This is a genomic window from Streptomyces sp. NPDC058620, from assembly GCF_042717135.1.
Lineage (GTDB): Bacteria > Actinomycetota > Actinomycetes > Streptomycetales > Streptomycetaceae > Streptomyces.
Genome location: NZ_JBHXQO010000008.1, coordinates 55,568 through 170,910, shown reverse-complemented (window position 1 = coordinate 170,910; position 115,343 = coordinate 55,568). Strand labels below are relative to the sequence as shown.

Genomic DNA, 115,343 nt, shown 5'->3' with positions numbered 1-115,343 from the left:
GCGTGGGCCATCAGCGCGGTCGCCTTGCCCTCCCGCAGGTCGTCCAGCGTCGACTTCCCGGTCAGTTCGGGGTCGCCGAACACGCCCAGCAGGTCGTCGCGCAGCTGGAACGCCTCGCCGATCGGCAGGGAGTACGCGGTGAGGACGTCCCGCAGCCGCTGGTCGGCCGCGGCGAAGTCCGGCGCCGATGTGCAGCGGCCGTTCCACCGTGTACTTGGCCGTCTTGAAGCGGATGACGGTGAGCGCCGACTCGACGTCCGAGCCACTCGCTCCGGTCCACGGGTCCGGCCTGGCGGAAGGCGTGGTCGTCCAAGGCTTGAAGGCAGGGAAGCGCTGGGGGAAGCGCCGGCGGAACGGCCGGCGACGGCGGGCCCGGTCCCCCGGGCCCGCGGCCGGTCAGGAGAGGGTGTCGGCGACGACGGAGGCCGCCTGGGCGATCAGCCGGTCGTCGTAGCCCGTGTCCGGCTTCCTGCTGTTCGACATGATCGCCACGACGATGGGGGCGGTGTCGGGGGGCCACACCACGGCGATGTCGTTCCGTACGCCGTAGGTGCTGCCCGCTCCCGCCCGGTTGCCGACCACCCAGGTCCTGGGCATTCCGGCCTTGATGAGGGCGCCGCCCGTCGTGCTGGAGCGGAGCCACTTCGCGAGCTGGGCGCGTTCGGGCTTGCCGAGGGTGTCGTCGAGGACGAAGGAGCGCAGGTCCTCGGCCATGGCCCGCGGGGTGCTCGTGTCCTGGGTGGCGCCCGGGGACCACTCGTTGAGCTGGGTCTCGCGGCGGTCCATCCGGGTGACGTCGTCGCCGATCTCCTCCAGGGCCGCGTCCAGGCCCTCGGGGCCGCCGAGCTCGTCGAAGAGCAGGTTGGCGGCGGTGTTGTCTCCGTACCGTATGGCTGCGTCGCACAGCGCGCCCAGGCTCATCCCGGTTGCGACGTGCTTCGCCGTGACCTCGGAGCGGGGGACCAGGTCGTCCTTGGAGTACGTGACGACCCGGTCCATGCCGCTCAGGGTGAACTTGCGCAGGACGGCACCGGCGGCCAGGGCCTTGAAGGTGGAGGCGTAGGCGAACCGCTCGTCGTCGTTGTGGGTCACCTCGCGTCCGGTGCCGGTGTCGACGGCGTAGACGCCGAGCCGGGCGTCGAACTTCCGCTCCAGAGCGGCGAACCGCCTTTGCAGCGCGCGGGTTTCACCGGCCGGCGGCCTAGCGGCCTCGCTCGGTGCGCCCGGACTGCTCGGCGCGGCGGCCGGCGAGCCGGTGCCGGACGGAGGTGATCCGTGCGTGCCGTCCTGTCCGCAGGCCGTCAGCGGGACGAGGGCGAGCGCGGCGAGCGCGCCGAGAACTGCGCGCAGGGCACGGGATTGCTGCATGGTCCAAACCTCCGGGCCGCCGCACGCAGGGCGCACAGGAAGGAGTCGTGATCGGGACCATCCTTGCCTGGGGTACCGATGCGGTCAAACACCCTCATCTTCGGCCCTGTCCCGGACGGCGTGACGGCCCGCCGGTTCCACCGGCGGGCCGTCACGGGAGATCCCGGCAGATCACACTCAGGTCTGGCCGTTCTTGACGATCAGTGACCGCAGACCCTGCTGGAGGTACTCACCGTAGGAGAGGGCCGGGTTCGACTCCTTCTCCTGGGACCCCTCGGGCCAGAAGGGTTCGATCACGCTGTTGTGGCCCGCGTTGAGGAAGAACGGCAGGGAGAGCCGTTCGGCGTTCACGAACTTCACCCGGTGGTTGGGGGCGGGGAAGTAGTCGTTGGTGATGTGACCCATGTACGTACCGCAGTTCACCAGGAAGTTGTCCTTCGACGTCGGCAGGTCCTGCCAGCCGTCGACCGTCTCGACCTGGAGGTTCTGCACCTGGGTCTGGTAGAGCACGGTGATCATCGAGACGTCCAGATGGTCCTCGAAGCTCAGCTTCATGCCGTCCGGACCGGTCTTCACCGGCGGGTAGTCCTCCAGGTAGGGGTAGCGGATCATCGACACGGAGGACAGGGTGTCCTCCTTCGCGAGCCCGGCGTCGAAGAAGTTCTCGGGCTTCCCGAGCGCGAGCGCGAGCCCCCGCATGATCACGGTGGACAGCTGGAGCATCTCGGCGAAGTACTTCTCGCCGAACGGCCGGAACCGCGGGTGACGCTCCTCGTCGGGCCAGATGTTCACCTCGTGCATCGGTGTCCCCGACCTGATCATCGGGTGGTCCTCGCTGAACAGCGGGTTCAGGTAGCAGAAGGACTCGACCGCCTTCTTGCCCTTGACCGCCTTGTAGTAGCCGTTGCGTACGTGCGGGTTGTCCTTGTTGTACGCGTTGATCGCCAGGTCGTGCTTCTCCTGGTCGGTCATGGTCCGGTGGAACTCGTTGACCACGTCCTGGAGCAGCTGTACGTCCACTCCGTGATGGGACGCGTAGAAGAACCCGGACCCCCGGCACGCCTTGTTGATCTGCTGGGCGACGTGCTTCTTGGCGTCGGCGTCGTCACCGGACAGCGGCGATATGTCGATGGTCGGGACTTCGGCCGACGGCATCAGGACTGGCATGAAACCCTCCGTGGGATCGAGTGGCGGCAGAGCTGTCGGGGCCCCCGCTCCGGTCGTGTCACCGGGTGTCCGACAGCGCTGCCGAGATGCGTTCACACATGCCGGCGACCAGACGGTCGTTGCGTACCCACGAGTGGTGGGTCTCGCCGCGGAGCGGATGGACCTCGATCGACTCGGCGGGCAGCAGCGCGTCCAGGCCGTTGTACGGCGACCGCTGGTAGAACTCGAACAGCCGGCGCTGTTCGTCGTCGCGGACGATCTCGTTGAGCTCCTCCGCCTTGAACATCAGCAGTTTTCCGGTGCGTGCGCCCAGCCGGTCCAGGTCCTTGCGGCTCGGCGCGTAGTGGTAGTTGATCGGGTCGAGGATGTCCTCGGCCTCGGGGAGCCCGATGGCGGCCGACGCCTGCCGTACGTCGAAGTACGGGTCGATGAGGAACAGGTGGTCGACCGTCTCGCCCGCACGGGTCAGCTGCAGGGACACCTCCAGCGAGAGGACTCCCCCGAAGCTCCAGCCGAGAAGGCTGTACGGGCCGGACGGCCGCAGTTCCCGGATGTGCTCCTGGTAGTAGCGGGCCAGGTCCTCGAACGAGGCCATGGGCGCGTGCAGATGGATGTTGTTGAACAGCACGAGCCGGTGGCCGGGCAGCCGCTGGGCGAGGTTGCTCAGATAGCTCTCGGCCCCGCCCTCGCCGGGCGGGAAGACGAAGAGGGTGCGTTCCGCGCTCTCCTCGTTGACGAGGATGTACGGCTCGAAGGCGTCCTCCGGCGCTGTCGGCCGGTCCGTCCGGGCGCGGCCCGTCCCGGTGCGTGCCACGGCCGCCGTGTGCGCGGTCAGCTCTTCGAGCGCCGACTTCAGTGCGCTCACGAACCGCCCGGTGGTGGCCTCGCCCAGCCGGCTGTCGACCACCGTCACGAGGCGGCCGCCGGTACACCTCATCGTCACGTCGACGCCGAACTGGTCCGCTCCCCTGTTCCGCTCGGAGATGTGGCTGCCGCACATCGAGGAGTCGAGCTGCCAGCCCGCCCCGTGGTCCGGCGCCCCCTCCCCCTCGTCGGAGAGCCGGCCCAGATAGTTGAAGCTGACCGTGGGCAGGGGCGCGCGCTCACCGCCGTACCGGCCGAAGAGGGCCCCGTAGCCGATCCCGTGGTGCGGGACCCGCCGGAAGGCGTCCTTCGTGTCCAGGATGCTGCGGCCGAGGTCCTGCGGGTCCGCCTCGACGGCCAGGGGGTACATCGTCGTGAACCATCCGACGGTGTCCCTGACGTCGGGCGCCCCCTCGAAGCGTTCGCGTCCGTGTCCCTCTACCGTGACGTAGTTCGTCGCCTGCCCCGTGACCGAGCGCAGGGCGAGACCGGTCGCCGTCAGCAGCAGGTCGTTCATCGTGGTGTCGTACGCCCAGTGGCTCTCGGTGAGCAGGGTCCTGGTGTCCGACGGGTCGAGCGCGAACTCCTCGCGGCGGGTCTCCGCGTCGCGCGGGGGCGCGGTCAGCTCGCCGGCGGGCGCCGAGGCCATGCCCCGGGTGATCTCCGTCCAGAGCTGCCGTTCGCCCTCGCCGGGGGCGTAGCCCCGCAGCGCCTCGGCCCACTGCCGGTAGCTGCTCGTCTTCGCCTCCAACTCGCCCTCGTGGTAGAGGATCTCCAGGTCCTGAGCCAGGATGTGCCAGCTGACGGTGTCGACGATCAGGTGGTGCAGGGCGAACCAGACCCTCGCCGTGCCGTCCTCGAAGCCGTGGAGGTACGCCACACAGTGCGTCGGGCCGTCCGCGAGGTCGAACCCGCTCTGCCACGCGGCGAGTTGGCTGCTGATCTCCTCGTCCCGCAGATGTGTCACGTCGAGTTCGTGCAGGACGACGTCCGGGCTGCCGCCGTAGGTCTGGGTGATCTCGGTGCCCGTGCCGGTGTAGCGCAGACCGAATGCGTCGTGGTGTTCCACGAGCCGGGCCAGGGCCGGGCGGAGCCTGGCCATGTCGAGCGGCGGCGTCGTGACGGCGAAGTTGTGGTTCCACCGGTCGCGGTCGGCGAGGGGCTTGGCGAAGAACCACTCCTGGATGGGCAGCAGCGGGCACTCGCCGGTCAGCCGGCCCTGCTCGGGTGCCTCCCCCTCGCTCCCGTCCGCGCCCCGTGCGGCTTCCGGTCCGGACAGGACGTTGTCGACGAGCCGGCGGACGGTCGGGAAGTCGAAGATGTCCTTGACGCCGACCTTGCGCCCCACTTCGCGCTGCACCTGGCTCGCCAGGTGCAGGGCGCTGATGCTGTCGCCGCCCGAGCGGAAGAAGTCGTCGTCGATGCCCACCGAGCCGACCGGCAGCTGTGCGGTCCACAGCTGGCAGAGCCGGGCTTCCGTACGGCTGCGCGGTGGGGCGTAGGCCGCCCGCTTCACCGAGAGGCCGGCCTGCGGGAGTGCCTTGGTGTCGAGCTTCCCGTTGATGGTCATCGGCAGCGGCCGGTCGAGCCGCACCAGCAGGGCCGGGACCATGCCCGGCATGAGCTGGGCCCGCAGGGTGGTGAAGATCCCGTCCTCGTCGACGCTCGCGTCACGGTCCGCGACGTAGTAGCCGACCAGTCGCCTGCTGCCCGGGGAGCGTTCGTCCGCCGTGACGACGACGGCGCACTCGCGGACGCCCGGACAGGTGGCCAGGACCGCCTCGACCTCGCCGGGTTCGATGCGCAGGCCGTTGATCTTGACCTGGGCGTCGTTGCGTCCGACGTACTGGATCTCGCCGTCGCGGGTGCGCCGGACGAGGTCACCGGTGCGGTAGATGACCGGAGACCGGTCGTCCTCGCGCTCCTCCCCGCTGCGGAACGGGTTCGCCAGGAAGCGCTCCCGCGTCAGCTCCGGCCGGTTCAGATACCCGTGCGTGACGCACTCGCCCGCGACGTACAGCTCCCCGACCGCGCCGGGCGGGAGCAGTTCCATCCTGTCGCCGAGCACGTACAGCCGGGTGTTTCCGAGCGGTCCGCCGAAGGTGTTGCGGTAGCTCTCGCCGGGCTCGAAGCGCCGGTTGGTGTTGTAGACCGCCGTCTCCGTGGTCCCGTAGGCGTTGACGATGGGCCCGGCGTACTCGCGCCGGATCTTGTCGAAGTGGCTCTCGTGGAACGCCTCCCCCGCGACGAGCACGCACCGCAGCTCCGTCAGACGGGCGAGGTCGAACTGCTGGATCTGGGTCGGCGTACCGCTCATATACGTCAGTCCGGCACGGTTCGCGTACGAGTAGAAGGCGTCGTCGTGGGCCGGTGAGGGCGGCGGGACGATGAGCTTGTGACCGGCCAGGACGGAGAGCGCCAGCTGCTCGACGGAGAAGTCGAAGACGTAGTTCGCGAGGAACAGGACGCCGTGACGTGCCGCGCCGGCTGACGCGTCCGGGGCCCCGAAGTAGCGCCCGTCCAGCTCCTCCCGGAAGCTGTCCACCGCGCGGTGCGGGACGAGGACGGCCTTGGGCCTGCCCGTGGTGCCCGAGGTGTAGATCGCGTACGCCACGTCCTCGGCGGTCACCGGCGTGACCGGGTTCTCGGCGGAGCGGTAGCCCATCGGAAGCCGGTCGATGTCGACCACCTGGGTGTCCGCCGCGGCGGGCAGGGCGCGCAGCCGCTCTCCGTGGGCCGCGTTGGTCACGACCAGCCGGGCGCCGGTGTCCTGGAGCATGAACGCGATCCGGTCGTCCGGGTAGCCGGGGTCGATCGGTACGTACGCCGCCCCCGCCTTCCACACCGCGAGGATCGCCGTGATCGTCAGCTCGCTCTTGTCCAGCACCAGGCCGACCAGATCGTTCGGCCTGAGCTCGACGACCGACCGCAGGTAGTGGGCCAGCCGGTTCGCCCGCTCGTTGAGCTCGCGGTAGGTCAGCGCCGTATCGCCGCACACGACCGCGTCCTCGTCGGGCAGGGCCGCCGCCCTCTCCTCGAACACCTCGTGGAGCGTCCGGGCGGGGGCACGGCCGGGCAGCGCCCGCGCGGTGCTGCCGGCGGCCGCCAGGGCCGTCCGGTCGGCGTCGGCGAGGCGGTTGACGTCCGCGAGACCGGCGCGGTTCCCGACGGCGGACAGCCGGGCGAACTCCGCCAGGATCTGCCGGAAGGTGGTGATGAAGCCGGCGGCACTCGCGTCGTCGAAGAGCGAGGCGGCGTAGGTCAGGTTGCCCGCCAGGCCGTCCTGGGTCTCGGTGAGGGTGGCCGACAGGTCGAACTTGGTGGCCGTCCAGCCGCCGCCGTCCGGTGTGTACGGGGTCAGGAGCGGGTGCTCCTGTGCCGCCGGGTCGCCGTCGGAGCGGTCCGTGACGTTCTGGAGGGTGAAGTTGATCTGGAGGACGGGGTGGCGGCTCGGGTCCTTCTCGGGGTCGAGCTCCTTGACCAGTTGCTCGAACGGCAGCTCGCCGTGCACCTGCGCCGCGACGACGTTCTCGCCCACCGCGTGCACGTAGTCCGTGAGCGTCGCGTCCGGGTCGATCCGGACGCGCAGGGCGAGGAGGTTGGCGAAGAAGCCGATCGTACGGTCGAACTCCGGGCGGCCCCGGTTGGCCGAGGGAGTCCCCACGACGAAGTCGTGCTGTCCGGTGTACGTGTGGAGCACGAGGCCCCAGGCCCCGAGCAGCACGCTGTACAGGCTCACCCGCGCCGACTGGGCCAGGGCCTTCAGTGCCTGGGTGGTCGGCTCGTCGAGGGCGAACTCGATCTCGCGGCCCCGGTAGTCGAAGCGGGGCGGGCGCGGCCGGTCCAGCGGCAGCCTGGTCGTCTCGTATCCGGCCAGCGCTTGTGTCCAGAAGGCGGTCAGCTCCGAGAGGCGCCGTCCGCTCAGATACTGGCGCTGCCACACGGCGAAGTCCGCGTAGCTGCCACGGATCGTGCCGAGTTCCGTGTCGGGCACGCCGTGGAGGAGGGCCGCCAGTTCACGGCGGAAGGTGTTCCAGGACCAGCCGTCGAAGCAGCTGTGGTGCAGGACGAGACTCAGGTGGACGCCGCCGGGGTCCGTGGCGAGCTCGAACAGGTCGGCGCGCAGCGGCAGTTCCTCGTCCAGGCGGAACACATGACCCTGGGCCCCGACCAGTCGCTCGTCGAGTTCCGTGGTGCTGCCGGCCGTGTGCAGGGCGGGCCGCAACAGGTCCGACGCCTCGTCCTGGGGCAGCGTGTACTGCCGCCTGACACCGTCGCCGTCCGTCCTGAGCAGCGTGCGCAGGGCGGGGTGGCGGCGCACGAGCGTGCGCAGGGCCTGGACGACCGTGTCCGGCGAGACACCGTCGTCCGTGGCGATCCGCAGGACGAACGGGATGTTGTACGCGGCGGTGCCGCCCTCGAACTCGTCGATGAACAGCAGGCGTTCCTGCGCGAGCGACACCAGGGGCTCGCCCGCCCCTTCGGCGGCGCGCCCGGCGGCCTCGAAGGGCTCGTCGTCGGCCTGTGCGGCCATCTCCTGGATGTGGGCCGCCTGGGCACCGAGCGTCGTGTGCTGGAGCACGGTCGCGACCCCGAGGCCGCGGCCGAAGCTGGTGGTGATGGCCTGGGCGAGCGCCATCGCCCGGATGCTGTCGCCGCCGAGTGCGAAGAAGTCCTCGTGGACCCCGATGCGGTCGGGGGCGACGCCGAGCACCGTGGACCAGATGCCGCAGAGCTTGGTCTCCACGTCGTTGGACGGGGCGACGTACTCGGTGCTGTCCCCCGGTCCGAAGTCCGTCTCCGGGAGCCTGCGGGTGTCCAGCTTCCCGCTGGGCGTGACGGGGATGTCCGTGATCCGCAGGATGCGGGCGGGGACGATGGCCTCGGGCAGTCTGGCCCGCATCCACTGCTTCACGTCCTGCTCGTCGAGCTCGCGGTCGCAGACGTAGAAGCCGACGAGGTACTTCTGCGCGGCGGCGGACACCGTCGACCCGTGCTCGCGCGCGATCACCAGGGACCGGGTCACGCCCTCGTACGAGGACAGGGCGGCCTCGACCTCGCCGAGCTCGACCCGCTGCCCGCGGATCTTCACCTGGAGGTCGGTGCGTCCCAGGCACTCCAGTTCGCCGTTGGGCAGCCACCGGGCGAGGTCGCCCGTCTTGTAGACGCGAGCGTTCCGGCCCTCCGCCTTCTCCTCGGGGGTCTGGAACGGGTTGTCGACGAAGCGGTCGGCGGTCAGCTCGTCACGGTTGAGGTAGCCGCGGGTGACGCCGGTTCCGCCGATGTAGAGCTCGCCCATGCCACCGACGGGGACGCGCTGCATCGACTTGTTGAGCACGTAGCAGGCGGTGTTGGCGACCGGGTGCCCGATGCTCTTGGTGGCGCGCCGCTCGCCCGCCTCGTACAGCCGCTTGTGGCTCGTGATGGAGATCTCGGTCGGGCCGTAGCCGTTGATGATGGTCTTCCCGAACGTCCCGCGGATCTTGTTGAACACGGGCTCGGTGAAGTCCTCACCGATCGCGTCGATGCGGGTCAGGGACGTCGTGGTCGCGTAGTCGTACAGCGAGAGGACCGACGGGGTGCCGGAGAGGTACGTGACCTGCTCGTCGTTGATGTACGCGTACAGCCGCTCGGCGTCCGTGCGCATGCTGTCGTCGAGGACGACCAGCTTCTGTCCGTTGAGCAGCGCGTCGGTCATCTGCTCGACGAAGTGGTCGAAGACGTAGTTGGAGAACGAGAGCAGCGCCTCGTCCCCCTTCTCCTTCGCCAGGCCGAACAGCCGGGCCACGGACACCTGGAGGTTGACGACGCCCCGGTGCTCGACGAGTACGGCCTTCGGCCTGCCCGTGGTCCCCGAGGTGTAGATCGCGTACGCCAGGTCGGTGCTGGTCACGGCCGTCTCCGGCGCGTGGGCCAGCTCCTCGTCCAGTGGCAGCCGCTCGATGTCCAGCACCCGGAGCCCGGCATCGGCGGTCACGCCGCGCAGCCGCTCGCCGTGGATCTCGTTGGTCACCACCGCGCGGGCCGCGGTGTCCTGGAGCATGAACGCGATCCGGTCGTCCGGGTAGCCGGGGTCGATCGGCACGTACGCCGCCCCCGCCTTCCACACCGCGAGGATCGCCGTGATCATCAGCTCGCTCTTGTCGACGACCAGGCCGACCAGGTCGTTCGGCCTGAGCTCGACGACCGACCGCAGGTGGTGGGCCAGGCGGTTGGCCCGCTCGTCCAGTTGCCGGTAGGTGAGGCGGCGGTCGCGGTAGACGACCGCGTCCTCGTCGGGCCAGGCCGCCGCCATCTGCTCGAAGACGCCGTGGAGGGTCTGCTCGGCGGGGAAGGCGGTCTCGGTGCGGTTCCACTCGTCGAAGCGCTCGGTCATGGCCGGTGAGACCAGTTCGAGGCCGGTGACGGGCTGCGCGATATCGTCCGCGACCTGCTGGAACAGGGTGTCCGTGGCGTCCAGCAGGGTGTCGATGGTGGAGTCCTCGAACAGCTCGCCCGCGTACCAGAGGGTGACCGTCAGCTCGTCGTCCTCCTCGCGTGCCACGACGGCCAGCGGGTAGTCCACCTTGTCGGCGTCGTACCCCTTCTCGAAGCGCAGGAGTTCGTCGTGCTCCTCCGCCTCCTCCAGCAGCCGGGGGTAGTTCTCCAGCACGAGCAGCGTGTCGAAGAGCCGCCGTTTCATGCCGCCGGTCTGGAGCCGTCCCAGCTCCACCGTGCTCCTGCTGTTCATCGTGTTGACGGCGGCCTGGATGTCGCTGATCGCGTCGCCGACGGTCCTCGCCGCCTGGTCGTCGTGGTCGACGATCAGCGGCAGCGTGTTGATGAACAGGCCGACCGAGTCCTCGATGGCGTCGACGTGCAGGTTGCGCCCGGAGACGATCGTTCCGACCACCGTGGTGTTCCCACCGCCGATGGCGTACAGCACCTTGTGCCACACGAACTGGAGCACCGAGTGCAGGGTGACGGAGTTCGCCGCGCACCGCGCCTTGAGCTCTGCGGTCAGGACCGCGCCGAGACGCAGCTTCTTCGTCCGGTGCTCGCGTACGTGGTCGTAGTCGCTGAGCGCGACCTGGTAGCGGATCTCCTCCTTGAGGAGCCCGCCGAAGTCCCCGCGCTCGTCGATGCGCTCGATCTGCTGGACCCAGTAGTCGACGTGGTCGTCCCGGTGCGCTTCCCAGTGCCGCTGCGCCGCCACGTACGCGTGGTCCACGGCCGTTTCCGTTCCGGCGCCCCGGAGCAGCCGGAGGTAGGTGCGGTGCACGTCGTCGTGGAGTACGGGCAGGCTCCAGCCGTCCATGATCAGGTGGTGGCAGCTGAAGATCAGCGAGAACAGGTCCTCGCGCTGCTTGACCAGGTAGACGCGGAACAGCCGGCCCGCCGCCGGTTCGTACGGCTCGGTCCTGTCCCGTTCCTGGAGTTCCCTGATGCGGGCGTCCTGCTCGCCGGCGTCCGCGATCTCGCTCAGGTCGACGAAGCGCCAGTCGAAGGGCTTGTCGTCGTGCTCGATGATCTGGAGCGGTTCCTCGGCCCACTCGAAGCGCAGGCGCAGCGCGGGGTACTTCCGCTGGGCGTCCTGCCACGCCTCCTTCATCTGCTCGGGCCGGATGCCGCACCGGTAGCGGTGCACCGACTGCATGACGTAGGCGTCGTCGCCGTTGCGGCTCTTCAACGCGTGGTAGAGCAGGCCCTGCTGGAGGCCGTTGGCGCGCAGCCGCAGGGATTCGCCCTCGTTCAGGGACTCCTCGACGCTCCCCTGTACCGGTCGCGGGCCCTGCTCCAGCTGCCGGTCCAGGTGCCGGGCCAGTTCGCCGAGTGTCCTGAGCGTGAAGACGTCCTCGACACCGACGAAGACGCCCAGCTGCTGGCGTACGCGTGCGATGAGCAGGATGCAGGAGATGCTCTGGCCGCCGAGCCGGAAGAAGTCGTCGCCGTCGCCGATCCGGGCCGCCGGTACACCGAGGACCGTGCTCCAGATCGCACGGAGCTCGTCGAGCACGCCGTCCGCCGGACGGCCGCCGTGCGCCGGTGCCGGCGTCGCGCCGGGGCGGGCGGCGTCCACCTCGGGCAGGGCGCGCCAGTCCACCTTGCCGTTGATGTTGACCGGGATGCTGTCGAGGCGGACCATCCGGGCGGGGACCATGATCCGGATCAGCCGCTGTTCGAGGAAGGCCAGCAGCTCGTCCTCGGTCACATCCGCCGAGGGTTCGGTGAGGTAGTAACCGGCCAGATAGCGGTCACTGGGCCCGCCGGCCCCTTCGCGGGCCACGACGACGCACTTGCGTACACCGGGGAACTCGGTGGCCTGCGCCTCGATCTCGCCGGGCTCCACGCGGACGCCGTTCAGCTTCAGCTGGAAGTCGCTGCGGCCCATGAACTCGACCTCGCCCGAGGGCAGGAGCCGTGCCAGGTCGCCGGTCCTGTAGATGCGGGCGTTCTGGCCGCTCGCCACCTCGTGCTCCGAGCGGAACGGGTTCGGGGTGAAGCGCTCGGCGGTCAGGTCGTCCCGGTTGAGATAGCCGGGGGCCACACCGCGTCCGCCGATGTACAGCTCGCCGATCGCGCCGATCGGCAGCTGCTTGAGGTTCTGGCTCAGCACGTACCACTTGACGTTGCGGACCGGGCGGCCGATGCTGCGGTCCTTGCGCTCCGTGACGCCGGGGGCGAACTCCTTGACGGCGGTGACGAAGGCGGCCTCGGTGAATGCGTACTCGTTGATGATGTGACCGGAGAAGTTCTCGCGGAGCCGGCGGAGCCCGGCCGCGGTCAGTTCCTCGCCGACCAGCAGGATCTTCTTGAGACTCGGACATCGACGCAGGTCGAAGTACTGGATGACCGATCCCGTGGCATTGAGATACGTGATCCCGTTGCTCTCCAGGAACACGGGGAAGCGGTCCGGGTCCAGCCTGACCCGCTCCGGGACGATCACCAGCGTCTGCGAGTTGATCAGCGCGATCAGGGTCTGGCGCAGGTGCGGTTCGAAGACGTACGAGGCGAAGAGCGCCACCCGCTCCTCGCCGGGCCGGCACATGTCGTAGCGCTCGGAGAGGTCCGTGATGCTGTTCACGACACTGTCGTGGTACTTGGGCACGCCCTTGGGCACACCGGTCGTGCCGGAGGTGTACGTCAGATAGGCGAGGTCCCCGCTCCCCAGGGGGAGCCGCGGGTTCTCCAGGACGGCGCTCCCGGCCCCGGCCTGCTCGGCCAGGACGGTCTCCACCTCGATGACGCGCACGTCGGCGTGTTCGGCGCCGAGCATCTCCCGGAGCCGCGCCGCGTGGCGCTGGTTGGTGACGATGCCGGAGAGCCCGGTGTCGCGTACGGCGAACCGGACGCGCTCCGCCGGGTAACCGGGGTCGATCGGGACGTAGGCCGCGCCGGACTTCCAGATGCCCAGGGTGGCGACGACGCCCAGGTCGCTCTTGTCGAGGTACAGCCCGACCAGTTCCTCCGGGCGGACGCCGGCGCCGGGTCCCAGCAGCCAGTGCGCGAACTGGTTGGACCGCTCGTTGACCTCGCGATACGTCAGTCTGGTGTCGCCGAAGACGACGGCCTCACGGTCCGGCGACCGCAGGACCGCGTCCTCGAAGAGGTGGTTGAGGCGCTTGCCCTGCGGGAAGTCGCCGTCGGTGGCGTTCCACACGCGGATCTGTTCGCGCTGCTCCCGCGACACGAGCTCGATGTCGGCGACGAGGAGGGCGGGGTGGCTGAGGAACTGGCCGAGCACCTCGCGTACGACATCGAGCACACCGGCGATCGTCCGGTCCTCGAAGAGCTCGCCCGCGTAGGCGATCGTCCAGTCGAGCGAACCGCCGGTGTCCCGGACGACCATGGTCAGGGGGGAGGACGGCAGTTCGGCCAGAGGCAGCTCGCGGTCCGCGAGCACGAGCAGCGCGTCGAACAGTCCGCGCTGGAGCAGTTCCCCGGGACTTCCGTACGCGTCCTTCTGCCGCAGCGCCTCGTCGAGTTCCTGTACGGCCGCGAGGCAGGTCAGCCCGGACTGGGCGATGTGGTCGACTATGACGGGAAGAATGCGGGAGTGTTGCGGCTCCGTGGCCGCGGTGGCGTCGACGAACGCGGCGACCGTCCGGTTCCCGTGGCCGTACGCGCGCATCACGCTGTGAAGCGTGACGAGAGCGAACGCACCGACCGACACGCCGTCGTGGCCGGCCAGTGCGTTCTTCAGCGTCGTGTAGTGCTGCCCGCCGACGGACAGGTCCCGGTGAGCCGTCGCACGGATGCCGGGGTCGTCGTCCCGCACCGCGATCCTGTTGCGCCACTCGTCCTTGAGCAGCATCTCCAGATCGCAGCGCTCGCCCGATACTCCATCGATGCGAGCGGACCACTCCGCGGCGGTCGTCGGGAACCGTGCTGACGTCATGGGTGGGATCTCCGTCTTTTGTCGTTGCGGCAGCAGGTCGGACTACACGTGTGTGCCAGGGGCCGGACTACACGTGGTGTGTCAGGCGAGGGGCTCTGCGACGCTGAGCGCCAGCGCCTCCAGGGCCTGGTCGATCTCGCTCTCGGAGACCGTCAGCGGCGGGCGGAACCGCAGGCTGCGGTCGCCGCACGGCAGGGCGATGACCTGGTGCTCCTGGTACATCCGGCGCAGGACCTCGTCACGGGAGCGGGTGTCGGGCAGGTCGACCGCGCGCATCAGGCCGCGACCGCGCGCGTTGCTCACCACGTCGGAGTGCTTGACGGCGATGGCTTCCAGGCCGTCGCCCAGGTAGCTGCCGAGCCGGCCGACGGTCTCGAAGATCCGCGTGCGCTCGATCGTCTCGAGTATCCGGGTGGCCCGGACCATGTCGGCGAGGTTGCCGCCCCAGGTCGAGCTGATCCGGGAGGAGACGGCGAAGACGTTGTCCACGACCTCGTCGATCCGGCCCCCGCCCATCACTCCGCAGACCTGCGTCTTCTTGCCGAAGGCCACCAGGTCGGGTTCCAGGCCCAGTTGCTGGTAGGCCCAGGCGGTGCCCGTGATGCCGCAGCCGCTCTGCACCTCGTCGAGCACGAACAGGGCGTCGTACTGCCGGCAGAGCCGCTGCATGGACTGGAGGAAGCCGGCGCTCAGATGGTTGTCGCCGCCCTCGCCCTGGATCGGCTCGGCGATGAAGCAGGCGATCATCCCGTCGGCTGCGCGGAACGCCGCCTCCGCGGCCTCCAGTGCCTGCTTCTCGGCCTCCTCGTTCGCCCGGGTGTGCTCCGCGAGCGGATGCCGGAGCGCGGGGGAAGGAATGCGCGGCCAGGAGAATTTGGGATACCGGGTGGTCTTCGAAACCTCGGTATTGGTGAGCGACATGGTGTATCCGCTGCGGCCGTGGAACGACCGCTCCAGGTGCAGCACCTGGAGACCGTTGACGGCCTCGTCGTCGAGGCCCAGTTTCTGCGCCTTCCAGTCGAAGGCCGCCTTGAGCGCGTTCTCGACCGCCAGCGCCCCGCCGTCCACGAAGAACAGGTGCGGCAGCGCCGGATCCCCGAGCACCCGGGCGAACGTCCTGACGAACTCGGCGTACGGAATCGTGTACAGGTCCGGGTTCGAGGGCTTGTTGACGGCGGCGGCGGCGAGGTCCCGCATGAACGCCTCGTCGTCGGTCACACAGGACGGGTTCATACCGAGCGGCGCGGAGGCGAAGAAGGAGAAGCAATCGAGATAGCGGTTTCCGGTGACACCGTCGACGAGCCAGCTTCCGGAACTGGCCGCCAAATCGAGTACGAATCCGTAGCCATCCACGAGAACGTGCGGCTCCAGTGCGCGATGGACATCCCCGGCACTCAAGGCCACTTTCTCAGGAATTCCTTGACCAGGAATTCCTTTTTGTTCACCCGTCGTTGACGTTGCCACAGACATTGCGTCTCCCAGTGTCGTCCTCGGTGAAACCGGAGAGGCGAAATCCGCGGCGCACTCCCAGGTCAGCGCACCTGTTGTATGACCAAAAGCTCTTGATGTTCTCTTCTGCCTCTCTTGCGGTGCTCTTTCGGACGAGTGCTGTCCGGTACCGGAACAGTGGCGGGAAAGAGGTATGGACAGCCCAGGGAAAGTGCCTACACTGACGTGGCCCGCCTCCAGGGCGTAACGCACGAAAGCATTCCGGACCGGTCCGGGGATATGTCGGCAGGCCCGTTTTCTGACTTATGAGTCCGTTGCCTATGGGCGGGAGAACACCACATGGCCGATACCGACTGGGCCGGTGCCCGTGAGCAGATGCTCCTCGACCCCACGGTCGTCAACCTCAACACCGGCTCCGGCGGGCCGCTGCCCCGCCGGGTCTTCGAGCGCGTCACGGCCCTGCGCGGCCGTCTCGCCCACGAGCCGATGGACTTCCTGCTGCGTGACGTTCCCCCGCTGCTGTGGCGGGCGCGCGAGTCGCTGGCGGCGTACGTCGGCAGCGAGCCGCACCGCCTGGTCCTCACCACCAACGTGACCGCGGCCGTCAACCTGGTGGCCTCCTCGCTGCGGCCCGCCGCACCGGGCGAGATCCTGATGAGCGACCACGAGTACACGCCGATGCGGTGGTGCTGGGAGCGCATGGCCCGGGAACGGGGGCTGACCGTACGGACGTTCCGGCTGCCGGACATGCCCCGCGACCCGCAGGAGATCGTCGACGCCGCGGTCGCCGCGATGAACGCGCGGACCCGGGTGCTCTTCTTCAGCCATGTCGTGTCGTCGACGGGGCTGGTGCTGCCCGCGGCCGAACTGTGCGAAGAGGCCCGCAAGCGCTCCGTCCTCACCATGATCGACGGCGCCCACGCCCCGGCCTTCACCGCGCTGGACCTGGCCGCCCTGCCCTGCGACTTCTACGCGGGCAGTGGCCACAAATGGCTGCTCGCACCCACCGGCGTCGGATTCCTGCACATCGGCGCTGACCACACGCGGACCCTGCGGCCGCCCCAGGTGAGCTGGGCCTACCGTCCCCCGGCCGGGAGCGGGCCGCCGGACGAGCGCGACCGCTTCGGCAGCACCCCCCGCCTGCGCAGACTGGAGTGCGAGGGAACGCGGGACATCTGCCCGTGGCTGACCCTGCCGGAGGCCATCGGCTTCCAGGCGGAGCTCGGACACGACAGAATCCGCTCACGTATGCGCGAGATGACGGAGTACGCACGCCAACGCCTCACCGGCTGGTACGGACTGGAACCGGCCACACCGGCTTCGGCGGAACTGTCCGGCGGGATGGTGGCGTTCCATCTGCCCGGAGGTACGGACGCGGACGGCCTGCGCCGCGGCCTCTGGGAGCGCTTCCGGATCGAGTCGGCCGTGGCCGAGCGGCCGGACGGGACCCTGATCCGGGTCTCGACGCACTTCTACACCACCGAGGCCGAGATCGATTTCTTGGCGGAGGCGCTGAAGGATGCGCAGGACCGGGGCTGAGCGCCCCGGAAGTAGTGACAGCTTCGGGTGCCGGCCGGGAACCGGCCTGCACCCGGCACGATCGACCAGGAGTCGGCATGGTTACCGCAGTCAGCAGCACCGAAGACATACGCACCCGGGCGGAGAACGCGCTGGCCAGGTGCGGAGTGGAGCTCGCCTCGGTCAAGGGCGACGCCCTGACCGCCCGTACGCCGGTCACCGGCCAGGACCTGTTCGGACTGCGCGCCGACAGCCCCGAGGACATCGACCGGGCCATCGAGGCGGCGCACGCCGCGTTCCTCGAGTGGCGGACCACCCCGGCGCCGGTGCGCGGCGCGCTGGTCAAGCGGCTCGGCGAACTGCTCACCGAGCACAAGGAGGCGGTGGCCGACCTGGTCACCGTGGAGGCCGGAAAGATCCGCTCCGAAGCACTCGGCGAAGTGCAGGAGATGATCGACATCTGCGACTTCGCGGTGGGCCTGTCCCGGCAGCTCTACGGCCGTACGATGCCGTCCGAGCGCCCCGGCCACCGGCTGATGGAGACCTGGCACCCGCTGGGCGTGGTCGGCGTGATCAGCGCCTTCAACTTCCCGGTCGCCGTGTGGGCGTGGAACGCCGCGGTGGCCCTGGTCTGCGGTGACACCGTGGTCTGGAAGCCGTCCGAGCTGACCCCGCTGACCGCGCTGGCCTGCTCCGCCCTGCTCGACCGCGCCGTCGCCGAGACCGGCGCCCCGGCCCACCTCAACCAGGTGGTGCTCGGCGGCGCGGAGGCCGGCACGCAGCTGGTGGACTCGCCGCTGGTCCCGCTGGTCAGCGCGACCGGCTCGACCCGGATGGGCCGCGAGGTCGGCCCCCGGGTGGCGGCCAGGTTCGGCCGCACCATCCTGGAGCTCGGCGGCAACAACGCGGCCGTGGTCACCGCCTCGGCCGACCTCGATCTCACCCTCAACGCCGCCGTGTTCGCGGCGGCGGGCACCGCCGGCCAGCGGTGCACCACACTCCGCAGGCTGATCGTGCACGCCGACGTCGTGGACACCGTCGTCGAGCGGCTCGCCGCCGCGTACCGCAGGCTCCCGATCGGCGACCCGTTCCAGGAGTCGACCCTCGTCGGCCCGCTGGTGAACGGGGCGGCGCGCGCCAGGATGCGCGAGTCCCTGGACCGGGCGGTCCAGGAGGGCGGCACCGTGGTCGTCGGCGGTGAACGCCGGCTGGAGGACGAGGCGCCCGACGCCGGTTACGTACGGCCCGCGCTCGTGACGATGCCCGCGCAGACCGCCGTCGTCCGCGAGGAGACCTTCGCGCCCATCCTGTACGTCCTGACCTACCGGGACCTCGACGAGGCGATCCGGCTGCACAACGACGTCCCGCAGGGCCTGTCTTCCGGGATCTTCACCGCGGACCAGAGCGAGGCCGAACGGTTCATCGCGGCGGACGGTGCGGACTGCGGCATCGTCAACGTCAACATCGGCACCTCGGGGGCCGAGATCGGCGGGGCCTTCGGCGGCGAGAAGGAGACCGGCGGCGGCCGCGAGTCCGGCTCCGACGCCTGGCGCGCCTATATGCGCCGCGCGACCAACACGGTGAACTACTCGGGCCGGGTGGCACTGGCGCAGGGGGTGGACTTCTCCCAGTAGAGCGGTACAGACGTACGGCACCGTCCTGGCTGAACGGCTCCTGGGGAGGGACATGCGTGGCGGGACCACTGCCACGTCGACGCTCGCGTTGGCGTGTGCGGCGCAGTTCATCGTTCTGTTCGACGTCTCGGTGATCACCGTCGCGCTTCCTTCGATGCAGAAGGAACTCGGCTTCGATCCGGCGAACCTCCAATGGGTCGTCAGCAGTTACGCGTTGGCGTTCGCCGGGCTGCTGCTGCTGGGCGGGCGGCTGGGCGATCTGTACGGGCACCGGCGCGTGTTCCTCATCGGCCTCTCGGTGTTCGTCGTCGCCGGGACGGCCGGCGGGCTCGCGACGTCGCCCGCGCTGCTGATCGCGGCGCGGGCGGCGAAGGGGGTCGGGGCGGCCGTACTCGCTCCGCTGGCCCTGACCATGGTGACCACCACGTTCCCCGAGGGCCCGCGGCGGACCAGGGCGCTCGCGATCTGGACCGCGGTCAGTCTGGCCGGCGGGGCGTCGGGCAATCTGTTCGGCGGCATCCTGACCGAGTACCTGTCCTGGCGCTCGGTGCTGCTGATCAACGTGCCGATCGGCATTCCCCTGCTCCTGCTGGCCGCCCGGCTGCTCAAGGGACGCACCGCTCCGGCGCGGCGGGTCCGGCTCGATCTGCCCGGCGCGGTGCTGGCGACGGCGGGGCTCGCACTCCTCACCCTCGGCATCGCCCAGGCCCGCGTCCACGCCTGGAGCGACCCGGCCACGGCCCTGCCCCTCACCGGCGGGATCGTCGCCCTCGCCGGCTTCGTGGCGGTGGAGAAGTGGTACGCCGCCCAGCCACTGGTCCCGCCCGGCCTGTTGAGGCTGCCCGGGGTCGGCTGGGGGAACGTGGGGATGATGCTGGCCGGAGCCGGGTTCCATATCCCGATCTGGTACTTCCTGACCCTCACCATGCAGGGGGTGCTGCACTACAGCGCCGCGCAGACGGGCCTGGGATTCCTCCCGCACACCGTGGTGATGCTGCTGGTCGGCCTGTTCCTGACCCCGTGGCTGATGCGGTACGTACAGGCCCGTGCCCTGATCGCCGCCGGGGCGCTCACCGCCGCGGCGGGCTTCCTGTGGCAGAGCGGCATCAGTCCCGAAAGCAGCTACCTCGGCGGGATACTCGGCCCGGCCGTGGTGATCTCGTTCGGCGGCGGTCTCGTGAGCACCCCGCTGACCCTCACGGTCACCTCCGGGGTAGGGCCCACCGAGGCCGGGGCCGCGTCCGGACTGGTCAACACCTCACGGCAGTTCGGCGGGGCGTTCGGTCTCGCCGTACTGCTCACCCTCACCACCAGCGGCGCCCCGGGACCGCCCGCCGCGCTCATGGAGAGTTACGGGAACGCGTTCCGGGCGATGGCCGTCATCCTGGTCCTCCTCGCGGCGATCACCCCCCTGCTCCCCGCCCAGCGCCACCTGACGCGCAAGGGCCAGGGAGCGCCCGCAGCCGGAACGGAGGTGCCCGAGGGAGGAGAGCGGCAGAAGAGCGCCCGGTGACACGATGGCATGGACGAGCCGAATCAGCTGCGGTCGAGATCTGTCGATCTCCCGCCTCACGTCAAGGTCTCCGCCCCCAGGGAGCCTGCCTTCGTGTGCCTGCGGGCGCCGGTTCCCGGGTGCGGTCACGCGCCCTGTCCTGGGCGCGAACAGCCAGGAAAAGGACGGGAACTTGAGACGCAGCGTATTAAGGCATGCGCGTGTTTCGGTGGCTGCTGTCGCCGCTCTCGCGGTGGCCTGCGGTGTCGGGACGACGCAGGCCTTCGCGGACGCAGTACCCCCGGGCGCGGCGAACGGCTGGTCCGCACCGACCACGCCCTCGGCCGACGGGACCGACACGAGGGTCAAGCCCCTCGCGGTACCCGCGAAGAAGCGGGCCGAGGTGCTGGGGAAGGACTACCGGTCCTCCTCGGACCAGGCGTTCACCACCTCGGGTGACGGCTCGGGCTTCCATGTGATGGTGGCCGACGAGAAGGACGGCTACCGGTGGAAGACCGCCGCCTCGCTGTCCGAGCCGGGCTTCGACACGGACGCGTGGATCGGCAACGCGTGTCTGACCGAATCGGGCCGGTACGCCGCCGTGGCGTACGCCCCCCGCACGTTCACGAACAAGCCCGATCTGATGAGCCGCGGCGCGTTCACCGCCATCGTGGACCTGCGCAGCGGCGACGTGCGCAAGCTGCCGTTCCAGGCCACGCTGGCGTACTTCTCCCCGGGCTGCGGTACGGGCGAGGACGTGGTGTTCTCCCAGTTCACCGACGAGAACACCTCGAAGAGGAACGAGACCCGGCTGGTCAGGGTCGAGGCCGGCACGGGCACCTCCGCCAAGGCGACGGTAGCCGGTCAGGTCACCTCGGCGGTTCCGGTCGGCGGCGAGATCGTCGCCGCGCGCGGCCGGCAGGTCGTGAAGATCAACGGCTCGACGGTGCGGACGGTGGCCCCCACCCACGCCCCGCCGTTCCAGCTGAAGCCGGACGCCGACGGCGGTGTGACCTTCATCGACCGCCTCCCCGGCGGCAAGGCGGGGTCCGCGGCCGACGACAAGGCGGCCGTCTCCCGGGTCACCGCGAGCACGCTGCGGACCGCGAACGGCAAGGGCCGGGCCGCGAAGCTCGCCGAGGGCGGGCTCAGCCGGTTCGACATCGCGCGCACGCCCTCGGGCGCGGTGTACGTCACCGGTGAGGCACGCAGCAAGGGGGCACTGCCCTCCGCCGTCCGCAACCCGGGTGGCATCGCCAAGGACGCGCGGATCTCCAGCCGCGGCGCCGCCGCGGTGACCACCGCGTGGGCCGACGGCAAGGACTCACGGATCGCGGCGGAGGACGCGGCCTCGCCGCGCGCCGCCAGGATCACCCTGAAGGCACTCGACACGGGTGAGACGGCCGTTCTGGACGCCGCTCCGGGCAACCGGATCGGCGACGAGAAGGCCCAGCGCGCCGCGACCGCGATGAGCCCCGCCCTGGGCGCGGCCCCGAAGTCCGGCGGTGTGTCGACGATGGCCACGCCCATCGACACGGACCGCACGTGCTCGGTGCCCAGGAACGACGTGAAGAAGCAGGCGTTCCAGCCGACCCCGCGGCAGATCGAGTGGGCCGTGGACCAGGCCGTCGTCGGCCAGCTCAACAAGCACGTCACCCGGCCGGCGAACTGGAAGAACACCGGCATGGCGGGGTACGCCCCGCAGTCGATGTTCCCCCTGACGCCCCTGGCGGGCGGCAGCGGTGCCGACTGGCACGTACCGGCGCAGGTGATGCTCGGCATCACCGCGCAGGAGTCGAACATGTGGCAGGCCACCCGGTACGCGGTACCGGGCGTCTCGGCCAACCCGCTGATCGGCAACTTCTACGGCATCGAGTACTCCTCCGACGGTGAGCAGAGCGACCCCTGGCTCATCAACTGGAGCAAGTCCGACTGCGGTTACGGTGTCACGCAGGTCACCGACGGCATGCGGCTCCCGGGCAAGGGCCAGCCGACGAAGACGGTGGCGCAGCAGGAGGCCATCGCCCTCGACTACGCCGCGAACATCGCGGCGGGCGTGAACATCCTGATCGAGAAGTGGAACCAGACGCGCGCCGACGGTCTCATGATCAACGGCGGTGACCCGAAGTACATCGAGAACTGGTTCTTCGCCCTGTGGGCGTACAACAGCGGTTACTACAAGCAGGCTTCGTCCGGCACCACCTCCGGCAAGTGGGGCGTGGGGTGGACGAACAACCCGGCGAACCCGCTGTGGAAGGAGAACCGCACCCCGTTCCTGGAGGACTACGCCGGGTACGACGACTACAGCCACGCCGCGCACCCGCAGGACTGGCCGTACTCGGAGAAGGTCATCGGCTGGGCGGCCCGTCCGCTCGCGGCGATGTTCAAGCCCGGTGACTTCCAGCCCGGTTACCGTGCCGCGTGGTGGACGTCCACGGCCAACCGCACGACGGCCAAGCCCCCGATCGGCCTGTTCTGCGACGCCAGCAACGACTGCAACCCGTCGAAGATCGGCACGGGCGCGACGAACGACACCGGCGGCGGCCCCTGCCTGCTGCCCGGCAACGAGTCGGACCCGCTGTACCTGAAGTGCTGGTTCCACAAGTCCGTCACGTGGAAGAACTGCTCCAGCAGTGCCCAGTGCGGGCACCCGCTCCACCGGTTCGACACCACCTATCCGGAACAGCCTGACGAGAACTCGTACCCGCCGCGGTGTGCGTCCGGGCTGCCCACCGGAACGAAGATCGTCGACGATGTCGCCAACGGCGTCACCCCAGTGGGGTCCACCGGACGATCGTGCGGCGCGGTGTCCTCGTCGGGAACGTTCAACTTCGACTTCGGCAGCGCCTCGTCCCGGATCGACCTCCATCAGATCGGTGCGGCGCACAACAACCACTTCTGGTTCACCCACACCAACAAGGTGGGGACGACGGACGCCACCCGTATGAAGACCACGGGCACCTGGACGCTGGGCACGGCGGACCGGGGGTGGATGCGGGTCTGGGCGCACGTGCCCGACCACGGTGCTCATACCCGTCAGGCCGCCTATGTCGTGGGCGGTACGAACTCCACCAGCCCGAAGCGGGTGAAGCCGCAGCGGGTGCTGGAGAACAAGTGGGTGTCGCTCGGGGTGTTCAACTTCACCGGCGTGCCGACCGTGGCGCTGTCGAACGTGACCGAGGACGGCAAGGGCACGGAGGACGTGGCGTGGGACTCGGTCGGCTTCGAGCCGATGGGTGCCAAGCCGACCCATCAGGTCGTCGCCATGGGCGACTCGTACTCCTCGGGTGAAGGCGCCTCCGAGCCCGGCGGCGACGACTACTACATCGAGTCCGACTACTACAACGCGCAGCAGCCGGACACCGAGAACAACTGTCACCGGTCCAAGCACGCCTGGTCGCGTCAGGCCACCCTGCCCGGCTACACCAAGTCCATCGGGCAGATGGCCGACGACCGCGACAAGATCATGGACTACCAGTTCGTGGCGTGTTCCGGTGCGCGGTACTACAACATCCTGAGCAAGGGCCAGAACAGCGAGCTGCCGCAGATCCAGCAGGGGTATCTCGACCAGAACACCACGCTGGTCACCCTGTCGGTCGGCGGTAACGACGCCCGGTTCGCCGACATCGTCCAGGAGTGCGTCACGGCCGGGACCGTGTGCAACAACAACTCCATCGGAGCCGTCAACCCCGACAACGGGGACGAGACCGGCGCCGAGACGGGTCCGCTGGACGTTTGGGCTCCCAAGTGGCTCAACGAGCAGATCAGGCCGCGTCTGACCGGCATGCTCAACGAGCTCCACAAGAAGGCGCCGAACGCGAAGATCGTGCTCATGGGCTACCCGAGGCTCCTTGAGGGCGTCGGGGGCTGTGTCCTCGGTATCGGTACCGAGGAGGCGCCGTGGCTGAACAGCATGGCGAACACGCTGGCCAACGAGATGCAGGGTGCGGTGAACGACGCCAACCGCCTGTACGCGGCCAAGGCGGTGTTCTCCGACCCGCGCGACGAGTTCGCCGGCAAGGCGATCTGTGGTGATCCGGAGACGGTCCACGGCATCGTGCTGTCCGGTCACGGCAAGGCAGACGCCCGTGACCCGGACTGGCTGCCCGGCAACATCGCACCGTCGATGAAGTCGTTCCACCCGAAGATCCCGGGTGCGCGACTGTACGCCGACAGCCTGCAGAACACGCTGTAGGTACGGAGAAAGGGCGGGGACCTGAGTACGTGTACTCAGGTCCCCTGCCTGTGCCATGAAAGGCTGAAGGTATGACGATCGCGGCGAGAACCGCTCGTGGGGTGAAGGGCGCCGTCGCGTCGGCGGTGGCCGCCACCGTCTGCTACGTGATCTGGTCGGGCGGCAGGGACTGGGCCGCGGGGGTGCGGGACGCCGATCCGGACGCCTTCCTCGCCGGCTCCGTCGAGTCGGTACTGGCGCTCATCGCCGGGGTGGCGTGCATGCCGGTGCTGCTGTGGGCGGGGATGCGCGCGATGCAGGAGCGGGGCAGTCACCTGCTCGTCCTCGCGGGCACCGGGGTGTGGTTCTTCCTCGGGGGCCATGTGGTCGAGGACGCCGTCGACGGCGTCGGCACGGCGCTGTTCCTCGCCCTGTTCGCGGTGCTCGGCGGGCTGCTGGCGCTGGTCAGGACACCGGACAAGTGACGGTCCCCCGGCCCTTCTTCCGCTGAGCTGTCAGCCGTAGAGCTCACGGTAGGAGGGGAAGACACCGCCCGGACCGTCGACGCCTCCGGCGGCGAGAGCGGCGTGCACCACGGCCCGGGTGAGCACATCGGCCCCCGCCGCGAGCACCGCGTTGAGTTCCATGGCTTCCAGGTGCGCACCCCAGCCCGAACGGTCCGCCGTCCCGTCGGGTGTCTCCGGGCTCTCGGGCACCAGCGGCAGCCGCCCGGTGGACAGCGCGAACACGGTGTCGCCGTCGGTGAGCAGATGCACCGGCCGCACCGCGCGGGCCAGGCCGTCGTGCGCGGTACCGGCCAGCTTCTGCGCCTGCGGACGGGTCAGCGTCGCGTCGGTGGCGACCACGGCCAGCGTGGTGTTGAGCGGCTGCACCGGACCCGCCTGCCGCCGCCGGGTCTCCTCGCGGGCCGCCGACAGCCGCTCCTGCGCCCGGGTGTGCCGTTCCTCGTCCGGGGGCGTGGCGGACAGCCCGCGCGCCAGGAACTCGTCGCCGAGGCCCGTCCGGGCGCCGTAGAGGATGCCGCTGCCGGGGTCGAGCAGCGAGCCGGCCGCGTTCACCACCGCGAGCGCCGCCACGGTCGCCCCGGACGGCAGGACCACGCTCGCCGTACCGACGCCGCCCTTGATCCCGCCGGCCACCGCGCCGGTGCCCGCGCCGACGCACCCCTGCGGCACCTCGGCGCCCGTCTCCGTACCGTCCGCCGCTTCGACGGCCGCGCGCCCGAGGTCCGCACCGGGCCTGGCCCGCCACCGCCCGCCGCGCCCGAGGTCGAACAGGGCGGCGGCAGGGACCACCGGGACCACCTGGGCCGGGCCGGGCCCCACGCGGAAGCCGCGCCCCCGCTCCTCCAGCCACTGCGCCACTCCGCCCGCCGCGTCGAGCCCGAAGGCGCTGCCGCCGGCCAGCACCACGGCGTCGATGCGCTGCACCAGGTTGCGCGGGTCCAGCGCGTCGGTCTCACGGGTTCCGGGGCCGCCCCCGCGCACGTCGACGGCGGCCACGACACCGCCGTCGGGCGCGAGGACCACGGTGACGCCGGTCAGCCAGCCGTCACCGGTGCGTCCCGCGTGGCCCACCCGCAGCCCCGGCACATCCGTCAGCGCGTTCATCGGCCCGGTCATCGGCGCCCCGGCCCCGTCCGTCCCCTGACGCACACTCATCCGCTTTCCTCCCCGAGACGCCCCTGCGGCGCGATCACCTCAAGGTACCGGGCGCCACACGGCGCACGGCGGCCCCAACTCGGCTGTCTGTACGGCCTTTCGGCAGTCATGCCCCGAGCACATCGCGGGGCGTCTCAAAGGGCATGACCGATTCCTCGCCAATGCCGGTGGAGACCGGGGCCGGGGACCGGCGGCTCCCCTACGCTGGCGGCCGTGGCTCTCGACACGGGACTTGTGCCCGGACCCCACGTCCCTTCCTGGCTGACCGACGTGGCCCTGCGGGCCGGCCGGGACAGCGCTCCGGAACTGGAGCGCTACACCTCGCCGGGGCCCGCGTCAGGCAGGTCCTCCGCCGTCCTGGTGCTCTTCGGCTCCGGGGAGAACGGCCCCGATCTGCTGTTCCTGCGGCGGTCCGGCGCGCTGCGCGACCATCCGGGGCAGGTGTGCTTCCCCGGCGGCTCCGTGGGGCCGCAGGACCGCGACGCGGTGCACACCGCCCTGCGCGAGACCACGGAGGAGACCGGACTCGACCGGGCGGCCATCCGTGTCGTCACCCCGTTGCGCCCGCTGTACCTGGCCTGGAGCGGCTTCTCCGTCACGCCCGTGCTCGGCTGGTGGGAGGGCGGTACGGCCCCCGCGAGCGACGGCAGCGAGATCGTGTCCGTGCACCGGGTCCCCGTACGGGATCTCGCCGATCCCGCGGGCCGGCTGCGGGTCCGTATGACGGCGGGCTACACCGGGCCGGGCTTCCTGGCCGGGGAGCTGTTCCTGTGGGGCTTCACCGGGAGCCTCGTCGCCTGGCTGCTGCGGCTGGCGGGGTGGGAGCGCCCGTGGGACACCACCCGGGTCGAGGAACTCGCCGACGCCAAGCGCCGTTACGGGGGCGTCGGCTGAAGCACCCCGGGCGGACGGGCTGAAGCGCCCCGGGCGGACGGCCGGGGTGCATCAGCCCGCCCGCCCGGGGCGCCGGGAGTGCCTGGAAGTGAGGGAGGTCAGTCCGCCTCGCCGCGGCGGGCCGCCCGCTCGCGCTGGCCCTCACGGAATCCGTCCACCGGCCCGGTGGAACCTCGCATCAGCGCGAGGTACTCACGCGTCTCCACCGCGACGGCCTCCTCCACGGAGACCCCGAGACCGCCCATGACGGCGGCCTTCAGATGGCGCAGGCAGTCCCCCGGCATCGCGGCCAGCGTGGCGGCGAGCGCCGTGGTCTCCTCGCGCAGCCGGTCCTTGGGAACCGCCCGCAGGGCCAGACCCGTCGACACGGCTTCGGCGGCCGAAAGCCAACGGCCGGTCAGCAGCATCTCCATCGCGGGCTGGAGGCCCATCTTGCGCACCGCGCGGTGGGAGGCACCGGCGCCCGGCATGTGGCCGTAAGGCGTGTGGACATCGCCGATCCGCGCCTCCTCCGAGATCAGCACCAGGTCACAGGCCATGGCCAGCTCGAAGCCGCCCGCCCGCGCCTTGGCCTGCACCATCGCGATGGTCGGCATGGGCAGCCGCTCCAGGGCGAACGCCACCCGGTTCATCCGCGCCAGGTAGACCTCGAACATCTCGGTGTCGCCCTTGTCGCCCGCCAGCACCTCGCCCAGGAACCCCAGATCGCTGCCGATGCAGAAGGCCCGGTCCCCTGCGCCGGTGAACACGAGCACCTTGGTGATCCCGTCGTCCGCCACCCGCGCGAAGGCGTCGATGAGCTCGTGGTGCATGCGCTCGGTGGTGGCGTTGAGCCGCTCGGGCCGGTTGAGGGTGACCCAGGCGATGCCGTCGGCGCGTTCGAGCAGGATCGTCTCGTACGTGTCCGGGTGAAGGCCGGCCGGACCTGCGGGCGAGGTGCCGGCAGCGGTGCCGGTGTCCGTGGCGGTGTGGGTGCCGGACATCGGACCGCTCACCGGATCAGGTCGGCGGCGAGCGGGTAGTCGGTCATCGGCCGGCCGCGCACCGTCGTGTCGGCCCGCACGAAGACCAGCGAATAGGCGCGCCTGGGCTGGTCGGTGAGGTTGGGGCCCGAGCCGTGCAGGGTGTTGATGTGGTGCACCAGGGCGCTGCCCGCCGGGATGGGGTACGGCACCGTCTCCTGGTCGGTCAGAGCCTCGACGAGGACGGCGCCCTCCTCGGGGCGTACGTGCTCGACCCGGCCCAGGCGGTGGGTGCCCTTCACGTAGTGCACGCAGCCGTTCTCCAGGGTGGCGTCGTCCAGGGCCATCCAGATGGTGACGGCGTCCGGCGGGTCCAGGTGCCAGTAACGGTTGTCCTGGTGCAGCACCAGGCGGCTGCGTTCGCCCTTGCCCGCGGGCTTGTAGAAGGAGTGGTCGCGGAAGAGCCGTACGGGCCCGCCGAGCAGGGCCTCCACCCGGGGCACCAGGTCGGGGCGGCGGATCTGTTCCTCGCACACGGGGTCGTTCTGCCAGATGCCGATCTTCTGGAGCAGCGCCCTGTCGCTCGGCCTCTCCGTCGTCTCGGACAGGTCGAGGACGCCTTCGGCGGGCTTGTCGCCCTCCGCGAAGAACGCCCGCTCCATGGACGCGCGGAGCGCGATCACCTGGGAGGGCGTCAGGACGTTGTCCCAGCGGATCACTCCGTCCCGCTCGAACGTCTCGCGGTCTGCCTCGGGGTCCGACGTCACCGTCGTCACGTCCGCTGCGTCGGCCGGTCGCTGGAAAGCGGTCATCGGTACCTCTCCGGAGCGCGTGCAGGGTCACTTCGATCTGCTGAACTCCGCAGCGATGCTGCCACAGAGCCGGCGCCCGGCACAGCAGCCGTTGGCGCATCACCGTGATGCGCCCACTGCATGGCCGGAGGCGGGTCGTGCGCCCATGCCACGGCAGTGCGGGGGCGACCCGTTAAAGGCATTGGACGGCGCCGGAGGGCCGTGGTGGTCTGGAGCACACGTGCAGTCCGGCCCAGCTCTTCCAGCACACCGCTGTCGATCGACCGGAGTCACCTCCGGGCACGCCATCACGCCGGGCCGGTCGCCCGGCGGCCACCCCCCGTCCCCGATCAACCGCTGACGACCGGAGCAGGCCCACCGTGTGACTCGCGGGCCGCACGCACCACACGTTTCGCCGGCCCACAGGCCCCGTGTGCACGCAGGCTGCGGGCGGTCAGCCCGGCCGCGCCTGAGGACTGTCCACTCGCAGGAGGCAGACAAGCATGCAAGTTCTTCTCGTGAACGCTCGCCGGTCGGCGTACTCAGGGGAGTCGATCTCCGCACCGCAGTTGGGGCTGCTGTCCCTGGCCGCCGTACTGCGGGAAGGCACCTTCCACGACACCAAGGGCACCGACGTCCACTTCATCGACGACCAGCTCTTCGTCCTGCAGAGGCCGCTCGCCACGCCCAACGAGCCCCTGCGGGGCTTCAGCCCTGACATCGTCGGCATCCAGGTGCTGACCTCCAGCCTCAAGAACGGCGTCAAGCTCGCCTCCGAGGTCAAGCACCACCACCCGCAGGCCCTGACCGTGCTGGGCGGTGTCGGCGCGACCCCGCTGGCCCGCCAGCTGGTCGAGGACGGCTCCGCCGACGTCGTCGTCAAGGGCGAGGGCGAGGTCACCTTCTCGCACCTGGTCTTCGAGTTCGGCAACAACGGCCGCAAGAACCTCCACAAGGTGCGCGGGATCGTCTTCCGTGACGACGACGGCAACGTCGTCGAGACGGCCGCGGCCCCGCAGGTGATGCGCCTGGACAAGCTGCCCATGCCGGCCCGCGACCTGGCCGACATGGAGCGGTACCGGACCATCTCGCGCGGCCGGGCCGGCAACGTCGTCACCGCCCGCGGCTGCTCGTACGCCTGCGCCTACTGCTACTCCAAGCACCAGTGGGGTGTCGGCCAGCGCCGGCACAGCGCGGGGCGGGTCCTGGCGGAGATCCGCGAACTCGTCGAGGTGCACGGTTTCGACCGCATCCGGATCGAGGACGACGACTTCGTCGAGGACGTCCCGCGCATGCAGGAGCTGTGCCAGGCCATCGAGGACTCCGGTCTGCAGGGCAAGTTCGAGTGGGAGGCCAAGGCCAGGCCCGACCTCATCGACGACGACATGGCGAAGATGCTGCGCAAGTCCGGCTGCTTCCGGCTGCTGGTGGGCGTCGAGACGCTGGACTGGTCGCTGCTCAAGCGCCTGGGCCGGCCGGTCAAGGTCGCGGTGACCGAACGGGCCCTGGACTCCCTGGGCAAGGCCGGCATCGGTACCCAGGCCACGATGATCCTGGGCATCCCCGGCGAGACCGACGAGGCGATGCGCTCGACCATCACCTGGCTGCAGGCCCGGCTCGGCGACAACCCCCACGACATCGTCTCCCCCTGCTTCTTCGTGCCGTTCCACGCGGACCTGGAGAAGGACATGGCGAAGCGCGTCGAGTTCACGGTCGAGACCAGCGACACCGACTGCTACACCGGGCACGTCCCGGTGACGTCCAGCCCCGGGGCCTCCATCGACGAGCTGTGGAAGCTCTACGACGACATGACCCCGACCCGCAAGGACGGCCAGTACAAGCGCATCGCCTTCCTCGCCAACCTGAAGACCGTGCAGACCCGCCTCGGTCTGATGGACGGTGGCGCACCGATGGCCAAGGAGCCCGCGGCCCTGGTCCCGGAGGTCCAGTGACGATGCTCACGACAGCGGCCGGGACGGCCTCCCCGGCTGTCCCGGGCACTGCGGGCACCCTGGACGTTCCGGCGTACTCGGGCTCGCGCCCGGTGATGTCGAACCGGCCGGGGCAGCTGGACGACGGTGCCGGACGGCCGCTGGCCCGCCTGGGCAACGCCGGGCGGCTTGTGCAGTTCGGGATGGCGCAGGAGGCCGAGAAGACGGCCCGTGTACTGCGCGGGATCGACGACGACGCCTGGTTCGGGCTGCTGCGCGACGCCGCCGGGCGGCTCACCGCCCGGCTGGACGGCGGGGAGCTCGGCCCGTGGCTGCGGGCGCTGTCCGCGGCGACGGGCCTGCCGTCGCGGCGGGCGGAGCGCGGTGTCCGTACGGTCGCCGATGACCTTGGCCGGATGGAGGAGATCCTCGCCGCGCAGTCCCCGGACGGGACCGTCTCCGCGTACCGGACCGGCGGCGACGACCCGCGGTGGAGCTGGCGGCCGGCCGGGCGCTCCGTGCATGTGCGGGTGCCCGACAACTTCCCGACCATCGGCATCGAGTGGATGCAGGCGCTGGCCGCGCGCCGTCCGGTGCTGCTGAGCACCTCCGCCAAGGACCCGTTCACCGCGGTACTGGTCACCGAGGCGCTGTACGCCGCGGGGCTGCCGGACAACGCGGTGTCGCTGGTGCACGGCGACGCGCCCGCCCTGCGCCGGCTGGCCGACCAGGTGCTGTGGCCCGGTGAGGAGGTGCCCGGGGACCTGCCGCCGGGGAAGGTCAAGACGTACCACTACGGCCGCAGCAAAGCGCTCGTCGGCGACGACGGTCCGAAGGACGCCTGGGAGCGGCTGGCCCGGGAGGCGTTCGCGGGCTGCGGCCGGCTGTGCACCAACATCAGTTCCCTGGTCGTGCTCGGCGACGCCGAGGAGGCCGCGGGGCAGCTCGCGCGGGAGTTCGCGGCCCGTCCGGTGCTGCCGCTGGACGACCCGTCGGCCTCGGTGCCTGCCTTCCCGGACCGTGCCGTGCGGGACGCTCTGGCGACGCGCATCGAGCGGGAGATCGCGGCGGGCGCGGTCGATGTCACCGAGGGCGCCTCCGGGGTGCCGCTGCGGGTGGATCTCGACGGTGTGGCGTATCTGCGCCCCACGGTGCTGCTGCTGGACGCGGGTTCGCCGCTGTTCGGCACGGAACTGCCGTTCCCGTTCACCGCCGTGGCGCACGTACCCCGCTCCAAGGCGGTCGCGGCCTGCGCGGGTTCACTGATCGTGTCCGTGCTCGGCGAGGCGGGCGGGCTGGTCCGGGCGCTCGCCGAGGAGCCGGGTGTCGACAAGGTCTTCGGCGGCGAGGACTTCGACCGCGGCTACGACCCCCGCGATCCGCACGAGGGGTATCTGGCCGACTTCCTGTTCAAGAAGAAGGCAGTTCTGCCGGGCACCTCCGCGTGACCGGCGGCAGCAACAGCATCAGAGAAGAGGGAACCGCCATGCCAAGTCCGAGCGAGTCGGCGCTCCGTCCGATCACCGACGACGACGTTCGCCGGACCGTCCGCCTCCACTTAGACCCCCGGCATGGCACCCCCTACTGGCTGGAGCGGGACCGGCGCCTGGGCACCAACGCCCTGGAGAAGGTCCGGAGTCTCCAGGACGCGATCACCCTGCTCGGTCTGACGGACGGCGCCGACCAGATGCACTACGAGGAGGCGTCGCGCCGGACCCCGCTGGAGAACTTCGTCCCGCGCTCGGTGCTCGGCGAGCGCGGCTCGCTGTGGGCCGCGCAGACCGGCGGCACCACCGGACCCGCCAAGCACGGCACCTGGGGCGCCCGTTACTGGGCGGACATCCTGGAGTTCTCCGACGAGTTCCTGGATCTGCACGGAGTGCCGAGGAACACCAACTGGCTGTTCATCGGGCCGATGGGACCGCACACCACGGGCCGGCTCGTCGTCGCGTTCGCGGAGCGCCGCGGCGGCATGTGCTTCTCGATCGACCTCGACCCCCGGATCGTGAAGATCTTCGGCGAGGAGGGCATGACGGCCGCGTACGACCGGTATGTCCAGCACATCTGGGACCAGGTGGAGGAAGTGGTCCGGGCGCAGGACATCGGGGTGGTCTTCTGCACCTCGCGGCTGCTGGACATGCTGCCCGAGCGCCTGGGCACCGAGCCGCTGGCCGGGGTGCGGGCCATCGTGCACGCCGGTACCACGATGGAACCCGACGCCCACCGCCAGTTGCGCGAGGAGGTCTTCCCCGGGGTGCCGGTCGTCGGCATGTACGGCACCTCGACCACCGGCATCAACTGGCAGAAGCCGTTCGAGGCCGAGGACGACCACCGGGTGGTCTACGTCCCCTGCCGGCCGCACGTCGCGCTGGACGTCATCGACGAGCACGGCGCCGAGGTGCCGTACGGCGAGGAGGGCCGGGTGCGGGTCTGGCGGCTGACCGACGACGCGCTGGTGCCCGGCTTCCTGGAGCGCGACCGGGCCCGCCGGGTGCGGCCGTACGGGGTGGCCGCCGAGCGCTACCCCTGGCCCTGGCTGGGGGACCCGTACTCCCCCGAATTCACCGAAGGACGACGCGTCGAAGGGGTGTACTGACATGGCCGGCTTCCTGCTGCGCTGCCACTCGGGCCCGGTGGAGTTCCAAGCCCTGGGCACGGGCCGCGGACTGAGCACCCTGGTGGTGCGCGACGGCGCGGACGCGCTGGTCGTGCACGGTGACCGGCTGACCGAGGAGGCGCCGCCGGTCCACGCCCCGCTCGACGAACTGCTGTCCTGGACCGAGCGGACCCACGCCCGCTACTGCGCGGTGCTGGTACGCGGCGGCCGGGCCACCCTGTGGAGCGACGTGGGCGCCACCTGCCCGCTGCACTACGCGCGCGCCGCCGACGACACCCTGCTGATCGCCACCTCGGCCGGAGCGGTGCTGCCGCTGCTGGGCGGGGCCCCGGTGCTCGGCGGCGCGGCACAGTCGCTGCTGCCCGGCGGGCGCTTCGCGGGGGTGACGGCGGTCCCGGCGAACAGCGCGGTGACGCTGGCCGTGGACGCGTACGGAACCGAGCCGGTCGCCACCCGTCAGGTGCGCGGGCTGCCGGACAAGCCGGTGACGACCGACCCGCAGGAGGCGGTGGCCGCCGTCCGCGACGCGCTGCGGAACTCGGTGGGACAACTGGCCGCAGGCGTGGACGAGATGGGCATCATGCTGAGCGGCGGGGTGGACTCCTCGACGGTCGCGGCGCTGGCCGCCCGGGAGAGCTCCGGCGCGGAGCTGCACACGTACACCGTGGGCACGCCGTTCGGCGACGAGTTCGAGCAGGCCGCGTGGTTCGCGGAGCGCCTGGGCAGCAAGCACCACGAGCTGATGTTCGGCCCCGAGCAGCTCACGGAGCTGCTGCCGGGCATGATCCGCTCGCTGGAGACCTGGGACCTGCTGACGCTCCAGATCGCCGCGCCCGCCTGCTTCCTGCTCACCACCATGGCCGCCGACCGGCGTCAGGTCCTGCTCTCCGGTTACGGCGCCGACCTGCTGTTCGCCGGGCTCGGCGGCACCGGCGGCGAGGAGGACATCGAACGCGCGGTGGTCGCGCAGACCGCCGCGACCGCCCGGAGCAACGAGTTCGGCCCGGCTTTCGCCGACGCCCGCGACATCGTCGTCCGCTACCCGTACTGGACGCGTGAGGTGATGTCGGCGGCCCTGGGCATCCGGGGACGGCTGAAGGTCCGCGAGGGCACGGCGAAGTGGGTGCTGCGCAGCGCGGCGGCCGAGGTCCTGCCCGCGGAGGTGGCCTGGCGGCCCAAGCGGGGCATCCACGAAGGCACCGCCATGAGCCGGATGTTCGCCGCCGCCCTGGGCGGCGACGACCCCCGCATCCAGCTGGAGCGGCTGCACGCCATCGCGACCTCCGTCTTCTGCCAGGACGGGCCGTCGGCCCGGGGCACCGGCACGGGGAACGGGACCAACGAAAGGGAGGGACTCGATGAGGGTCTTGCTGGTGTGGCCTCGTAACGAACGGGCCCTCCTCAGTGACCGGCTGAGCTGCTGCGAGCCGCTGCCGCTGGAGTATCTCGGCGGCGCGCTGCGCGGCGACCACGACGTGACCATCCACGATCTGCGGCTGGACCCGCCGTTGGAGACGTACGCCCAGACGCACGAGCCCCCCGACCTGATCGGCGTGGCCATCCCGTACACGACCAGCGTGCACGTCTCGCGGGAGGTGAGCCGGGAGGCGCGGCGGCTGTGGCCCGACGTCCCGATCGTGCTCGGCGGCCACCATCCGACGGTGTCGGCGGAGTGGCTGAACGGCTTCTCGGCCGACTGGATCGTCGCCGGTGAGGGCGGCGCGGCACTCAGCCATCTGGCCTCCGAGCTGGAGGCCGGCCGTTCCCCCTCACCCGTGTCGGGCCTCGCCCCGTACGACGCCCGCACCGGCCTGGAGCGCGACAAGCGCCCGAAGCCGGCGGCGCTCAACGACCTTCCGATGCCCGACCGTTCGCTGCTCTCCCACCACCGCGGTGACTACTTCCACTCGGTGTACCGCCCGGTCTCGCTGATCCGGTTCACCGCAGGCTGTCCGTACACCTGCAAGTTCTGTTCGCTGTGGCGGATGACGGACCGGCGCTACCTGGTGAAGGACATCGACCGGGTGCTCGCGGAGATCGCGGACATCGAGGGCCGGAATCTGTACGTCGTGGACGACGAGGCGTTCATCCAGCCCGGACGGATGCTGGAGCTCGCCGACGCCATCGACAAGGCCGGCTTCCGCAAACGGTTCCACATGTACGTACGGACCGACACGGCGCTGCGCAGGCCCGACGTGATCGCCCGCTGGGCAGAGGTCGGCCTGGACTCGGTGCTGGTCGGCGCGGAGTCCATGACCGACGACGAGCTGTCCGGCTACCGCAAGGGCACGGACCCGGGCCAGACCCGACGCGCACTGGACATGTTCCACGCCAACGGGGTGAAGGTGCGGGCCAACTTCATCGTGCAGCCCAACTGGCTGGACGAGGACTTCGCCCGGCTCAGCCACACGGTGGAGGAGCTGCAGGTCGACATGCCGAGCTTCTCGGTGCTGACGCCGCTGCCCGGCACGGATCTGTACGACGAGAGCCGCTCGCAGCTGATCAGCGACGACCCGGAGCTGTTCGACTGCTACCACGCCCTGTTCCCCACCCGGCTGCCGCTGGAGACCTTCTACCACCGGCTCGCCGACCTGCTGGCGGGGGCGAGCGCCCGCGCCACACCCGGTGTCACCTCCGGAGCCGACCCGTCGGTCTTCTACTACTCCGACGACAACGCCTTCGACGAGATGCTCCGCGCCATCCGCGGCGGCGCGGACTGGTCGCGTCCCTGGGAAGCGGAGCGCGTACCCAGCACGAAGTAACCGGCCCGGTGCCCACAGCGAGAACCGTCCGATCACGAGGAGCCGTGACCAGCATGTCCGCCGAACTCCCCAGCCGCGGCCGCAAGGTGTACTTCATCGGCCTCAACGCCTTCCCCTTCCTGCCCCTGGTGGCCGGTCTGCTGCGCACCTACGCGGAGCAGGACGAGAACATCGCCGCCGCCTACGACTTCCAGGAGCCCGTCTTCCTGGTGGCGCCGGTCCAGGAGATGGCGGACGGCATCGTCGAGCCCGACGTCCTGGCCCTGTCCTGTTACGTGTGGAACTTCCGCCGCCAGATGAAGGTGGCGAGGCTGGTCAAGCAGCGCTACCCGAACGTGCTGGTCGTGGCCGGCGGCCCGCACGTCCCCGACCGGCCGGGGGACTTCTTCGAACGGCACCCGTACGTGGACGTGCTGGCGCACGGCGAGGGCGAGGTGGCGTTCCGGGGTCTGCTGGCGGAGCGCCTGACCACCAGCCCGGACTACACGACGGTGCCGGGGGTGTCGGTACGCGACGGAGTGGCGGCGGTGCCCGGGCCGAAGGCCGTACGGCTGCCGCGGCTGATCGACACGCCGAGCCCCTATCTGCTGGGGGTGATGGACGGGGCCGTGGCCACCTGCCGGGAGCGGGGGCTGCGCTTCTACGCCCTGTGGGAGACCAACCGGGGCTGCCCGTACTCCTGCTCGTTCTGCGACTGGGGCTCGGCGACGATGAGCACCCTGCGGAAGTTCGAGGACGAACGTCTGCAGGACGAGATCGAGTGGTTCGCGCGCCATGACGTGGAGGACCTGTTCATCTGTGACGCCAACTTCGGCATCATGCCGCGCGACCTGGAGATCGCGCACGCCCTGGCGGAGACGCGGGGCGAGCTGGGGGCGCCGCGGCAGGTCCGGGTCAACTTCGCCAAGAACTCCAACGACCGGGTCTTCGACATCAGCAAGACCTGGCACGACGCCGACCTGCTGATGGGCACCACCCTGTCGATGCAGAGCACCGACATGGACGTCCTGGAGGCCATCGACCGCAAGAACATCGGCCTGGACAACTACCGCAAACTCCAGCAGCGGTACGCCGGGGAGAACATCCACACCTACACCGAGCTGATCCTGGGCCTGCCCCTGGAGACCGCGCGCTCGTTCCGCGACGGTATCGGCTCGCTGCTGGAGGCGGGTAACCACGAGGACCTGCGGGTCTACGAGCTGGCCATTCTCCCCAACGCGCCGCTCAACACCCCGGAGAAGATCGCCAAGTACGGGCTGCGCACCGTCCCGAAGCGGATGTACGTGGAGCGCGACGGCACGCCCGACGACGAGGCGGAGACCATGCAGATGGTCATGGAGACCAACGCCATGCCGCGCGCCGACTGGGTCGAGTCCTTCAGTTTCATCCAGGCCGTGCAGTTCCTGCACAACGGCTGCTACACCCGCTACCTGTCGATCTTCCTGCGGCAGGAGCACGAGATCGGCTACACGCGCTTCTACGAGGGGCTGCAGAACTACTTCGCGGGCCGCCCGGACAGTGTCCTGGGCGCCCTGTACCTGCGGATGCGCAGCCTCTACCACGACTACATCGACATCCCCACGCTGCCGCTGGCCAACCTGGTCGCCAGCCAGCCCGACATGGCCGCCGATCTGGCACCGTACGGCAAGCGCCGCGGCTGGACGATCGACAACTGGGGCTGGCTCCGCATCGCCCGCGACTTCGACCGCTTCCACGCCGAACTGCGGGAGTACCTCGGCACTCTGGGCCTGTACCCGGACCAGGACGCCCGGCTGGACGACGTACTGCGGTTCCAGCGGGACGTCATGCTGCGCCCGGACTACTCCCCGGAACAGGGCAAGTCGGCGGAGTACTTCCACGACTGGCCCGGGTACTTCACCGGCAGGGCCCTGGAGCCGCGCCGGGTACGGGTCGCCTACGGCGACCAGAGCTTCGGGGCGAACGGGCGCTACACGCCGGTGGCCGGTGACCTCAAGGCGTTCACCATGGCGGCGATCGGCACCAGTTACCCGGTCTCCCGCATGGGCCACTACTGCCACCGCTTCGAGTCAGCCGAGGTGACGTCGCTGGCGGAACCGGTGGCCGGCGAACAGCGGTGAACAAGGCTCACGACCGCACGCCGGCCGGCGCCCGGCGTGCGGCCCTGGGCGTACTCGCGGGGGCCTGCGGGCTCTTCTCGCTGCTTCAGCTGGGCGTCGCCACCCTGCTGCCGCAGATCCAGCACGCCTTCGGGGTCTCCGGTACGGACGCGGCGTGGATCGTATCCGGGCATCTGCTGGTCGGCTGTGTCGCCACCCCGGTGGTGGGACGCCTCGGGGACCTCTACGGCCGTCGGGTGGTCCTCGTCGCCGTGCTCGCCGTCGTGGCGGTGGCGTCCCTCGTGGCCGCCGCCGCGCAGTCGTTCACCGTCCTGCTCGTGGCCCGGCTGGTGCAGGGCGTCGCGGCCGGGCTCTTCCCGCTCGCCATCGGTCTGCTGCGGGAGGGGTTCCCGGGACGGTCTCTGGCAGGCCCCTCCGGGGTGCTGTCCGCGGCCTTCGGGACGGGCGGCGGGATCGGCATCCTGCTGGTCGGCGTCTTCGGTGACGGGGCCGCCGCGTTCCGGGGGCTGTTCGTCACATCGGGCGTGCTCGCCGTCGTCCTGCTGGTGGCGGGCCTGGCGGTGCTGCCCGAGACACCGCGCAGAGCCGGGACCCGGGTGGACATCCCGGGTCTCCTGCTGCTGAGCGCGGTGAGCGCCTGTCTGCTGCTGGCCCTGAGCCAGTACGGCCGGGAGGGGCTCGGCTCGGCCACCGGGGCGCTGCTCCTGCTGGCCGGGGCGGCGGGCTGTGTGGCGCTCGTCCAGGTGGAGCGGCGGTCGGCGCAGCCCGCGATCGACACCCGGCTGCTCGGGCGGCGGCCGATCTGGACCCTCAACGTGGTGAGCCTGCTGACCGGTCTGGTGATGTTCCAGACGGGCATCCTGGCCCCGGTGCTCGCCGACGCCCCACGTGCCACGGGCTACGGGCTGTCCGCCGACGGCGCCCTCACCGTGCTGGTGATGCTGCCGATGCAGGTCGCCGCCGTGACCGGCGGGCTGCTGTCGGGCTGGCTGCGGCAGTCCGGCCGGATGACGGCGCGGGCCGTCATGATCACGAGCACCGTACTGTTCGCCGCGTCCCCCGCCGTGTTCGCCCTCATGACGGGGACCGCCACCGGCCTGGCGCTGGGCACGGCGCTGACCGGGCTGGGCACCGGACTACTGGGCGGCGCAATGGCGGAGCTGCTCACGCTCGCCTCGCCGAGCGGGTCGACGGCGGTGACGGTCGGGATCAACAGCGTGCTCCGCAACCTCGGAGGCTCCTTCGGGGTGCAGGTCAGCTTCATGGTGCTGGCCGTCACGACCAGTACCCATGGGTATCCGGCCGTCTCCTCGTACACGACCGTGTTCGTGGGGGCCACCCTCCTGGCCTTCGCGGGGATCGCCGCGGCGCTGGCGTTCCCGCGTACCGCCGGGCAGCCGGAGCCGGAGGCTCCGATCAGCTCCGGTCGGGTCACCCGCCCGATCCGGCCAACTACCTGACGGCGGCCCCTCGGAGCCCTCGGACGGCCTTACGGTGGCGAGACGTACGTCACGCGAGGCCCGTGCCGCCCCTCCTGCCGCGACGGCTGGGCGGGTCCGGTCCGACGGGGGGAGGAGTGCTCAATGTTCGATCTTCGGCGTTCGGATGTGGCCTTGCTGCAAGCCGTCTCCGACCACGGGAGCCTGCACGCGGTGGAGCGGGGCGGCCGGATGACGCAGTCGTCGGCGAGCCGCCGTCTGATCAAACTGGAGCGAAGGCTGCGCACGCCGCTCGTGTCGCGCAGTTCCACCGGGACCGAGCTCACCGAGGCCGGTCACGCCCTGCTGCACGCGGGACGGCGGCTGGTGGGCGCGATCGACTTCGCGATGGCCACGTCCCACCACCGCGCTGATACGGAGGAGCGGCTGCCGGTCGTGCAGTTCGCGGTGGGCACGGAACGGGCGTACGGCATGGGCCGTGACCTGGCGGATCGTTTCCCCGAAGCGGTGTTCGACGTGGTGCCGGGTGACAGCCGTGATGTCTGGCAGCGCTTCGAGCGGTACGCGGTCGACGCCGCGTGCGGCTGGGAGACCACCCGCAGGCCGGGACTGCGGCGCAGCGAGGCGCTGGTGCGCACCGTCGTGGACGAGCCCCAGTGGGTCGCGCTGCCCCGGGACCATCCGCTCGCCCGGCGGGAGGCGCTCGACCTGCACGACCTGGCCGACGCGGAGTGGGTGGCCACGGTGGGCGGCGACGCGTGCGACGACCAGGGCTGGGCCTTCTCCCTCCTGTCGCCCGCTCCCCGCGTCAGCTTCACGGTCCGCTCGCAGAGCGCGGCCCTGGAGCTGGTCGGCCGCGGCTACGGCGTCGCGCTGGTCTCGCCGCTCTCCCCGGAGCCGGAGCACGAACTGAGCCTAGTGCTCCGCCCGTTGCGCCAGCGGCTGGTGCGCCGGCTCACGCTGGCCGTGGACCCGCTCGTCGTACCGCTGACGCTCGCCCACGAGCTGTGCACCTGGCTGCGGTACGGCTACGCGCAGCGCGCGGCGAAACGCAATCCCCTGTACGCCGCCTCCGCCTCCTTCCCTCCGCTCACCGAGGGGCCGGGGCGTCCGATGCGCGCCCGGCCCGAGGCCGGCACCTCGTCGCCCGGAGCACGCGGACCGCTGCCCGTCCTGCTGTCCGAACTCCACTGGTCCGGACCGGACTCGGACAACCGGTTCGAGGCGGAGCATCTGCATCTGCTCCGGGTCATCGACCGGATCGGCAGCCTGAACCGCGCCGCCGCCACCCTGCTGGTCACCCAGCCCGCCCTGACCCGGCGCATCCACCGGCTGGAGAAGGGCTGCGGACTGCCGCTGGTCTACAGCACGGCACGCGGCACCTCGCTGTCCGCCGCCGCCCGACGGCTGCTGGACTGTACGGGGCCGGCCGAGAGCCGGCTCGACGAACTGGTGGGCCGTATGCGGCAGATCGCGACGGCGCAGTCGATCGGCACGCCGCCCACCTCCCGGGCGGCGGCGTGCGCGTAGGGGCGCGTCACACCGCACATCCGCAGTCGTCGCTTGGGCGCGACCAGGAACGCCGGACAGCGGGTCCGCACAGCAGTGTGGACACGTGCACGGCCGGGGGAACGGGCCGGGGTCGCCGGACGAGGCGCCAGGCCGGGCTTCTACCCTGCACGCATGAACGATGACCGGGACATCACCGCCGACGTGGCCGCTCTCGCCGCGATGCCCGGGGGCTACTACTACGCCCCCGACCTCACTGCCGGGGAACAGGAAACCGACCTGGCCGACGAAGGGCTCCGAGAGGCGGCACCGAAGCGGTCAGGGGCACCGTCCGCTGGTGCCTGAGACCGCCCCCGGACGCCGGACGGGGCCGGACGTCTGACGGGACGGGCCCGTCAGACCCGCCCGGCGACCGAGGACAGCCCGGCGATCTCCCGGGCGAGGGCTTCCATGGTCTCCGCCGCCGTCCGGTGGTGGACGGTGGCCATGCCCAGCGCCGACGCGGCACGCACGTTGCGGCCCAGGTCGTCCACGAACACGCACTCCTCGGGACGGCGGTCCAGCAGACGGGCGGTGTGCCGGAAGATCTCCGGCTCCGGCTTGCGCATCCCCACCTCGCAGGAGATCACCACCGCGTCGAACAGCTCGTCCCAGCCCTCGCGGTCGTAGCGATGGCCCCAGGAGTTGGACAGCAGCGCCACGGGAACCCCGGCCTCACGCACCCGGCGCAGCAGCCCGCTCATGACCGGGTCCATGGCGAACGGCGCGAACATGCGCTGCACCAGGCCCGCGGCCGGTACCGGCGTCCCGTCGGTACGGCGCAGGAGAGCGGCCAGCGCGGACTCGAAGTCCGCCGCGGACAGCTCGCCCCGCTCGACCCGGTGGAACGGATTGGGCCCGCCGTCCGGCACCGCGTCGGGCCCCAGCAGCCGCCCCAGTACCGCGTCGAACTCCCCGGCGGCCACTCCCTCGGCGGCGGCCCACACCGCGACCGCCTCGTTGAAGGACTGCGTCAGTACGCCGCCCCAGTCCACGATCAGCGCCGAGACGGACGCGGACCCCGGTGCGGGTCCCGATTCCGTACCCATTCCCGATCCCGATCCCGATCCCGATCCCGCCATACGAATCCTCCAGCCCCGGGGCAGCGGTCCACCCCGCCCAGCCTAGAGCCGTCCGAGCCCACTTCGATGCCCCCGAATCCCCTTGCGCCCTATGCCATTTGGGGCCTGCCCCGAACCGTCCGCGGCCGTTCCGTTGCCGGTGCACCGGCGGCTTGCACATAGTCGAGTCACACACAGAGTTCTTGACGTCGCACGCCCGTGCGCGTACAGAAAGGTGGAGCCGATGCCCCTCAGCCAGTCGATCGCAGACCTCGCCGGCGAACTGGAGGAGCGCGGTGTCATCCAGCTCGACGACCTGGTGCCCGAACCAGCCCTCGACCTGATGCGCCGCGGCTGCTCGGATCTGATCCGGCGGACCGAGGACATGCGCTACAGCACCTTCGGATGGCAGCTGGAGTCGGACGGCGAGGGCGGTGGCTGGGCAGCGCGCGCCGCCGGCAAGGAGTGCATTCCGGGCAAGGTACGCGTCGTGGGCATGGCCCATGAACACTCGCCCGAACTGGCCGCGGTCCCGGAGCTGATCAACCTCAACGAGGGCGTGGTCAGGCCGCTGCACGGCGTCGCGGGCGACTTCTACAACACCTTCCTGTGGGCGAAGCCCTCGGAGGTCGGCTCGGAGAAGCCGTGGCATCAGGACGCCCTCTTCCTCAAAGAGGAGTTCTACGAGAAGTACGAGGACGTCTACACCATCTGGATCGCGGTGGACGACGCCCGCGAGGACAACGGCTGCCTCCAGTTCCTGCCCGGCTCCCACCGCGAGCGGATCGCGTACAAGCCCGACGGCATCAACCAGGACGACCTGTTCGCCTCACCGCGTGAACCCACGCTCGACATCAAGCGGCTCTGGCCGGAGCTGACGCCGGTCACGCTCCCCCGGCGTGCCGGATCGGCGGTCCTGTTCGGCGGCTTCACCGCGCACACCTCGGCCCCCAACCGCACCGAGGACGAGCGCCGGGCGGTCAGTTACGTCTACTCGCTCCCCCGGCGGGACAAGGGCGCGGGCGCGGCCCGATGACGGCCCCCACCCACCGGGACCGTGAAGCCCCCGCCCTGGTCCCCCTCGATCCGCGCGCCCACACGGACACCGTGTGGCAGCTGGCCCGCGACCGCGACCTCGCCGCACTGGGCAGGGCGGAGACGACCCGCGCCTGGATCACGGGCCGGCTGACCGCTCCCGGCCTCGATGCCCGGAGCGACGCCCGGCTGCTGCCGGGGCCCGACGGCGGGCCCGTGGGCGCGGTGTGGCTGAGCAGCGCGTCCGGCGTCTCGGGATGGACGGCGGAGCTGGTGCTCGGGCCGGACGCCTCGGCCGACGACGGGGCCAGGCTGCTGGCCTTCGCCGAGGAGCGCTGTGCCGAGCTGCTGGCCGGGGGCGAGGGCGAGCTCTCCTGCTTCGTCTCCGAGGGCGAGAAGGCCGCCCGTGCCGCCCTGCACTCCCGCGGCTTCGGCTCCCCGCATCCGTACTGCCGCATGGCGGTCACCCTGGACGGCGAGCTCCCGCGGGTGCCCGGTGTGCCGGGCGTGGTGGTGCGCCCGCTCGACGGAGAGCAGGATCTGCGGACGTTCCACCGGGTGAAGAACACGGCGTTCGCCGCCGAGGAGGCGGGCAAGAGCGAGGACGGGTTCGACACCTGGCTGGAGTGGTGGCGGACGGACCCGGGCGTCGATCCGGCGCAGTGCGCGCTGCTGGAGGCGGACGGTACGGCCGTCGGCTTCGCCAACATCACGGACCGCATGCTGGACAGCCGTCAGGCGGCGTACGTACGGCAGATCGGTGTCGTGCCCCAGGCCCGGCAACGGGGCCTGGGCAGCCTGCTGCTGCTGTCGGTGATGCACGCGTCCCGGAGCCGGGGGCGTACGGCGATGGTCCTGACCGTCGACACGGCCAACACCCCCGCGCTCGCCCTCTACCACCGCCTCGGCTGGCAGGTGGAGGCCCGCTTCGACGACTTCCGCCGCACGGTGACGCGGTAGACCGCGGTCCGCGGGGGCCGGAGCCGCCCGGCCCGTGCCCCTGCGGACCGCCCGGTCACTTCCGCCCGATGATCCGGCGCATCCGGACCTGCGCCTCGCCCGCGGCGAACGCCTTGCGGTGCGAGTCCTTGGCCTCGGCGCGGACCCGCTCCAGCCCCTCCACGAACGGGGCGTTCACCCGTGCCCGGGTGCCCTGCACCGCTTCGGGGGTGTAGCGCGCCAGGGTGCGGGAGAGTTCCAGGGCGCGGCCCAGCGTGTTCTCCACGGGCTGTACCTCGTGGAGCAGCCCGTCCGCCAGCGCCCGGCCGGCCGGCCACTCCTCGCAGGTGTAGAGCATCCGCTGCATGACGGTGGTGCCGACGGTGTACCGCAGCATGAAGCCGCCGAAGTTGCAGGCGATGCCCACCTTGAACTCCGGCATGACGAGCCGGGCGTTCTCGCTGCCCACCCGGTAGTCGCAGCACAGGGCGATCTGGAGGCCGACCCCGATGGCGTAGCCGTCGATCGCCGCGACGACCGGCTTGGAGATACCGGCGATCGTCGCGTACAGATCGGTGATGTCGTCGATCCAGTCGTTCACCTCGTCGCCGCCGGTGAACATCGAGACCTCGTTGAAGTCACCGCCGACACCGAAGGAGCGCCCGGGGCCGCCGTACAGCAGGACGCACCGCACCTTGTCGTCCGCATCGATGTCCCGCATCAGCGCGGTGAGTTCCCGCATCCGTGCCCGGCTGAAGGGATTCTGTTCGTGCGCGCCCGTGAATTCCGCGAGGAGGACTCCGTCGTCGTCCTTGGAACACGCTATGGATTCGTTGGCCTGCGACGCCTGATTCACCATCGGACTCTTTTCCCTCGGAGCTCGGGGAATCCTAGGGACGGTGACAAGCCCCAGTCAACGCACAATTCGGTCAACCACCTTGCATTCAACGGGATTTCCGTAATAGAGCCGAAGAAGAGAAAGGGAAGAGAAAGGGGAAAGACGATCTCCCTGCGCGTGCGAAGTCACTGCGCGCGCGAGTCTCTCCGCCGACGGAAGGAGCGAGAAGGTGGCGCCACTCACCATCGTCCTGGGCACCGGCCGCTGCGGTTCGACGATGCTTTCCGATCTCGTGAACGAGCACCGCGAGGTGCTCAGCCTCAGCGAGTTCTTCGCCTGTCTGGACCCCTGGGGATTCTCGGCCGGTGAGCTCGACGGCCCGGCATTCTGGAAGCTGCTCAGCACACCGCGGCTGAAGCCCAACACGCTGATGCGCACGGGCGTGACGGTTCCCGAATACCGCTACCCGCTGGGCTCCGGCCGCTATTCCGCCGGAAACGTGCCCGCGCTCTCGGTCATGACGCTGCCCCCGCTCACCGACGACCCGGACGCCCTGCTCGACAGCATCCGGGACGAGGTGACCGGCTGGCCGGTGGCCCCGCTCCCCCGTCAGTACCTGCGGCTTTTCGCCTGGTGGGCCTCGTTCCTCGGCCGCGAGGTGGTGATCGAGCGTTCGGGGGCCGCGCAGCGCTTCCTGCCCGACCTCCTCACGTACTTCCCCGAGGCCCGCTTCGTCCACATGTACCGGCACGGCCCCGACTGCGCGGTGTCGATGAGCCGGCACCCCATCTTCCGACTGGCGGTGAAGATCAGGGAGATGCGCAAGATCCTGGGGGTGGACCCGTACGCGGTCCACGACCCGGACCACGCGCAGCGCCTCCCGGAGGAGCTGCGGATGTTCGCACCCGACACCCTGGACGCCTCGGCGCTGGCGAACGCCGATCTTCCGCTGGAGAGTTTCGGGACGATGTGGTCGTACAGCACCGGTGCGGTCAGACACCTCGTCGGGCTTCCCGAGGACCGCCTGCTGCACATCTCCTACGACCGGATCGTGGCCGACCCGGTCCCGGAACTCACCCGCTTCGGCCAGTTCACCGGCATCCCGGAACCGGCGGCCTGGGCGTCCCGGGTGGCCGGTCGGGTGGACGCGGGCCGGACGGGCGCCTCCGCCGCGCTCTCCCCAGGACAGACCGAGGAACTGCACCGCTCGTGCGCCCCCGGCATGCACCGGCTCGCCGCGTTCGTGGGCGAACCACTGCCCAGCGCCTGAGTCAGGAGTCAGCCCTTCTTCGCCGCGGCGAGGATCTTCCCGACGGTGTGGAAGAAGCGCACCGTCGCGTCGTGCCCGAGCACCCGCTCCTGGAAGCCCTTGGCATTCGGCGCCCTGCCATTGATCAGATGCCAGACCACGTACGCCTCGTAGGGCGCGGTGCGGATGATCTCGATGTCCTTCTTCGGCGACATCAGCGGCAGTTCCAGCGCCGGATCGACCCGCTCGGTCGTGAACACGACGCAGCAGCGCATGTCATCGGTGACCGTGACGTCCTCGAACGGGTCGAGCGCGACGACTGCCTCGAGCTCGGGAACGGTACGCAGACAGACGGCCACCTGGTAACCGAGGGCGTCCCCCAGCCGCGTACGAATGATCTCGCCGAGCACGTCCCGGTCGTCCTCCTCCGATTCGAAGAAGACGTTCCCGGTCTGGATGTAGCTGCGGACGGACGCGAAGCCCATCTCGGTGAAGAGCTCCCGCAGGTGCTCCATCTTCACCGAGCGGCCGGGAACGTTCAGGCCACGCAGAAGCGCGATGTACAGCACGACGCCCAACCACCTTGCAGTCGTTGAATACAGACATGTACCAGCCAGCGTAAGGCGACTCAGACCCTAAGGACGTCTACGTCGTACTGCGGAATCCACGTGTTCCGTGTGACCAGTACCAGTCCTTCGGCCTGCGCCTGAGCGACCAGCATCCGGTCGAAGGGGTCCGTGTGCAGCATCGGCAGCCAGCCCGCCCGCACACCGTGCGCGGCGGTGACGGGCACCCCCGCGAACGGGACGTCGCGGACCTGCTCGGCCAGGTCCCCCGGGCCTTCGAACGTGCCGAGGAACTGCTTGATCGTGATCTCCCACGGCGACACGGCACTGACGTACACACCGGGCTCCGTGTCCAGCAGGCCCTTGACCTCCGGGGACAGCTCCGGCGAGTCGTCCAGCCACCACAGGATTACGCGGGTGTCGAGCAGTAGTCGCATCAGCGCACTCCGAAGGCTTCGGCGATGGTCGCGGGCGGATCGTCGAACGTGGCGGGCATACGGATGCGGCCCCGGAGCGAACCACGACCCGTGCGCCGCACTTTCGGCGGGGCGGGCGGATACGGTGGCGGTGGCGGTGGCGCCTTCGGTACCGGCTGACCAGCCCGGCTGATCACGGTCAGTCGCCCCTCGGCCACCTGCATCAGGGTGCCGGCGAAGCGCGGTCCGGCACGGCGCGGGTCGCGTCGGCGGAACCTCTTCCACAGCCCCCTCATGACGTGGCCGCCGGCCCCAGGGGCCGCACGGTCACCGGTTCCGCCGCGTGCAGGCGAAGTGCCGGGCCGTCGTCGTCCAGAGCGATGACGACGACAGGACCACCTGACTCGTTCCGTTCGCTGCGGACAGCCAGGACCGTGCGCCAGTCACCCCAGGCGCGCACGCACTGACCGGGGCGGACGGTGACGGCCGCGACCTCCAGTTCCGGGGGTACGGGGCCGGCGCCCGGGGCCAGCAGCTCAGCCCAGACGGTCTTGCCGATCCCGGCCGGGCGTGCGTCCACTCCCCAGCGGTGAGCCAGGGCCGCGACCAGCAGCAGCCCACGCCCGTCGGCCTCCGTCTCCCGGGGCTTCCGCACCTCCGGTCGGCCCGGCCCCGCGTCGCTGACTTCGAGACGCAGGCGGTCGCCGTTCTCCCTGCACACGATGCGTACACCGACCATCCGGTCGCCGGGCACAGGGACCCGTACGGCGTTGGTCACCAGCTCGGAGAGCACCAACTCGCCGTCGTCCAGGGTGTGGTGGCCGGCCCGCCACTCTCCCAGTTTGGCGCGCAGGATCGCTCGCGCCCTGGGAACGCTGCCGTGGCAGCGGGGGAGCCTGAAGCTGACTTCGCGAAGGTCGGAGTGGCCTGTCATGACGCTCCCTGATGGTCGGCGGCTTCGCAGCAAGTACTCGTCCACCGCCACCGGTTCGGGGCGTGTCGACACCCACAGATTGCCCGCGCACTTCGCATTCGCGCAACGTTGAATGGTTCGCTGGTGCGCAATTCACCCGTTCGTGCATCCTGGGCGCAGAAGCAGGCCCAGACTGATAGGGAGTGACCTATGCCATCCGTGAAGCCATCCACTGTCCTGGGCCGCCAACTCGGCGATGAGCTGCGTCGATTCCGCGAAAGCGCAGGTCTGTCCACAGCCGAAGCCGCCGAAGTCCTGGACTGCACCAAGGGCAAGATCAGCCGCATCGAGAACGGCCATGTCCCGGTTCGCACACCGGATCTGGTCGCCCTCATACACGCGTACGAGGTGACAGACCAGGAGGCATGCGACCGCCTCGCGTCGCTCGCGCGCACGGCCAACCGCCGTCGCCGCGAGGGCTGGTGGCACCAGTACGGCTCGGTGCTCGGTGACGCGTATCGCGACTACATCGAGATGGAGACGATCTGCGACAGCATCAAAACGTTCCAGGTGCAGCTGGTCCCGGGCCTTCTCCAGACACCGGAGTACGTAAGGGCGGTGACGGTCGCTTCCCGGGCTTGGCAGACCGCCGAGGAGATCGACCAGTTCGTGCAGGTGCGACTCGCCCGGCAGGAACGCCTGTCCGGCGACGACCCTCCGGAGCTCTGGGCCGTACTCGCGGAAGGAGTTCTCCACCAGCAGGTCGGTGAGCAGAGCGTGATGCACGGCCAACTGGAACACCTGGCCAACCTGGCCGAGCTACCCAACATCACCGTCCAGGTACTGCCGTTCTCGCGTGGGGCACACCCAGGTATGTTCGGTCCATACCTGCTGCTGAGCTTTCCGCGGGTGTCAGCGCTCGATCTCGTACTGACTGAGACTCCGACCGGCAACATCTGGATGGAACGGGAGTCCGAAGTTGCGCGATACCGCGAACTCTTCGACGACGCTCGCACCTCGGCGTTGCCCCCGACGGAATCGCTCGGCCTGATCCGACGCATCGCCAAGGAGCACAGACCATGACCGTAGACCGCCGAACCCTGCCGGACCTCACGGGAACCGACTGGCGTGTGAGCAGCTACAGCGGAGGACAGGGAGAGTGCGTCGAGGTGGGTCACAACCTCCCCCACCTCGTCCCCGTACGCGACAGCAAGCGCCCCACCGGTCCCGTCATCGGCTTCGGGCACGCGGCCTGGCAGGCGTTCGTCGAAGAGCTGGGCTGAGCCCCACCAGGGGACGGGACGGGCGAGCCCGGGGCGCACGCACTCCCCGGGCCGCCGTCCGGCGTGTCACGCCACCGGCAGCCCCGGCGCCGGGTAGGCGTCCATCAGGGTCTTCACCTCGGCGCGGACCTTCGTGATCGTGGCCTCGTCACCCGTGCGGGCCGCGTCGACCACGAGGTCGATCCAGTGCGCGACGGCACCCATCTCGGAGGCGGGGATGCCACGCGACGTCAGGGCCGGTGTGCCGATGCGGATGCCGGACGGGTCGAAGGGCTTGCGGGTGTCGTACGGGACCGTGTTGTAGTTCACCACGATGCCCGCACGGTCCAGGGCCTTCGCCGCGATCTTGCCGGACACGCCCTTCCCGGTCAGGTCGATCAGCAGGAGGTGGTTGTCCGTGCCGCCCGAGACGAGGTCGAAGCCGCGGGCCGCCAACTCCTCGCCCAGCGCTTTGGCGTTGGCGACCACCTGGTGGGCATAGCCGCTGAAGCCGGCGCCCGCCGCTTCCTTCAGGGCGACCGCGATGGCCGCCGTGGTCTGGTTGTGGGGGCCGCCCTGAAGCCCCGGGAAGACCGCCCGGTCGATGGCGCGTGCGTGCTCCGCCCGGGACAGCAGCATCGCGCCCCGAGGGCCGCGCAGGGTCTTGTGGGTGGTGGTGGACACCACGTCCGCGTACGGGGCGGGCGAGGGGTGCGCGCCACCGGCGATGAGGCCGGCGATGTGGGCGACGTCGGCGACCAGGACGGCTCCTGCCTCCCGCGCGATCTCGGCGAAGCCGGCGAAGTCGATCGTCCGGGGGACGGCGGTGCCGCCGCAGAAGATCACCTTGGGGCGCTCGGCGAGGGCGAGGTCGCGTACCTCGTCGAGGTCGACCCGGCCCGAGTCGCGACGTACGCCGTACTGCACTCCGCGGAACCAGGAGCCGGTGGCGGACACCCCCCAGCCGTGGGTCAGGTGGCCGCCCATCGGGAGGGACATGCCGAGCACCGTGTCGCCGGGCTTCAGGAACGCCAGGTAGACGGCGAGGTTGGCCGGTGAGCCGGAGTACGGCTGGACGTTGGCGTGGTCCATACGGAAGAGCGCTTTGGCCCGTTCGACGGCGAGCGTCTCCACCTGGTCGATGTTCTGCTGGCCCTCGTAGTAGCGCTTGCCCGCGTAGCCCTCGGAGTACTTGTTCTGGAGCACCGTGCCGGACGCCTCCAGCACCGCGGCCGAGACGTAGTTCTCGCTGGGGATCAGACGAAGGGTGTCCGCCTGGAGTCGCTCCTCGGCGCCCACCAGGGCGGCGATCTCCGGATCTGCGGAAGCCAGGGCGGAGTGGCGGATGAGGGGTGCTGTCATGTGGGGTTCTCCCGGGTCGGTCGCATTGCTGCGGCATGGACCCGGATGCCCAGGCGGACGGCTCTCCGGCGGTGACGCTCCCGGGCAGGCCCGGGGTGTGCCGCTCCCTCGTGGTCGATTCCACACAGCGCCCCTGCCGGGGCACGCGCCAGTCGCGGCCCTGCGCACTCTACCGGCCGGAGGAATCGGGGGCGCGGATTTGCCCCGGTCGCGCCGGACATCGTGTGCCCATCCCGAGCATGGACTGTGAGGAATACGGGCAGCTTCGTGGAGACTTGAGCGGGTTCGACGGTTGGGGGACCGTATGACGGCGGGGGATCATCAGCACGTCGGGCCGGAGCCGGGGCCCTGGCAGGCGCCCGGCGGGCCACCGCCGCCGGCCGGTCCTCCCGCGGCCGGGCCGCCGCCTCCGGGTGCGGCGCTGCGATCCGTGGCCGTCGCGTTGCTCAACCTCACGGGCCTCGGGCTCGGTTACGCCCTGATGGGGCGCTGGGCACGGGCGGCCCTGTGCTGGGCGGCGACCGGCGGGCTGCTGCTGGCCGCGCTCCCGGCCGAAGCCGACGGGGTGCCGACGGGGATCATCGTCAGTTTCCTCTTCGTGCTCGCTCTCGCTGCCGCCGACGGGGCGTGGACCGCCCGGCGTTCGGCCGTGGGCGGCTCGTGGCGGCCGCTGGTGGCGGCCGGGCTGGGCGTCGTGCTGCTGGGGGTTCCGGTGGGCGGGGTCGCCGTCTACGGCTCCGAGCAGGACGAGGCCGTCGAGCAGATGCTGCTCGACCGGCTGGAGAAGGGGGACCGGGCCGTCGCCGCGGCGGACGGGCAGCCGTTCGCGTGGGGCCGGGCGAAGTACCGGTCAGCGCTCGCCGTCTACCGCGAGCTCGGTGAGGACCATGCCGCGTCACGGGCCGGGAAGCTGGTGCCGTCGCGGCTGAAGGCGTACTACGAGGCGGTCTCGGCCCCGTACCGGGCGAAGGAACACTGCCAGGCGGTCGAGCCGCTGGCCCATCTGCGGACCGTGCCGGACTCGGTCGACGCGAAGCTGCTGGGCTCCCTGGCCGGGTGGCCCGACGATCCGCTCGCCGAGTCTCTGTACGGGTGCGGGGTGTCCAAGCTCGGCGACGGGAGCGACGCGAACGACGCCTCCGACGGCGGCGAGCTGGGCGAACTGCTGCGTACGCTGCCCGGTTCCGCACCGGCCAGGAAGGTCGGACCTGCCGTCACCGGGAAGATGGACGAGCAGATCAAGGCGGTGCGCGGGGGCGAACCCTGCGCGGCCACCGAGGTGCTGCGGCGTATCGGTGCCACCGTGGCCGCGATGCCCGACACGACCGTGTCCGCACTGAGCGCGAAGGCCGACGACGGCGTCAGGGACGGGGTCTACGCCTGCGGTGTGGACGAGTTCAAGGACAAGAAGTTCGCCGAGGCGCGGGAGACGCTGACCGGTTTCGCGAAGACGTACGAGAAGGACGGGCGCAGACAGCACGCCCGGGACATCGCCATCGCGGCGGAGATAGCCGAGGACCGGCCGTCGGCGGGCAGGAAGCTGCCGCCCCGGAAGACGCCGGGTGGGTCCCGGATGGAGCTCGTCATCAGCAACGACGCTCCGAACGGGGTCGAGATCCTCTACACCGGCCCGGTCTCCGGCTCCGTCGAGCTGAAGGGGTGCGGCAGTTGCGAGCGCTACAGCCCGTCGAGCGGGCCGGATCTCGCCTGCCGGGCGAGCGGCAAGAAGTACCCGAAGGCGACGCTCCGGCTCCCCGCGGGTGACTACCACTTCCTGTACAAGCACGGCACGGGCGCGTCGGCGGACGTCGACAGCTACTCGTCGGGGTCACGTGTCCAGCCCGGATACACGTATACGAGCTGCACGTACGTCACGACCGAGCGCGACCCGTACCCAGGACTCGACCTGCCCTCCCTGCCGGACCCGGTCGGCCCGGCGTCGGCCGGCTGACCGGACGACCGCGCGCCCGCGACCCGGGCACCCCCCTCCCGGTGGTCGCCGAGTGTCGCGGCGCCCGCACCCGGCTTAGCCTGAGGGTCCAGCGAAGGAGGACTGCATGAGAGCCACCTGGAAGGGGGCCATTTCGTTTGGGCTGGTCACGATCCCGGTCCAGCTTTTTACGGCCACGGAGGAACATGACATCCCGCTGCGCCAGGTGCACGAGAAGGACGGCTCCAGGGTGCGGATGCGGCGCGTATGCGAAGCCGAGGACGCCGAGATCTCCTACCAGGAGATCACCAAGGGCTACGAAGCCCCGGACGGCAGCATGATCATGCTCTCCGACGAGGATCTCGCGGAGCTGCCCCTTCCCAGCAAGAAGCTCATCGACGTGCTGGCCTTCGTCGACGCCGGGACCATCGATCCACTGATGTTCTCCAGGGCCTACTACGTCGGCACGTCCGACCGGGCAGCGGAAAAGCCCTACGCCCTGCTCAAAGAGGCCCTGACCGAATCCGGGCAGATCGCCGTCACGAAGATCGCCATCCGGTCGAGGGAGTCACTCGCCGTTCTGCGCGTGCATGAGGACACCCTCGTCCTCCAGACCTGCCTCTGGCCCGACGAGGTCCGCCCCGCCGCCGGCGTCGCACCGGAGGGAGACGTGACGATCCGGCCCCAGGAACTGCAGATGGCCAGGTCCCTCATGGACATGCTCTCCCAGGACTTCGACCTGTCCACGCTCCACGACGAGTACCAGGAAGCGCTCCAGCAGGTGATCGAGGCCAGGCTTCAGGGTGTCGAGCCGCCGCACGAAGCAGAGGCCGCTCCCACCGGCGGCAAGGTCATCGACCTCATGGCCGCCCTGGAGAACAGCGTCCGCGCGGCCAAGGAGTCGCGCGGGGAGCAGGCCGGTGAGGACACGGAGGCCGAGGTCAGGTCGCTGCCTGCCCGCAAGGCCGCGAAGAAGGCTCCGGCGAAGAAGGCCGCGTCGAAGAAGACAGCGGCCAGGAAGACGACGGGCTCCGCGGCCAAGAAGGCCGCCGCGTCACCGAAGGAATCCGGCGGCAGGAAGACCACCGCCGCCACGAAGCGCGCGGGCAGGGGCACCGCGAAGAAGACGGCGGCCAAGAAGACCGCCAAGCGGGCCTCCGCCTGAACCGGTCCCACCCTCGCACCACACCTGTGGCATACCGGCGTGACCACCTGATCGGCTCAGTGCTCCCTTCCCCGTCTCGCCCGGATCAGCACGAAAGAGAACTTTGGCCGGATTTCGTGTGATTCTTTCCGTATGACGCCGATCACGGAGGTGGAGGGGCGGCGGCTGGCGCTCAGCAATCTCGACAAGGTGCTGTATCCGGCCACCGGGACCACCAAGGGCGAGGTGCTGCACTACTACGCGGCCACCGCCGCGGCGGTGTTGCTCGCGCACCTGGACGACCGGCCCGTGTCCTTCCTGCGCTATCCGGACGGGCCCGACGGGCAGCGCTTCTTCACCAAGAATCCGCCGCCAGGGACGCCCGACTGGGTGCGGACAGCCGAGGTCCAGCGCCACGAGGGGCAGAGTTCGCGCCAAGTCGTCGTACAGGACCTGGCCTCGCTCGTGTGGGCGGCCAATCTGGTGGTGGAATTCCACACTCCGCAGTGGCGGGCCGAGGCTCCCCGGATCGCGGACCGGCTGGTCTTCGACCTGGACCCCGGGGCGCCTGCGAGCATCGTGGAGTGCTGCACGGTGGGGCTCTGGCTGCGGGAACGGCTCGCGGCGGACGGGCTGACCGCCTACGGCAAGACGTCCGGGTCGAAGGGGCTGCACCTCCTCGTCCCCCTGGAGCCGACCCCCGCCGAGCAGGTGTCGGCGTACGCCAAAGGGCTGGCCCTGGAGGCGCAGAACACCCTGCCCGAGCTGGTCGTGCACCGCATGACCCGGGCGCTGCGCCCGGGCAAGGTCTTCGTCGACTTCAGCCAGAACGCCGCCGCCAAGACGACCGCCACCCCCTACACCCTGCGCGCCCGGGCCGAGCCGACCGTGTCCGCACCCGTCACCTGGGACGAGATCGAGGGCTGCGGAGCGCCCGGCGAGCTGGTTTTCCTGGCGGGCGACATGGCCGCGCGACTGGATCGGTACGGGGATCTGCTCGGACCGCTGTTCGACGCGGATCTGGCCCGGCCGTTGCCGGACGCAACCTGAGCCTTGTCCCCGGGTCTCTGAAACGCCCTGATTACGTCCCTGTGACTCTGCCAGGAAAGGCCACAAGTGGAGGGTGGATTGACGGGGGCGTGGTGCACACTCTGCCCAGGCGCTGCTTGAAACCGCGGCGTCTGCCGTCGGGTGCAGGGGCGTTCGCGGGGAGGGGATGGCGTGTTCGCGGGGATCGACGAGGTCGAGTGGGCTTCGATGGAGCATGCCTACGGGCCGGCCGACGACGTGCCGGAGCTGCTGCGCGGTCTGGCGTCCGCCGACCCGGCCGAGCGTGAGAGCGCCCTCGACGGCATGTACGGGGCCGTCCATCACCAGGGTGACGTGTACGGGTGCACGCTCGCGTGCATCCCCTTCCTCTTCGAGCTGGTGGTGGACCCCGGCATCCAGGACCGTGGCTGCATCGTCGAGCTGCTGACCAGCATCGGCGGCATCGATCTGGACGAGGACGACGAGGCCGAGATCGACGAGGAGGAGATCGAGGGAGCCGCGAACTACGCGATGGCGGCAGCGGCCGTCACCGCGGGGGCCGGGGTCTTCTTCGAGCTGATCGCCGACGAGGACCCGGGCGTGCGGCTCGCCGCGCCGCTGGCACTCGCCACCCTGCACAGTCACCCCGTACGGGTGCTCGCCCTGCTGCGGGAGCGGCTGCCGGTGGAGCCCGACGACGAGGTGCGGATGGCCCTGGTCGAGGCGGCGGGACGGGTCGCCCTGCGCCATCGCCCGCTCGCTGGCCGGGCCGCGGAGTGGCTGAGCCGGCTGGCCTCGCCGGAGTACGGGCCGGGGCTGCGGCTCGCGGCGCTCGCCCAGCTCGCACGCTCCTCCCCCGACTCGCTGCCCCGCGACGTCGTCGCGGTCGTCGCGGGGCTGATGCGGGAGCTGCGGTCCGTACCGCCGGTGCCGGAGCCCGCCGTGGACACCGGACCGCTTCCGGGCGGTGACCCGGCACCGCACACCGGCATCCCGACGCTGGTGGGGCAGCTGCGGGCCCTGTCCGCCGAGGAGTCCGCGGGGCGCAGCGCGCCCTGGTCGGCCGACCTGTTGCGGACGCTGCACGTCGGCCTCGACGACCGGGTCGCCGAGCGGACGGCGCTGCTGACCGAGCAGCTGCGCAGCCCGGACCAGTGGCAGCGCGTCGATGCCGTGCGGATGAGCAGTGGGCTGATCAGGGCCTGGCGCGGCTCGTACGAGGAACTGGTCGCCCTGATCGGCGACCAGCTCGCCGACCCCGAACCACGGCTGGCGGAAGCCGCCTCCCACGTACTGGAAGAGCTGTTCGGCCTGGCGGCCCCCGCCGGGAACGCGCTGGCCGGGCGGATGGCGGCGGACCCGGGGGCCTGGGTGAAGCAGTGGGCGAGCGGGCCGCCGGGGCTCGGCTCCACCGTGAAGGCGCTGGCCCGGCTGGGCGACGCCCGTGTGGTGCCCGCGCTGGCGGCGGCCCTGGAGCGGCCGGAGGTCCCGCACGACGTGGGCTTCGCCATCGGGCACCTCGGTGCGGCGGCGGCGCCGCTCGCCGGGGCGCTGCGGCGCAGGCTCGGTGAGGTCCGTCTCGACGAGAGCGCGTACGACCGGGCGAGTCCGCTGCTCGGCGGGCTGACCTCGCTCCGGGCGGGCGAGGCGGCACCGGAGGTGCTGCGGATGCTGCGGGGTGCGCCGGAGTACCGCGGCGAGTGGCTGCGTACGGCGGCGCTGCGGGCGCTCGGCTCGTTCGGGCCCGCGGCGCGGTGCGCGGTCCCGGACCTGCGGGCGCTGCTCCGCCGCCCGGGGACCGCGACGGCGACGGAGGCGGCGGAAGCTCTGTGGGCGGTCGACGGGGACGCCGACACCGTGCTGCCGGTCCTGACCGAGGGGCTGTGGGCGGAGCAGGTGCACGACCGGCGGGCGGCGGCGAGCGCGCTGGGCAGGCTCGGCGAACGGGCGGCGCCGGCCGCGCCGAAGCTGCGCGCACTGCTGCGGCACGAGGAGCTGTGGCTGCGGGTGGACGCGGCGATCGCCCTCTGGGAGGTGACGGGACGGGCCGGTGACGTGGTGCCCGTACTCCTTGCGGCGTGGGAGAAGAACCGTCACGTCAGAGTCCGGGTCGCGGAATGCCTGGCGCGGATGGGGGCTGCTGGTGCAGGGTCGGAAGCAGCACATGTACTGCGCGCCGAGCTCGCTTCCGTACGCCGTCACAACGCGATGGACGGCGGGTACGGCAGCCACGACACATACGAGGACGAACAGCTGCTGGCGCTGTGCCGGCGGACGTTGCAGGGGAACACGGGGAAGGGAACCACACCGTGATCATTTTCGGTACGCGAGGGTATCTGTACCAGCTGGCCATCCTGACGATGGTGTGCGGCTGGTGCGGCAATCCGTCCGCGCACACGCTGCGCAAGAAGGTCACGAAGTTCACGCTGTTCTTCGTGCCGCTGTTCCCGTTCTCCACCAAGTTCGCGACGCAGTGCACGTTCTGCGGCGGGGAGCGGCAGATCCCGAAGGAGCAGGCCGAACAGTTCCTCGCCCAGCACGCCGCGGACCAGGACGGCAATCCGTTCGGCCAGTCGCAGCAGCAGCCGGGGTACGCGCCTCCCGGCTCGGGCCAGAACCCGTACCAGCGCTGATCCGGCGCCGCCAGGCCACCCCGTACCGCCACGAACCGGTCACGGGCCGGCGGTGACCGTACGCGACCACGGTCCCGGCTTCCCGGAGTACCTGGTGACGGGCGGGCCGCAGCGCTTCCGGACGGAGGGCGGCGGCAAGGGACACGGCCTCGGGCCGACCATCGCCGTCGGGCAGTCGGAGGTCATCGGCGCCTCGCTGGTCCTCCGCAACCCTCCGGAGGGCGGCGCGGAGGCACGGCTCACCCTCCCGGAGTACGTGGCGCTCGACGACGGACCGGAGGCCGGGGACGGTCGGGGCCGCCCCGGAGCCCCCGGCATCCCGTAGAGGGACAAAGCGGGACCTGGTAACGGATAGCAGCGAATTGCGGACCAAAGGTAGCGAACCTAGTGTGAGGCAGGCGAGACGCGGGCCGCCCCCCACAGCCCGCTCGCCCCCGTTTCTTCCTTCCTGGAGGCAGCATGTCCACTCAGTCCCGTCCGGGATTCCGCCGCCTGGCTCTCTGTGTCGCCACCGGCGCCCTCGCGGCCCTCTCGGCCGCCACCCCGGCCCTCGCCGCCGGCCCGGCCGCGCCGCCGCCGGCCCTGCGCGCGGAGGCCCCCGCCCCGGCCGCCGACCGCGACTCCCCCGAGGAGGCCGAGGCCGCCGCCGCGGCTGCCGATCAAGGCGACTACCGCGGGCGCGTGACCGCCACGACCGGGCTGCTGCTGCGCGACCGCCCCACCCGGAGCAGCCGGATCGTCGGCAAGGTCCCGTACGGCGCAGTGGTGAACATCTTCTGCAAGACCACCGGCGACAACGTCGACGGCAACAACCGCTGGTACCTCCTCACCGACGGCACCTGGGCCTGGGGCTCGGCCCGTTACATCGCGAACATCGGCACGGCCCCCCGCTGGTGCTGACCGCCCGGCACACCTGAGCGCGCCTGTGCCGATCCGCCCCCGGGACAGGCGCGTCAGGACATAAGGGAAATAAGCCCCACCTCTTGCTACGTTGCGTGGCATGACCGCAACGAGGGCGGACGCTCCCCCGCCCGAGCTACGCCTGCCCAAGCGGCGCGGGGTGGAGCTCTGCCTCCTCATCGGGGCCGTCCTCATCTCCGTCTACGGATACGCCGACGTCGGACTCGCCAGGAACGGCGCCGTGCCCTCCGATGTCGCCGGCTACGGTGCCGGGCTGGGCCTGCTGGCCCTCCTCGCCCATCTCGCCGTCCGCTTCCGCGCCCCGTACGCCGATCCGCTGCTGCTCCCGATCGCCGTCCTGCTCAACGGCCTCGGTCTGGTGCTGATCTACCGGCTCGACCTGGAGACCCCCAAGGACCAGGCCGCACCCACGCAGCTGATCTGGTCCACGCTCGGCGTCGCGCTCTTCATCACCGTCGTCGTCCTCCTACGCGACCACCGGGTGCTCCAGCGGTACGCGTACCTCTCGGTCGCCGCGGCCCTGGTACTGATGATCGTGCCGATCTTCTTCCCCGCGGTGAACGGCGCCAAGATCTGGATCAGGGTCGGCGGGTTCTCCTTCCAGCCCGGCGAGTTCGCCAAGATCCTCCTCGCGGTCTTCTTCGCCGCGTATCTCGCCGCCAACCGCAACGCCCTCGCCTACACCGGGCGCAAGCTGTGGAAGCTCCAGCTCCCCACCGGCCGGGTACTGGGGCCGATCGTGGCGATCTGGCTGCTCAGCGTCGGCGTCCTGGTCCTCGAACGCGACCTGGGCACCTCGCTCCTCTTCTTCGGGCTCTTCGTGATCATGCTGTACGTGGCGACCGGCCGGACCGGCTGGATCGCCGTCGGCATGGTGCTCGCCGCCGTCGGCGCCTTCGTCGTCGGCTCGTTCGAACCGCACGTGCACAGCCGGGTGGAGGACTGGCTCGACCCGTTCGCCTCCATCGACGCGGGACAGGGACCGAGCCAGCTCGCCCAGTCGCTGTTCGCGTTCGCCGCGGGCGGCATGCTCGGGGCCGGCCTCGGCCTCGGCCACTCCATCCTCATCGGCTTCGCGGCCAAGTCCGACTTCATCCTGGCGACCGCGGGCGAGGAGCTCGGCCTGGCCGGGCTGACCGCCGTCTTCCTGCTGTACGCGCTGCTGGTGGCCCGCGGATACCGGGCGGGCCTCGCGCTGCGCGACCCGTTCGGACGACTGCTGTCGATCGGCCTCGCCTCGATCCTCGCCCTCCAGGTCTTCGTGATCGCGGGCGGCGTGATGGGGCTGATCCCGCTGACGGGAATGGCCATGCCGTTCCTGGCGCAGGGCGGTTCGTCCGTAGTCACCAACTGGATCATCGTGGCGCTGCTGATCCGGGTCAGCGACGTGGCCCGCACCCCGCACCCCGATCAGCCGGAGACGGGAGTCATCGCACCGGTCATGGAGGACGAGTCGTGATCCGATACATCCGGCGGGCCGCCGCCTTCTGTCTGCTGCTGCTCGTGGCCCTGCTGGCCAACGCCGCCCGCATCCAGCTCTTCGAGGCCGACGAACTGAACGCCAACTCCGCCAACCGCCGCTCCACGATCGACCGTTACGACCAGCCGCGCGGCAACATCCTGGTCGGGGACGAGTCCGTCACCGGCTCCAAGGACACCGGCGAGCAACTGGCGTACGAGCGCACGTACAAGCACGGCCCGCTCTACGCACCCGTGACGGGGTACGCCTCGCAGACCTACGGCACCACCCTCATCGAGAACGCCGAGGACGACATCCTGTCCGGCACCGCCGCGCTGCTCGCCCCGCTCCCCCTGTGGGGGGACATCACCCGCAGCCGGCAGCCCGGCGGGAACGTCGTCACCACCATCAAGGACTCGATGCAGCGCGCCGCGTACGACGGGCTCGGCGGGCGCCGGGGTGCGGTGGCCGCCCTCGACCCGTCCACCGGGAAGATCCTGGCCCTGGTCTCAACTCCCTCGTACGACCCCGAGCGGCTCTCCGGGACCGGCTCGTCCGTCACCGACGCGTGGGCCCGGCTCACCACGTCCAAGAGCCAGCCGATGCTCAACCGGGCCATCCGCCAGACCTATCCGCCGGGCTCCACCTTCAAGATCGTGACGGCCGCCGCCGCACTGGACTCCGGCGTCGTGGACGACCCGGACGAGCCGACGGACACCCCCTCGCCCTACGTACTGCCCGGCACCTCGACCGTCCTGCCCAACGAGGCGAGCGGCTGCGGCAAGGCTTCGCTGTCCGAGGCGATCCGGGTCTCCTGCAACACCGTGATGGCACACCTGGGGGTAGAGGTGGGTCTCGACGGAATGGTCGAGGCTGCGGGGAAGTTCGGCTTCAACGACACCGGGCTGAAGATCCCCTCGGGGGTGGCGAAGAGCAACTTCGACACGGACATGAGCGACGACCAGCTCGCCCAGTCCTCGATCGGGCAGTTCGACACCACGGCGACCCCGCTCCAGATGGCGATGGTCGCCTCGGCGGTGGCGAACGGCGGCGACCTCAGATACCCGCACCTGGTCGACCGTACGACCACTCATGACGGGGACCCGGTCCAGCAGCAGGGCTCGCGCTCCTACCACCAGGCGATGAACCCCACGACGGCGATGAGGCTGCAGCGGATGATGGTCGACGTGGTGGAGGACGGTACGGGGACGAACGCCGCGATCGACGGGGTGACCGTCGGCGGCAAGACCGGCACCGCGCAGCACGGCATCGACAACTCCGGTACGCCGTACGCGTGGTTCATCTCCTGGGCCCAGGGGAAGGACTCGGGCCGGCCGGCCGTCGCGGTCGCCGTGGTCGTGGAGGACGCCTCCGCGAACCGGGCCGACATCAGCGGCGGCGGCAGCGCGGCACCGATCGCGCGGGCCGTGATGCGGGCGGCGCTCGACGGCTGAACCCCGCCCGTGCCCGCGGGCCTTGCGGAAGACTGGCGGCATGAGCGAGGAACGGACGGGGAGACCCGCGCGGGCGGTGGCGGGCGTGACGGCCGCCCTGGACCGGATCGACCGGCTCGATCCGCAGCTCGGCGCGTTCATCGAGGTGTGGCACGAGGAGGCACTCGCCCGCGCACCCGCCGCCGCCCGGCTCCCGCTGGCCGGGCTGCCGTTCGCGGTGAAGGGGCGGTCCGGCATCCGCTCCTTCGCGTCCCGCCGGCTGATCGCGGCCGGCGCGGTGCCCGTCGGGTCGACGTCGGTGCCCGGCCCCGGCACGGTCTGGCAGACCTGGGGGCAGGGCGCGCACGGCCGTACGGTCAACCCCTGGCGCGCGGACCGCACGCCCGGCGGCTCGTCGGCGGGCTCGGCCGTGGCCGTCGCGGCGGGCCTGGTGGAGCTGGCCACGGGCAGCGACGGGGCGGGCTCCGTCCGCATCCCGGCGGCCTGGTGCGGGGTGTTCGGGCTGAAGACGACGAACGGGCTGCTCCCTTCCCCCGACCGTTCCGGGCTCGCGGCGGCCGGGGTGCTGGCCCGCTCGGCGGCGGTGGCGGAGACGTATCTGCGCCATGTCCTGGACGGGTACGAGCCGTGGGCGGCGCGCCTGCCGGTGCCCGCCCTGTACAGCGAGGACCTCGGGTACGCACGGGTGGACCCGGAGGTGGCGGCGGTGGTCCGGGGCGCGGTGGAGCGCCTGGCCGCCTCCGGTGTCGTACGGCTCGGCTCCGGCGGCTGCGAGCTGCTCGACCCGGCACAGGCGTGGCAGGAGGTACGCGGCGGGGCCCCCTCGCCCACCGCCCACGCCGTGCGCACGGAGAACGACGGCAGGCTGGACGCCTTCTTCGCCCGTACGCCGCTGCTGCTCACCCCGGCCACCCCCAACCGGCCCCACGGCCACGAGGGGCCGGGCGGGATCTATTCGACCGCGTCGACCTGGGCGTTCAACCTGAGCGGGCATCCGGCGGCGAGCGTCCCCGCCGGATTCACCTCGGACGGCTGCCCCGTGGGGCTTCAACTCGTGGCGGCGCGCGGGGCCGATGTCTCGCTGCTCGGAATGGCCCGCGCCGTCGAGGAAGCGCTGCCTACTGTGCCGCCATGGAATCAATGGACGCACATGAGGCGGAGAAACCCGGCTACGAGCTGGCCCAGGTGAACATCTCCCGGCTGAGGTTCCCGCTGGACTCGCCGGAGCTCAAGGACTTCGTTGACGGTCTCGACCCGGTGAACGCGGTGGCGGACGCGGCCGACGGATTCGTGTGGCGCTTGCAGGCCGACTCCGGCAATGCCACGGACGTGGCGGTCTTCGGGGACGCCTGGCTGATCGTGAACATGTCCGTATGGCGGGACACGGACGCGCTGACCACGTTCGTGTACGCGGGCCGGCACCGCGAGCTGATGGCCCGGCGCCGCGAGTGGTTCGCGAAGGTGGAGGAGTCGATGACCGCCCTTTGGTGGGTACCGGCGGGTGACCGCCCCTCGGTGGAGGATGCCGAGAAGCGCCTGCTCCACCTGCGCGAACACGGCCCCACCGAATGGGCGTTCACGCTGCGGACGCGCTTCCCGGCACCGGCCGCCACCGAGGCCGAAGCCGTTACGAGCTGATCAGCCGATCGGCTTGCGGATCTCGGAGCGGACCTTCGCCGTCTCCTCCGCGACCTTGGCCAGGTCGATGGACTTGGCGTCCTTCGCCACGTTCTCGGGCCTGACCACGGCGACCATGGCTGCCGTGTTGGGGTCGCCCCAGGCGCACATGGGGATGTTGTTCGTCATGCCGCCCTCCTTCGACTGCACGACCTGGCACTCGATCGTGATGTCGTAGCCCTCGGGCTTGAACTCCTTGGCGGGCACGACGACCGTCGAGCCCTCCGCCTCCGCGGCCCCCTCCATGATCTTGCCGCGCATGAAGCTGGGGGCGGCGAGCCGCCCGTGCATGCCGGACAGCACGAGGGCGCTGGTGCTCGCGGTGTACTGCGCGACGACGGCCTTCCCGTCCCTGATGCTGGCGTCGGGGGTGTCCTCGATCTTCTTGCCCTCGGTGTCGGACGCGTCCTGGGCCAGGGTGAACTCGTCGTCCAGCACCTTCTTGGGCACCACGAGCTTGTACTCGGCCTCGGGGAAGGCGGCGTCCGCCCCCTCGTCGACGAGCTGGGCGACGCCGAAGGCGATGCCACCGGCCACCACCAGCGACCCGGCCACGATGCCGATGATCAGCCCGGTGCGCTTCTTGCGCGGCGGCGGCTGCGGCGGCCACCCGCCCATGCCGGGCTGCATGCCCGGCTGCGTCCCGGGCTGCCCGGGTATCCCCGGCTGCCCCCACGCACCCTGCTGGCCCTGCGGATGCTGCGGGTAGCCGTAGGGCTGCTGGGGCGGGCCAGGCGGCTGCTGGCCGTACGGGTTCTGCGGAGGCTGAGGAGGCCCGTACGGGCCCTGGGGCGGCTGAGGCGGCATGGTCATGCGCTCACGTTACGTGAGCCGTACGAACGCGATTTCGACAAGGACCGATTCGGTATCAGGTCGAGAGGAAACCGGAACGCCCGATCGGCTCCCTGCGCCGCGTCCAGGCGTCGGGCACCCCGCCGGTCCCGGTGGCCGCGGCCACGACCCCGCCGGTGATGGCACACGTCGTGTCGACGTCACCGAAACCCTCCGCCGTCGCCCACAGCGCCGCCTCCAGATCGTCCCGGTGGCGTACGGCGGTCCACAGGGCGAAGGGGACGGTGTCGTCGGCGCGGATGCGCTGCCCGTTGCCGAGCAGATCCGCGGCCTTCCGCGGCTCGGTGGCGAGCGGCAGCTCCGCGGCGCGGCGCAGCCCGTCGCGGACGAGCCCCGCGGGCGTGCGGTCCGCGACTGCGGCGAGGGTGAGTTCACCGCGCACCGAGAGCGCGGCGGCGACCGCGACGGCCACCGCGCCCGCGATCCCCTCCGGGTGGGCGTGGGTGACCTCCGCGGAGAGCACGGCCTGTTCGGCCGCGTGGCCGAGGTCGTCATGGAAGCGGGCACCGAGCGGCGCGACCCGCATGGCGGCGCCGTTGCCGAGGCTGCCGCCCTCGAACAGCCCGGGCGCCAGGGTCCGCCAGTCGGCCGGCGAGGTCAGCAACTGGGGCAGCAGCATGTGCATGCCGTGGCCGTAACCGCGTGCCTGGTCGGCGTCGAAGGCGAGGGCGAAGAACAGGGCGAGCCGGTCCTGGTCGACGTGACCGCACTCGTCGAGGACGCGGTCGAGCGCCAGGGCGAGGGCGGTGTCGTCGGTCCAGGGCCACACGGGCTCGCTCGGCGTCCGGCGGTCGCGGACCTCCTCGAACGCTTGCCGGGGCTCACGGAAGAGCGGGAACCAGCGCTCGCCGAAGGCGTCGCCGAGCGCGAGCCCTTCTAGGCTGCGGCGGGCTGCGGCCGCCGCCGGGCCGGCTGCGGAGGGAGGCGTCATGGGACGCATCCTCCCGCCCGGCAGCCGGTGGCGTCCATCGATTACGGACCGGTCAGTCCGCCCGCCCCCGCGTGATCGCGTCCGCGACCTCCGCCACCCGTGCCCGCTCCTCGGCCTCGAAGCGGTCGCGGTCCAGTTGTTCGGCGATCTCCTCGTCCTGGGCCATCAGCAGATCCAGGCTGGAGTCGCCGAGTTCGAGTACGCCCATGTCGACGTACGCCTTCTGGAGCCGTTCGCCCCACAGGCCGATGTCCTTGACGCACGGGACGATGCGGCTGAAGAGGAGCTTGCGGAAGAGCTGGAGGTACTCCGAGTGCTCGGAGAGCTCCTTGGCCTCCTGCTTGCCGATGCCGAAGTTCTCCAGCACCTCGACGCCGCTGAGCCGGTCGCGCATCAGGTAGCAGCCCTCGATGACGAACTCCTCGCGCTCCCGCAGTTCGGCGTCGCTCAGCTGCTTGTAGTAGTCGCGCAGCGCCATCCGCCCGAAGGCCACGTGCCGGGCCTCGTCCTGCATGACGTACGCGAGGATCTGCTTGGGCAGCGGCTTGGTCGTCGTGTCGCGGATCATGCCGAAGGCGGCCAGGGCCAGCCCCTCGATGAGGACCTGCATGCCGAGGTAGGGCATGTCCCAGCGGGAGTCGCGCAGGGTGTCGCCCAGCAGCCCCTGGAGGTTGTCGTTGATCGGGTAGAGCATCCCGACCTTCTCGTGCAGGAACCGCCCGTATATCTCCGCGTGCCGGGCCTCGTCCATGGTCTGGGTCGCGGAGTAGAACTTGGCGTCCAGGTCGGGCACCGATTCCACGATGCGCGCCGCACAGACCATCGCGCCCTGTTCACCGTGCAGGAACTGGCTGAACTGCCAGGAGGTGTAGTGCTTGCGCAGCTCACCGCGGTCGCGCTCGGTCATCTTCGCCCAGTGCGGGGTGCCGTAGAGCGTGAGGGCCTCGTCGGGGGTGCCCAGCGGGTCCGCGGGGTCGACCTCCAGGCTCCAGTCGATGCGCTTGTTGCCGTCCCACTGCTTGTCCTTGCCCTTCTGGTAGAGGGCGAGCAGCCGCTCGCGGCCGTCGTCGTAGTCCCAGCTGAAACGGGCGGCCCCGGAGGCCGGCACCTGCCAGGCCGGCTCGTCGGGCGCAGTGGTGTAGAGGTCATGTGTCGACACGGACGGCTCCTTCGCCTTGCACGGGTCGCATCGCCAAGTTCTGTGGTCCCCAGGCTCATTGGCAGGTTCACACGGTGGTAGACGTCGGGTCAACAAGTCGTGCACAAGGGATTGACGGGCTTGCTGACAGGAAGTCTCATAAGAGGTGACCGCCGGTAACCCATGTGTGAGGTGCCCTCAGCCATGTCGACAGCGACCGAACGCGATGTGCAGTTGCTCCGTGACGCACTCGGGCCCCTGCGGGACCGCGAGCAGATCGCCGAGCGCCTTCTCGAATCCTCGGCCAGACACTCCTTCGACCCGGACACCGAGCTCGACTGGGCCTCGGCGGTCGAGGAGGGCCAGTGGTTCTGGCCGCCGGAGCTGACCTCCCTCTACGACACCCCGCTCTGGCGGAAGATGTCCGAGGAACAGCGGATGGACCTGGCCCGGCACGAGGCCGCCGCGCTCGCCTCGCTCGGCATCTGGTTCGAGATCATCCTCATTCAGCTGCTCGTCCGGCACATCTACGACAAGCCGGTGACCAGCAACCACGTCCGCTACGCCCTCACCGAGATCGCGGACGAGTGCCGGCACTCGCTGATGTTCGGCCGCATGATCACCTGGAGCGGCGCCCCCAACTACCCCGTACCGCGCGTCTATCACAACCTGGCGCGGATCCTGAAGACCGTCTCCACCACTCCCGGCTCCTTCGCCGCGACCCTCCTCGGCGAGGAGATCCTCGACTGGATGCAGCGGCTGACCTTCCCGGACGAGCGCGTACAGACGCTGGTGCGCGGAGTGACCCGCATCCATGTGGTGGAGGAGGCGCGGCACGTCCGGTACGCCCGCGAGGAGCTGCGCCGGCAGATGGTCACCGCACCGCGCTGGGAGCGGGAGCTCACCCGGGTCAGCTGCGGCGAGGCGGCCCGCGTCTTCTCCGTGTGCTTCGTCAACCCGCAGGTGTACGAGCGCGTCGGCCTGGACCGCCGCGAGGCCGTCGCCCAGGTGAAGGCGAGCGGACACCGGGCCGAGGTGATGCAGTCGGGCGCCAAGCGGCTGACGGACTTCTTCGACGACATAGGTGTACTGAACGGAGTGGGACGCAGGCTGTGGAAGAGCTCGGGGCTGCTGGCCTGAGACCGGCCCGCGCGGGCGGGAACGTCGTGGCCGCAGCGACACCCCATAGGCTTCCCGGTATGACCTCCGCCGCTGAAGCCCCGTCGCCCCCCGCGTACCGAAGGCTCGGTGTCGAGGTGCGGCGCGCCCAGATCATCGCCGCGGCCCTCGGCCTCTTCGCGCACCGGGCCCCCGACGAGGTCTCGCTCGACGAGGTGGCCGCGGTCGCCGGAGTCTCACGGCCGCTCGTGTACCGGTACTTCCCCGGCGGCCGCCAGCAGCTGTACGAGGCGGCGCTCGGGTCGGCCGCCGCCGAACTGACGCTGTGCTTCACGGAGCCCGCCGTCGGGCCGCCCACGGAACGGCTCTCGCGGGTCCTGGACCGGTATCTGGCCTTCGTCGACGAGCACGACGCCGGTTTCAGCGCCCTGCTCCAGGGGGGCAGCGTCGCCGAGACCTCCCGTACGACCGCGATCGTCGACGGGGTCCGCCGGGCGGCGGCCGAGCAGATCCTGCTGCACCTCGGCAGGGGCGGCGGCCCGGGGCAGCAGAGTGCGGGACCGAGGCTGCGGATGATGGTGCGCACCTGGATCGCGGCCGTCGAGGCGGCGTCCCTGATCTGGCTGGACGAGGAGAAGCAGCCCCCGGCGGCCGGACTGCGCGGCTGGCTCGTGGACCATCTCATCGCGCTGCTCGCGGCGACCGCGGCGACGGACCCCGACACCGCTGCCGCGGTGGCGGACCTGCTACCGCTGGAAACGGCCGGAGGACCGGCCGGACGACTGGCGGATCTGGTGATCCCGGTGGTGGCCGGTGCGGCCCACCTGCTGCCCGCTGCGTCAGACTGACCCGGTGAGAAGCGAGAACACCCTCTTCAGAGGCGGCCCCCTGGACGGCCGGGTCCTGCCCGTCCTGCTCGGCCCGACCGGCCATCCCCCCAAGTGGTACGAGGTCCCGGTCCCGGACGCCGGCGGCGGGCCCGACACCGTGTACGCGTACCAGCGGGTCACGGCCGGCCACACCAGGCGACTGGCGCTGCCGCGGGGCTGGGTGTACGAGTACGTCCCCGAGGGCCGCGGGCGACGGACCCTCAAGTGGCCCTGGACGAAGCCCGGCAGCGGGCACTGAGCACCGGTGCCCGTCGTGGCGTATCTGGGCGCGGGGCGAGTGTCCGGGCCGGGCAACGGAGGCCGGACCCTCTAAGATCGACGCTCTGGTGCCGAGGCACGGTAACAAGGGGGGTGCGCCATGGAGGCGCTGCGTCAGGACGATCCACGTCACTTCGGCCCGTACACCGTGCTGGCGCGCTTCCGTGAGACGGCGAGCGCCGTCCAGTACGTGGTCAGGGACACCGGCACCGACGAACTCGCCGTGGTCAGCGCCGCACGGCCCGCACTCGCCGCGGTGCCGGCCTTCCGGCGGCGCTTCCAGGCGGAGGCGCGCACGGCGGAGCGGCTGGCCGGCGGATGGGTGCAGGCGCCGCTCAAAGCCCCGGACTCCGGTGAGCTGTGGACGGCATGGCCGTACGTACCCGCGCTGACGCTCGCTCAGGCCATCGACCTCGCAGGGCCGCTCCCCGAGCGTGCCGTGCGGATACTGGGTGCGGGCGTCGCCGAGACCCTCTCCCGGGTGCACGCCACCGGGGCCGTCCTCCAGGGGCTGGCCCCGGGGACGGTGCTGCTGGCCGAGGACGGCCCCCGGCTCACCGCCTTCGGACCGCTGGGCGCCTCGGCGGCCGCCGAGGCGAAGCCGGGCGGGCAGCTCTCCGTACGGCTCGGCTATCTCACCCCGGAACAGATCGGGGGCGAGGACGCGGGCCCGGCATCCGACCTCTTCGTCCTCGGACTGCTGCTCGCGTACGCGGCGACCGGCACGACCCCGCTCGCGGACGGCCCGCCCGACGAGGCCGCCGACCGGATCGCGCACGGCAACGCCGAACTGGACTCCGTACCCGACGCGTTGCGTGAGCTGATCGCCCGGTGTCTGAGGAAGGACCCGTCCGAGCGCCCGTCCGCGGGCTCGGTCGCCGCCGATCTGGCACTGGAGGGCGCGGCGGCCCTGGCCAAGGGCGGCTGGCTGCCCGGACCGCTGTCGGCCGCGGTGTCCGAGCAGGAGAGCTGGGCGCGCGCGCTGAAGCCGCCGTCCGACGAGCCGCCCCTCGATAAGCCTCAGTCCGATGAACCGGAGTCCGTCGAGGCGCAGTCCGGCGAGCCGGCGTCCGTCGAGCCGCAGTCCGTCGAGCCGCAGTCCAACAAGCCGCAGGACGCGGTGGTGCGGGACGCCGTCGTGCAGGACGCCGCCCTGGCACCGGCTGCCTCCCCCGTCGCGGCCGGGCAGTCCGGTGACGGCGGCGGAGATGCCGTCGAGGACAGCAGGACCACCCGGTTCAAGGCCATCGGGCACAGGCCGCCGCACACGGACCGGCCGACCACGCAGCTGGCCATCCCCCGGGAGCAGACCGCGCTCCCGCCCGCCCCGGCTCCGTACCCCTACCCGCAGGCCGCCCCGTCGCAGAACGCCGCCGCACCCTTCGCCCCGGTCCCGCAGGCGCCTCTCCCCCTGCCCGCCCAGGCACACTCACCGGCCCCGGCCCCGGCTCCGGCCACCGCTCCCGGGCCGTCCGGGACCGCGCGCGACCGCCGGGCGCTGCTCACGGTCTTCGCCGCCGGGGCCGCCGGACTGTTCGTGGGAGCGGGCGCCGTGCTCGCCCTCGGTTCCGACGACTCCGCTCCCCCGGCCGACGACAAGCCCGCACCGAAGCCCCGCCGTACCGTGCCCGGACTGCCGCCCGAGCCGAAGTGGACGTACACGCACCCGGCGTCCGAGCCCGCGCCCCTGACCTCCTCGATCTGGCGGGACAAGCTGCTTGTGCTCAGCGGCGAGAACGGGGCCACCGGCGTCACCCTCCGTACCGGGCGCAAGGTCTGGCAGCAGGCTGCCGCCGCCGGCGGGCAGGCGGTGCTGGCCGCCGGTGAGAGCCTCTGCTTCATCGCGGGCCCGGCCGAATTCCTCTGGCTCTCCCCCGCGGACGGCAAGATCGTCCACCGCGTGCCGTACGCGACCGGCTTCACCGACGCACCGGGTCTCAAGGTCGCCCCGCTCACCGGCCAGTCCGGCTCCGTCATCTGGTTCACCGGCTCCCACACGGTCACGGTGAAGGCCAGGAAGCCGAAGAAGGGCAAGAAGCCCGGCAAGGACACCCAGGTCGTCCGGGCCCACCTCTTCGCCTACGACATCGTGCAGCGCAAGGAACTCTGGCGTGCGGCCGTGCCCGCCGGACGCTCGCCCGGCACACCTGCCTACCTGCTCACCGCCGTGCGCGCCGCCGACATCGTCGTACGCCAGACCGCCGCGACGCTCACCCCCGCCGAGGTCAAGGCCGCGAAGGGCAAGGGCTCGTTCCGCTGCTTCGACCGGAAGACCGGAAAGCTGCTGTGGACCCGGCAGTTCGGCACGGTCACACCGGACGGGGCCGCGTCGGGCGACGAGAAGGGGCAGCTGTACGGGGCGGTCGGCGACGATCTCCAGGCGTTCGAGACGGCCACGGGCAAACCGCTGTGGCGGCTGAACGGCACCGAGGCATCCGTCTTCGGCACCCCGGTGCCGGCCGGGGACCTGCTCCACGTCACCAACCGGAATCAGGAGGTCGGCGTCGTCGAGCGGGCCACCGGACGGCTGCGCTGGCGGCGCCCGACCGAGGTGCCCCTCGGCGGCAACGCGCCCTCCCTCGCCCTCAGCGGGAGTGGAAGGACGCTGCTCGCGGCGGATCTCACCCAGGTCACCGCGTTCGCGGCCGCCGACGGGCGACGGCTGTGGAAGTTCCAGGACATCGGGGTGCAGGACCCGGCGAAGGACCCCAAGGGGGCCACGGCCCTCGTTCCGTACCAGGTCCGTACGTCGGCCGGGACCGCCGTCGTGCAGCGGGGCAGGGTGTTCTACGCCTTCCCGGTGAGCTGAGCGCCGCCACGCCGCACGGTACTTGCATCACCTGACACCACGTGACCGGATGAAGAGGATTCGGTCATTTGTGGGGCAACCCCATCAAGGGCCCCACTCCGTCATCGGAGGTGATGTCGTGCCCGGCAGAGTCCTGCGTGCGCTCTGCACGGCGGTGATCGCGGCGGTCGTCGCGGCCGCACCCGCCACCGCCGAACCCGTCGGCCCGAGCCCCGCTCCGTCGGACGCGGTGGACACGTCCGAGTCAGCCAAGGCTTCCGAGGCGTCCGAGGCGGCAATCGGTGCGGACGACTCGGCGGACGGTACGGACGACGCGACCGTGGACGCGGAAGACGCCTTCCCGGCGAACGCCACCGGGTCCAAGAGCGTCGCCGAGCTGCTCAAGCAGCTTCAGACGCTCTACCGCCAGGCCGAGGAGGCCGGCGAGACGTACAACGGCACCGCGGTGGAGCTGAGGAAGCGCACCGCCGAGGCGAAGAAGCTGGCGTCCGATCTGGCCCGGGCGCGGATCGCCCTCGACCGGGGCCGCGGTGACGCGGGCCGGCTGGCCCGCGAGCAGTACCAGGGCCGGTCCGACTTCTCCGCGTACATGCGACTGCTGCTGGCCCGCGACCCCGCGAGCGCCCTGGACCAGAGCCACATCATCCAGCGCGTGGCGGCGGGCCGGGCGGCGGCGGTGGACCGGCTCACCGAGGCGGAGAAGCGCGCGGATCTCCTGGCGACCGCCTCCCGCAAGGCCCTGGGCCGGCAACAGGCGCTCGCCGCCCAGCAGAGGAGGCAGCGCAACGCGGTGCGCTCCCGGCTGAAGGACATCGAGGCCATGCTCGCCTCGCTCAGCGCCGATCAGCTCACCGCCGTCGCCCGGCTGGAGAAGGAGACCACGGACACCGCCCAGCGCGAGCTGGTCGCCTCCGGGGCCCTCAGCTCGACCAGGCCACCGTCCCGGCAGGGCAGCGACGCAGTCCGGTACGCGGTCAGGCAGCTCGGCAAACCGTATGTGTGGGGCGCCGAGGGACCGGAGTCGTTCGACTGCTCCGGGCTGACCTCGCGGGCCTGGGAGACGGCCGGACGGCCGATTCCGCGGACCTCGCAGGAACAGTGGCGGCAGCTGCCCAAGGTGCCGGTCTCCTCGCTGCGCCCCGGCGACCTGGTGATCTACTTCCCGAAGGCGACCCATGTGGCGCTCTACATCGGCGACGGCATGGTGGTGCAGGCGCCCCGGCCGGGAACCGAGGTGAAGGTCTCGCCGGTCGCGTCGAACCCACTGCTGGGCGCGGTACGCCCGGACCCGGACGCCGAGCCGCTGAGCCTGTACACACCCCCGGAGCTGCCGGAGGGCGCCACGGCGGGCGACGACACGGGGTACAGCTCCGACACCGCGCCGGTCGAGTAGCGCACACGAAGAGCCACCGGGCTGTCACGTCGACCTGAACGACGTGACAGCCCGGTGCCTGATCAGACGGCTGCGGAACCCGTGACCTCGGCGAGGTACGCGTTCGTGCGGTCCGGCTCGAAGAAGAAGTTGTCGAAGTCCGCCGGGTCGTTGAAGCCGTTGGCGAAGCGGTCGGCGACGGGCTGGAGCTGACCGGCGGCACCGATCAGGTTCAGCACGTGCTCCGGCGGGGCGCCGAGCATCGCGTTGGTCCACTTCACGACGTGCTGCGCGGTGTCCCAGTAACGGTCGAACGTGGACTGCATCCAGTCCGCGTCGAACTCCCGGTCGCCGTGCTCGATGATCGACTCCAGGTACGCGTTCGCGCACTTGGAGGCCGAGTTGGAACCCTGACCGGTGATCGGGTCGTTGGCCACGACCACGTCCGCGACGCCGAGGACCAGGCCGCCGCCGGGCAGCCGGCCGATCGGCTTGCGGACGGTCGGGGCGTAACGGCCCGCCAGCGTGCCGTTGGCGTCGGTCAGTTCCACCTTCGTGGCGCGGGCGTACTCCCACGGAGTGAACCTCTCCATCAGCTCCAGCGTCTTGGCGAGGTGCTCGGACGGGTCCTTGATGCCCTGGAAGGCGTCGAGCGGTCCGCCCGGGACGCCCTCCCAGAACAGGATGTCCGCGCGGCCGGAGGTGGTCAGGGTCGGCATGACGAACAGCTCGCCGACGCCCGGGACCAGGTTGCAGCGGACCGCGTCGAAGTCGGGGTGCTCGGGGCGCGGGCCCATGCCGTGGACGTAGGCCACGGCCAGGGCGCGCTGCGGGGCGTCGAACGGCGAACGCGAGGCGTCCCGGCCGAACATGGAGACCAGCTCGCCCTTGCCGGCCGAGACCATCACCAGGTCGTAGGCGCGGGAGAAGTAGTCCAGGTCGGAGACGGCGGCGCCGTGGATGACGAGCTGACCGCCGCGCTGGGCGAAGGTCTCCATCCAGCCGGCCATCTTCACGCGCTGGTCGACGGACTGCGCGAAGCCGTCCAGCTTGCCGACCCAGTCGATGGCCCGCGAGGAGTCCGGCGCGGCGACGGACACGCCGAGGCCCTCGATGCGCGGGGCCTGCGTCTCCCAGAAGTTGAGCTGGAGGTCGCGCTCGTGCTGGAGCGCGGTGTGGAACATGCACTGCGTCGACATGACCCGGCCGGTCCGGATCTCGTCCGCCGTGCGGTTGGACATGAGGGTGACTTCGTACCCGCTCGACTGCAGTCCGAGGGCGAGCTGGAGACCGGACTGGCCGGCTCCGACTATGAGTATCTTCCGCATCGCGGTTCTCCGTTACGTGTTCGTACGCGTGTCAGCTGTTACGCCGGGGTGGCATCAAGAGCGTGACCCACCAGGGCCAGCAGCGACTCGATGACAGTGATCCTGTTACGCGCATCCATGATCACAACCGGCACGTGCGGGGGTACGGTCAGGGCCTCCCTGACGTCCTCCGTCTCGTAACCGGGCGTCCCCTCGAAGTGGTTGACCGCGACGATGTAGGGGAGCCCGCAGCTCTCGAAGTAGTCGAGTGCGGGAAAGCAGTCGGCGAGGCGCCGGGTGTCGGCGAGCACGACCGCTCCGATCGCGCCGCGCACCAGGTCGTCCCACATGAACCAGAAGCGCTGCTGACCAGGGGTGCCGAACACGTACAGGACGAGGTCGTCGTCGAGCGTGAGCCGGCCGAAGTCCATCGCCACGGTCGTGGTGACCTTGTCGGGCGTGGCCGTGAGGTCGTCCGTCTCCTCGCTGGCCTGGGTCATCAGCGCTTCGGTCTTCAGCGGGGTGATCTCGGAGACCGAGCCCACGAAGGTCGTCTTGCCGACACCGAAGCCGCCGGCGACCACGATCTTCGTCGCGATGGGGGCGCGGGTGTGGTCCAGCTGCCATGCCTGGAGCGACTCCTCGGCCTGCTCCGCGGGCCCCGGCTGACGCGGGGCGAAGAGCGTCGCCTCAGAGACGGCGGAGTCCATTGAGCACCCTTTCGAGCAGTGCGCGGTCCGGCTGGCCGGTGCCGTGACCGGTTCCGTACACGCGGATCTTTCCCTGGTCGGCCAAGTCGCTGAGCAGCACGCGGACCACGCCGAGCGGCATCTTCAACAGGGCCGAGATCTCCGCCACCGTACGCATACGGCGGCAGATTTCGACGATGGCCCTGAGCTCCGGCATGACGCGCGAGGCGAGGTTGCCGTTGGTGAGCTCGCGGCGCTCCTCCGGTGCTTCGAGCGCGGCGACGAACGTCTCGACGAGGAGGACGTGGCCGAAGCGGGTGCGCCCGCCGGTGAGGGAGTACGGGCGGACCCGGGCGGGCCGTTTGTCGGCGCCGCGGACCGGGAGCCTTCGGGCGGGTTCAGCAGCGGGCATCACTGGGCGCTCTCCATCGATTTGCGCAGTTCACTGCGGAGTTCGGGGGTGAGTACGTGTCCGGCGCGGCCGACGAAGAGCGCCATGTGGTAGGCGACGACGCTCATGTCGCAGTCGGGGGTGGCGTGCACGCCGAGCAGCGAGCCGTCGCTGATGGACATGACGAAGACGCTGCCCTCGTCCATCGCGACCATCGTCTGCTTGACGCCGCCGCCGTCCATCAGCTTGGCGGCTCCCGCGGTGAGGGAGCCGATGCCGGAGACGATGGTGGCCAGATCGGCGCTGGAGCCACGCGGGCCGCTCCGCCGGTCGGCCGTCGGGGCGTTCAGGTGGCCGGGGTCCGAGGAGAGCAGCATGAGTCCGTCGGACGAGACGACGGTGACCGAGTGGACCCCTGGCACCTCCTCCACCAGATTGCTCAGCAACCAGTGAAGATTCCGGGCCTCGGTGCTCAGCCCGAATGTGCTGGGCGCAGTCAACTGCGTGCCTCCTCGACTGTGTCCCCCGTCTCATCGGTTCGACCGCCGGTACGGCCGGTCAGCTCAGTTTGGTCGGTGTGCGCCGCGGCCACGGTGATCCCGCCGCCCAGCGTGTCCTCGGCGATCTCCGCTTCGACGTCGCGACGGCCGTCCTTCGCGCCCTGGTGGAAGCCGCCGAGCCGGCGGCGCAGAGCGTCCTTGTCCAGGCTGCCCTTGCGCTCGACGACGGGGGCGTCCGCGGGCTTGACGACCTTGGGGGTGCGCTTGGGCAGCCCCTTGTCCGTGACGATGCCCTCACCCTCGCGCCGGGCCTCGCCCTGCGGCTTCCGGGGGCCGGGAACGGTCTCGGCGGCGGGGGCGGGCGCCTGTGCGGGTGCGGGTGCAGGTGCCGTGAACGGCGAGGGGGCGGCGGTCCGTTCGGGCGCGGTGTGGGGCTCCGGGGTGAGCGCGGAGTCGTTGTCGGCGGTGCGCTCGTGCCGGTCGGGGCCGATGGCGTACGGATCGGGGGACCCCGGCGACACCGGAAGCCTGACCTGCATCGTGGTCTCGGCCTCGGACTCGGCGGCGACCGGCCGGGGCTCGGGCATCGCCGGTTCGGCGACCGGTTCGGCGGCCGCGGCAGATTCCACGGCCGGGGAGGGTGTGGCGCCGGCTTCCCGGATCGTCTGCTCGGCCGCCTCGATCAGCGGATCGTCCGGCAGCTCGCCCGCCCTGCGGGGCAGGGCGTTGGAGTTGGCCTCGGCGACCGAACCCGGCAGGTTCAGCGTGGGCGCGTCCCCCGCCTTGTGGACCGGCGGCGGCGATGCGGCGGGCGGCGCCTTCGGCAGCAGGGCCTGCGGCAGGACGACGACCGCCGCCACCCCGCTGCCCTTCTGCTCGCGCAGCTGCACCCGTACGCCGTGGCGCGCGGCCAGCAGCGAGGTCACCTGAAGGCCGAGTCCGGCACCGTCGGCACTCTGCTCGCCCGCCTCGAACGAAGCCGGGTCGGCCAGCCTGGCGTTGAGCTCGCCCATCCGGACGGCCGACATGCCGATGCCCTCGTCCTGCACGGAGAGCATCACCTCGCCGGTCTCCAGCAGCCAGCCGGAGAGCTCGACATGGGAGTCGGGGGGCGAGAAGGAGGTCGCGTTCTCCAGGAGTTCGGCGACCAGGTGGCTGAGGTCGTCGGCGGCGAAGCCGGCGATCTGGGCGTGCGGCGGCAGGGACTGGATCGTCACCCGCTCGTACCGCTCGATCTCGCTGACGGCTGCGCGCAGGACGTCGACCAGCGGGATCGGTCCCGCGTGGCCGTGGCCGTGCTCGGCGCCCGCGAGGACCAGCATGTTCTCGCTGTGGCGGCGCATGACGGTGGCCATGTGGTCGAGCTTGAAGAGCGTGCTGAGGCGCTCGGGGTCCTGCTCGCGCTCCTCCAGGCTCTCGATGACGCCGAGCTGGCGCTCGACGAGGCCGAGGGTGCGCAGCGAGAGGTTGACGAAGGTGTGGTGGACCGTGTTCTTCAGCCGCTCCAGCTGGGCGGCGAGATCGGCCGCGTGGACCTGGAGTTCGGCCCGCTGGACGGTGAGCGCCTCGCGGCCCGCGATCAGCTCGCCGCGCTCGCTCCGAAGGGTCTCAAGCTGCCCGCCGAACGTGTGGTGCAGCCCGTACAGCTTGCCGTGCAGCGCGTTGATGGACCGGACGACCTGGGCGAACTCGTCGTTGCGGCCGGTGTAGCGGATCGCTTCCGCGGTCTCGGGCTCGCCCGCGAGCCTCGCGGCCCCGATGCGCAGCACGGCGAGCGGCTGGGTGAGGGTGCGGGCGACGGCGGTGGAGACGCCCACGACGATCAGGAAGCAGCCGCCGAGCAGGGCCAGGCTCAGTTCGAGCGCGGTGACGTCGTCGTCGCGGAGCTGTTCCAGGCGCTGGACCTGGCTGGTGCCGAGCGCCGACTCGACGCCCCGCATCCGGTCGATGCGGGCGGAGAGTGCGGCCGCGACCTTCTTGCGGTCGGCCCGCTGGTCGCTGTCGGACAGCTCGGGCCGGTCGGTCAGCCTGGAGAGGTACTTCTCGGCGCTGTTGACGTCGGGGCCCGTGACGGTCGAGGAGAGCCTGTCGCGGGCGACCGGGGTGGCGGCCTGGTCGAAGTCGGCGAGCGAGGCGAGTTCGCGGACCCGCGCCTGCTGGGCGGCGGCGCTCAGCTCGTCCCGGTTGCGGTCGTCCTCGGTGGAGCTCTCGCCCTGGACCTCCACCGGCAGGCCCGTGAAGGGGTCGGTCCGGGTGACGGGTTCGCCGCGCGGTACGGCGAGAGCGGCGAGGAGCAGGCCCCGGGTCGCCGACGCCTGCTCGACGGCACCGCCGAGTGCGAGCGGTGCGCGGGTGGAGTCCGAGGCGCGCGGCGGGGTCTTGCCGGCCAGTTCCTCGGCGAGGCCGTGGAGCTTGGCGATGACCTCGGAGTACGCCCGGTGGGCCTCCATGGCCGAGCCCTTGCCGGAGAGGGCGTCGCGGCGCAGCGAGGGGATCGTGGAGAGTTCCCTGCGCAGGCCCGCGGGGGCTTCGGCGCGGATCTCGTCCACCTTCTGGTCGACGCGGGCCGAGGAGCCTCTCCCGGCGCCTTCGGCGGTCGAGTCCTCGCGGCCCGCCGCGATGTACGCGGTGACGTCGTCGCGCTCATCGGCGAGCGAGTGCGCGAGCGTGATGGCCTGCTGGTTCAGCTCGGCGAGGGTGACCAGCCGCTGGGACTCGTTGAGGTCGGACGAGGCACTGAGCGCGGCCGGTGCGCCCGCCGCGAGGACGGTGATGCCGACGACGGCGACACCCGCGACCAGCCGGCTGCGTACCCGCACGGTCCGTTTGTCGGCGCCCTGGACCGGAGGGGTCGCCCCGGAACCGTCGCGCGTGCTGCCCTTGCTCCGAGGCCGCTTCTTCTGCACCGGTGCTCGCAATCTTGACTCGTCCACCCATGAAGCAGAGGTGACGTACGGTCACGTGTAAAGGCACCCCACCCCTGGTACGGCTTCTGACCATTCCAGTGCTTTTGAGAGGGGCGCACGCATCAACCGCTCCGCCACTCGAACGAGTGAACAACACTCCGGAGTTGGCGAACAAGTCTCCCCAGAGGCGCCGCCGGGCATGCACGGGCCACCAGGTGGAAGTTCCGCCCAGGCTTTGGCAGGATGCCCGCCCGCACCCGCCACGGAGCGTTTCCTTCCACCCGTAACGGCCGGGCTGACCTGCCGGTACGGGCCAACGCCCGGTTCGTGCAGGGCTCGTGAAGGCATCGTGCAGACTGACCGTATGCGCATGGACCTCGCCACCGAACCCGGCAGTACGGAACGCCCCAACGAGGACTGGATGTCCGCCGCACTCCCGGCGTCCGGCCAGGGCGGGGCGCTGGTGCTGCTCGACGGAGTGACGCCACCGCAGGGTGATGACGGTTGTGTGCACTCGGTGCCCTGGTTCACCGCGCGACTGGGCGGTGCGCTGGCCGAACTGTCCGGTTCGCGCCGAGATCTGACGCTGGCGGAGATCCTTGCCGAGTCCATCCGGCGCACCGCCGACACGCACCGTTCCCCATGTGACCTTTCTCACGCGAGGACGCCGCAGGCGACCGTGGTGCTCGCGCGCTGGGACGAACACAAGATCGAATACCTGGTTCTCTCCGATTCCGTACTCCTCCTGGAGGCGCCCGACGGGGCGGTGCGCGCGGTCCTCGACGACCGGCTCGACCGGCTGCCGCCCGGCTCCCTCGCCTCCGAGGCGATCGCCGACGCCCGGGCGCGGAACAAGGAGGGCGGCTTCTTCACCGCCGCCGCCGACCCCCAGGTGGCGTCCCGCGCCGTGACCGGGCACGTGCCGCGCGCCGAGGTGCGGTCCCTGGCCGCGCTGACGGACGGGGCGAGCCGCTGGACCGAGAAGTTCCGGGAGGGCGACTGGACGGCCGCCCTGGAGCTGCTGCGCAAGGCCGGCCCCCAGGGGCTGATCGACCGGGTGCGGGAGCTGGAGCGGGCGGACACCGGCCGCCGGTACCTGCGCCGGAGCAAGACCCATGACGACGCCACGGCGGCCTTCGTCGAGCTCTAGAGCCCCAGGAGCGATCCGCCGGGCGCGCCGGTCACTCCTCGGCCCGCGCGTTCAACTGGTGCAGCAGCCGGGCCAGTTCGGCGACCTCGGTGCGATCCCAGTCGGCGAGCTTGCGTACGTAGCGGTCGCGGCGGGCGTCCCGGACGCTACGGAAGCGGGCCAGGCCCTCGGCCGTGAGGCGGACGAGCCAGGCGCGGCCGTCGGCCGGGTCGGGTTCGCGGGCCACCAGGCCGTGCGTCTCCAGAGCGCGCAGCTGACGGCTCATGGTCGCCTTGCCGACACCGATGTAGGCGGCGAGATCGGTGGCCCGCTGCGGGCCCGCCGACTCAAGCCGTACGAGGAGGCCGTAGGCGGCGGATTCGAGGTCGGGGTGCACCTCACGGGCCATCTCCCCGGAGTTGGCCCGCGCCCGGCGCAGGAAGACGGCCAACTCCCGTTCCAGGGCGAGGAACTCGTGGTCCACACCACTCGCGCCGACCGCGCCGGGTTCACTCCCGCGTTCACTCCCGTGCACGTCAGCACCCCTCATACGCTTTCCTGCCGATGAAAGTTTCTTCCGCCGCCGGTCATCGCCGCAGCTCGGTCAGTATTTCGCAGGAGTAGACCATCGGCAGCGCCCGGACCCCCTTCCGCCGCGTGGGTCTACGTGCGTAGCGTCATGACTGCCATCAGTGACATGCCCACACCATGCCACCCCTCCAGGGATGTCCCGCACGCACCCCTGGGTCAGCAGTTCCCCCCACCGAGGCCCCGGAGGCACCCACATGCCCGTGCACAGATCCGGTACGTCCCGCCGCTCGCGCTTCGCCGCGGCAGGAGCCCTCCTCGCAGCACTCTCCCTCCTCCTCACCCTGCCCGGCGCGGCCTCCGCCGCGGAGACCCCCGCTCGCGGTACGGCCACGATGGGCCAGGGCGTCATCGCCCACGACGGTCAGGGTGGACTCCCCCGCGAGTCGCGCGCCGTCCAGACCGAGGGCGTCGACGTCAGCAGCCACCAGGGCAACGTCGCCTGGTCGACCCTCTGGAACAGCGGCGTGAAGTGGGCCTACGCCAAGGCCACCGAGGGGACGTACTACAAGAACCCCTACTTCGCGCAGCAGTACAACGGCTCCTACAACGTCGGCATGATCCGCGGGGCGTACCACTTCGCCACCCCGGACACGACGAGCGGGGCGACCCAGGCCAACTACTTCGTGGACAACGGGGGCGGCTGGTCGGGGGACGGCAGGACGCTGCCGGGGGTGCTGGACATCGAGTGGAATCCGTACGGCGCGCAGTGCTTCGGCAAGACCCAGGCCGGGATGGTGTCCTGGATCCGCGACTTCGTGAACACCTACAAGGCGCGCACCGGGCGCGACGCGGTGATCTACACCGCGACCAGTTGGTGGCAGACCTGCACGGGCAACAACTCCAGCTTCGGCGCCACCAACCCGCTCTGGGTGGCCCGCTACAACACCACCGTCGGTGAACTCCCGGCCGGCTGGGGCTACTACACGATGTGGCAGTACACGTCGACCGGCCCGACGGTCGGCGACCACAACCGCTTCAACGGCGCCCTGGACCGCGTACAGGCGCTCGCGTACGGCTGATCCGGCCCCTCCGCCTCACACCGCGGCCCCGGCGACGAGCTCCTGTCGCCGGGGCCCTCGCCGTACCGGAGCCGCATCGGAGCCGCATCGGAGCCATATGCGGGCCAACCCCCGCCCGACCCGCCTCTTCACCACTCGGGACCCCTCACACCCCTCTATACACTGCGTGTATACGCTCTATGTATAGTCCTCGACGTGCCGCACAACCCGTGCGCGGCCGGCCTTGAGGAGTGACCTGCTGTGCCCAGAAAGACGACGCCGTCCGGTGCCGGGTTGGCCGCCGCCCTGGTGACCGCGCTCACATTCGCGCTCGGCGGCTGCTCGATGGAGACCACCGCACCGGGTTCGGCGCGGCAGGACGCCGCATCCGACGCCAAGGGGTCGTTCGGGCAGGTGGACTGCCGCAAGGCGAAGTGCATAGCGCTGACCTTCGACGCGGGTCCGGCGGAGGACACCCCGCGGCTCCTGGACACCCTCAGGGAGAAGAAGGTGCCCGCCACCTTCTTCCTGCTCGGCAAGAAGCACGTGACCAGGTACCCGGACACCGTGCGCCGCATCGAGGCCGAGGGACACGAGGTGGCCAACCACACCTGGTCGCACGAGATCCTGACCGACCGGAAGCCCGCCGAGATACGGGCCGAGCTGGAGAGGACACAGGACGCCATCGCGGCCATCACCGGCAAGAAACCGCGGCTCATGCGTCCGCCGCAGGGCCGCACCGACGACACGGTCTCCGGGATCTGCGAGGAGCTGGGGCTGTCGCAGATCCTGTGGAGCGCGACCGCGAAGGACTACTCCACGAACGACTCCGCGCTGATCAGGAAGCGGATTCTCGACCAGGCGGGCAAGGACGGCATCATCCTGCTGCACGACATCTACAAGGGCACCGTGCCCGCGGTGCCGGGCATCATCGACGCGCTGAAGAAGCGCGGCTACACCTTCGTGACGGTCCCCCAGCTGATGGCCCCGGCGGAGCCCGTGCCGGGCACGATCTACCGGCCGTAGGCGCCGGACGCGAAAAGCGGAACGGCCCGCCCTCCCTCGGGAGAACGGGCCGTCCGTACCGGCCGTGCACGTCGTACCACGCCCGTCACTGCATGGCACTCACGCCGCGGCCGGGACCCTCTGCTCCCGGAGCCCGGCCGAGGCCGGGGCGAGGGCGATCTCCAGCACCTGGCGGACGTCCGTCACCGGGTGGACCTCCAGACCGTCCAGGACCTCGGCCGGTACGTCGTCCAGGTCGGCCTCGTTCCGCTTGGGGATCACCACGGTGGTGATCCCGGCGCGGTGCGCGGCCAGCAGCTTCTGCTTCAGACCGCCGATCGGCAGCACGCGTCCGGTCAGCGACACCTCACCGGTCATCGCCACATCCGTACGGACCTGCCGGCCGGACAGCAGCGAGGCCAGCGCCGTCGTCATCGTGATTCCGGCACTCGGACCGTCCTTGGGCACCGCACCCGCCGGGAAGTGGATGTGCACCCCGCGGTCCTTCAGATCCGCGACCGGCAGCTCCAGCTCGGCGCCGTGCGACCGCAGGAAGCTCAGCGCGATCTGCGCGGACTCCTTCATGACGTCACCCAGCTGGCCCGTCAGGGTCAGTCCGGACGCCCCGGTCTCCGGGTCGGCCAGCGAAGCCTCGACGAACAGCACATCACCACCGGCGCCGGTCACCGCAAGCCCAGTGGCCACGCCCGGCACCGCGGTGCGGCGCTCGGCCGGGTCCTGTGCGGACTCGGGCACGTGGTGCGGGCGCCCGATCAGGCCCCGCAGATCCTCGTCCGTGACCGTGAACGGCAGCTCGCGTTCGCCCAGTTCGTGCTGGGCCGCGACCTTGCGGAGCAGCCGGGCGACGGCCCGCTCCAGATTGCGGACGCCGGCCTCGCGGGTGTACTCGCCGGCCAGCTTGCGCAGCGCGGACTCGTCGAGCGCGACCTCTTCCTTCTCCAGGCCGGCCCGCTCCAGCTGGCGCGGGAGCAGGTGGTCGCGTGCGATGACGACCTTCTCGTCCTCGGTGTAGCCGTCCAGCCTGACCAGCTCCATGCGGTCGAGCAGGGCCTCCGGGATGGCGTCGAGCACATTGGCCGTCGCCAGGAAGACGACGTCGCTGAGGTCGAGTTCGACCTCCAGGTAGTGGTCGCGGAAGGTGTGGTTCTGCGCCGGGTCGAGGACCTCCAGGAGGGCGGCGGCCGGGTCGCCCCGGAAGTCCGAGCCGACCTTGTCGATCTCGTCGAGCAGGACGACCGGGTTCATGGAACCGGCCTCCTTGATGGCGCGGACGATACGCCCGGGAAGCGCGCCGACGTACGTACGCCGGTGGCCCCTGATCTCCGCCTCGTCCCGGACACCGCCGAGCGCGACACGGACGAACTTGCGGCCCATGGCGTGCGCGACGCTCTCACCGAGCGAGGTCTTTCCGACTCCAGGAGGGCCCACCAGAGCCAGCACGGCGCCGCCCCGGCGGCCGCCGACGACTCCCAGACCGCGGTCGGCACGGCGCTTGCGCACCGCCAGGTATTCGGTGATCCGCTCCTTCACGTCCTGGAGGCCCGCGTGCTCGGCGTCGAGAACGCGCTGCGCACCCGGGATGTCGTACGCGTCCTCGGTCCGCTCGGTCCACGGCAGTTCGAGGACGGTGTCGAGCCAGGTCCTGATCCAGGAGCCCTCTGGGCTCTGGTCGGAGGACCGCTCCAGCTTGTCGACCTCCTTGAGCGCGGCCTCGCGGACGTGCTCGGGAAGGTCGGCGGCCTCGACGCGGGCCCGGTAGTCGTCGGACTCGTCCTCCGGGTCGCCGTTGAGCTCCGAGAGCTCCTTGCGTACGGCGTCGAGCTGGCGCCGCAGCAGGAACTCGCGCTGCTGCTTGTCGACACCCTCCTGGACGTCCTTGGCGATGGACTCGGCCACGTCCTGCTCGGCGAGGTGTTCGCCGAGCCACTGGATGGCGAGCTTCAGCCGGGCGACCGCGTCGGCGGTCTCCAGGAGCTGCACCTTCTGGGCGGTGGTCAGGAACGGCGAGTAACCGGAGTTGTCGGCGAGGGCGGAGATGTCCTCGATCTGCTGCACCCGGTCCACGACCTGCCAGGCGCCGCGCTTCTTCAGCCAGCTGGTGGCGAGCGCCTTGTACTCCGTGACCAGTTCCACGGCGGAGCCGGGCAACGGGTCCGGGACGAGGACGTCGACCTTGGTCCCCTCCACCCACAGCGCTCCGCCGGGCCCACTGGTCCCGGCACCGATCCGCACCCGGTCACGGGCCCGGATGAGCGCACCCGGGTCCCCGTCCGAGAGCCGGCCGACCTGCTCGACGGTGCCGAGGACGCCGGTCCCCGTGTAGGTCCCGTCGATACGCGGGACGAGCAGCACCTCGGGCTTGCCGCCGCCGGCACGTGCGGCGGCCTGCGCGGCCTCCACGGCGGCCCGCACCTCCGTGTCCGACAGATCCAGCGGCACCACCATTCCGGGCAGCACTACCTCGTCGTCGAGCGGCAGCACAGGCAGATCGATCGGTGTGAACGCCTTGGACTCCGTAGCCATGATCTCCCCTTCGGCAGTCAAGTTGAGCTATGTGGACTCAATGCTCCTGAGCGCCTGAATGTTCCCCAAGCCCTGTTCGCTCTCAGCGATCACTCGTCACGCGCCGCTCCGGCGCCCGTTCGCGCCCCTGCACGGCTCGAAATCGCGTGGCAGCGCGCGGGGCCGGGTCGCGATGATGGCGCCATGACCCTTCCCGGCTTTCCCCTCCAGGCCCTGCTCGTGGTGGACGTGCAGTCCGCCTCCGTCACCGGGGCGGGTGCGGTGCCCGGAGCGGCCCTGCTCCTGGACCGGACGACGGACCTGATCGCACGGGCCCGTACGAGCGGGGCGCTCGTCGTCCACATCCAGAACGACGGGCCCGCCGGAGCGGGCGACGAGCCGCACACCCCCGGCTGGGAACTCCACCTCCCCGTCGGGACCGGCCCCCGCGAGTGCGTCGTCCGCAAGTCCATGGACGACGGCTTCGAGGAGACCTCCCTGGGCGGCCTGCTGGCCGGCCACGGAGTGCGGGGCCTCGTCGTCTGCGGCCTGATGTCCGAGATGTGCGTCCAGGCCACGGCCCGGGGGGCCCTGGCACGCGGTTATCGGGTTGTCCTCCCGTACGACGCCCACGCGACGCACAACATTCCTGCCGCCCCCGGAATCAGCGAGGAGATTCCGGCGGCCACGGCATCACGGGTCGCCGCCTGGGCCATCAGCGACGAGGCCGAGGTCACCGCATGCGCCGCGGACGTCACGTTCGCACCCCTGCCGTCGCCGGCCCACTGAATGAACAACCTGTCGCCTCCGCGCGACCGCCCCGACCGGATGTACGACGAGAAACCGGCCGGCGCCCGGCTGGACGCGTCCCGCACCGATGCCCCCGCCGCCGTCTCCTCAATTCGCTGGTCCGGGGCTGCCCGGAGCGCCAGGATGGTCCGTCGAACCGACCGCCACCACCGGAGACCGGAGAGCCACGTCATGCCCGCCAGCACCGCCCCCGTCACGCTCGACCGCCGCGAAGGCCCCTTCGGCGAAGTCGTCCTGCGCGAGCGCGGGGACGACTTCGAGATCATCGCCAACGGCTGTTTCCTCATGGACACATCCGACGGGCGGTCCGAGCGGCTGCTGATCGACGCGGCCCTCGCGGCGCTGCCCGACGGGCGCACCGCCCCGGCCGTGCTCATCGGCGGTCTCGGCGTCGGGTTCTCGCTCGTCCGGGCCGCCGAGGAGGAACGCTGGGGGCGGATCGTCGTCGTCGAGCGGGAACAGGCGATCGTCGACTGGCACCGGCAGGGGCCGCTGGACCGGATCTCCGGCCCGGCGCTGGCCGATCCGCGCACCGAGATCGTGCACACGGACCTCGTGGCCCACCTCCGGACGACCACGGAGCGTTACGACGCCCTGTGTCTGGACATCGACAACGGGCCGGACTGGACCGTCACGGAGGACAACGGAAGCCTCTATTCCGCCACCGGTCTCGCCGCCTGCAAGGAGCGTCTCACGCCGGGCGGAGTGCTCGCCGTGTGGTCCGCGCAGCCCTCCTCCGCGTTCGAGCAGGCGATGCGGAATGCCGGATTCAGCGCGGTACGCACTGAAGAAGTAGCCGTTGCCCGAGGTGTACCGGACGTGGTCCATCTCGCACTGCGGACCGGCTGAGCCCCCACCCGGTACGCACATCGCCCCTATGGCACGGGCCAAGCCCCACAAGGCAGACGATCCGCCCTCCGGAGGGGCGAAAGTCCTCACGCGGGGCAACACCCTGCGTAGCCGTGGACCGTCCGCTGCCTCTACGCTGCTGAGCGGCACATGGGATCTCCCACGAAATTCACAAGCGAAGACCGTGCCTCCGGGGGAATGGCTCCCGCGAGAACGGGCAGGGGCGGGGCGATGGAACAGACACACACCACCCACAACGGCGTCGCGGCCACCCCGGGTGCGCAGCGCCGGGTTCTGGTGGTCGAGGACGACTCCACGATCGTGGACGCCATTGCCGCGAGACTCCGGGCCGAGGGCTTCCTGGTGCAGACCGCGCTGGACGGCCCCGCGGCCGTGGACGCGGCCGAGGCATGGCAGCCCGATCTCATGGTGCTCGACATCATGCTCCCCGGCTTCGACGGGCTGGAGGTCTGCCGCCGCGTGCAGGCCCAGCGCCCCGTGCCGGTGCTGATGCTGACGGCCCGCGACGACGAGACCGACATGCTGGTCGGGCTCGGCGTCGGCGCCGACGACTACATGACCAAGCCCTTCTCCATGCGTGAGCTGGCGGCCCGGGTGCACGTCCTGCTGCGCCGGGTGGAGCGTGCGGCGCTCGCCGCGGTGACGCCGCGCAGCGGCATCCTGCGCCTCGGCGAGCTGGAGATCGACCACGCGCAGCGCCGGGTCCGGGTGCGGGCGGACGACGTCCACCTCACACCGACCGAGTTCGACCTGCTGGTCTGCCTGGCCAATACGCCGCGCGCGGTGCTCTCCCGGGAGCAGCTGCTGGCCGAGGTCTGGGACTGGGCGGACGCCTCGGGCACCCGTACCGTCGACAGTCACATCAAGGCGCTGCGCCGGAAGATCGGCGCCGAGCGGATCCGTACCGTCCACGGCGTCGGCTACGCACTGGAGACCCCCGCGCCATGAACGGGCCCGGCTGCCGGCTGAGACCCTTCTCCATCAAGGCCAAGCTGGGCACGCTCGTCGTGATCTCGGTGTTCATCACCACTGGTCTGCTGATCGTGGCGCTGCGGACCAGGACCGAGTTCCGGTTCATCACGGTGTTCTCGGTGATCGCGACCCTGCTGATCACCCAGTTCGTGGCACACGGTCTGACCGCGCCGCTGGACGAGATGAGAGCCGTGGCCCGGTCCATCTCGCACGGCGACTACACGACGCGGGTGAGCGGGGCCGGCCGCCGCGACGAGCTGGGCGACCTCGCGCAGACGATCAACCGCATGGCGGACGATCTGGAGGCCGAGGACCGGCACCGCAAGGAGCTGGTGGCCAATGTCTCCCATGAGTTGCGCACACCCATCGCGGCGCTGAGAGCCGTGCTGGAGAACGTCGTCGACGGGGTCTCGGCCGCCGATCCGGAGACGATGCGCACGGCGCTGCAGCAGACCGAGCGGCTGGGCCGGCTGGTGGAGACCCTGCTGGATCTCTCCCGGCTCGACAACGGGGTGGTGGCGCTCAAGGCCCGCCGCTTCGAGGTGTGGCCGTATCTCTCCGGGGTGCTGAAGGAGGCCAACCTCGCGGCGTCACAGCGCGGGCTGTCCTCCGGTTCCGGCAACCACTCGCGGCTCGACGTCCATCTGCACCTCGACGTGTCGCCGCCCGAACTGACGGCGCACGCCGACGCGGAGCGGCTGCACCAGGTGGTCGCCAACCTCATCGACAACGCGGTCAAGCACAGCCCGCCGCACGGTCGGGTCACCGTGCTGGCACGGCGCGGGGAGCGCCCCGAGTCGCTGGAGCTGGAAGTCGTCGACGAGGGGCCCGGCATCCCGGAGGCGGAGCGTCACCGGGTCTTCGAGCGGTTCAACCGCGGTCAGGTCCCCTCTCCGCACGGTCCCGGCAGCGACGGCGGTACGGGTCTGGGCCTGGCGATCGCCAGGTGGGCGGTGGAGATGCACGGCGGCCGCATCCGTGTGGCCGAATCAGCACGCGGCTGCCGGATACAGGTCACTCTTCCGGGAGTCCGTCAGCCGCGAGGTTGACATAGAGTTCGAACCGAAGGGCACGTTCTGCGTGCGGTTCCCTGTGTGGTTGCGGTCTAGTGACCGTAACCGCGCTGTCGCGTACCCGAAGTGCGGCGGAACCCCGCTTGTTTCCCGCCATTTCATGCGCCGAAACCCGGCTTCCGATGTGATGTGCGCGACGAAGACAGGCCCGGTCTGCACGTAACGGCCGGGGAGGCGTAGCCTTGATTTCCGCTGTCCATCACCTTGTGAAGCGGAAGAGGGCGGTTGCCGCCGTGTCGTCTCAGTCCCCCAGTAACTCGAGCATCTCGACCGACCAATCGGAGCAGGGGAACAATCCTGCCGCCGCATTCGGGCCCAATGAGTGGCTCGTCGACGAGATCTACCAGCAGTACCTCCAGGACCCCAATTCGGTCGATCGCGCCTGGTGGGACTTCTTCGCCGACTACAAGCCGGGTTCGTCCGGCACGGCGGAAAAGCCCGGCACCGCAGCCGCGGGGGCTGCGGTGACGCCGGCCCCGGCCGGGCCCGCACCGACCCAGACCACCACCGCTGCCCCGGCCGCGCCCGCGCAGACCCCGGCTCCGGCCGCGGCACCTGTCGCTCCGGCGCAGCCCGCAGCCGCCGCTCCGGCACCCGCCGCACCCGCGCCCGCTGCCCCGGCAGCACCGGCGAAGGCCGCGGCGGCTCCGGCACCGGCTGCCGCTCCGGCGAAGGCCGCTCCGGCGGCCGAGGCCCCGGCCGGCCCGGAGTACGTGACGCTGCGCGGCCCCTCGGCCGCGGTCGCGAAGAACATGAACGCCTCGCTGGAGCTGCCGACGGCCACGTCCGTCCGCGCGGTCCCGGTGAAGCTGCTCTTCGACAACCGCATCGTCATCAACAACCATCTGAAGCGCGCCCGGGGCGGGAAGATCTCCTTCACCCACCTCATCGGGTACGCGATGGTGCAGGCCCTCAAGGCCATGCCGTCGATGAACTACTCCTTCACGGTCAAGGACGGCAAGCCGACCCTGGTCAAGCCGGAGCACGTGAACCTCGGCCTGGCCATCGACCTGGTCAAGCCGAACGGTGACCGCCAGCTCGTCGTCGCGGCCATCAAGAAGGCCGAGACGCTCAACTTCTTCGAGTTCTGGCAGGCGTACGAGGACATCGTCCGCCGTGCCCGCGTCGGCAAGCTCGGCATGGACGACTTCACCGGAGTCACCGCCTCGCTGACCAACCCCGGCGGCATCGGCACCGTGCACTCGGTGCCCCGCCTGATGCCCGGACAGGGCCTCATCATGGGCGTCGGCGCGATGGACTACCCGGCCGAGTTCCAGGGCACGTCGCAGGACACCCTGAACAAGCTGGGCATCTCGAAGGTCATGACGCTGACCTCGACGTACGACCACCGGGTCATCCAGGGCGCCGCCTCCGGCGAGTTCCTGCGCGTCCTGAGCCAGCTCCTGCTCGGCGAGAACGAGTTCTACGACGAGATCTTCAAGGCGCTGCGCATCCCCTACGAGCCGGTCCGCTGGCTCAAGGACATCGACGCCTCGCACGACGACGACGTCACCAAGGCCGCACGGGTCTTCGAGCTGATCCACTCCTACCGGGTCCGCGGCCACGTCATGGCCGACACCGACCCGCTGGAGTACCGCCAGCGCAAGCACCCCGACCTCGACATCACCGAGCACGGCCTCACCCTGTGGGACCTGGAGCGGGACTTCGCGGTCGGCGGTTTCGCCGGCAAGACGATGATGAAGCTCCGCGACATCCTCGGCGTCCTGCGCGAGTCGTACTGCCGCACCACCGGCATCGAGTTCATGCACATCCAGGAGCCGAAGGAGCGCAAGTGGCTCCAGGACCGGGTGGAGCGTCCGCGCCCCGCTCCGGAGCGCGAGGAGCAGCTGCGGATCCTGCGCCGCCTCAACGCCGCCGAGGCGTTCGAGACGTTCCTGCAGACGAAGTACGTCGGCCAGAAGCGGTTCTCGCTGGAGGGCGGCGAGTCCGTCATCCCGCTGCTCGACGCGGTCATCGACTCCGCCGCCGAGGCCCGTCTCGACGAGGTCGTCATCGGCATGGCCCACCGCGGCCGGCTGAACGTCCTGGCGAACATCGTCGGCAAGTCGTACGCGCAGATCTTCCGGGAGTTCGAGGGCAACCTCGACCCGCGGTCGATGCACGGCTCCGGCGACGTCAAGTACCACCTGGGCGCCGAGGGCACCTTCACGGGTCTGGACGGCGAGCAGATCAAGGTCTCGCTGGCCGCCAACCCCTCGCACCTGGAGGCGGTCGACCCGGTCCTGGAGGGCATCGCCCGCGCCAAGCAGGACATCATCAACAAGGGCGGCACGGACTTCACGGTCCTGCCCGTCGCGCTCCACGGCGACGCGGCCTTCGCGGGCCAGGGCGTCGTCGCCGAGACCCTCAACATGTCCCAGCTGCGCGGCTACCGCACCGGCGGCACGGTGCACGTGGTGATCAACAACCAGGTCGGCTTCACCGCCGCCCCGGAGTCCTCGCGCTCCTCGATGTACGCCACCGACGTGGCGCGCATGATCGAGGCGCCGATCATCCACGTCAACGGTGACGACCCGGAGGCCGTGGTCCGCGTCGCGCGGCTCGCCTTCGAGTACCGGCAGACGTTCAACAAGGACGTCGTGATCGACCTCATCTGCTACCGCCGCCGCGGTCACAACGAGGGCGACAACCCGGAGTTCACCAACCCGCAGATGTACACCCTGATCGACAAGAAGCGCTCGGTGCGCAAGCTCTACACCGAGTCCCTCATCGGTCGCGGCGACATCACGCTGGAGGAGGCCGAGCAGGCACTCCAGGACTTCCAGGGCCAGCTGGAGAAGGTCTTCGCTGAGGTCCGCGAGGCCACCTCGGCGCCGTCCCAGCCGCACATCCCGCTCGTCCAGGCCGAGTTCCCGGTGACGGTGAACACCGCGATCTCCTCCGAGGTCGTCAAGGCGATCGCCGAGTCGCAGGTGAACATCCCCGACGGGATCACCGTCCACCCGCGCCTGATGCCGCAGATGCAGCGTCGTGCCGCGTCCGTGGAGAACGGCACGATCGACTGGGGCATGGGCGAGACCCTGGCCATCGGATCGCTGCTGATGGAGGGCACCCCGGTCCGGCTCGCCGGCCAGGACACCCGCCGCGGCACGTTCGGCCAGCGCCACGCGGTGCTCGTCGACCAGAAGACCGGCGAGGACTACACCCCGCTGCTCTACCTCGCCGAGGACCAGGCCCGTTACAACGTCTACGACTCGCTGCTCAGCGAGTACGCGGCGATGGGCTTCGAGTACGGCTACTCGCTGGCCCGCCCGGAGTCGCTGGTCATCTGGGAGGCCCAGTTCGGTGACTTCGTCAACGGCGCGCAGACCGTCGTCGACGAGTTCATCTCCTCGGCCGAGCAGAAGTGGGGCCAGACCTCCGGCGTCACGCTGCTGCTGCCGCACGGCTACGAGGGCCAGGGCCCGGACCACTCGTCCGCCCGCCCGGAGCGCTTCCTCCAGATGTGCGCGCAGGACAACATGACGGTGGCCATGCCCACGCTGCCGTCGAACTACTTCCACCTTCTGCGCTGGCAGGTGCACAACCCGCACCACAAGCCGCTGATCGTCTTCACGCCGAAGTCGATGCTGCGTCTCAAGGCCGCGGCGTCGAAGGTGGAGGAGTTCACCACGGGCGGTTTCCGTCCGGTCATCGGTGACGAGTCGGTCAAGCCGGAAAACGTCCGCAAGGTCGTCTTCTGCGCCGGCAAGCTCTACTACGACCTGGACGCCGAGCGCGAGAAGCGCGAGGACACCGAGACGGCGATCATCCGTCTGGAGCGCCTGTACCCGCTGCCGGGTGCCGAGATCCAGGCCGAGATCGCCAAGTACCCGAACGCGGAGAAGTACCTCTGGGCCCAGGAGGAGCCGGCCAACCAGGGTGCGTGGCCGTTCATCGCGCTCAACCTGATCGACCACCTGGACCTGGCCGTCGGCGCCGACGTCCCGCACGGTGAGCGCCTGCGCCGCATCTCGCGGCCGCACGGCTCGTCCCCGGCGGTCGGCTCGGCCAAGCGCCACCAGGCCGAGCAGGCTCAGCTGCTCGCCGAGGTGTTCGAAGCCTGATCAGCCGCTGTAACCGAAGGGCCCGGTCCCGCGAGTCGATCGCGGGGCCGGGCCCTTCGGCCTGCCGGGGTGCGGGGCGCCGGTCAGATCATCTGGGGCTCGAAGTCCCAGAACGGCCGGTTGCGCGAACGGGCCGACACGGTGTGCACGTGCTGCGCGCCGAGGGTCGAGCCCAGGTCTCCCAGGGCCTCGGCCTCGACCTTCTCCGCCCGCTGCCGGTCCCGCAGCCCGCGCAGGTCCGCCGCGTGCGCGACCCTGGCGGACAGGGTCAACGGGTGGGTCCTGCCGAGGACTTCGGTGGCCCGGGTGACCGTCAGCTCGGTGAGGGCGGCGGCCGATTCCGGGTCGCCCACCAGGTTGCGCAGCGCCGAGGCGTTGATCGCGCAGCCCAGGGTCCAGGGGTGGTTCTCGCCCACCGCCCGCGTCATGTCCACGAGCGCCTGCTCCATGAGCTGGTGGGCCTGGTCCCGCTCGCCGACGTTGCGCAGGACCAGCGCGTGGTTGGAACGGGTCCCCGCGACGTACGGGTGGCCCTCGCCGAGCATCATCAGATACCCGTTGACGACGTAGTCGCTTATGGTCCTGGCCTGGTCGATGTCGGCGTGCTCGCGGGCGAAGCAGCTCTGTCCCGCCGCGAACATCAGGGTCAGCGGACTCTGTTCGCCCAGGACCCGCTCGCCGCGTTCGAGGACCCGGGTGAACGCCGGGGCGGCCTTGCCTCGTTCGCCGGCACGGTAGCGGCAGAGGGCCAGGTTGAATTCGGCGAGCAGGGTCTGCGGGTTGTCCTCGCCCAGCGCGATCCGGTGCACGCGCGCGCTCTGTGCCTGGAGCGACTCGGCCTCGTTGTAGCGGCCGAGGAGCCGCAGATCGGTGGCGTAGCCGATCTCGGACTTGAGGATCCACCCGTGCCGCGCCTTCAGCAGCTGGCGGCGGGCCTCCAGGGTGCGCCGGTTGAGCTCCAGGGACTCCTCGTACCGTCCGAGCAGGCGCAGTGAGACGGCGAGGTTGTTCTGGGCGTTGACGGTACGGGCGTCCTGGTCGCCGAGCAGGTCGCGGTAGGACCCGAGGAGCCACCGGGAGAGCTCCAGTGCCTCGTCGTAGCGGCCGAGGCCGCGGAGGTCGGCGGCGAGGCCGTTGGCAGCCCGCAGGTGCTCCAGGTCCTCCGCGCCGCGTTCGGTGCGCAGGTGGTCGACGACGGCCCGCTCCATGGCCTCGGTCTCGGCGTAATCGCCCACGGCCCGCAGCAGGTTGGCGTAGTTGTAGCTGAGGTCCCACACCCGGGGGTGGGTCTCGCCGAGCAGTTCCCGCCAGGAGGTCATGGCTCGTTCGCCGAGCTTGATGCCCGCCCGGTACTCCCCGGAGAAGTACATGTAGCGCAGACAGTTCAGGACGAGGCTCTGTACGGCGGGGTCCGTGCTCTCAAGGACCTCGGCCCACTTCAGGTGGGGGGCGATCTCGGCGTACGCGGGCCAGTACACGGCGTCGATGGGGCGCCCGGGGTCGGCGGCCGCCAGGGCCTTGCGGACGACGTCGATGAATTCCTGGCGGTCCCGTTCGGGCATGTCGGTGCCGACGATCTTGTGGACCATGCGGTGCAGGTAGATCGACTCACCGGTGGACGCGGCCTCTTCCACCGAGGACTCGTGGGACTCCAGCCGGACGACGGAGTACTGCCGCAGCTGACCGATCGCCCGGTTCCACAGCAGCGGATCGTTCATCAGGCCGGACAGCTGCTCGGGCAGATCACCCGGCGGCATCTCCTTCAGGAGCCGTACCGGGATGGACCCGGGTGCGAAGAAGCTGCACAGCCGCAGCAGGTCCACGGACTCGGGGACGGTCTCCCTGAGCTTGTTCAGCAGTATCGACCAGGCGGTCTGGAAGGCCAGCGGGAAGTCCGCGGACACCTTGACGACGTCCTGGTCGATGCCGCCTTCGAGGAGTTCGATGTACTCCGCGACCGACATGTCGGAGTCGTTGAGCCAGCCGGCCGTCTGGTCGAGGAGCAGCGGGAGGTCCTCCAGCGCGTTCGCCAGCTGATCGGCCTCGGTGTGGGTCAGGCGCGGGGCCCGGCGGCGGATGAAGGAGACCGATTCGTCGCGGTCGTAGACCGGAACCTCCACCAGGTGGCTGTTGTGCTCGCGCCATTCCGGGTTGCGGGAGGTGATCAGCACATGCCCCGGGCCGGTCGGTACGAGGTCCCAGATCTGGTCGGGATCGTCGGCGCCGTCCAGGATCAGCAGCCAGTGGGAGTGCGGCTGGCCCCGCCGCAGCGCGTCTCGGACGGCGCGCAGCCGCTCCCCGTACTCGGCGCCGGTGACCAGGCCCAGTTCCGGGGCGAGTTCGGCGAGGCGCTGGCGGTAGAGGGCGCGGCGGTCGGCGGGCACCCACCAGACCACGTCGTAGTCGGAGCCGAAGCGGTAGACGTACTCCGCGGCCAGCTGCGTCTTGCCCACGCCGGACATGCCGTGCAGCGTGACCACGCCCGCCCCCGGACCCGCGCCCTGAAGGGCGTGGTACGCCTCGCTGAGCAGGGTTTCGCGGCCGGTGAACCGGGTGTTGCGGCGGGGTACCCGGTTGCTCCACACCTCGGGGGTGTCGGCAGGGAAGCGCGGTCCTGGCCGTCCCCCTTCCATGACGGGCAGCGGCTCGGCCGGCAGTCCGAGGTGGGCGAGCATGCGCCGCTCCGCCTCGTCCTCACCGACGTTGGTCAGATCGGCCGCACCGAAGACCGAGGTGGCGCCGGGCAGCGCGGAGGTGGTCACGGAGACGGCACCGAAGCGCTCGGCGTCCGGGGCAACCACGGTGCGCAGAGCCCGGTTCCACTCGTCGTGACTGCGGGGTCCCAGCTGGAAGTACCAGTCGCTGAGGACGACGAGGATGCGGCCGGGGGCGAGCATCACGTTCCGCAGTTCGTCCTCGAGCGTGGCCCCCGCCTGGGGGTCCCACCGCTGATAGACGACCCGTACACCACGTCGTTCGAGACGGTCACCGATCCAGGCCGCCCAGGCCCGGTTGAACCCGGCGAAACTAATGGTGACGGATTGCGTCCCCGTTGCTCCAACTTGCTTACGCGCTACGGGCATTCAACCGTCTCCCTGCATCGTTATAAGCCTGAACAACATACACCGACGACCGGACGGGTCCACATGTTCCCGCAGTGACGGCAGCGCCTGTTCACAGTCGTTTCGAGTCTTTCCTCTGCTGCCATATCACCCGGGCCGTACGGACATACGCCCTCGCCCGCGCCTGATGCCCCGTTGGGGGCGGGAATTCCGCCAGACGGTGGTAGAGAGAGATCAACTCGTTGACGATCACGCGCCCCTCGGGTGTCAGGGCCCCGGACCCGGCCAGGACGGGCAGTACGGCACCCACCTGTTCGCGTCGGCGGGCGTGTTCGGACCAGGCCAGGTCCCGCTGGTCGGCGCGGTCCGCGCCCAGTGCGCACCGCTGCCAGTAGTCGGCGAGTGCGGCGTGCGACACGGCGCCCTGGAGGAGCCCGTCGAAGGGGCGCGGATCGGGCCGCCAGGGCGCGAAGTACCGGGCGTCGGGACCCTCGTGGTGCAGGGGCGTCATCGCGCTCAGTGCGGCGATCTTGGTGTGCTGGAGCTCGTGCACGAGGGTGGAGGCGAAGTGGGCGGGGGTGGCGGGCGGGCTGCTGAGTACGGCGCCGAACGCGTCGCGCCGGGTACCACTGCAGTGCGCCGCGCTCCCGCCGGCCCGGCCGGAACCGGGCGGCGGGGCGAGGGGCACCAGGCAGCGCAGCAGGACCGCTGCCTCGGTCAGCCGCTGGTGGCCACCGGTCCGCAGCTGGGCCGCCACACCCTCCCAGGCTTGCGCCCAGCTCCTGCGGCCCGGGCCGCCGACGCGGACCGCGGCGCTCAGGCCGTGCGGTTCGGGGCTGCCGCCGGCCGTCCGGTACGGATCGAGGTCGTCCATCGGGACGGGCGCGGCGCCGGGCAGCAGGGGCGGCAGGGTGCGCGTGGACCGCCAGCGCGGGTCCCCGGGGCGCGCCGTGCCGGAATCGAGCCTGACCACGATCTCTGCCGCTCCCGCCTGACGTAACGTCAATTCGCCCTTTCCGGAACTGATGTGGACCACCCCGGGCCGGACGTCCAGCGCCCCGACGGTGGGGAGGGAGAGCACCGGCCCTCGCGTGGTGAGCCGTGCGGTGAAGGACAGCCGCGCACGGATCGCGGCGGCCACCGCGAGTGCGCCCAAGTGGTCCAGGTCGGTGCGGAGTTCGGGCCCCGGCGCGGCTCCGGTGAGGCCGTGCAGGCAGCGCAGGGCCCAGGGGCCGACGAGCGGGTAGAGCAGGACGGAGCGGGCGGCGGCCCGGTCGGCGTGGTCGGCGGCCTCCAGGAGCGCCCAGTCGGCGGCGACCCGGTGGCGCAGCTCCGGCGGACAGACCGTGCCCGGTGCCTGGGCCGCCGCGTCGAGCAGGGCGCGCAGGAGGACGAACCGGCGGGTGTCCTGGTCGCGTACGAGCAGGCCGAGGGTGTCCGCGTCGCCTTCCGTACGGCCCAGGGCGCGCAGCGCTCCTTCGGGCAGCGCGGGACTCATGGGGGGGCTCCCGCGGCGGCGTGGGCCAGGTGTCCGGCGATGTGGCGGATCAGCCGGTCGAGGTCGGCGCAGTAGACGGAGGGGTTGGTGAAGCCGTGCCCCGCGCGGTAGCGGTGGGCGTAGTGGCCGCCCCCGCAGACCGTGAGCAGCGGGCAGCCGCGGCAGACCGGCGCGAGCGCACCGGCGCCCGCCTGGCGGGCGGCGACGCCGGGGTGGCGCAGGGCCTCGTCGAAGGTGTGCCGGAAGATGTCGAGCCCGGTGGCGGCCGCCGTGTCGTAGGCGGACTTGAGCGAGTCGACCTGCTCGATGGCTCCGTCGGTCTCCACCACGACGGCGTTGACCGGGTCGAGGCCCAGGGCCTCCGTGGCGGCGGGCAGCCCCAGCAGCAGGGCCAGACACTCCTCGAAGAGCCTGACCCGGGTTTCGCGGCGTCCGGCGGGCCACCAGCGGTCGAAGACGGCGCACAGCCAGTCGCCGTACGGGGTGGGCCGGCCGGAACCGACGGGCCGGGCCGGGGGTTCGGCGCCGGCGGGCAGGCCGGGCGGCGGTGTGGTCCAGTTGCCGTGCGGCAGCAGCAGGTCCAGGGCCGGGGGCCGCAGGGCGAGCAGCGACTCGTACATCCCGACCGGGTCGGTGCGCGGGTCGACCACGGTGAGGATGCCCGCGTACGCCTCCGGATGCCGCTCGGCGAGCAGCCGGGCGCCGCGTGAGGCGGCGGGCCAGGAGGGGCGCCCCGCGTGGTCCAGGCGCTGGGTGTTGTGGGCGGCCAGACCGCCGTCGAGGCTGATGCCGACGCGTATGCCGTGCCGGGCGAGGGTGGCGGCGCGCGCTTCGGTGAGCAGTGTGGCGTTGGTCTGCACGGTGGTGCGGACGGTGCAGGGGACCCGTGCGCGTACCCGCGCGGCGAAGGCGGCGAGCCGGTCCGCGCCGGCGAGCAGTGGTTCGCCGCCGTGCAGGACGAGGGCGACCTCCCGGAGCCCGTGGGTCGCGGCGTGTTCGCCGATGCGGGTGGCCGCCCGGTCCAGGACGGCGGGCGACGCGGCGGAGGGACGGTCGCGCCAGGTGCTGTCCGGGCCCTCGTAGAGGTAGCAGTACCGGCAGGCCAGATTGCAGCGTCCGTGCACCTTGACGATGAACTGTCCGAAAGGGACGGGGGTCACGGGGCCGCCGCACGGCGCCGCGCCAGAGGTAGCCTTCCGGGACACTGCGGCACCCCCATGCTGTCCGGGTCCGCGCGCGGCCCCTCTTCCGCCCCCGCCGCCGGTCCGAAGCGAGTATCCCTGGCCTGATGGCGGCGCAAACCCGGCTGCGCGAGCGCGTCCTGTTCCCGGGGACTCTCCGGCCGAAACCGACCGGGTAGCCCCCATGGGGCAGATGCCGCCGCCCCGTTCAGAAGGCGCTGTCGAAGCCCCACAGCGTGTCCCGGGGCTGCTCGGCCCGGTCCCGCAGGTCCGCGACCACCGCGGAGAGTACGGGATGGTCGAGTGTCCGCAGGGCCGCCAGATCGAGCCCGAGCAGATCGGGCAGCGCGTCCGGTGCGCTGTCCGTCCCGGCGTGCGCCGTCACGTTTGGTGCGGTGTTCTCACGTATCAACTGGTCCATCACGACTCCCCGTTGCTGTCTGACCCATTCCGCGGCCGTGCGCCCGCCCCTGGGCGCACACCCCTGACGTACTCACCGTCGAACGCAGCTCAGAGCCCTCGCCGTCGAACGCTCACTGCCCCAGTGCGAGCAGCCGTCCCTCGGTCGACTCGCCCGACGCGCCGCCGCCGTCCGGCAGCTTGCGCCACTCCTGGCGGGCGGCCCTGTACGCGTCGCGCGCGGCCCTGGGACGTCCCGCCTCCTCATAGGTCATACCCCGCCAGTGGTTGGCTGTAGCACCCAATTCCACCGCCTGTGCGCGTTCTTGCGGACCCTCCAGCTCCGCTTCCGCGGTCCTGGCGGACTCGGCCGCGTCTCGGAACGCCTCCGCCGCCTCGTCGAGCCGGGCCGGACGCTGGAGCACGCGATGGGCGTCGAGATGGGAACGGCCCAGCTCCAGCCAGCACCGGGCCGCCATCAGCGGATCGCGTGCCTCCCGCGCGGCCAGGCCGAACAGGTGCTCCGCCTCCCGCAGATCCACCCGGTCCTCCGTGGCACGGTGGCGCAGCATCACCGCGCGTCCGAGGGCCAGCAGCCGGTCCGCCTGGCGCGGGCTGCCCGCCGCCGTCTCCGTACGGCAGTCGCGCAGCACCCGCACCGCCGAGCCGATGTAGGCGCGCCCGTCGGGCAGTTGGGCCCGGCGCAGCAGGGCGTTCCCCCATTCCGCGAGGAGGTCGGCGTGATCCTGCGAGTCACGGGGAACACCGCGTGCCGCCCGGGTGAACCAGTCGGCGGCCGTGACGAGTTCGGCCGGGTCGCCGCTCTGCTCGTACCGTGCCACATGGACACGGCCTGCCCTGGCCTGGAGCAGGGCGCGCATCCGCTGCTCCCGTACCGTCTCCAGGGCCTGTTCGATCAGGGTGGCGGCCTCGTCCGGCGCGTCCCCGCAGCTCAGCAGCGCGTCCACGAGGTCCAGCAGGATCCGCACCTGGGTGCCGGTCGTGTGCTGGGCGCCGCTGGGGGCGAACGCCTTGCGCAGGGAACGGGCGGCCTGGCGGGCGTACACCCGGGACTGTTCGGTGTCGGTGGTCGCGCCGGTCAGCCGCAGCAGGACGCGGCCGTGGGTCAGTACGAGACTCGTGGGGCGGTTCTCCTGGTCGGGCCAGACATCGGCGAACGCCTCCAGCATGCCGACGGCCGCCTGGAGCAGGGCCGTGTCGCCGCCGAGCCGCCACTGCGCCTCCAGGGCCCGTACCCGTTCCAGAGTGAGCCGCAGGGCCTCCGCGGGGTCCAGACCGGGCGCCGCGCAGGCCACGGTGTACTCGCGGTCCGCGCGCCGCAGCAGATCGAGGGCGCCGCGCCGGTCCCCGCGCCGCCGCCGGTCGTCGGCAGCGGCGTGCAGCACCTTGGCCAGGACGGCTCGTTCCCGTACGGCCCCGGGGTGGGCGGCGGCACGCTCGGCGGCGTCCTCGGACTCCCGGAGCAGCTCGCTGCCGCCCTGCACCTCCCAGAGCCGCAGCAGACAGCGCGCGTACTCGGCCCACAGCTCCGGGTCGGAGACCGACACCTGGTCACGGTAGGTGGCGCCGCGCAGCAGCTGTACGGCGTCGATCAGATACTGCACCATGCTGTCGGACTCGAACTGCCGCAGCAGTGCGCGGGCCCGGACCACCGCCGTGGCGGTCGTCGGGTCGGGGTCGTGGCGCCCGCGTCGCCGCTCGCCGTAGTACGCGAACTGCTCGGGCAGCGGCATGAACCGCTCCAGGACGCGGGCGGCGACCTCCGCGAAGGGGTGCGGGGCCCGGGAGCCGCCGTTCTCGCCGTCCCCGTCCGCGTCGGTGTCCGCGTCCGGCTCGCCGCCGGTGAGGCGGCCCGTACGGTACGCGGAGCCGGTCCGTGCGTCGCCCAGTTGCGCCAGGGCCAGCGCCGGGAAGTTCGGGCCCGCCTTCCCGAACCGCTGCTCGATGTACTCCGAGCAGTGTTTGAGTACGAGCAGGGCCTCGTCCCGTCCGAGCGGCCCGAGCAGCGCCTCCTGGACGCCGGGCGTGAACTCGTACCACTGCCCGCCCTCCGCGGTGTCGTCCCTGCTGCGCGTCAGCAGCCCGCTGAGCAGCACCTCGGCCAGTTCGGAGGGGCCGGAGTCCGGCAGCATGGTCCGCTGCACCAGTTGCATCACCGGCAGATGGAGCGGGGCGGCGGCGAGGTAGACGGCCAGTTGTCCGGCGGCCGGGGAGGCCGCCGAGCGGAAGCGGCTGACCAGCTGGAGCGAGGACGGGCGGCTGCCGGTGCGCGCCGGCGCGGCCGCGGGCTGGTCGGCGCGGACCCAGCCGACGGCTCCGGAGATACGTCCCCCTCCGGTGCCGGCGAGCAGCCCGGCCCAGGCGGCCAGGGCGCCTGCCACCGGTGGCAGCACGGGGACGGCCAGGGCGCCGTCCTGCGCCTTGGGGAGGGCTCCGGCATCCCCGGCGACCTTGATCATGGCTCCGGCGCTGCCCTCGCCCCGGGACAGGACTCCGTAGGTGACGGGCAGTCCGGTGCGGTTCCACATGCGCTGCGGCAGCGGTTGCAGGACGGCGGTCGGGGCCTGGCGGGCGAGGTGGTGCAGCAGCCGGTGGGCCTGTCCGCTGTGCCAGACCGGACCGGCGCAGTCACTGACCAGGACGGTGACCCGGCGACCCGTGGGGTCGCTGAGCCGCTCCGCGGAATTCAGGGGTGCCGCGCCCGGGTCGAGGCTGCGGCTCACGGCGGGCGCACCGTCGGGCCCCTGGTGCAGATAGCGCACCTGGACGTCCCGGAAGGCACCCAACTGGCTGAATATCTGCTGGAACTCGGTGAACATCCGGTCCCAGACCCGCATGGAGGAAGAGGCGTCCATGACGAACTGGAGGAGGGCGTCCGCGCGGGCCACTCCGCGGAACACCGGAATGATCAGTCCTCCGGCGCGTGCGCTGAGTTCCGCGGTCCCCACCTCGTCCAGAGTGGTGCGCAGGGGCCGCGCGGCGGGCCGGTAGCGCTGCAACGGGCGTAATGAGCGCTGGAGTTCGAGCAGGCCGGGCAGGGCGGGAGCCGCCGGCACGCCCAGCGGGAGCGCGGAAGCACCGGCTCCACGGCCTGCCCGGGGCGCGGCACCGCCCGAGTGGCCGCGGTCGGCGGCGGGCGGTCCGTGCGGGACCGGGTACAGAGCGATGCGGCGGTCGGCTCCGGTGGGCTCCGGCTGCTCCGGAGCCCCGTCCCCGGGGGACGAGCCGGACGCACGCGCACGGTCGGCGGCGCTCACGTCGGGTCCGGTGGCCGCCGCCCCGCCCGGCAGGGCGGAGTGCGCGTCCGGTCCTCCGGCGCCGTCCGGTGACGCACCGGGGACCTGGGTCCAGCGGGCCAGCCAGAGGGCGTCGCAGAGCTGCTCGGCGTCGGGGTCGAGCCCGCCTTCGCGAAGGCGGGCGACGAGCGCGGTCAGCAGGTGCCCGTCGGAACGCTCCGGACCCCCGTCCGGTCCGTGCCGTGACGTGACGTCGGGCATCAGTGCATCACCTCGGCCGGTCGAGTCGCTGGATGAGCAGGTCGGCGAGGCGGTCGCGGCCGGCCGGGGCAGCGGCGTCGGTGAGATAGATCGCGTTCAACAGCTGGTCGGTGGCGAGGAGTTCACCGCGTGAACGCTCCAGGAAGTGCGTGATGAGGTCGTCACCCGAGCGGGCCGCCTCGTCGCCGAGGTGAGCGCGCACGAACGTGGCCAGCCGCTGGTGGTCGGGGCGGCCGAGCTCCAGGTGGATGCAGCGCCTCATGAGGGGGGCGGGGAAGTCGCGTTCGCCGTTGCTCGTGAGGACGATGAAGGGGAAGGCCGAGCACTGAACCCGACCGCCCTTGATGGCGACCTTGTTGCCGTCGTTGTCGAGGACCGTCGCCTCGCCGTCGGGCAGCCGGTCGGCGATCCGCTCCAGCTCCGGAATGGCGAACTCGCCCTCCTCCAGCACGTTGAGGAGGTCGTTCGGCAGGTCGATGTCGCTCTTGTCCAGCTCGTCGATGAGCAGCACCCGCGGCCGGTCGGACGGCAGCAGTGCCGTGCCGAGCGGCCCGAGCCGGATGTAGCTGCCGATGCTGTCCGTCGGGTCTGCTCCGGCCACCGGGGCGGTCCCGCCGTGTGCGGCGATCTGGACGTCCTGGAGCCTGGCGATGGCGTCGTAGTGGTACAGCCCGTCGAGCAGTGTGGACCGGCTGACGATGGGCCAGCGCAGGACGCGGCCGAGGCCCAGTTCATGGGCGACCGAGTGGGCCAGGGTGCTCTTTCCGGCGCCGGGGCTCCCGGTGACCAGGAGCGGCCGTCGGAGATAGAGCGCGGCATTGATCATTTCGAGTTCCTCGGCGCCCGGCCTGTGCAGCTCGGCCATGTGCCGGTGACTGCCCAGCCGCCGGTCCGCGGACCCGTCCGGCCCGCCGTCCGCGGGGCTGCCGCGACCCGCGAAGTCCCGCCAGGGTGGCGGCGCGGGCAGCCGCCCTATGCCCTCGTGCGGTTCGCCGGCCCCTCGGTAGATGAGCCACTCACTGGGTTCACTCATTGCGTTCCTCGTCGTCGCTCGTCCACCGGAGGGGCCGTTGCCGGGCGTGCTTCACGGTAGCGAGCCGATGCACGCTCCGTAAGGGGCGGGCCGGAGCCTGCGGTCATGGCGCCTCCAGGAGCTGTTCGGTTCCGGGCAGGGGCTGGTGCGGATCGTCGTAATAGAGCGTCACGCCGTCCGACCAGAACGTCTCGATGCGGCCCGCATGAACACCCTTCCTCAACTCATGCACTTTGTAAGGCAGTTGCTCGTTCAGGCGGGTCTGCGCCACCGTGTCGGCGGCACGCCGGTGGAACTCCGTGCAGAGCGGGCCGCCGTCACCCCCGCGCCGTCGCCACAGCGCCACCCCGAAGCCGCTGCTCAGCAGCCGGTCGAGCCCCACCGCGGCGTCGGGCCGGGTGTCCGTTCCGGAGTGGCACAACAGAGGGACCGTGCCGTACGCCAGGGTGCGCAGCGCGTCGGCCTCCGGAACACGCATCCTGATCCCGCCGTCGCAGTCGATCGCTTCGGCACGCATCACGGCCGCCCCCGTCCGGTTCCAGCGCGCCTTGCGTTCCTTCAGCCACTCCTCGCTCCCCGGCGGCCGGTCGGAGCGGCGGACAACGACGGGGCGTACGGCTCCGAGCGGCGGATCGCCGGGCGACAACCGCCAGTTGTCGACGTCCAGGCCGAGCAGCGACCGGCCCACCGCGACCTGGAGCACGGCCGGTCCTTCCGGTTCGTCGCACCGCCGGAACGCCTCGGCCAGCGGGGCGGCGATCCGCCCCGGCAGATCGGCCAGCGCGGTGCCCCGGACATCCTCCTCGACCGGCAGGAAGTCCCCCAGGGTGTCGCCGACGCTGATCCGCCAGTCGTAGCGGCCCTGCTCCCAGCCCCGCAGCTCCAGCGCCAGCAGCACGAAGAGCCGCTCCCTGCGCCGGGCCGGTTCGGCCGGAGGCGCGGCGGGCCTGCGGTGCCCGTCCGGGCGGTGGCGGGCCGCTCCCCACAACACGGCCAGTTCCTTGCGGAAGGTCCTGGAGAGGTGGTCGTCGGCCATCCTGCGGACCCACTCCCACAGCGACAGCGCCGCGCCCGCGGCGGACGGTGAGCCGTAGGGCCGGTCGGCGGCGATGACCGCCATGCAGTAGCGCAGGATCAGTTCGAGGGCGCCGTCGCCGTCGCGCACCTCGTACAGCGCGCCCAGTCCGTCACGCCAGCCGCGCGGGGCGGGCCGGTGGTCGCGCGAGTGGACGTCCGGAAGGCCGTCCAGGAGGTCGAGCAGGCTGCGGGTGCTGACCGGCGGCGGGAACGCGGCGAGCCGTCCGAGCAGATCGATGCGCTGCTTCGGGCTGAGGGCGCGCCCCGGCCTGACGGGAAGCTCGCTCTGGGTGTCTGCCCAGGTCCGCTCGGTGCTGGCGGGGCTGTTGTGCCGGTCGGCGTGGTAGCTGTCGTGGGCGTGGAAGACCACCTGGTACGCGTCGGCGGGCGGGTCCTCGGGTGCGCCTCCCGGTATGGGCATGGTGCGCAGCCGTTCGATACCGATGGCGGTGCCGCCCTGCTCGCCGTCGAGCCGTGACTTGAGGACGCCGACCACCTCCCCGCGGGCCAGGTCGACGACGGGGCCGCCGGACATGCCGCGCTCCAGCCAGTCCCCGCCCAGCCGGATCTGCTGCTCGGCGTCGGCAGGCCCTCCGAACATGCCCTTCACCGTGCAGTCACCGGTCACCGCCGCCAGCTGTCCGTCGCGCGGGCCCGTCCAGCCCACGTAGTGGACGGTGCCGCCCGGAAGCATGGCGGCCGGGCGCTCGGTGACGTACACACAGGCGTGGTCGACCGGCCGCAGCAGGCGGATGAGGGCCAGGTCGGGCGCGGCCCAGCCGGCGGGCGGGCGCGGCCCGTGGCCACCGGGTCCGCCGGGGACGGGCTCGGGCAGCGTCGCGACGACCGTCCCCGCGACGGAGGTCTCGGCGGCGCTGTCGCGGTCCGCTCTGAACACCACGTCCACTTCGCGCCCCTCCCCCTGCATCGCGACGTGCGCGCATGTGAGGACCCAGCTCGGGGCGATGAAGAAGCCGCTGCCCAGGAAGCCCCTGCCGGTTCCGTCAGGGGCATACCCGGGCTCCGGCCGATGGATGCGTACGGTCGCCGCCATCACGAGGTTCATCAGGGCAAGGGTGGTCCGGTCCCACCCGCCCTCTGCGCCCCCTCCGGCCGCCCCTGTCATGATCCGCCGCCGCCGGGCACGGGGTCGCCGCCCCGGTGCGCCGCTGCGCCGGTGGGCGCCCCGGCGGACGGTTCACCGGCGGGTGCGCCCGCGGGCTGTGCGGGTGCGGGCGGGTTCGGTGGGGCCGGTGGTACTGACGGGGGCGACGCGGGCGGCGGAGGCGCCTGCGCGGGCACCGGTGGAGTGATCGGCGGGTCGACGGGCGGTCCGCCGCCGTTCCAGGTGAGCGTGACCTTGATGCCGCCCTTGGCCTCGCCGTCGGCCAGCAGTCCGACGACCTTGCCGGCCTTGGCCGTGAGCTCGATGCCGAACTCCACGCTGACCTCGTCGGGCCGCACGGCCCGCAGGGGCTCGGCGAGCGACCTCGCGACGCTGGTCACGACCCCCGTCAGGCTCTCGACCCTGGCCTGCACCTGATCGGCCAGGTCCGCGTAGCCGATGTCCGTGTACGCCAGCCCGCCTGCGGGCCGCTCCAGTTCCTCGGCCCCGGAGATCCGCGCCCAGACCGGTGTTCCGTCCGGCATCTCAATGCGCGTAATACGGGCCCCACCGTCACCCATGACACCCCCCGTTCCCCAACTCCCCGCAGGTTAGCGGGAGTACGCGGCCGGTGCGAGGGGCGTGGTGGACGACGCCGGAGTGCCGGGCGACGGTTCCCGGCCATGTTCCGTCCGGGCACGCCATACCCTGGTGGGGACCATCACCGTTCTCACCCGGAGCGAGCGCAGCACATGTATTTCACCGATCGAGGCATCGAGGAGCTGGAGAAGCGGCGCGGCGAGGAGGAGGTCACTTTCGAGTGGCTCGCCGAGCAGCTGCGTACGTTCGTCGACCTCAACCCCGACTTCGAGGTCCCGGTCGAGCGCCTCGCCACGTACCTGGCCCGGCTGGACGACGAGGACGACGAGGACGCGTAGGACCGCACGGAACCGCGGCGGGCCCGCCGCAACCGCCTATGCCTCCGCTTCGTCCCGGAACCGGTCGTAGGCGAGCCCCAGCGCCCCCTGCGCCAGCAGGACCGCACCGGCCACGAGCCAGCCGCCGCTGCGCCGCCTGAGGCCCACAAGCAGGAGCGGGACACCCGCGACGAGCTGGGCGGCGGCGAGGGTTCGGGCCCTGGGGCCGCGCACCCACGGACCGAGGCTCCCGCTCTCGACCGCGTCCAGTTCGACGCGTACGGCATCGCGCCAGCCGGCCCACTCGATCCGTTCCGCTTCACGCTGGGTACCGGCGGCGGCGCGCAGCCGGTCGGCGGGTTCGCCGGGGCCGAGTCCGGGCGGGAGCGCCACTCCGGTGCGGGCGAGGACGGCGAGCAGTCCGCGCAGCCGGGCCTCGGCGTCCGCGTCGGGGTCCGGGCGGGTCAGCGCCTCCAGCGCCTGGACGTCCATGACGGGATCGAGGCCGAGCCGGGCCGCGAAGGTGCTCATGGCCTCGTCCTCGCCGACGGGGGTGCCGTCGGTGAGCCAGACGTAGCCGACGGGGCGGCGGAATCCGGACGCGAGCGTGTAGCCGGCCCGGTCGCCGTCCCACCACAGCGCGAGAACCGGCCAGGTGGAACCGACCGCGAGCGCGGCGGCCCAGCCGCCCGTCACCCGGTCGACGGGCTCTTCCCCGCCACCGGCCGTCCCGTCACCTCTCCAGGGCCCGCCCTCCGGCACGAGGACACTCCAGCCGTCCCCGGCGGGCGTGAGCACCATCGGCTCACGCAGGAGATGCGCGGGCGGCCGTACGGTCTCGGGGACGGCCCGGCACAGCAGCAGCGCTCCCACGGGTGTCGCGTTCATGTCTCACACGCTAGGGCAAATCGCCCGGGTTCGACTTGCTTGAGCGGTCGAATCCCCCCGCCCGACCGGCCTTGACTTCTCCAACCCGCGATATAGCGTGTTCCACAAGAGACGCGATATGTTGCGTCACTCCGCGCCCAACGGAAGGTCAGATCCATGCCGGTGTCGACGTGGACCATCGCCGAGCCTCGGAAGCTCACCTTCGACGACCCGGTGACGGCGCTGCGCGTGCGCGTCGTCAATGGCGCCGTCAACGTGGTCGGTACGGAGGAGCAGCACGCCCGCCTGGAGATCTCGGACGTCGAGGGCCCGCCGCTCGTCGTGACCCAGCAGGACGGCGTCCTCACTGTCGCCTATGAGGACCTGCCCTGGAAGGGGTTCCTCAAGTGGCTCGACCCGAAGAACCGCGGGCGCCGCGCGGTCGTCTCGCTCGCCGTACCGGCCGGCTCGTCCGTCGAGGTCGGTGTCGTCGGCGCCGGAGCGGTCGTCTCCGGCATCCGGGGGCGCACGGAGGTGCGTGGCATCACCGGCGACACCACGCTCGTCGGTCTCTCCGGCGAGGTCCACGGGGAAACGGTCTCCGGCAGCCTGGAGGCCCAGGCCGTCACCGGCGACCTCCGCTTCCACTCCGTGTCCGGCGATCTGACGGTCGTCGACGGCGCCGGGAGTTCCGTACGCGCCGAGTCGGTCAGCGGTGACATGGTGCTGGATCTCGACCCGTCAGGAAAGCCCACCGACATCCGGCTCGCCACGGTATCCGGCGAGATCGCCATCCGGCTGCCGCACCCCGCCGACGCGAAGGTCGAGGCGAACACCGCGAGCGGAGCCGTCTCCAACGCCTTCGAGGATCTGCGGGTCAGCGGCATGTGGGGCTCGAAGAAGATCACCGGAACGCTGGGCGCGGGCACGGGCACGCTGCGCGCGACGACCGTCTCCGGCGCGATCGCCCTGCTGCGCCGCCCACCGGCCGAGGACGGCCCGTACGACACCGAGCCGACCGGAAAGGTGCTCTGACATGGCCCCCGTATTCGCCCACGGCCGTCTGCGCCTCTACCTGCTCAAGCTCCTGGACGAGGCACCCCGCCACGGCTACGAGGTCATCCGGCTCCTGGAGGAACGCTTCCAGGGCCTGTACGCGCCCTCAGCGGGCACCGTCTATCCGCGCCTCGCCAAGCTGGAGGCCGAGGGCCTGGTCACCCATGCCACGGAGGGCGGCCGCAAGGTCTACTCGATCACCGACGCCGGGCGCGCCGAACTGGCGGGCCGCAGCGGCGAGCTGGCCGATCTGGAGCTGGAGATCCGCGAGTCGGTCGCCGAACTGGCGGCGGAGATCCGCGACGACGTGCGCGGGGCGGCGGGCAGACTCCGCAGCGACATGCGGGCGGCGGCCTCCGAGTCGCGTCACACCTCCGGCGCCAAGGACGCCCGGGAGCCCGGCTCGGCCGGCCTCGGCGACCTCGGCGACGGCGACCTCGGCGACCTCGGCAACAACGAGGCGTGGCGGCTGGCGAAGGAAGAGCTGCGCAAGGCCAGGCAGGAATGGAAGGAGCAGGCCCGCCGGGCCAAGGACGAGTCCCGGCGCGCCCGCGAGGACGCCCAGCAGGCCCGCCGCCAGGCCAAGGAGGCCCACGAGAAGGCGAGCGAGCAGATGCAGAACGCCGCACGCCAGGTCCAGGAGCACTTCGCACGGGGCGACTGGCCCACGGGCGTACGGGAAGGGCTGGCCGAGATCACCGGCCAGCTGGGGAACTTCGCCAGAACCGGCAACTGGCCCACCGCCACCAGGCCGGACACCGTCGGCCCGCAGGCCGACCCCGAGTGGGGCAAGGACACCACGGGCTCGGGCGACCCGGCCCGCGACCTGGACCGCCTGCTGGACCGCTTCCGCGACGAGATCCGCGACGCGGCCCGGGACCGGGGCGTCACGGAGGACCAGTTGACGGAAGCCCGCCGCCACCTCTCGACGGCCGCGACCCACATCGGCACCCTGCTGCGCAGGCCGGAAGCGGACGACGACACCGGCAAGAGGGACTGACGCCCCACCACCGGCCGGGCCCGGCCGGTGGTGGGGCGAGTGATCGGAGGGGGCGCGCGCACCCCCTCCGCCTCCGGTCACCGGGCCCACTCAGCCCGCCTTCGCGTGCCCCTCTCCCCCGGCCCCGTACAGCGCCCGTTCCACGGTCGCGTACGTCGCCCCGTGTTCCGCGAGTACCTCAGCGACCACTCCGGGACGGGCCGTGAGCGCCAGCAGGAGGTGCTCCTCACCGATGAAGCGGTCACCGCGGCCCAGTGCCACCCGGAGGGAGTTCTCCAGGATGCCCTTCGCGCCGCGCGTGAAGGGGCGGTGCGACGACCACCACCGCCGGCCCTTCCGGTCGTCACCGGCCAGCGCGCCCTCCCCGTGCGCCCCTTCGACCCGGGCCACGATCTCGCCGACATCGATCCCGATGCCCGCGAGCGCGTCCGTGTCCGCCCTGGTCAGGCCGCCGCGCCGACGGGCATCGGCGAGCGCCGCCTCCACCGAGGCGCGGCGGTCGGTGAGACCGAGCGCCGCGGCGGCGAACGACGCCCGGCTGCCCTCCTGGTCCAGCAGCGCGAGCAGGAGATGTTCCTCGGTGACCACATCGGCCCCGGACCGTTCGGCATGGGTGACGGCACCCGTCACCGTGGCGCGGGCACCTCGGGTGAATCGCTCGAACATCAAAGCCTCCCGTGCTTCTTGTGGACGGCCTGCCGGCTCACACCCAGCTCGGCCGCGATCTCCTGCCACGACCAGCCCTGCACGCGGGCACTTCTCACCTGTACGGCTTCGAGCTGCTCAAGCAGCCGCCGCAGCGCGGCGACAGCCCGCAGCCCGACACGCGGGTCACGGTCACCGGCACGCGCGGCAAGGTCCGTTGCTTCGGTCATGATGTCAACTTACGTTGACAATCGGGGAGTGTCAACCATCATTGACAGAAGCCGGCGCCGGGAAGGGGTCAGGAGGAGGTCAGCACGATCTTCCCGAACAGATCGCCGGCAGCGAGCCGTTCGAACCCTTCACGGGCCCGGTCGAGCGGCAGCACCTCGTCGATCACGGGCCGCACGCCGGTGGCGGCGCAGAACGACAACAGGCTCTCCAGCTCCTGCTTCGAGCCCATCGTGGTGCCGACGACCCTCAGCTCCAGGAAGAAGATCCGGGTCAGTTCGGCATGCGGGGGCCGGTCACCGCTGGTGGCGCCGGAGATGACCAGAGTCCCCCCGGGACGCAGGGACTTCACCGAGTGCGACCACGTCGCGGCGCCCACCGTCTCGATGACGGCGTCGACGCGCTGCGGGAGACGGGCACCCGACTCGAACGCCTCGACGGCCCCGAGTTCGACGGCCCGCTTGCGCTTGGCCTCGTCGCGGCTGGTGACGTAGACCCGCAGCCCGGCCGCCTTGCCGAGGACGATCGCCGCGGTGGCGACGCCACCGCCCGCACCCTGGACGAGCACGGTGTCACCGGGGCGCACTCCGGCGTTGGTGAAGAGCATCCGGTACGCCGTGAGCCAGGCGGTCGGCAGGCAGGCCGCTTCCTCGAAGGAGAGATCCTTGGGCTTCGCCAGTACGTTCCAGGACGGGACGGTGACCTGCTCGGCGAAGGTGCCCTGGTAGCGCTCGGTGAGGATGGAGCGCGGCTCGTCCGCGCCGACCCCGTGCCCCGTCTGGCCGATGACGGAGTGCAGGACGACCTCGTTGCCGTCCTGGTCGATCCCGGCGGCGTCGCAGCCGAGGATCATCGGCAGTTTGTCCTCGGCGAGGCCGACGCCGCGCAGGGACCAGAGGTCGTGGTGGTTGAGGGAAGCGGCTCTGACCTTGACGGTGGTCCAGCCGGGACGCGCCTCGGGCGCGGGGCGTTCACCCAGCTCAAGTCCGTTGAGGGGCTGGTCGCGGTCGATGCGTGCGGCGTAGGCGGCGAACATGGCCCTGACGATAGGACGGAGCGGCCGACGGCGTAACCGGTCAGGGGTGTGACACACGCCAAACTCGCGGGGACCCACTCAGCCCGGCCGGCCGCACCCGGCGCCTCCCCCACTCTCCGGCCCCGTTCGAGGAGCCGGAGTCCGGGGGCGGAAGCCCCCGGATACGGGAAGGGGCGGGGCGGGGAACAGGCACGCCGCGGGCGAACCGCCCCACGCACCCGGCCCCGCCCCGCCCCTTACGGCCTCAGCGTCGCGCCACACCCTCGGCCCGCGCAGCCGCGGCAACAGCCGCGGTCACCGCAGGCGCGACCCGCTCGTCGAACGGGGACGGAATCACGTAGTCCGCCGCGAGCTCGTCACCCACGACGTCCGCCAGCGCGTTCGCCGCGGCGATCTTCATGCCCTCGGTGATCCGGGAGGCCCGGACCTGGAGCGCGCCCGCGAAGATGCCGGGGAAGGCCAGCACGTTGTTGATCTGGTTGGGGTAGTCCGAACGCCCGGTCGCCACGACGGCCGCGTACTTGTGCGCGATGTCGGGGTGGACCTCGGGGGTCGGGTTGGCCATGGCGAAGACGAACGCACCGGGAGCCATCGAGGCGACGGCCGGCTCGGGCACCGTACCGCCGGAGACACCGATGAAGACGTCGGCGCCCGCCAGCGCCGTCTCCAGCGGGCCGGAGATGCCCGCCTTGTTGGTGATCTCGGCGAGCTCGCGCTTCACGTCCGTCAGGTCCTCGCGGTCCCGGCTGACGATGCCCTTGCGGTCGGCGACGGCGATGTCACCGATACCCGCCTCCAGCAGGAACTTGGCGATGGCCACTCCGGCCGCGCCCGCGCCGGAGATGACGCCGCGCAGATCGCCCAGGGTCCGGCCGGAGAGCTTCGCGGCGTTGCGCAGGGCAGCGAGCGTCACGACGGCGGTGCCGTGCTGGTCGTCATGGAAGACCGGGATGTCCAGGCGCTCCTGGAGCTTGCGCTCGATCTCGAAGCAGCGGGGCGCGGAGATGTCCTCCAGGTTGACCCCGCCGAAGGACGGCGCGAGCCGCACCACGGTCTCCACGATCTCGTCCGCGTCCGTCGTGGCGAGCGCGATCGGGACCGCGTCGACGCCGCCGAACTGCTTGAACAGGATCGCCTTGCCCTCCATCACGGGGAGGGACGCCTCCGGACCGATGTCCCCGAGACCGAGGACCGCGGTGCCGTCCGTCACGACCGCCACGACCTGTGACTTCCAGGTGTAGTCGTTGACGAGCTCGGGATTCTCGGCGATGGCAGTGCACACCTTGGCCACGCCCGGCGTGTAGGCGAGGGACAGGTCGTCCTTGTCCCGCAGGGGGACGGTGGCCTGGATGGCCATCTTGCCGCCGCGGTGCAGGGCGAACGCCGGATCGAAGGGCTCGTCCGGGGCGCCGGTCAGGCTGCCCGTACCGCTGATGTCGTTGTCCGCACTGGCCGCACCGTGCGTCTTGCTGTCGCTGCGAGGATTGACGATCTCCGCTGCCATGGTATTGACCCCTTAAGTCTTCATCGTTTGAGGGTGGCCACTCCTGGTTGAGGAGGGGTGGGCGGGGACCGCGTACGCGCCTGGCATCGAGCGGGTGGCCCGCTCCGCCAGGGGAGGTACATACGCGCGGGCGCGCCGCACACGCGCCCTGAGCCCCGGATGAGGGGTGTAAACGTCTTTCTTACCGGATGAACCGCACCTCGGACGAGTCGGTATCGACCCGGTGACATGACTCATAGTCGAATATCGGGACAAGTCCACTCAGCGGCATAAACGTCGTCCAGCAGTCGAGACACGCCGAAGATTCTCCGGCCGAAAGACGGAATTCCAACAGAAGGTCCGGCCTTGATGTACCGGCCCGTTGGGGTACGGGGGTGGCCCGTTATCCGATTTTGACATGCCGGGCACCCTGAATGGGCTAGTCCGAATGGCAAGATGCCTGAATCACACAGGGTGTCGATCCCCGATCGGACGTTCGCACCCCGCCTGGCAGCTCACCCTCACCACGCCGGAGGACCCCAACATGACCGCAAGCACCACTCGTCGCACGACCGCTAAGTCCCGGATTGCAGCGGTCGGCGCCATCGCGGTCGCCGGCACCATGCTGTTGACCGCGTGCGGCGACCAGACCGACAGCGGCACGAAGAGCTCGGAGACGTCCACGACGAAGGACGCCCCGCTCGCCGATCTCCTCCCCCAGGACATCAAGGACAAGGGTGTCGTCAAGGTCGGTTCGGACATTGCGTACCCGCCGGTTGAATTCAAGGACAATTCCGGCAAGGTCGTCGGCATCGACCCCGATCTCGGCGCCGCACTGGGCAAGCAGCTCGGTGTGACGTTCCAGTTCGAGAACGGCACCTTCGACACGCTGATCACGGGTCTGCGCTCGAAGCGTTACGACCTTGCGATGTCGGCCATGACGGACACCAAGGACCGCCAGACCGGCGTCGACTCGGAGACCGGCAAGAAGGTCGGCGAGGGCGTCGACTTCGTCGACTACTTCACCGCCGGCGTCTCGATCTACACCAAGAAGGGCGACACCAAGGGCATCACCACTTGGGCCGACCTCTGCGGCAAGAAGATCGCCGTCCAGCGCGGCACCGTCTCGCACGACCTCGCCAAGTCCGAGTCCGCGAAGTGCGCGGGCGGCAAGAAGATCGCCATCGAGGCGTTCGACACCGACCTGGAGGCCCAGACCCGCCTGCGCGGCGGCGGCGCCGACGCCGGCTCCTCCGACTTCCCGGTCGCCGCGTACGCGGTGAAGACCTCGGGCGGCGGCAAGGACTTCGAGATCGTCGGCGACCAGGTCGAGGCGGCCCCGTACGGCATCGCCGTCGCCAAGGGCAACGACGAGCTCACCAAGGCCGTTCAGGCGGCCCTCGACGCCATCATCAAGAACGGCGAGTACGAGAAGATCATCTCCAAGTGGGGCGTCGAGGCCGGCGCGGTCACCGAGGCCAAGATCAACGGCGGCTCCTGACCCGGACCGGCGCTGAAAGGCATCACCTGTGACTGACATCAAGAAGACGGGCCCGGCCGACCAGCCGCCCACTCCCCCCACCCCGGCAGGCGGACCGGAGGCCATCAAGGCCATTCCGGTCCGGCACTACGGCCGCTACCTCTCCGCGACGGTCGCGATCGTCGCGTTCGCGGCGATCGTCTACGCCTTCGCCCAGGGCAAGATCAACTGGGACGCGATCCCCGACTACTTCTTCGACGACCGCATCATCAAGGGCGTCGGGCAGACTCTGCTGCTGACCGCCCTGTCGATGGTGATCGGTGTGGTCGGCGGCATCCTGCTCGCCGTCATGCGCCTGTCGAAGAACCCGGTGACCTCGTCGATCGCCTGGTTCTACATCTGGTTCTTCCGCGGCACCCCGGTCCTGGTCCAGCTGTTCGTCTGGTTCAACCTCGGCCTGGTCTTCGAGTACATCAACCTCGGACCGGTCTACAAGGACGAGTGGTCGTCCTTCATGACGCCGCTGCTGACCGCGCTGCTCGGCCTGGGTCTCAACGAGGCCGCGTACATGGCCGAGATCTGCCGTGCGGGTCTGCTCTCGGTCGACGAGGGGCAGACGGAGGCGTCGCAGGCGCTGGGCATGAGCCACAGCAAGACGCTGCGCCGCATCGTGGTCCCGCAGGCGATGCGCGTGATCGTGCCGCCGACGGGCAACGAAGTCATCAACATGCTCAAGACGACCTCGCTGGTCGCCGCCGTGCAGTTCAACGAACTGTTCCGGTACGCCCAGGACATCGGGCAGACGTCCGGCGCACCGGTCGAGATGTACTTCCTGGCCGCGGCCTGGTACCTGGTCATGACCTCGGTGCTCAGCGTCGGCCAGTACTACCTGGAGCGGTACTACGCACGGGGTTCGAGCCGGACCCTGCCGCCGACCCCGCTGCAGAAGATCCGGGCCAACGTCCTGTCCGTGGGCCGCCCGAAGGGAGGCATGGCATGACCGCCATGGTGAAGGCCGAGGGCGTACACAAGTCCTTCGGCGCCGCGCACATCCTCAAGGGCATCGACCTGGAGGTGGCCCAGGGCGAGGTGTTCTGCCTCATCGGCCCCTCGGGCTCGGGCAAGTCGACCTTCCTCCGGTGCATCAACCACCTGGAGCAGGTCAGCGCCGGCCGGCTGTACGTCGACGGCGAGCTCGTCGGCTACCGCCAGAAGGGCGACAAGCTCTACGAGCTCAAGGACAGCGAAGTCGCTCTCAAGCGCCGTGACATCGGCATGGTCTTCCAGCGCTTCAACCTGTTCCCCCACATGACGGCGATGGAAAACGTCATGGAGGCACCGGTCCAGGTCAAGGGCGAGTCGAGGTCGGTCGCCCGCGAGCGCGCGATCGGCCTGCTGGACCGGGTCGGTCTCTCGGACAAGGCGAAGAACTACCCGTCGCAGCTCTCCGGCGGACAGCAGCAGCGGGTGGCCATCGCCCGCGCGCTGGCCATGGAGCCCAAGCTGATGCTCTTCGACGAGCCGACGTCCGCGCTCGACCCGGAGCTGGTCGGTGACGTCCTGGACGTCATGCGCGGTCTGGCCGAGGAGGGGATGACGATGATCGTCGTCACTCACGAGATGGGCTTCGCCCGTGAGGTCGGCGATGCGCTGGTCTTCATGGACGACGGCGTGGTGGTCGAGTCCGGCCACCCGCGCGACGTACTGACGAACCCGCAGCACGACCGGACGAAGTCGTTCCTGTCCAAGGTGCTCTAGCGCGTACGGGAAGGGGGGGGGGACGCCGCGTGAGCGCAGCACCCCCCGGCCAATCCCCCCCCCCCCCAAGACCTCTTAATAATAGGTGCCCACTTCGGACCCCCCACCCGGCCCCAGGGAAAGCCGGGCCCCGTATGGAGCCC

85 protein-coding genes and 2 pseudogenes are annotated in these 115,343 nt (G+C 71.1%); 50 read left to right on the top strand and 37 right to left on the bottom strand.

Features of this window, described 5'->3' with window-relative positions; genetic code table 11:
- Window positions 1-32 precede the first annotated feature (32 nt).
- The 5 genes and pseudogenes from ACFWSK_RS11600 to lat form a co-directional block, all read right to left on the bottom strand.
- Window positions 33-266, bottom strand: a pseudogene (locus tag ACFWSK_RS11600) (polyprenyl synthetase family protein); the annotation flags it as partial.
- Window positions 267-396: 130 nt separating this feature from the next.
- Complete coding sequence (bla, locus tag ACFWSK_RS11595; RefSeq protein ID WP_383783683.1) at window positions 397-1,368, bottom strand: class A beta-lactamase; 972 nt, start codon at window positions 1,366-1,368, stop codon at window positions 397-399.
- Window positions 1,369-1,545: 177 nt separating this feature from the next.
- Entirely contained in the window at window positions 1,546-2,535 is a 990-nt protein-coding gene (locus tag ACFWSK_RS11590) for a 2OG-Fe(II) oxygenase family protein (RefSeq protein ID WP_383783682.1), read from the bottom strand.
- Between the two features lie 58 nt (window positions 2,536-2,593).
- Window positions 2,594-13,777 (bottom strand): amino acid adenylation domain-containing protein, encoded by an 11,184-nt coding sequence (locus tag ACFWSK_RS11585; protein ID WP_383783681.1) that lies wholly within the window; start codon window positions 13,775-13,777, stop codon window positions 2,594-2,596.
- Between the two features lie 81 nt (window positions 13,778-13,858).
- Complete coding sequence (lat, locus tag ACFWSK_RS11580) at window positions 13,859-15,175, bottom strand: L-lysine 6-transaminase (RefSeq protein WP_383783680.1); 1,317 nt, start codon at window positions 15,173-15,175, stop codon at window positions 13,859-13,861.
- Between the two features lie 390 nt (window positions 15,176-15,565).
- Between lat and ACFWSK_RS11575 the strand changes: the two genes are divergently transcribed.
- From ACFWSK_RS11575 to ACFWSK_RS11555, 5 genes are all read left to right on the top strand, one after another.
- Window positions 15,566-16,765 carry an aminotransferase class V-fold PLP-dependent enzyme gene (locus ACFWSK_RS11575; RefSeq protein WP_383783679.1) on the top strand — a complete coding sequence of 400 codons (1,200 nt, stop codon included), beginning with the start codon at window positions 15,566-15,568 and terminating at the stop codon, window positions 16,763-16,765.
- Between the two features lie 77 nt (window positions 16,766-16,842).
- A complete protein-coding gene (locus tag ACFWSK_RS11570; RefSeq protein ID WP_383783678.1) occupies window positions 16,843-18,378 on the top strand; it encodes an aldehyde dehydrogenase family protein in 1,536 nt (511 codons plus the stop codon).
- A 52-nt stretch (window positions 18,379-18,430) separates the two neighbouring features.
- Entirely contained in the window at window positions 18,431-19,891 is a 1,461-nt protein-coding gene (locus tag ACFWSK_RS11565; RefSeq protein WP_383783677.1) for an MFS transporter, read from the top strand.
- Window positions 19,892-20,099: 208 nt separating this feature from the next.
- Window positions 20,100-24,065: an SGNH/GDSL hydrolase family protein gene (locus ACFWSK_RS11560; protein ID WP_383783676.1), complete on the top strand. Its 3,966-nt coding sequence runs from the start codon at window positions 20,100-20,102 to the stop codon at window positions 24,063-24,065.
- Between the two features lie 71 nt (window positions 24,066-24,136).
- A complete protein-coding gene (locus ACFWSK_RS11555; RefSeq protein ID WP_383783675.1) occupies window positions 24,137-24,529 on the top strand; it encodes a hypothetical protein in 393 nt (130 codons plus the stop codon).
- 30 nt (window positions 24,530-24,559) lie between these two features.
- Here ACFWSK_RS11555 and ACFWSK_RS11550 read toward each other — a convergent pair whose 3' ends face one another.
- Window positions 24,560-25,726: a P1 family peptidase gene (locus ACFWSK_RS11550; protein ID WP_383783674.1), complete on the bottom strand. Its 1,167-nt coding sequence runs from the start codon at window positions 25,724-25,726 to the stop codon at window positions 24,560-24,562.
- Window positions 25,727-25,939: 213 nt separating this feature from the next.
- Between ACFWSK_RS11550 and ACFWSK_RS11545 the strand changes: the two genes are divergently transcribed.
- Window positions 25,940-26,620: an NUDIX hydrolase gene (locus ACFWSK_RS11545; protein ID WP_383783673.1), complete on the top strand. Its 681-nt coding sequence runs from the start codon at window positions 25,940-25,942 to the stop codon at window positions 26,618-26,620.
- Between the two features lie 98 nt (window positions 26,621-26,718).
- Here the strand turns inward: ACFWSK_RS11545 and ACFWSK_RS11540 are convergent, their stop codons facing one another.
- Window positions 26,719-27,603, bottom strand: coding sequence for an enoyl-CoA hydratase/isomerase family protein (locus ACFWSK_RS11540; RefSeq protein WP_383783672.1), 885 nt, complete (start codon window positions 27,601-27,603; stop codon window positions 26,719-26,721).
- Between the two features lie 8 nt (window positions 27,604-27,611).
- The gene (locus ACFWSK_RS11535; RefSeq protein WP_383783671.1) at window positions 27,612-28,394 is read right to left on the bottom strand and encodes a phytanoyl-CoA dioxygenase family protein; all 783 of its coding nucleotides are present in this window, start codon (window positions 28,392-28,394) and stop codon (window positions 27,612-27,614) included.
- Between the two features lie 482 nt (window positions 28,395-28,876).
- Here ACFWSK_RS11535 and ACFWSK_RS11530 point away from each other — a divergent pair, with 482 nt between their 5' ends.
- The 9 genes from ACFWSK_RS11530 to ACFWSK_RS11490 all read left to right on the top strand — a co-directional run bounded on the left by ACFWSK_RS11530 (window position 28,877) and on the right by ACFWSK_RS11490 (window position 41,075).
- Window positions 28,877-30,325, top strand: a complete 1,449-nt coding sequence (locus ACFWSK_RS11530; protein WP_383783670.1) for a B12-binding domain-containing radical SAM protein — start codon at window positions 28,877-28,879, stop codon at window positions 30,323-30,325.
- Window positions 30,326-30,327: 2 nt separating this feature from the next.
- Window positions 30,328-31,752, top strand: a complete 1,425-nt coding sequence (locus ACFWSK_RS11525) for an aldehyde dehydrogenase family protein (protein WP_383783669.1) — start codon at window positions 30,328-30,330, stop codon at window positions 31,750-31,752.
- Window positions 31,753-31,790: 38 nt separating this feature from the next.
- Window positions 31,791-32,900 carry an AMP-binding protein gene (locus ACFWSK_RS11520; protein WP_383783668.1) on the top strand — a complete coding sequence of 370 codons (1,110 nt, stop codon included), beginning with the start codon at window positions 31,791-31,793 and terminating at the stop codon, window positions 32,898-32,900.
- Between the two features lies 1 nt (window position 32,901).
- Window positions 32,902-34,308, top strand: a complete 1,407-nt coding sequence (locus ACFWSK_RS11515) for an asparagine synthase C-terminal domain-containing protein (RefSeq protein ID WP_383783667.1) — start codon at window positions 32,902-32,904, stop codon at window positions 34,306-34,308.
- Window positions 34,280-35,683: a B12-binding domain-containing radical SAM protein gene (locus ACFWSK_RS11510; RefSeq protein WP_383783666.1), complete on the top strand. Its 1,404-nt coding sequence runs from the start codon at window positions 34,280-34,282 to the stop codon at window positions 35,681-35,683. Before ACFWSK_RS11515 ends, ACFWSK_RS11510 begins: the two co-directional genes overlap by 29 nt.
- A gap of 53 nt (window positions 35,684-35,736) precedes the next feature.
- Window positions 35,737-37,782 carry a B12-binding domain-containing radical SAM protein gene (locus tag ACFWSK_RS11505; protein WP_383783732.1) on the top strand — a complete coding sequence of 682 codons (2,046 nt, stop codon included), beginning with the start codon at window positions 35,737-35,739 and terminating at the stop codon, window positions 37,780-37,782.
- On the top strand, window positions 37,779-39,242 hold the full coding sequence (locus ACFWSK_RS11500; RefSeq protein WP_383783665.1) for an MFS transporter: 1,464 nt from the start codon (window positions 37,779-37,781) through the stop codon (window positions 39,240-39,242). The genes ACFWSK_RS11505 and ACFWSK_RS11500 overlap by 4 nt, the downstream gene beginning before the upstream one ends.
- Before the next feature lie 123 nt (window positions 39,243-39,365).
- On the top strand, window positions 39,366-40,751 hold the full coding sequence (locus ACFWSK_RS11495) for a LysR family transcriptional regulator (RefSeq protein WP_383783664.1): 1,386 nt from the start codon (window positions 39,366-39,368) through the stop codon (window positions 40,749-40,751).
- 153 nt (window positions 40,752-40,904) lie between these two features.
- Entirely contained in the window at window positions 40,905-41,075 is a 171-nt protein-coding gene (locus ACFWSK_RS11490) for a hypothetical protein (protein WP_383783663.1), read from the top strand.
- Between the two features lie 50 nt (window positions 41,076-41,125).
- Here the strand turns inward: ACFWSK_RS11490 and ACFWSK_RS11485 are convergent, their stop codons facing one another.
- Window positions 41,126-41,818: an HAD family hydrolase gene (locus tag ACFWSK_RS11485; RefSeq protein WP_383783662.1), complete on the bottom strand. Its 693-nt coding sequence runs from the start codon at window positions 41,816-41,818 to the stop codon at window positions 41,126-41,128.
- Between the two features lie 256 nt (window positions 41,819-42,074).
- Between ACFWSK_RS11485 and ACFWSK_RS11480 the strand changes: the two genes are divergently transcribed.
- Window positions 42,075-42,866 carry a phytanoyl-CoA dioxygenase family protein gene (locus ACFWSK_RS11480; RefSeq protein ID WP_383783661.1) on the top strand — a complete coding sequence of 264 codons (792 nt, stop codon included), beginning with the start codon at window positions 42,075-42,077 and terminating at the stop codon, window positions 42,864-42,866.
- Window positions 42,863-43,825, top strand: a complete 963-nt coding sequence (locus ACFWSK_RS11475) for a GNAT family N-acetyltransferase (protein WP_383783660.1) — start codon at window positions 42,863-42,865, stop codon at window positions 43,823-43,825. The genes ACFWSK_RS11480 and ACFWSK_RS11475 overlap by 4 nt, the downstream gene beginning before the upstream one ends.
- Window positions 43,826-43,880: 55 nt before the next feature.
- On the opposite strand, the gene ACFWSK_RS11470 is transcribed toward ACFWSK_RS11475, so the two are convergent.
- Window positions 43,881-44,663 carry an enoyl-CoA hydratase/isomerase family protein gene (locus ACFWSK_RS11470; RefSeq protein ID WP_383783659.1) on the bottom strand — a complete coding sequence of 261 codons (783 nt, stop codon included), beginning with the start codon at window positions 44,661-44,663 and terminating at the stop codon, window positions 43,881-43,883.
- Between the two features lie 208 nt (window positions 44,664-44,871).
- Between ACFWSK_RS11470 and ACFWSK_RS11465 the strand changes: the two genes are divergently transcribed.
- Complete coding sequence (locus ACFWSK_RS11465) at window positions 44,872-45,912, top strand: hypothetical protein (protein ID WP_383783658.1); 1,041 nt, start codon at window positions 44,872-44,874, stop codon at window positions 45,910-45,912.
- 8 nt (window positions 45,913-45,920) lie between these two features.
- On the opposite strand, the gene ACFWSK_RS11460 is transcribed toward ACFWSK_RS11465, so the two are convergent.
- From ACFWSK_RS11460 to ACFWSK_RS11450, 3 genes are all read right to left on the bottom strand, one after another.
- Window positions 45,921-46,460 (bottom strand): DUF1697 domain-containing protein, encoded by a 540-nt coding sequence (locus ACFWSK_RS11460; RefSeq protein WP_383783657.1) that lies wholly within the window; start codon window positions 46,458-46,460, stop codon window positions 45,921-45,923.
- Between the two features lie 59 nt (window positions 46,461-46,519).
- Window positions 46,520-46,894 (bottom strand): type II toxin-antitoxin system VapC family toxin, encoded by a 375-nt coding sequence (locus ACFWSK_RS11455; RefSeq protein WP_383783656.1) that lies wholly within the window; start codon window positions 46,892-46,894, stop codon window positions 46,520-46,522.
- Window positions 46,895-47,165: 271 nt separating this feature from the next.
- Window positions 47,166-47,807: an ATP-binding protein gene (locus tag ACFWSK_RS11450; RefSeq protein ID WP_383783655.1), complete on the bottom strand. Its 642-nt coding sequence runs from the start codon at window positions 47,805-47,807 to the stop codon at window positions 47,166-47,168.
- Window positions 47,808-47,996: 189 nt separating this feature from the next.
- Here ACFWSK_RS11450 and ACFWSK_RS11445 point away from each other — a divergent pair, with 189 nt between their 5' ends.
- Together ACFWSK_RS11445 and ACFWSK_RS11440 are read left to right on the top strand one after the other, a co-directional pair.
- Window positions 47,997-48,869, top strand: a complete 873-nt coding sequence (locus ACFWSK_RS11445; protein WP_383783654.1) for a helix-turn-helix domain-containing protein — start codon at window positions 47,997-47,999, stop codon at window positions 48,867-48,869.
- Window positions 48,866-49,069, top strand: coding sequence for a DUF397 domain-containing protein (locus ACFWSK_RS11440; RefSeq protein ID WP_383783653.1), 204 nt, complete (start codon window positions 48,866-48,868; stop codon window positions 49,067-49,069). Before ACFWSK_RS11445 ends, ACFWSK_RS11440 begins: the two co-directional genes overlap by 4 nt.
- A gap of 66 nt (window positions 49,070-49,135) precedes the next feature.
- On the opposite strand, the gene glyA is transcribed toward ACFWSK_RS11440, so the two are convergent.
- Window positions 49,136-50,410, bottom strand: coding sequence for a serine hydroxymethyltransferase (gene glyA, locus ACFWSK_RS11435; RefSeq protein WP_383783652.1), 1,275 nt, complete (start codon window positions 50,408-50,410; stop codon window positions 49,136-49,138).
- Between the two features lie 304 nt (window positions 50,411-50,714).
- Between glyA and ACFWSK_RS11430 the strand changes: the two genes are divergently transcribed.
- The 11 genes and pseudogenes from ACFWSK_RS11430 (at window position 50,715) to ACFWSK_RS11380 (ending at window position 62,618) form a co-directional block, all read left to right on the top strand.
- Entirely contained in the window at window positions 50,715-52,361 is a 1,647-nt protein-coding gene (locus tag ACFWSK_RS11430) for a hypothetical protein (protein WP_383783651.1), read from the top strand.
- Window positions 52,362-52,467: 106 nt separating this feature from the next.
- On the top strand, window positions 52,468-53,505 hold the full coding sequence (locus ACFWSK_RS11425; protein ID WP_383783650.1) for a Ku protein: 1,038 nt from the start codon (window positions 52,468-52,470) through the stop codon (window positions 53,503-53,505).
- A gap of 132 nt (window positions 53,506-53,637) precedes the next feature.
- Window positions 53,638-54,534 (top strand): non-homologous end-joining DNA ligase, encoded by an 897-nt coding sequence (ligD, locus tag ACFWSK_RS11420; RefSeq protein WP_383783649.1) that lies wholly within the window; start codon window positions 53,638-53,640, stop codon window positions 54,532-54,534.
- A gap of 171 nt (window positions 54,535-54,705) precedes the next feature.
- Window positions 54,706-56,826: a HEAT repeat domain-containing protein gene (locus ACFWSK_RS11415; RefSeq protein WP_383783648.1), complete on the top strand. Its 2,121-nt coding sequence runs from the start codon at window positions 54,706-54,708 to the stop codon at window positions 56,824-56,826.
- The gene (locus ACFWSK_RS11410; protein WP_383783647.1) at window positions 56,823-57,146 is read left to right on the top strand and encodes a zinc-ribbon domain-containing protein; all 324 of its coding nucleotides are present in this window, start codon (window positions 56,823-56,825) and stop codon (window positions 57,144-57,146) included. The genes ACFWSK_RS11415 and ACFWSK_RS11410 overlap by 4 nt, the downstream gene beginning before the upstream one ends.
- Window positions 57,147-57,189: 43 nt before the next feature.
- Window positions 57,190-57,471: pseudogene (locus ACFWSK_RS11405) on the top strand (ATP-binding protein); the annotation flags it as partial.
- 134 nt (window positions 57,472-57,605) lie between these two features.
- Complete coding sequence (locus ACFWSK_RS11400) at window positions 57,606-58,046, top strand: SH3 domain-containing protein (RefSeq protein WP_383783646.1); 441 nt, start codon at window positions 57,606-57,608, stop codon at window positions 58,044-58,046.
- 100 nt (window positions 58,047-58,146) lie between these two features.
- Window positions 58,147-59,526, top strand: a complete 1,380-nt coding sequence (locus tag ACFWSK_RS11395) for an FtsW/RodA/SpoVE family cell cycle protein (RefSeq protein WP_383783645.1) — start codon at window positions 58,147-58,149, stop codon at window positions 59,524-59,526.
- Window positions 59,523-60,980, top strand: coding sequence for a peptidoglycan D,D-transpeptidase FtsI family protein (locus ACFWSK_RS11390; RefSeq protein ID WP_383783644.1), 1,458 nt, complete (start codon window positions 59,523-59,525; stop codon window positions 60,978-60,980). Before ACFWSK_RS11395 ends, ACFWSK_RS11390 begins: the two co-directional genes overlap by 4 nt.
- Before the next feature lie 40 nt (window positions 60,981-61,020).
- On the top strand, window positions 61,021-62,169 hold the full coding sequence (locus tag ACFWSK_RS11385; protein WP_383783643.1) for an amidase family protein: 1,149 nt from the start codon (window positions 61,021-61,023) through the stop codon (window positions 62,167-62,169).
- Complete coding sequence (locus ACFWSK_RS11380) at window positions 62,112-62,618, top strand: DUF3291 domain-containing protein (RefSeq protein WP_383783642.1); 507 nt, start codon at window positions 62,112-62,114, stop codon at window positions 62,616-62,618. Before ACFWSK_RS11385 ends, ACFWSK_RS11380 begins: the two co-directional genes overlap by 58 nt.
- Here ACFWSK_RS11380 and ACFWSK_RS11375 read toward each other — a convergent pair whose 3' ends face one another.
- The 3 genes from ACFWSK_RS11375 to ACFWSK_RS11365 are packed head-to-tail and all read right to left on the bottom strand — an operon-like array spanning window position 62,619 to window position 65,599.
- A complete protein-coding gene (locus ACFWSK_RS11375; protein WP_383783641.1) occupies window positions 62,619-63,470 on the bottom strand; it encodes a hypothetical protein in 852 nt (283 codons plus the stop codon).
- Window positions 63,471-63,525: 55 nt separating this feature from the next.
- Window positions 63,526-64,440: an ADP-ribosylglycohydrolase family protein gene (locus ACFWSK_RS11370; RefSeq protein ID WP_383783640.1), complete on the bottom strand. Its 915-nt coding sequence runs from the start codon at window positions 64,438-64,440 to the stop codon at window positions 63,526-63,528.
- A gap of 52 nt (window positions 64,441-64,492) precedes the next feature.
- Window positions 64,493-65,599, bottom strand: coding sequence for a ferritin-like domain-containing protein (locus ACFWSK_RS11365; RefSeq protein ID WP_383783639.1), 1,107 nt, complete (start codon window positions 65,597-65,599; stop codon window positions 64,493-64,495).
- A 183-nt stretch (window positions 65,600-65,782) separates the two neighbouring features.
- On the opposite strand from ACFWSK_RS11365, the gene ACFWSK_RS11360 reads away from it, so the two are divergent.
- The 5 genes from ACFWSK_RS11360 (at window position 65,783) to ACFWSK_RS11340 (ending at window position 72,047) form a co-directional block, all read left to right on the top strand.
- Window positions 65,783-66,718, top strand: a complete 936-nt coding sequence (locus tag ACFWSK_RS11360; protein WP_383783638.1) for a diiron oxygenase — start codon at window positions 65,783-65,785, stop codon at window positions 66,716-66,718.
- Window positions 66,719-66,777: 59 nt separating this feature from the next.
- The gene (locus ACFWSK_RS11355) at window positions 66,778-67,545 is read left to right on the top strand and encodes a TetR/AcrR family transcriptional regulator (RefSeq protein WP_383783637.1); all 768 of its coding nucleotides are present in this window, start codon (window positions 66,778-66,780) and stop codon (window positions 67,543-67,545) included.
- A 4-nt stretch (window positions 67,546-67,549) separates the two neighbouring features.
- On the top strand, window positions 67,550-67,825 hold the full coding sequence (locus ACFWSK_RS11350; protein ID WP_383783636.1) for a hypothetical protein: 276 nt from the start codon (window positions 67,550-67,552) through the stop codon (window positions 67,823-67,825).
- 120 nt (window positions 67,826-67,945) lie between these two features.
- Complete coding sequence (locus ACFWSK_RS11345; RefSeq protein WP_383783635.1) at window positions 67,946-70,654, top strand: PQQ-binding-like beta-propeller repeat protein; 2,709 nt, start codon at window positions 67,946-67,948, stop codon at window positions 70,652-70,654.
- A 118-nt stretch (window positions 70,655-70,772) separates the two neighbouring features.
- Complete coding sequence (locus tag ACFWSK_RS11340) at window positions 70,773-72,047, top strand: NlpC/P60 family protein (RefSeq protein ID WP_383783634.1); 1,275 nt, start codon at window positions 70,773-70,775, stop codon at window positions 72,045-72,047.
- Between the two features lie 62 nt (window positions 72,048-72,109).
- On the opposite strand, the gene ACFWSK_RS11335 is transcribed toward ACFWSK_RS11340, so the two are convergent.
- Genes ACFWSK_RS11335 through ACFWSK_RS11315 form a run of 5 tightly spaced genes read right to left on the bottom strand, consistent with a single transcriptional unit; the run spans window position 72,110 to window position 77,819 of the window.
- Window positions 72,110-73,354, bottom strand: coding sequence for a styrene monooxygenase/indole monooxygenase family protein (locus ACFWSK_RS11335; RefSeq protein WP_383783633.1), 1,245 nt, complete (start codon window positions 73,352-73,354; stop codon window positions 72,110-72,112).
- A 38-nt stretch (window positions 73,355-73,392) separates the two neighbouring features.
- Entirely contained in the window at window positions 73,393-74,043 is a 651-nt protein-coding gene (locus ACFWSK_RS11330) for an ATP/GTP-binding protein (protein WP_383783632.1), read from the bottom strand.
- The gene (locus ACFWSK_RS11325; protein WP_383783631.1) at window positions 74,024-74,434 is read right to left on the bottom strand and encodes a DUF742 domain-containing protein; all 411 of its coding nucleotides are present in this window, start codon (window positions 74,432-74,434) and stop codon (window positions 74,024-74,026) included. Before ACFWSK_RS11325 ends, ACFWSK_RS11330 begins: the two co-directional genes overlap by 20 nt.
- The gene (locus ACFWSK_RS11320) at window positions 74,434-74,913 is read right to left on the bottom strand and encodes a roadblock/LC7 domain-containing protein (RefSeq protein ID WP_383783630.1); all 480 of its coding nucleotides are present in this window, start codon (window positions 74,911-74,913) and stop codon (window positions 74,434-74,436) included. The genes ACFWSK_RS11325 and ACFWSK_RS11320 overlap by 1 nt, the downstream gene beginning before the upstream one ends.
- Window positions 74,910-77,819 (bottom strand): nitrate- and nitrite sensing domain-containing protein, encoded by a 2,910-nt coding sequence (locus ACFWSK_RS11315; protein WP_383783731.1) that lies wholly within the window; start codon window positions 77,817-77,819, stop codon window positions 74,910-74,912. Before ACFWSK_RS11315 ends, ACFWSK_RS11320 begins: the two co-directional genes overlap by 4 nt.
- A gap of 364 nt (window positions 77,820-78,183) precedes the next feature.
- On the opposite strand from ACFWSK_RS11315, the gene ACFWSK_RS11310 reads away from it, so the two are divergent.
- Window positions 78,184-78,969: a hypothetical protein gene (locus ACFWSK_RS11310; protein WP_383783629.1), complete on the top strand. Its 786-nt coding sequence runs from the start codon at window positions 78,184-78,186 to the stop codon at window positions 78,967-78,969.
- Window positions 78,970-79,000: 31 nt separating this feature from the next.
- Here the strand turns inward: ACFWSK_RS11310 and ACFWSK_RS11305 are convergent, their stop codons facing one another.
- Window positions 79,001-79,498 carry a MarR family winged helix-turn-helix transcriptional regulator gene (locus tag ACFWSK_RS11305; RefSeq protein ID WP_383783628.1) on the bottom strand — a complete coding sequence of 166 codons (498 nt, stop codon included), beginning with the start codon at window positions 79,496-79,498 and terminating at the stop codon, window positions 79,001-79,003.
- A 235-nt stretch (window positions 79,499-79,733) separates the two neighbouring features.
- Here ACFWSK_RS11305 and ACFWSK_RS11300 point away from each other — a divergent pair, with 235 nt between their 5' ends.
- Window positions 79,734-80,558: a lysozyme gene (locus ACFWSK_RS11300; RefSeq protein WP_383783627.1), complete on the top strand. Its 825-nt coding sequence runs from the start codon at window positions 79,734-79,736 to the stop codon at window positions 80,556-80,558.
- A gap of 324 nt (window positions 80,559-80,882) precedes the next feature.
- Window positions 80,883-81,563 carry a polysaccharide deacetylase family protein gene (locus ACFWSK_RS11295; RefSeq protein ID WP_383783730.1) on the top strand — a complete coding sequence of 227 codons (681 nt, stop codon included), beginning with the start codon at window positions 80,883-80,885 and terminating at the stop codon, window positions 81,561-81,563.
- A gap of 99 nt (window positions 81,564-81,662) precedes the next feature.
- On the opposite strand, the gene lon is transcribed toward ACFWSK_RS11295, so the two are convergent.
- Entirely contained in the window at window positions 81,663-84,086 is a 2,424-nt protein-coding gene (lon, locus tag ACFWSK_RS11290) for an endopeptidase La (protein WP_383783626.1), read from the bottom strand.
- 183 nt (window positions 84,087-84,269) lie between these two features.
- On the opposite strand from lon, the gene ACFWSK_RS11285 reads away from it, so the two are divergent.
- The 5 genes from ACFWSK_RS11285 to ACFWSK_RS11265 all read left to right on the top strand — a co-directional run bounded on the left by ACFWSK_RS11285 (window position 84,270) and on the right by ACFWSK_RS11265 (window position 91,857).
- Window positions 84,270-84,854, top strand: coding sequence for an isochorismatase family protein (locus ACFWSK_RS11285; RefSeq protein ID WP_383783625.1), 585 nt, complete (start codon window positions 84,270-84,272; stop codon window positions 84,852-84,854).
- A gap of 192 nt (window positions 84,855-85,046) precedes the next feature.
- Entirely contained in the window at window positions 85,047-85,724 is a 678-nt protein-coding gene (locus ACFWSK_RS11280; protein ID WP_383783624.1) for a spermidine synthase, read from the top strand.
- A 231-nt stretch (window positions 85,725-85,955) separates the two neighbouring features.
- Entirely contained in the window at window positions 85,956-86,693 is a 738-nt protein-coding gene (locus tag ACFWSK_RS11275) for a response regulator transcription factor (RefSeq protein WP_328905824.1), read from the top strand.
- Window positions 86,690-87,766, top strand: coding sequence for an ATP-binding protein (locus ACFWSK_RS11270; protein ID WP_383783623.1), 1,077 nt, complete (start codon window positions 86,690-86,692; stop codon window positions 87,764-87,766). The genes ACFWSK_RS11275 and ACFWSK_RS11270 overlap by 4 nt, the downstream gene beginning before the upstream one ends.
- Window positions 87,767-88,023: 257 nt before the next feature.
- Complete coding sequence (locus ACFWSK_RS11265) at window positions 88,024-91,857, top strand: multifunctional oxoglutarate decarboxylase/oxoglutarate dehydrogenase thiamine pyrophosphate-binding subunit/dihydrolipoyllysine-residue succinyltransferase subunit (protein ID WP_383783622.1); 3,834 nt, start codon at window positions 88,024-88,026, stop codon at window positions 91,855-91,857.
- Window positions 91,858-91,940: 83 nt separating this feature from the next.
- On the opposite strand, the gene fxsT is transcribed toward ACFWSK_RS11265, so the two are convergent.
- The 8 genes from fxsT to ACFWSK_RS11225 form a co-directional block, all read right to left on the bottom strand.
- Complete coding sequence (gene fxsT / locus ACFWSK_RS11260; RefSeq protein WP_383783621.1) at window positions 91,941-94,940, bottom strand: FxSxx-COOH system tetratricopeptide repeat protein; 3,000 nt, start codon at window positions 94,938-94,940, stop codon at window positions 91,941-91,943.
- 91 nt (window positions 94,941-95,031) lie between these two features.
- On the bottom strand, window positions 95,032-96,417 hold the full coding sequence (locus ACFWSK_RS11255; protein ID WP_383783620.1) for an aKG-HExxH-type peptide beta-hydroxylase: 1,386 nt from the start codon (window positions 96,415-96,417) through the stop codon (window positions 95,032-95,034).
- On the bottom strand, window positions 96,414-97,577 hold the full coding sequence (locus ACFWSK_RS11250; protein ID WP_383783619.1) for an FxsB family cyclophane-forming radical SAM/SPASM peptide maturase: 1,164 nt from the start codon (window positions 97,575-97,577) through the stop codon (window positions 96,414-96,416). Before ACFWSK_RS11250 ends, ACFWSK_RS11255 begins: the two co-directional genes overlap by 4 nt.
- Before the next feature lie 229 nt (window positions 97,578-97,806).
- Entirely contained in the window at window positions 97,807-98,019 is a 213-nt protein-coding gene (gene fxsA, locus ACFWSK_RS11245; protein ID WP_383783618.1) for an FxSxx-COOH cyclophane-containing RiPP peptide, read from the bottom strand.
- A gap of 112 nt (window positions 98,020-98,131) precedes the next feature.
- Window positions 98,132-101,515: an SAV_2336 N-terminal domain-related protein gene (locus ACFWSK_RS11240; protein ID WP_383783617.1), complete on the bottom strand. Its 3,384-nt coding sequence runs from the start codon at window positions 101,513-101,515 to the stop codon at window positions 98,132-98,134.
- Between the two features lie 7 nt (window positions 101,516-101,522).
- A complete protein-coding gene (locus tag ACFWSK_RS11235) occupies window positions 101,523-102,548 on the bottom strand; it encodes an AAA family ATPase (protein ID WP_383783616.1) in 1,026 nt (341 codons plus the stop codon).
- A 103-nt stretch (window positions 102,549-102,651) separates the two neighbouring features.
- A complete protein-coding gene (locus ACFWSK_RS11230) occupies window positions 102,652-104,691 on the bottom strand; it encodes a trypsin-like peptidase domain-containing protein (protein WP_383783615.1) in 2,040 nt (679 codons plus the stop codon).
- Between the two features lie 56 nt (window positions 104,692-104,747).
- Window positions 104,748-105,311 carry a CU044_2847 family protein gene (locus ACFWSK_RS11225; protein ID WP_383783614.1) on the bottom strand — a complete coding sequence of 188 codons (564 nt, stop codon included), beginning with the start codon at window positions 105,309-105,311 and terminating at the stop codon, window positions 104,748-104,750.
- A gap of 171 nt (window positions 105,312-105,482) precedes the next feature.
- On the opposite strand from ACFWSK_RS11225, the gene ACFWSK_RS11220 reads away from it, so the two are divergent.
- Entirely contained in the window at window positions 105,483-105,668 is a 186-nt protein-coding gene (locus tag ACFWSK_RS11220) for a DUF6104 family protein (RefSeq protein ID WP_383783613.1), read from the top strand.
- 36 nt (window positions 105,669-105,704) lie between these two features.
- Here ACFWSK_RS11220 and ACFWSK_RS11215 read toward each other — a convergent pair whose 3' ends face one another.
- Window positions 105,705-106,535 carry a hypothetical protein gene (locus ACFWSK_RS11215; protein ID WP_383783612.1) on the bottom strand — a complete coding sequence of 277 codons (831 nt, stop codon included), beginning with the start codon at window positions 106,533-106,535 and terminating at the stop codon, window positions 105,705-105,707.
- A gap of 156 nt (window positions 106,536-106,691) precedes the next feature.
- On the opposite strand from ACFWSK_RS11215, the gene ACFWSK_RS11210 reads away from it, so the two are divergent.
- Window positions 106,692-107,549, top strand: coding sequence for a DUF4097 domain-containing protein (locus ACFWSK_RS11210; protein WP_383783611.1), 858 nt, complete (start codon window positions 106,692-106,694; stop codon window positions 107,547-107,549).
- Window position 107,550: 1 nt separating this feature from the next.
- Window positions 107,551-108,570 (top strand): helix-turn-helix transcriptional regulator, encoded by a 1,020-nt coding sequence (locus tag ACFWSK_RS11205; protein ID WP_383783610.1) that lies wholly within the window; start codon window positions 107,551-107,553, stop codon window positions 108,568-108,570.
- Between the two features lie 90 nt (window positions 108,571-108,660).
- On the opposite strand, the gene ACFWSK_RS11200 is transcribed toward ACFWSK_RS11205, so the two are convergent.
- The 4 genes from ACFWSK_RS11200 to ACFWSK_RS11185 all read right to left on the bottom strand — a co-directional run bounded on the left by ACFWSK_RS11200 (window position 108,661) and on the right by ACFWSK_RS11185 (window position 111,983).
- Complete coding sequence (locus ACFWSK_RS11200) at window positions 108,661-109,236, bottom strand: Clp protease N-terminal domain-containing protein (protein WP_383783609.1); 576 nt, start codon at window positions 109,234-109,236, stop codon at window positions 108,661-108,663.
- Window positions 109,236-109,445, bottom strand: coding sequence for a helix-turn-helix domain-containing protein (locus tag ACFWSK_RS11195; RefSeq protein ID WP_382727473.1), 210 nt, complete (start codon window positions 109,443-109,445; stop codon window positions 109,236-109,238). The genes ACFWSK_RS11200 and ACFWSK_RS11195 overlap by 1 nt, the downstream gene beginning before the upstream one ends.
- Window positions 109,446-109,513: 68 nt before the next feature.
- On the bottom strand, window positions 109,514-110,479 hold the full coding sequence (locus ACFWSK_RS11190) for a zinc-binding dehydrogenase (RefSeq protein WP_383783608.1): 966 nt from the start codon (window positions 110,477-110,479) through the stop codon (window positions 109,514-109,516).
- Window positions 110,480-110,723: 244 nt separating this feature from the next.
- Complete coding sequence (locus tag ACFWSK_RS11185) at window positions 110,724-111,983, bottom strand: NADP-dependent malic enzyme (RefSeq protein WP_383783607.1); 1,260 nt, start codon at window positions 111,981-111,983, stop codon at window positions 110,724-110,726.
- A gap of 523 nt (window positions 111,984-112,506) precedes the next feature.
- Here ACFWSK_RS11185 and ACFWSK_RS11180 point away from each other — a divergent pair.
- The 3 genes from ACFWSK_RS11180 to ACFWSK_RS11170 are packed head-to-tail and all read left to right on the top strand — an operon-like array spanning window position 112,507 to window position 115,200.
- Window positions 112,507-113,463, top strand: coding sequence for an ABC transporter substrate-binding protein (locus ACFWSK_RS11180; RefSeq protein ID WP_383783606.1), 957 nt, complete (start codon window positions 112,507-112,509; stop codon window positions 113,461-113,463).
- Window positions 113,464-113,491: 28 nt separating this feature from the next.
- Window positions 113,492-114,442 carry an amino acid ABC transporter permease gene (locus ACFWSK_RS11175; RefSeq protein ID WP_383783605.1) on the top strand — a complete coding sequence of 317 codons (951 nt, stop codon included), beginning with the start codon at window positions 113,492-113,494 and terminating at the stop codon, window positions 114,440-114,442.
- Window positions 114,439-115,200, top strand: coding sequence for an amino acid ABC transporter ATP-binding protein (locus ACFWSK_RS11170; RefSeq protein ID WP_383783604.1), 762 nt, complete (start codon window positions 114,439-114,441; stop codon window positions 115,198-115,200). The genes ACFWSK_RS11175 and ACFWSK_RS11170 overlap by 4 nt, the downstream gene beginning before the upstream one ends.
- Window positions 115,201-115,343 lie beyond the last annotated feature (143 nt).

What these genes read in the sequence shown, in the direction of transcription:
- ACFWSK_RS11210 (WP_383783611.1), top strand. Translation starts at nt 106,692, where the DNA reads ATGCCGGTGTCGACGTGGACCATCGCCGAGCCTCGGAAGCTCACCTTC.
- ACFWSK_RS11530 (WP_383783670.1), top strand. Translation starts at nt 28,877, where the DNA reads ATGCAAGTTCTTCTCGTGAACGCTCGCCGGTCGGCGTACTCAGGGGAG.
- ACFWSK_RS11205 (WP_383783610.1), top strand. Translation starts at nt 107,551, where the DNA reads ATGGCCCCCGTATTCGCCCACGGCCGTCTGCGCCTCTACCTGCTCAAG.
- ACFWSK_RS11310 (WP_383783629.1), top strand. Translation starts at nt 78,184, where the DNA reads ATGCGCATGGACCTCGCCACCGAACCCGGCAGTACGGAACGCCCCAAC.
- glyA (WP_383783652.1), bottom strand. Translation starts at nt 50,410, where the DNA reads ATGACAGCACCCCTCATCCGCCACTCCGCCCTGGCTTCCGCAGATCCG.
- ACFWSK_RS11470 (WP_383783659.1), bottom strand. Translation starts at nt 44,663, where the DNA reads ATGGTGAATCAGGCGTCGCAGGCCAACGAATCCATAGCGTGTTCCAAG.
- ACFWSK_RS11280 (WP_383783624.1), top strand. Translation starts at nt 85,047, where the DNA reads ATGCCCGCCAGCACCGCCCCCGTCACGCTCGACCGCCGCGAAGGCCCC.
- ACFWSK_RS11355 (WP_383783637.1), top strand. Translation starts at nt 66,778, where the DNA reads ATGACCTCCGCCGCTGAAGCCCCGTCGCCCCCCGCGTACCGAAGGCTC.
- ACFWSK_RS11220 (WP_383783613.1), top strand. Translation starts at nt 105,483, where the DNA reads ATGTATTTCACCGATCGAGGCATCGAGGAGCTGGAGAAGCGGCGCGGC.
- lon (WP_383783626.1), bottom strand. Translation starts at nt 84,086, where the DNA reads ATGGCTACGGAGTCCAAGGCGTTCACACCGATCGATCTGCCTGTGCTG.
- ACFWSK_RS11225 (WP_383783614.1), bottom strand. Translation starts at nt 105,311, where the DNA reads ATGGGTGACGGTGGGGCCCGTATTACGCGCATTGAGATGCCGGACGGA.
- ACFWSK_RS11275 (WP_328905824.1), top strand. Translation starts at nt 85,956, where the DNA reads ATGGAACAGACACACACCACCCACAACGGCGTCGCGGCCACCCCGGGT.
- ACFWSK_RS11445 (WP_383783654.1), top strand. Translation starts at nt 47,997, where the DNA reads ATGCCATCCGTGAAGCCATCCACTGTCCTGGGCCGCCAACTCGGCGAT.
- ACFWSK_RS11295 (WP_383783730.1), top strand. Translation starts at nt 80,883, where the DNA reads ATGGAGACCACCGCACCGGGTTCGGCGCGGCAGGACGCCGCATCCGAC.
- ACFWSK_RS11475 (WP_383783660.1), top strand. Translation starts at nt 42,863, where the DNA reads ATGACGGCCCCCACCCACCGGGACCGTGAAGCCCCCGCCCTGGTCCCC.
- ACFWSK_RS11425 (WP_383783650.1), top strand. Translation starts at nt 52,468, where the DNA reads ATGAGAGCCACCTGGAAGGGGGCCATTTCGTTTGGGCTGGTCACGATC.
- ACFWSK_RS11380 (WP_383783642.1), top strand. Translation starts at nt 62,112, where the DNA reads ATGGAATCAATGGACGCACATGAGGCGGAGAAACCCGGCTACGAGCTG.
- ACFWSK_RS11485 (WP_383783662.1), bottom strand. Translation starts at nt 41,818, where the DNA reads ATGGGTACGGAATCGGGACCCGCACCGGGGTCCGCGTCCGTCTCGGCG.
- ACFWSK_RS11440 (WP_383783653.1), top strand. Translation starts at nt 48,866, where the DNA reads ATGACCGTAGACCGCCGAACCCTGCCGGACCTCACGGGAACCGACTGG.
- ACFWSK_RS11360 (WP_383783638.1), top strand. Translation starts at nt 65,783, where the DNA reads ATGTCGACAGCGACCGAACGCGATGTGCAGTTGCTCCGTGACGCACTC.
- bla (WP_383783683.1), bottom strand. Translation starts at nt 1,368, where the DNA reads ATGCAGCAATCCCGTGCCCTGCGCGCAGTTCTCGGCGCGCTCGCCGCG.
- ACFWSK_RS11215 (WP_383783612.1), bottom strand. Translation starts at nt 106,535, where the DNA reads ATGAACGCGACACCCGTGGGAGCGCTGCTGCTGTGCCGGGCCGTCCCC.
- ACFWSK_RS11590 (WP_383783682.1), bottom strand. Translation starts at nt 2,535, where the DNA reads ATGCCAGTCCTGATGCCGTCGGCCGAAGTCCCGACCATCGACATATCG.
- ACFWSK_RS11570 (WP_383783678.1), top strand. Translation starts at nt 16,843, where the DNA reads ATGGTTACCGCAGTCAGCAGCACCGAAGACATACGCACCCGGGCGGAG.
- ACFWSK_RS11240 (WP_383783617.1), bottom strand. Translation starts at nt 101,515, where the DNA reads ATGCCCGACGTCACGTCACGGCACGGACCGGACGGGGGTCCGGAGCGT.
- ACFWSK_RS11370 (WP_383783640.1), bottom strand. Translation starts at nt 64,440, where the DNA reads ATGACGCCTCCCTCCGCAGCCGGCCCGGCGGCGGCCGCAGCCCGCCGC.
- ligD (WP_383783649.1), top strand. Translation starts at nt 53,638, where the DNA reads ATGACGCCGATCACGGAGGTGGAGGGGCGGCGGCTGGCGCTCAGCAAT.
- ACFWSK_RS11200 (WP_383783609.1), bottom strand. Translation starts at nt 109,236, where the DNA reads ATGTTCGAGCGATTCACCCGAGGTGCCCGCGCCACGGTGACGGGTGCC.
- ACFWSK_RS11550 (WP_383783674.1), bottom strand. Translation starts at nt 25,726, where the DNA reads ATGAGTGTGCGTCAGGGGACGGACGGGGCCGGGGCGCCGATGACCGGG.
- ACFWSK_RS11255 (WP_383783620.1), bottom strand. Translation starts at nt 96,417, where the DNA reads ATGAGTCCCGCGCTGCCCGAAGGAGCGCTGCGCGCCCTGGGCCGTACG.
- ACFWSK_RS11325 (WP_383783631.1), bottom strand. Translation starts at nt 74,434, where the DNA reads ATGCCCGCTGCTGAACCCGCCCGAAGGCTCCCGGTCCGCGGCGCCGAC.
- ACFWSK_RS11400 (WP_383783646.1), top strand. Translation starts at nt 57,606, where the DNA reads ATGTCCACTCAGTCCCGTCCGGGATTCCGCCGCCTGGCTCTCTGTGTC.
- ACFWSK_RS11395 (WP_383783645.1), top strand. Translation starts at nt 58,147, where the DNA reads ATGACCGCAACGAGGGCGGACGCTCCCCCGCCCGAGCTACGCCTGCCC.
- ACFWSK_RS11190 (WP_383783608.1), bottom strand. Translation starts at nt 110,479, where the DNA reads ATGTTCGCCGCCTACGCCGCACGCATCGACCGCGACCAGCCCCTCAAC.
- ACFWSK_RS11510 (WP_383783666.1), top strand. Translation starts at nt 34,280, where the DNA reads ATGAGGGTCTTGCTGGTGTGGCCTCGTAACGAACGGGCCCTCCTCAGT.
- ACFWSK_RS11180 (WP_383783606.1), top strand. Translation starts at nt 112,507, where the DNA reads ATGACCGCAAGCACCACTCGTCGCACGACCGCTAAGTCCCGGATTGCA.
- fxsA (WP_383783618.1), bottom strand. Translation starts at nt 98,019, where the DNA reads ATGGACCAGTTGATACGTGAGAACACCGCACCAAACGTGACGGCGCAC.
- ACFWSK_RS11335 (WP_383783633.1), bottom strand. Translation starts at nt 73,354, where the DNA reads ATGCGGAAGATACTCATAGTCGGAGCCGGCCAGTCCGGTCTCCAGCTC.
- ACFWSK_RS11525 (WP_383783669.1), top strand. Translation starts at nt 30,328, where the DNA reads ATGCTCACGACAGCGGCCGGGACGGCCTCCCCGGCTGTCCCGGGCACT.
- ACFWSK_RS11285 (WP_383783625.1), top strand. Translation starts at nt 84,270, where the DNA reads ATGACCCTTCCCGGCTTTCCCCTCCAGGCCCTGCTCGTGGTGGACGTG.
- ACFWSK_RS11345 (WP_383783635.1), top strand. Translation starts at nt 67,946, where the DNA reads ATGGAGGCGCTGCGTCAGGACGATCCACGTCACTTCGGCCCGTACACC.
- ACFWSK_RS11330 (WP_383783632.1), bottom strand. Translation starts at nt 74,043, where the DNA reads ATGGACTCCGCCGTCTCTGAGGCGACGCTCTTCGCCCCGCGTCAGCCG.
- ACFWSK_RS11375 (WP_383783641.1), bottom strand. Translation starts at nt 63,470, where the DNA reads ATGACCATGCCGCCTCAGCCGCCCCAGGGCCCGTACGGGCCTCCTCAG.
- ACFWSK_RS11300 (WP_383783627.1), top strand. Translation starts at nt 79,734, where the DNA reads ATGCCCGTGCACAGATCCGGTACGTCCCGCCGCTCGCGCTTCGCCGCG.
- ACFWSK_RS11170 (WP_383783604.1), top strand. Translation starts at nt 114,439, where the DNA reads ATGACCGCCATGGTGAAGGCCGAGGGCGTACACAAGTCCTTCGGCGCC.
- ACFWSK_RS11235 (WP_383783616.1), bottom strand. Translation starts at nt 102,548, where the DNA reads ATGAGTGAACCCAGTGAGTGGCTCATCTACCGAGGGGCCGGCGAACCG.
- ACFWSK_RS11430 (WP_383783651.1), top strand. Translation starts at nt 50,715, where the DNA reads ATGACGGCGGGGGATCATCAGCACGTCGGGCCGGAGCCGGGGCCCTGG.
- ACFWSK_RS11495 (WP_383783664.1), top strand. Translation starts at nt 39,366, where the DNA reads ATGTTCGATCTTCGGCGTTCGGATGTGGCCTTGCTGCAAGCCGTCTCC.
- ACFWSK_RS11185 (WP_383783607.1), bottom strand. Translation starts at nt 111,983, where the DNA reads ATGGCAGCGGAGATCGTCAATCCTCGCAGCGACAGCAAGACGCACGGT.
- ACFWSK_RS11505 (WP_383783732.1), top strand. Translation starts at nt 35,737, where the DNA reads ATGTCCGCCGAACTCCCCAGCCGCGGCCGCAAGGTGTACTTCATCGGC.
- ACFWSK_RS11540 (WP_383783672.1), bottom strand. Translation starts at nt 27,603, where the DNA reads ATGTCCGGCACCCACACCGCCACGGACACCGGCACCGCTGCCGGCACC.
- ACFWSK_RS11575 (WP_383783679.1), top strand. Translation starts at nt 15,566, where the DNA reads ATGGCCGATACCGACTGGGCCGGTGCCCGTGAGCAGATGCTCCTCGAC.
- ACFWSK_RS11450 (WP_383783655.1), bottom strand. Translation starts at nt 47,807, where the DNA reads ATGACAGGCCACTCCGACCTTCGCGAAGTCAGCTTCAGGCTCCCCCGC.
- ACFWSK_RS11195 (WP_382727473.1), bottom strand. Translation starts at nt 109,445, where the DNA reads ATGACCGAAGCAACGGACCTTGCCGCGCGTGCCGGTGACCGTGACCCG.
- ACFWSK_RS11520 (WP_383783668.1), top strand. Translation starts at nt 31,791, where the DNA reads ATGCCAAGTCCGAGCGAGTCGGCGCTCCGTCCGATCACCGACGACGAC.
- ACFWSK_RS11515 (WP_383783667.1), top strand. Translation starts at nt 32,902, where the DNA reads ATGGCCGGCTTCCTGCTGCGCTGCCACTCGGGCCCGGTGGAGTTCCAA.
- fxsT (WP_383783621.1), bottom strand. Translation starts at nt 94,940, where the DNA reads ATGCCCGTAGCGCGTAAGCAAGTTGGAGCAACGGGGACGCAATCCGTC.
- ACFWSK_RS11555 (WP_383783675.1), top strand. Translation starts at nt 24,137, where the DNA reads ATGACGATCGCGGCGAGAACCGCTCGTGGGGTGAAGGGCGCCGTCGCG.
- ACFWSK_RS11535 (WP_383783671.1), bottom strand. Translation starts at nt 28,394, where the DNA reads ATGACCGCTTTCCAGCGACCGGCCGACGCAGCGGACGTGACGACGGTG.
- ACFWSK_RS11565 (WP_383783677.1), top strand. Translation starts at nt 18,431, where the DNA reads ATGCGTGGCGGGACCACTGCCACGTCGACGCTCGCGTTGGCGTGTGCG.
- ACFWSK_RS11305 (WP_383783628.1), bottom strand. Translation starts at nt 79,498, where the DNA reads ATGAGGGGTGCTGACGTGCACGGGAGTGAACGCGGGAGTGAACCCGGC.
- ACFWSK_RS11455 (WP_383783656.1), bottom strand. Translation starts at nt 46,894, where the DNA reads ATGCGACTACTGCTCGACACCCGCGTAATCCTGTGGTGGCTGGACGAC.
- ACFWSK_RS11270 (WP_383783623.1), top strand. Translation starts at nt 86,690, where the DNA reads ATGAACGGGCCCGGCTGCCGGCTGAGACCCTTCTCCATCAAGGCCAAG.
- ACFWSK_RS11490 (WP_383783663.1), top strand. Translation starts at nt 40,905, where the DNA reads ATGAACGATGACCGGGACATCACCGCCGACGTGGCCGCTCTCGCCGCG.
- ACFWSK_RS11480 (WP_383783661.1), top strand. Translation starts at nt 42,075, where the DNA reads ATGCCCCTCAGCCAGTCGATCGCAGACCTCGCCGGCGAACTGGAGGAG.
- ACFWSK_RS11385 (WP_383783643.1), top strand. Translation starts at nt 61,021, where the DNA reads ATGAGCGAGGAACGGACGGGGAGACCCGCGCGGGCGGTGGCGGGCGTG.
- ACFWSK_RS11230 (WP_383783615.1), bottom strand. Translation starts at nt 104,691, where the DNA reads ATGAACCTCGTGATGGCGGCGACCGTACGCATCCATCGGCCGGAGCCC.
- ACFWSK_RS11585 (WP_383783681.1), bottom strand. Translation starts at nt 13,777, where the DNA reads ATGACGTCAGCACGGTTCCCGACGACCGCCGCGGAGTGGTCCGCTCGC.